Source organism: Burkholderia sp. BCC0322 (assembly GCF_902833045.1).
GTDB lineage: Bacteria > Pseudomonadota > Gammaproteobacteria > Burkholderiales > Burkholderiaceae > Burkholderia.
Map to the genome: position 1 here is coordinate 1 of NZ_CADFDU010000003.1, position 114,732 is coordinate 114,732.

The 114,732-nt window shown below is 65.2% G+C and carries 99 protein-coding genes and 3 pseudogenes (1 of these 102 only partly in view); 69 read left to right on the plus strand and 33 right to left on the minus strand.

Features of this window, described 5'->3' with window-relative positions:
* On the plus strand, window positions 1-164 hold a 164-nt coding region (locus HWX39_RS10385; RefSeq protein ID WP_175967691.1), incomplete at its 5' end, for an integrase core domain-containing protein.
* A gap of 312 nt (window positions 165-476) precedes the next feature.
* Window positions 477-824, plus strand: a complete 348-nt coding sequence (locus tag HWX39_RS10390; protein ID WP_175967693.1) for an energy transducer TonB — start codon at window positions 477-479, stop codon at window positions 822-824.
* Between the two features lie 325 nt (window positions 825-1,149).
* Here the strand turns inward: HWX39_RS10390 and HWX39_RS10395 are convergent, their stop codons facing one another.
* From HWX39_RS10395 to HWX39_RS36190, 6 genes and pseudogenes are all read right to left on the minus strand, one after another.
* The gene (locus HWX39_RS10395; RefSeq protein ID WP_175967695.1) at window positions 1,150-1,839 is read right to left on the minus strand and encodes a CPBP family intramembrane glutamic endopeptidase; all 690 of its coding nucleotides are present in this window, start codon (window positions 1,837-1,839) and stop codon (window positions 1,150-1,152) included.
* Window positions 1,840-1,955: 116 nt separating this feature from the next.
* Window positions 1,956-2,213, minus strand: coding sequence for a PAAR domain-containing protein (locus HWX39_RS10400; protein ID WP_175967697.1), 258 nt, complete (start codon window positions 2,211-2,213; stop codon window positions 1,956-1,958).
* 105 nt (window positions 2,214-2,318) lie between these two features.
* Window positions 2,319-3,230, minus strand: a pseudogene (locus HWX39_RS10405) (hypothetical protein); the annotation flags it as partial.
* Window positions 3,231-3,251: 21 nt separating this feature from the next.
* Window positions 3,252-3,857, minus strand: a pseudogene (locus tag HWX39_RS10410) (DUF2345 domain-containing protein); the annotation flags it as partial.
* Between the two features lie 71 nt (window positions 3,858-3,928).
* Window positions 3,929-4,510: pseudogene (locus HWX39_RS10415) on the minus strand (DUF932 domain-containing protein); the annotation flags it as partial.
* 117 nt (window positions 4,511-4,627) lie between these two features.
* Window positions 4,628-5,389, minus strand: a complete 762-nt coding sequence (locus HWX39_RS36190; RefSeq protein ID WP_244134961.1) for a hypothetical protein — start codon at window positions 5,387-5,389, stop codon at window positions 4,628-4,630.
* 254 nt (window positions 5,390-5,643) lie between these two features.
* On the opposite strand from HWX39_RS36190, the gene HWX39_RS10425 reads away from it, so the two are divergent.
* The 3 genes from HWX39_RS10425 to HWX39_RS10435 all read left to right on the plus strand — a co-directional run bounded on the left by HWX39_RS10425 (window position 5,644) and on the right by HWX39_RS10435 (window position 10,164).
* Window positions 5,644-6,785 (plus strand): IS3 family transposase gene (locus tag HWX39_RS10425; RefSeq protein ID WP_175967702.1). Its coding sequence is split into 2 segments (ribosomal slippage): window positions 5,644-5,896 and window positions 5,896-6,785, totalling 1,143 coding nucleotides; the frame shifts between segments, so codons are not numbered across the junction.
* A gap of 167 nt (window positions 6,786-6,952) precedes the next feature.
* Entirely contained in the window at window positions 6,953-8,026 is a 1,074-nt protein-coding gene (locus tag HWX39_RS10430) for an HNH endonuclease signature motif containing protein (protein ID WP_175967704.1), read from the plus strand.
* Window positions 8,027-8,613: 587 nt separating this feature from the next.
* Window positions 8,614-10,164, plus strand: coding sequence for a phospholipase D family protein (locus HWX39_RS10435; protein WP_175967706.1), 1,551 nt, complete (start codon window positions 8,614-8,616; stop codon window positions 10,162-10,164).
* A 22-nt stretch (window positions 10,165-10,186) separates the two neighbouring features.
* On the opposite strand, the gene HWX39_RS10440 is transcribed toward HWX39_RS10435, so the two are convergent.
* Window positions 10,187-11,653, minus strand: a complete 1,467-nt coding sequence (locus HWX39_RS10440; protein ID WP_175967708.1) for a PLP-dependent aminotransferase family protein — start codon at window positions 11,651-11,653, stop codon at window positions 10,187-10,189.
* 320 nt (window positions 11,654-11,973) lie between these two features.
* Between HWX39_RS10440 and HWX39_RS10445 the strand changes: the two genes are divergently transcribed.
* Window positions 11,974-12,624, plus strand: a complete 651-nt coding sequence (locus tag HWX39_RS10445) for a pyridoxamine 5'-phosphate oxidase family protein (RefSeq protein ID WP_175968506.1) — start codon at window positions 11,974-11,976, stop codon at window positions 12,622-12,624.
* Window positions 12,625-12,762: 138 nt separating this feature from the next.
* Here the strand turns inward: HWX39_RS10445 and HWX39_RS10450 are convergent, their stop codons facing one another.
* The 8 genes from HWX39_RS10450 to HWX39_RS10485 form a co-directional block, all read right to left on the minus strand.
* Window positions 12,763-14,397, minus strand: coding sequence for a DUF3300 domain-containing protein (locus HWX39_RS10450; protein WP_175967710.1), 1,635 nt, complete (start codon window positions 14,395-14,397; stop codon window positions 12,763-12,765).
* 440 nt (window positions 14,398-14,837) lie between these two features.
* The gene (locus HWX39_RS10455; RefSeq protein WP_175967712.1) at window positions 14,838-16,670 is read right to left on the minus strand and encodes a S53 family peptidase; all 1,833 of its coding nucleotides are present in this window, start codon (window positions 16,668-16,670) and stop codon (window positions 14,838-14,840) included.
* Between the two features lie 63 nt (window positions 16,671-16,733).
* Window positions 16,734-17,489 carry a hypothetical protein gene (locus HWX39_RS10460; RefSeq protein WP_175967714.1) on the minus strand — a complete coding sequence of 252 codons (756 nt, stop codon included), beginning with the start codon at window positions 17,487-17,489 and terminating at the stop codon, window positions 16,734-16,736.
* 17 nt (window positions 17,490-17,506) lie between these two features.
* Complete coding sequence (locus HWX39_RS10465) at window positions 17,507-18,118, minus strand: ankyrin repeat domain-containing protein (protein WP_175967715.1); 612 nt, start codon at window positions 18,116-18,118, stop codon at window positions 17,507-17,509.
* A gap of 77 nt (window positions 18,119-18,195) precedes the next feature.
* Window positions 18,196-19,731 (minus strand): catalase, encoded by a 1,536-nt coding sequence (locus tag HWX39_RS10470; protein WP_175967717.1) that lies wholly within the window; start codon window positions 19,729-19,731, stop codon window positions 18,196-18,198.
* A gap of 327 nt (window positions 19,732-20,058) precedes the next feature.
* Window positions 20,059-21,546, minus strand: a complete 1,488-nt coding sequence (locus HWX39_RS10475) for an efflux transporter outer membrane subunit (protein WP_175967719.1) — start codon at window positions 21,544-21,546, stop codon at window positions 20,059-20,061.
* A gap of 13 nt (window positions 21,547-21,559) precedes the next feature.
* The gene (locus HWX39_RS10480) at window positions 21,560-23,146 is read right to left on the minus strand and encodes an MDR family MFS transporter (protein WP_175967722.1); all 1,587 of its coding nucleotides are present in this window, start codon (window positions 23,144-23,146) and stop codon (window positions 21,560-21,562) included.
* Window positions 23,139-24,260 (minus strand): HlyD family secretion protein, encoded by a 1,122-nt coding sequence (locus HWX39_RS10485; RefSeq protein WP_175967724.1) that lies wholly within the window; start codon window positions 24,258-24,260, stop codon window positions 23,139-23,141. Before HWX39_RS10485 ends, HWX39_RS10480 begins: the two co-directional genes overlap by 8 nt.
* 92 nt (window positions 24,261-24,352) lie before the next feature.
* Between HWX39_RS10485 and HWX39_RS10490 the strand changes: the two genes are divergently transcribed.
* The gene (locus HWX39_RS10490; RefSeq protein ID WP_175967726.1) at window positions 24,353-25,186 is read left to right on the plus strand and encodes a CerR family C-terminal domain-containing protein; all 834 of its coding nucleotides are present in this window, start codon (window positions 24,353-24,355) and stop codon (window positions 25,184-25,186) included.
* A 27-nt stretch (window positions 25,187-25,213) separates the two neighbouring features.
* On the opposite strand, the gene HWX39_RS10495 is transcribed toward HWX39_RS10490, so the two are convergent.
* Both HWX39_RS10495 and HWX39_RS10500 read right to left on the minus strand, forming a co-directional pair.
* Window positions 25,214-27,649, minus strand: coding sequence for a mechanosensitive ion channel domain-containing protein (locus HWX39_RS10495; protein ID WP_175967728.1), 2,436 nt, complete (start codon window positions 27,647-27,649; stop codon window positions 25,214-25,216).
* 278 nt (window positions 27,650-27,927) lie between these two features.
* A complete protein-coding gene (locus HWX39_RS10500; RefSeq protein WP_175967730.1) occupies window positions 27,928-28,908 on the minus strand; it encodes an LLM class oxidoreductase in 981 nt (326 codons plus the stop codon).
* A 194-nt stretch (window positions 28,909-29,102) separates the two neighbouring features.
* Here HWX39_RS10500 and HWX39_RS10505 point away from each other — a divergent pair, with 194 nt between their 5' ends.
* From HWX39_RS10505 to HWX39_RS10525, 5 genes are all read left to right on the plus strand, one after another.
* Window positions 29,103-29,501, plus strand: a complete 399-nt coding sequence (locus HWX39_RS10505) for a lysozyme inhibitor LprI family protein (RefSeq protein ID WP_175967732.1) — start codon at window positions 29,103-29,105, stop codon at window positions 29,499-29,501.
* Window positions 29,502-30,708: 1,207 nt separating this feature from the next.
* Complete coding sequence (locus HWX39_RS10510; protein WP_175967734.1) at window positions 30,709-31,605, plus strand: NAD-dependent protein deacetylase; 897 nt, start codon at window positions 30,709-30,711, stop codon at window positions 31,603-31,605.
* Window positions 31,602-32,243, plus strand: coding sequence for a DUF938 domain-containing protein (locus tag HWX39_RS10515; RefSeq protein WP_175967736.1), 642 nt, complete (start codon window positions 31,602-31,604; stop codon window positions 32,241-32,243). The genes HWX39_RS10510 and HWX39_RS10515 overlap by 4 nt, the downstream gene beginning before the upstream one ends.
* A 97-nt stretch (window positions 32,244-32,340) precedes the next feature.
* Window positions 32,341-33,753 carry an NADP-dependent phosphogluconate dehydrogenase gene (gndA, locus tag HWX39_RS10520; protein ID WP_175967738.1) on the plus strand — a complete coding sequence of 471 codons (1,413 nt, stop codon included), beginning with the start codon at window positions 32,341-32,343 and terminating at the stop codon, window positions 33,751-33,753.
* Between the two features lie 200 nt (window positions 33,754-33,953).
* Window positions 33,954-34,298 (plus strand): DUF4148 domain-containing protein, encoded by a 345-nt coding sequence (locus HWX39_RS10525; RefSeq protein ID WP_175967740.1) that lies wholly within the window; start codon window positions 33,954-33,956, stop codon window positions 34,296-34,298.
* 118 nt (window positions 34,299-34,416) lie between these two features.
* Here the strand turns inward: HWX39_RS10525 and HWX39_RS10530 are convergent, their stop codons facing one another.
* Entirely contained in the window at window positions 34,417-34,737 is a 321-nt protein-coding gene (locus HWX39_RS10530; RefSeq protein ID WP_175967742.1) for a hypothetical protein, read from the minus strand.
* A gap of 427 nt (window positions 34,738-35,164) precedes the next feature.
* Between HWX39_RS10530 and HWX39_RS10535 the strand changes: the two genes are divergently transcribed.
* The gene (locus tag HWX39_RS10535; RefSeq protein ID WP_175967744.1) at window positions 35,165-35,899 is read left to right on the plus strand and encodes a peptidoglycan DD-metalloendopeptidase family protein; all 735 of its coding nucleotides are present in this window, start codon (window positions 35,165-35,167) and stop codon (window positions 35,897-35,899) included.
* Window positions 35,900-35,947: 48 nt separating this feature from the next.
* Here HWX39_RS10535 and HWX39_RS10540 read toward each other — a convergent pair whose 3' ends face one another.
* A complete protein-coding gene (locus HWX39_RS10540) occupies window positions 35,948-36,586 on the minus strand; it encodes a Pr6Pr family membrane protein (RefSeq protein ID WP_175967746.1) in 639 nt (212 codons plus the stop codon).
* Between the two features lie 226 nt (window positions 36,587-36,812).
* Here HWX39_RS10540 and HWX39_RS10545 point away from each other — a divergent pair, with 226 nt between their 5' ends.
* The 5 genes from HWX39_RS10545 (at window position 36,813) to HWX39_RS10565 (ending at window position 42,458) form a co-directional block, all read left to right on the plus strand.
* Window positions 36,813-37,349, plus strand: a complete 537-nt coding sequence (locus HWX39_RS10545) for a cytochrome b (protein ID WP_175967749.1) — start codon at window positions 36,813-36,815, stop codon at window positions 37,347-37,349.
* A 155-nt stretch (window positions 37,350-37,504) separates the two neighbouring features.
* A complete protein-coding gene (locus HWX39_RS10550) occupies window positions 37,505-37,873 on the plus strand; it encodes a DUF2946 domain-containing protein (RefSeq protein WP_175967751.1) in 369 nt (122 codons plus the stop codon).
* Window positions 37,874-37,955: 82 nt separating this feature from the next.
* Entirely contained in the window at window positions 37,956-40,088 is a 2,133-nt protein-coding gene (locus tag HWX39_RS10555; protein ID WP_175967753.1) for a TonB-dependent copper receptor, read from the plus strand.
* 228 nt (window positions 40,089-40,316) lie between these two features.
* Window positions 40,317-41,411 carry a triacylglycerol lipase gene (locus HWX39_RS10560; RefSeq protein ID WP_175967755.1) on the plus strand — a complete coding sequence of 365 codons (1,095 nt, stop codon included), beginning with the start codon at window positions 40,317-40,319 and terminating at the stop codon, window positions 41,409-41,411.
* 3 nt (window positions 41,412-41,414) lie between these two features.
* A complete protein-coding gene (locus tag HWX39_RS10565) occupies window positions 41,415-42,458 on the plus strand; it encodes a lipase secretion chaperone (protein ID WP_175967757.1) in 1,044 nt (347 codons plus the stop codon).
* Window positions 42,459-42,494: 36 nt separating this feature from the next.
* On the opposite strand, the gene HWX39_RS10570 is transcribed toward HWX39_RS10565, so the two are convergent.
* On the minus strand, window positions 42,495-44,018 hold the full coding sequence (locus HWX39_RS10570; RefSeq protein WP_175967759.1) for a PLP-dependent aminotransferase family protein: 1,524 nt from the start codon (window positions 44,016-44,018) through the stop codon (window positions 42,495-42,497).
* Between the two features lie 108 nt (window positions 44,019-44,126).
* On the opposite strand from HWX39_RS10570, the gene HWX39_RS10575 reads away from it, so the two are divergent.
* From HWX39_RS10575 to HWX39_RS10595, 5 genes are all read left to right on the plus strand, one after another.
* Entirely contained in the window at window positions 44,127-45,233 is a 1,107-nt protein-coding gene (locus HWX39_RS10575; RefSeq protein WP_175967762.1) for an ABC transporter ATP-binding protein, read from the plus strand.
* A 77-nt stretch (window positions 45,234-45,310) separates the two neighbouring features.
* Complete coding sequence (locus tag HWX39_RS10580) at window positions 45,311-46,357, plus strand: ABC transporter substrate-binding protein (RefSeq protein WP_175967764.1); 1,047 nt, start codon at window positions 45,311-45,313, stop codon at window positions 46,355-46,357.
* A 102-nt stretch (window positions 46,358-46,459) separates the two neighbouring features.
* Window positions 46,460-47,716, plus strand: coding sequence for an ABC transporter permease (locus HWX39_RS10585; protein WP_175968507.1), 1,257 nt, complete (start codon window positions 46,460-46,462; stop codon window positions 47,714-47,716).
* A 37-nt stretch (window positions 47,717-47,753) separates the two neighbouring features.
* Entirely contained in the window at window positions 47,754-48,590 is an 837-nt protein-coding gene (locus HWX39_RS10590; RefSeq protein ID WP_047901362.1) for an ABC transporter permease, read from the plus strand.
* 207 nt (window positions 48,591-48,797) lie between these two features.
* On the plus strand, window positions 48,798-50,216 hold the full coding sequence (locus tag HWX39_RS10595; RefSeq protein WP_175967766.1) for an MFS transporter: 1,419 nt from the start codon (window positions 48,798-48,800) through the stop codon (window positions 50,214-50,216).
* 108 nt (window positions 50,217-50,324) lie between these two features.
* Here HWX39_RS10595 and HWX39_RS10600 read toward each other — a convergent pair whose 3' ends face one another.
* Window positions 50,325-52,058, minus strand: a complete 1,734-nt coding sequence (locus tag HWX39_RS10600; protein WP_175967768.1) for a S53 family peptidase — start codon at window positions 52,056-52,058, stop codon at window positions 50,325-50,327.
* Between the two features lie 1,092 nt (window positions 52,059-53,150).
* Between HWX39_RS10600 and vgrG the strand changes: the two genes are divergently transcribed.
* From vgrG to HWX39_RS10650, 9 genes are all read left to right on the plus strand, one after another.
* A complete protein-coding gene (vgrG, locus tag HWX39_RS10610) occupies window positions 53,151-55,646 on the plus strand; it encodes a type VI secretion system Vgr family protein (RefSeq protein WP_244134962.1) in 2,496 nt (831 codons plus the stop codon).
* 3 nt (window positions 55,647-55,649) lie between these two features.
* Complete coding sequence (locus tag HWX39_RS10615; protein WP_175967775.1) at window positions 55,650-57,590, plus strand: DUF3274 domain-containing protein; 1,941 nt, start codon at window positions 55,650-55,652, stop codon at window positions 57,588-57,590.
* Window positions 57,572-58,321, plus strand: coding sequence for a hypothetical protein (locus HWX39_RS10620; RefSeq protein ID WP_244134963.1), 750 nt, complete (start codon window positions 57,572-57,574; stop codon window positions 58,319-58,321). Before HWX39_RS10615 ends, HWX39_RS10620 begins: the two co-directional genes overlap by 19 nt.
* Entirely contained in the window at window positions 58,318-59,064 is a 747-nt protein-coding gene (locus HWX39_RS10625; RefSeq protein WP_175967777.1) for a hypothetical protein, read from the plus strand. The genes HWX39_RS10620 and HWX39_RS10625 overlap by 4 nt, the downstream gene beginning before the upstream one ends.
* 21 nt (window positions 59,065-59,085) lie before the next feature.
* Complete coding sequence (locus HWX39_RS10630; RefSeq protein ID WP_244134964.1) at window positions 59,086-59,358, plus strand: PAAR domain-containing protein; 273 nt, start codon at window positions 59,086-59,088, stop codon at window positions 59,356-59,358.
* Window positions 59,355-60,764 (plus strand): hypothetical protein, encoded by a 1,410-nt coding sequence (locus HWX39_RS10635; RefSeq protein ID WP_175967779.1) that lies wholly within the window; start codon window positions 59,355-59,357, stop codon window positions 60,762-60,764. Before HWX39_RS10630 ends, HWX39_RS10635 begins: the two co-directional genes overlap by 4 nt.
* Window positions 60,765-61,010: 246 nt before the next feature.
* The gene (locus HWX39_RS10640) at window positions 61,011-61,334 is read left to right on the plus strand and encodes a metalloregulator ArsR/SmtB family transcription factor (protein ID WP_041493622.1); all 324 of its coding nucleotides are present in this window, start codon (window positions 61,011-61,013) and stop codon (window positions 61,332-61,334) included.
* Window positions 61,334-61,765, plus strand: coding sequence for an SRPBCC domain-containing protein (locus tag HWX39_RS10645; protein WP_175967781.1), 432 nt, complete (start codon window positions 61,334-61,336; stop codon window positions 61,763-61,765). Before HWX39_RS10640 ends, HWX39_RS10645 begins: the two co-directional genes overlap by 1 nt.
* Window positions 61,762-62,199 carry a DUF1801 domain-containing protein gene (locus HWX39_RS10650; RefSeq protein ID WP_175967791.1) on the plus strand — a complete coding sequence of 146 codons (438 nt, stop codon included), beginning with the start codon at window positions 61,762-61,764 and terminating at the stop codon, window positions 62,197-62,199. The genes HWX39_RS10645 and HWX39_RS10650 overlap by 4 nt, the downstream gene beginning before the upstream one ends.
* A 124-nt stretch (window positions 62,200-62,323) precedes the next feature.
* Here the strand turns inward: HWX39_RS10650 and acnA are convergent, their stop codons facing one another.
* The 5 genes from acnA to HWX39_RS10675 form a co-directional block, all read right to left on the minus strand.
* Window positions 62,324-65,041: an aconitate hydratase AcnA gene (acnA, locus tag HWX39_RS10655; RefSeq protein ID WP_175967793.1), complete on the minus strand. Its 2,718-nt coding sequence runs from the start codon at window positions 65,039-65,041 to the stop codon at window positions 62,324-62,326.
* Window positions 65,042-65,093: 52 nt separating this feature from the next.
* Window positions 65,094-66,545: a bifunctional 2-methylcitrate dehydratase/aconitate hydratase gene (locus HWX39_RS10660; protein WP_175967795.1), complete on the minus strand. Its 1,452-nt coding sequence runs from the start codon at window positions 66,543-66,545 to the stop codon at window positions 65,094-65,096.
* 22 nt (window positions 66,546-66,567) lie between these two features.
* Window positions 66,568-67,083, minus strand: coding sequence for a hypothetical protein (locus tag HWX39_RS10665; protein WP_089442945.1), 516 nt, complete (start codon window positions 67,081-67,083; stop codon window positions 66,568-66,570).
* Window positions 67,084-67,313: 230 nt separating this feature from the next.
* On the minus strand, window positions 67,314-68,321 hold the full coding sequence (locus tag HWX39_RS10670; protein WP_175967798.1) for an aldolase/citrate lyase family protein: 1,008 nt from the start codon (window positions 68,319-68,321) through the stop codon (window positions 67,314-67,316).
* A gap of 184 nt (window positions 68,322-68,505) precedes the next feature.
* Complete coding sequence (locus HWX39_RS10675) at window positions 68,506-69,492, minus strand: malate dehydrogenase (RefSeq protein WP_175967800.1); 987 nt, start codon at window positions 69,490-69,492, stop codon at window positions 68,506-68,508.
* A 288-nt stretch (window positions 69,493-69,780) separates the two neighbouring features.
* Here HWX39_RS10675 and HWX39_RS10680 point away from each other — a divergent pair, with 288 nt between their 5' ends.
* From HWX39_RS10680 to gltA, 7 genes are all read left to right on the plus strand, one after another.
* On the plus strand, window positions 69,781-70,605 hold the full coding sequence (locus HWX39_RS10680; protein WP_175968510.1) for a GntR family transcriptional regulator: 825 nt from the start codon (window positions 69,781-69,783) through the stop codon (window positions 70,603-70,605).
* Window positions 70,606-70,775: 170 nt separating this feature from the next.
* Window positions 70,776-71,192: a succinate dehydrogenase, cytochrome b556 subunit gene (sdhC, locus tag HWX39_RS10685; RefSeq protein WP_175967803.1), complete on the plus strand. Its 417-nt coding sequence runs from the start codon at window positions 70,776-70,778 to the stop codon at window positions 71,190-71,192.
* A 4-nt stretch (window positions 71,193-71,196) separates the two neighbouring features.
* Complete coding sequence (gene sdhD, locus HWX39_RS10690; RefSeq protein ID WP_011355745.1) at window positions 71,197-71,565, plus strand: succinate dehydrogenase, hydrophobic membrane anchor protein; 369 nt, start codon at window positions 71,197-71,199, stop codon at window positions 71,563-71,565.
* A gap of 3 nt (window positions 71,566-71,568) precedes the next feature.
* Complete coding sequence (gene sdhA, locus HWX39_RS10695; protein WP_175955146.1) at window positions 71,569-73,344, plus strand: succinate dehydrogenase flavoprotein subunit; 1,776 nt, start codon at window positions 71,569-71,571, stop codon at window positions 73,342-73,344.
* A gap of 21 nt (window positions 73,345-73,365) precedes the next feature.
* On the plus strand, window positions 73,366-74,067 hold the full coding sequence (locus tag HWX39_RS10700; RefSeq protein WP_011658352.1) for a succinate dehydrogenase iron-sulfur subunit: 702 nt from the start codon (window positions 73,366-73,368) through the stop codon (window positions 74,065-74,067).
* 12 nt (window positions 74,068-74,079) lie between these two features.
* A complete protein-coding gene (locus HWX39_RS10705) occupies window positions 74,080-74,352 on the plus strand; it encodes a succinate dehydrogenase assembly factor 2 (RefSeq protein WP_011355742.1) in 273 nt (90 codons plus the stop codon).
* A 66-nt stretch (window positions 74,353-74,418) separates the two neighbouring features.
* A complete protein-coding gene (gltA, locus tag HWX39_RS10710; RefSeq protein WP_011355741.1) occupies window positions 74,419-75,720 on the plus strand; it encodes a citrate synthase in 1,302 nt (433 codons plus the stop codon).
* 91 nt (window positions 75,721-75,811) lie between these two features.
* Here the strand turns inward: gltA and HWX39_RS10715 are convergent, their stop codons facing one another.
* Window positions 75,812-76,789 (minus strand): AraC family transcriptional regulator, encoded by a 978-nt coding sequence (locus HWX39_RS10715; RefSeq protein ID WP_175967805.1) that lies wholly within the window; start codon window positions 76,787-76,789, stop codon window positions 75,812-75,814.
* A 72-nt stretch (window positions 76,790-76,861) separates the two neighbouring features.
* On the opposite strand from HWX39_RS10715, the gene HWX39_RS10720 reads away from it, so the two are divergent.
* From HWX39_RS10720 to HWX39_RS10740, 5 genes are all read left to right on the plus strand, one after another.
* Window positions 76,862-77,251 carry a VOC family protein gene (locus HWX39_RS10720; RefSeq protein ID WP_175955149.1) on the plus strand — a complete coding sequence of 130 codons (390 nt, stop codon included), beginning with the start codon at window positions 76,862-76,864 and terminating at the stop codon, window positions 77,249-77,251.
* A 110-nt stretch (window positions 77,252-77,361) separates the two neighbouring features.
* On the plus strand, window positions 77,362-78,612 hold the full coding sequence (locus HWX39_RS10725) for a DUF1479 domain-containing protein (RefSeq protein ID WP_175967807.1): 1,251 nt from the start codon (window positions 77,362-77,364) through the stop codon (window positions 78,610-78,612).
* Between the two features lie 209 nt (window positions 78,613-78,821).
* Window positions 78,822-79,580 carry an arginine deiminase family protein gene (locus HWX39_RS10730; RefSeq protein ID WP_175967809.1) on the plus strand — a complete coding sequence of 253 codons (759 nt, stop codon included), beginning with the start codon at window positions 78,822-78,824 and terminating at the stop codon, window positions 79,578-79,580.
* A 98-nt stretch (window positions 79,581-79,678) separates the two neighbouring features.
* On the plus strand, window positions 79,679-80,143 hold the full coding sequence (locus HWX39_RS10735) for an Lrp/AsnC family transcriptional regulator (protein WP_175955155.1): 465 nt from the start codon (window positions 79,679-79,681) through the stop codon (window positions 80,141-80,143).
* Between the two features lie 98 nt (window positions 80,144-80,241).
* Window positions 80,242-81,774, plus strand: a complete 1,533-nt coding sequence (locus HWX39_RS10740) for an amino acid permease (RefSeq protein WP_175967811.1) — start codon at window positions 80,242-80,244, stop codon at window positions 81,772-81,774.
* Window positions 81,775-81,872: 98 nt separating this feature from the next.
* On the opposite strand, the gene HWX39_RS10745 is transcribed toward HWX39_RS10740, so the two are convergent.
* Window positions 81,873-82,787, minus strand: coding sequence for a LysR family transcriptional regulator (locus HWX39_RS10745; protein ID WP_175967813.1), 915 nt, complete (start codon window positions 82,785-82,787; stop codon window positions 81,873-81,875).
* 215 nt (window positions 82,788-83,002) lie between these two features.
* Between HWX39_RS10745 and HWX39_RS10750 the strand changes: the two genes are divergently transcribed.
* Complete coding sequence (locus HWX39_RS10750; RefSeq protein ID WP_175967815.1) at window positions 83,003-84,388, plus strand: MFS transporter; 1,386 nt, start codon at window positions 83,003-83,005, stop codon at window positions 84,386-84,388.
* A 15-nt stretch (window positions 84,389-84,403) separates the two neighbouring features.
* Complete coding sequence (locus HWX39_RS10755) at window positions 84,404-84,802, plus strand: DUF4440 domain-containing protein (RefSeq protein WP_175967818.1); 399 nt, start codon at window positions 84,404-84,406, stop codon at window positions 84,800-84,802.
* A 50-nt stretch (window positions 84,803-84,852) separates the two neighbouring features.
* Here the strand turns inward: HWX39_RS10755 and HWX39_RS10760 are convergent, their stop codons facing one another.
* Window positions 84,853-85,578: a glutathione S-transferase gene (locus tag HWX39_RS10760; RefSeq protein WP_175967820.1), complete on the minus strand. Its 726-nt coding sequence runs from the start codon at window positions 85,576-85,578 to the stop codon at window positions 84,853-84,855.
* 421 nt (window positions 85,579-85,999) lie between these two features.
* Between HWX39_RS10760 and HWX39_RS10765 the strand changes: the two genes are divergently transcribed.
* The 8 genes from HWX39_RS10765 to asd all read left to right on the plus strand — a co-directional run bounded on the left by HWX39_RS10765 (window position 86,000) and on the right by asd (window position 92,692).
* Window positions 86,000-86,821, plus strand: coding sequence for a hypothetical protein (locus HWX39_RS10765; protein ID WP_175967822.1), 822 nt, complete (start codon window positions 86,000-86,002; stop codon window positions 86,819-86,821).
* 32 nt (window positions 86,822-86,853) lie between these two features.
* Window positions 86,854-87,612, plus strand: coding sequence for a Tat pathway signal protein (locus tag HWX39_RS10770; protein ID WP_175968511.1), 759 nt, complete (start codon window positions 86,854-86,856; stop codon window positions 87,610-87,612).
* Between the two features lie 233 nt (window positions 87,613-87,845).
* Window positions 87,846-89,255: a 3-isopropylmalate dehydratase large subunit gene (leuC, locus tag HWX39_RS10775; RefSeq protein WP_175967825.1), complete on the plus strand. Its 1,410-nt coding sequence runs from the start codon at window positions 87,846-87,848 to the stop codon at window positions 89,253-89,255.
* Window positions 89,256-89,258: 3 nt separating this feature from the next.
* A complete protein-coding gene (locus tag HWX39_RS10780; RefSeq protein WP_021158717.1) occupies window positions 89,259-89,405 on the plus strand; it encodes an entericidin A/B family lipoprotein in 147 nt (48 codons plus the stop codon).
* A gap of 68 nt (window positions 89,406-89,473) precedes the next feature.
* A complete protein-coding gene (leuD, locus tag HWX39_RS10785; RefSeq protein WP_175955163.1) occupies window positions 89,474-90,124 on the plus strand; it encodes a 3-isopropylmalate dehydratase small subunit in 651 nt (216 codons plus the stop codon).
* Window positions 90,125-90,203: 79 nt separating this feature from the next.
* Complete coding sequence (gene leuB, locus HWX39_RS10790) at window positions 90,204-91,271, plus strand: 3-isopropylmalate dehydrogenase (RefSeq protein ID WP_175967827.1); 1,068 nt, start codon at window positions 90,204-90,206, stop codon at window positions 91,269-91,271.
* 98 nt (window positions 91,272-91,369) lie between these two features.
* The gene (locus tag HWX39_RS36795; protein WP_347879570.1) at window positions 91,370-91,489 is read left to right on the plus strand and encodes a 3-isopropylmalate dehydrogenase; all 120 of its coding nucleotides are present in this window, start codon (window positions 91,370-91,372) and stop codon (window positions 91,487-91,489) included.
* Between the two features lie 81 nt (window positions 91,490-91,570).
* Window positions 91,571-92,692 (plus strand): aspartate-semialdehyde dehydrogenase, encoded by a 1,122-nt coding sequence (gene asd / locus HWX39_RS10795; protein WP_175955167.1) that lies wholly within the window; start codon window positions 91,571-91,573, stop codon window positions 92,690-92,692.
* 105 nt (window positions 92,693-92,797) lie between these two features.
* Here the strand turns inward: asd and flgE are convergent, their stop codons facing one another.
* On the minus strand, window positions 92,798-94,042 hold the full coding sequence (gene flgE / locus HWX39_RS10800) for a flagellar hook protein FlgE (RefSeq protein ID WP_175967859.1): 1,245 nt from the start codon (window positions 94,040-94,042) through the stop codon (window positions 92,798-92,800).
* Between the two features lie 38 nt (window positions 94,043-94,080).
* Between flgE and HWX39_RS10805 the strand changes: the two genes are divergently transcribed.
* The 13 genes from HWX39_RS10805 to HWX39_RS10865 all read left to right on the plus strand — a co-directional run bounded on the left by HWX39_RS10805 (window position 94,081) and on the right by HWX39_RS10865 (window position 108,217).
* Window positions 94,081-94,266 (plus strand): hypothetical protein, encoded by a 186-nt coding sequence (locus HWX39_RS10805; RefSeq protein WP_175967861.1) that lies wholly within the window; start codon window positions 94,081-94,083, stop codon window positions 94,264-94,266.
* A gap of 624 nt (window positions 94,267-94,890) precedes the next feature.
* Window positions 94,891-97,005: a FimV/HubP family polar landmark protein gene (locus HWX39_RS10810; protein ID WP_175967863.1), complete on the plus strand. Its 2,115-nt coding sequence runs from the start codon at window positions 94,891-94,893 to the stop codon at window positions 97,003-97,005.
* Window positions 97,005-97,817: a tRNA pseudouridine(38-40) synthase TruA gene (truA, locus tag HWX39_RS10815; RefSeq protein ID WP_175967865.1), complete on the plus strand. Its 813-nt coding sequence runs from the start codon at window positions 97,005-97,007 to the stop codon at window positions 97,815-97,817. Before HWX39_RS10810 ends, truA begins: the two co-directional genes overlap by 1 nt.
* Window positions 97,814-98,515 (plus strand): phosphoribosylanthranilate isomerase, encoded by a 702-nt coding sequence (locus tag HWX39_RS10820; RefSeq protein ID WP_175955248.1) that lies wholly within the window; start codon window positions 97,814-97,816, stop codon window positions 98,513-98,515. Before truA ends, HWX39_RS10820 begins: the two co-directional genes overlap by 4 nt.
* A gap of 55 nt (window positions 98,516-98,570) precedes the next feature.
* Window positions 98,571-99,764, plus strand: coding sequence for a tryptophan synthase subunit beta (trpB, locus tag HWX39_RS10825; RefSeq protein WP_175967867.1), 1,194 nt, complete (start codon window positions 98,571-98,573; stop codon window positions 99,762-99,764).
* 9 nt (window positions 99,765-99,773) lie between these two features.
* Complete coding sequence (locus tag HWX39_RS10830) at window positions 99,774-100,625, plus strand: site-specific DNA-methyltransferase (protein WP_175967869.1); 852 nt, start codon at window positions 99,774-99,776, stop codon at window positions 100,623-100,625.
* Window positions 100,626-100,671: 46 nt separating this feature from the next.
* Window positions 100,672-101,487, plus strand: a complete 816-nt coding sequence (gene trpA, locus HWX39_RS10835) for a tryptophan synthase subunit alpha (protein WP_175967871.1) — start codon at window positions 100,672-100,674, stop codon at window positions 101,485-101,487.
* A 64-nt stretch (window positions 101,488-101,551) separates the two neighbouring features.
* Window positions 101,552-102,424, plus strand: coding sequence for an acetyl-CoA carboxylase, carboxyltransferase subunit beta (gene accD / locus HWX39_RS10840; RefSeq protein ID WP_175967873.1), 873 nt, complete (start codon window positions 101,552-101,554; stop codon window positions 102,422-102,424).
* A gap of 102 nt (window positions 102,425-102,526) precedes the next feature.
* On the plus strand, window positions 102,527-103,837 hold the full coding sequence (gene folC, locus HWX39_RS10845; protein ID WP_175967876.1) for a bifunctional tetrahydrofolate synthase/dihydrofolate synthase: 1,311 nt from the start codon (window positions 102,527-102,529) through the stop codon (window positions 103,835-103,837).
* Between the two features lie 29 nt (window positions 103,838-103,866).
* Window positions 103,867-104,697, plus strand: coding sequence for an SPOR domain-containing protein (locus HWX39_RS10850; protein WP_175967878.1), 831 nt, complete (start codon window positions 103,867-103,869; stop codon window positions 104,695-104,697).
* Between the two features lie 6 nt (window positions 104,698-104,703).
* Window positions 104,704-105,198: a CvpA family protein gene (locus tag HWX39_RS10855; protein WP_027782633.1), complete on the plus strand. Its 495-nt coding sequence runs from the start codon at window positions 104,704-104,706 to the stop codon at window positions 105,196-105,198.
* 51 nt (window positions 105,199-105,249) lie between these two features.
* The gene (gene purF / locus HWX39_RS10860; RefSeq protein WP_174420549.1) at window positions 105,250-106,782 is read left to right on the plus strand and encodes an amidophosphoribosyltransferase; all 1,533 of its coding nucleotides are present in this window, start codon (window positions 105,250-105,252) and stop codon (window positions 106,780-106,782) included.
* Window positions 106,783-107,026: 244 nt separating this feature from the next.
* Window positions 107,027-108,217 (plus strand): O-succinylhomoserine sulfhydrylase, encoded by a 1,191-nt coding sequence (locus tag HWX39_RS10865; RefSeq protein WP_175967881.1) that lies wholly within the window; start codon window positions 107,027-107,029, stop codon window positions 108,215-108,217.
* 96 nt (window positions 108,218-108,313) lie between these two features.
* On the opposite strand, the gene HWX39_RS10870 is transcribed toward HWX39_RS10865, so the two are convergent.
* The 3 genes from HWX39_RS10870 to HWX39_RS10880 are packed head-to-tail and all read right to left on the minus strand — an operon-like array spanning window position 108,314 to window position 111,409.
* On the minus strand, window positions 108,314-109,276 hold the full coding sequence (locus HWX39_RS10870) for an NAD-dependent epimerase/dehydratase family protein (RefSeq protein WP_175967882.1): 963 nt from the start codon (window positions 109,274-109,276) through the stop codon (window positions 108,314-108,316).
* Window positions 109,263-110,309, minus strand: coding sequence for a GDP-mannose 4,6-dehydratase (gene gmd, locus HWX39_RS10875; RefSeq protein WP_175967884.1), 1,047 nt, complete (start codon window positions 110,307-110,309; stop codon window positions 109,263-109,265). The genes HWX39_RS10870 and gmd overlap by 14 nt, the downstream gene beginning before the upstream one ends.
* A gap of 35 nt (window positions 110,310-110,344) precedes the next feature.
* On the minus strand, window positions 110,345-111,409 hold the full coding sequence (locus tag HWX39_RS10880) for an acyltransferase (RefSeq protein WP_175967887.1): 1,065 nt from the start codon (window positions 111,407-111,409) through the stop codon (window positions 110,345-110,347).
* Between the two features lie 497 nt (window positions 111,410-111,906).
* On the opposite strand from HWX39_RS10880, the gene HWX39_RS10885 reads away from it, so the two are divergent.
* Both HWX39_RS10885 and HWX39_RS10890 read left to right on the plus strand, forming a co-directional pair.
* Complete coding sequence (locus HWX39_RS10885) at window positions 111,907-114,099, plus strand: hypothetical protein (protein ID WP_175968512.1); 2,193 nt, start codon at window positions 111,907-111,909, stop codon at window positions 114,097-114,099.
* A 26-nt stretch (window positions 114,100-114,125) separates the two neighbouring features.
* On the plus strand, window positions 114,126-114,732 hold the start of the coding sequence (locus tag HWX39_RS10890; RefSeq protein ID WP_175967889.1) for a flippase. It continues 860 nt past the right edge of the window; the window shows 607 of its 1,467 coding nt (coding positions 1-607); the start codon lies at window positions 114,126-114,128; its stop codon lies beyond the right edge, outside the window.

A 114,732-nucleotide genomic window follows, 5' to 3' on the forward strand; every position in this document is an offset into this window, starting at 1 on the left:
GGTTCACATCGCTGGCCGACGCCAGGGAGCAGATTGAACGATGGCGGGTCGAATACAACGAGAGTCGGCCTCACAGGGCTCTCGGTGAAGTGCCGCCTGCCGAATACGTCCGTCAGTTGGGCCTGCAGGCCCAACTGACGGACCAACAGAACGCCGAAGACTAACATTGCCTTTGGCACTGAAAACCGGGACCGTTCAAGAACGCCGAAGACTAACATTGCCTTTGGCACTGAAAACCGGGACCGTTCACCACGATTACCCCCTTGTAAGCACCGGCCCTCCCAAAAGGGCCCATCCTACCCGGGTGGGTCAAATCCAATGTGCTGGTGTGTCATTTTCAACCCGCTGCTGACAATGTGCCTCTCTGCTGACATCATGGATAATGGTGTCAGTGCTGAACGAGTATGTTACATGGCGCAAGGCGTACTTGAGGTGCGATTGCAGCGAAGTTTGATTTGGTGAGCGAGAACTAGATCATGAAGTTGAAGATGGCTGTGGCGGTTTTAGGCATGATGTTTCATATAGGAGCTCACGCTGGAGAACTCGGCTATTCGGGACGTGTAGCAGTGGCAGACGGTGCCTGTCGGTTCCCCGCTCCTGTGTATCCGGTAACGGCCCGCCAGAGCGGTCACAAAGGTCGAGTCGTGATTGGGTTTACCGTGAAGGAAAGCGGTGCGGTTGTCGATATAGGTGTGTCGGTATCGAGCGGGTATGAGGATCTCGACAATGCAGCCGTGCAGTCGATCGAGAACATGATCTGCGAGCCACTCAAGGGTGGCAAGGATGTGCAGCGGAAACAACCGTTCGATTTCTCGATTTCGTGATCGCTAGGCGGGGATCACCCCGGAGTAGTCAATCGGCGCTGTGTAGAGCGATCGCATACCCTCGTCAACGATATGCGCTATGGTGCTGATCGGGTGCTTACGCCGCCTGCGGGCCCTTTCGGGTCGATCGACCCCAACGATCCGATGGAACGCGAGCCGGTCTTGTCCGAGTTGAAGCTGGGCTGCTACGGGTAAGCGGTCAGTGAATCACGCCTCTGAGTGGGCCTGTCTTCCTATCAGGACGCGTTTGCCATGTTGATCGGGGGGCGGCTGAGGCACTTTTCTGACAGAAAGCGAACCGGACTATGACGACCGCCGTTGCAAGTTACCCGACAGTCATGGCGATCAGCTGGTCGAGCGCAAGGGCCAGTGCGATCGCATAGGCGTGAAGCATTATGGGCAACGTCATGCCGTTCGAACGAATTCTCGCCACTGCGAATACCACGCCGACAAGAAAAATCGTCAAGTTCGTCGTCCAGTACTGGTAAGCGTGGACGTACGAGAAGAACAACGCGGTTGCACATACCGCGACCGCTGCGACACGCCAGCTCGCACGGAAGGGGAGCATAGAAAGCAGGAAATGGCGGAAGGCCAACTCCTCGACTACCGGCGGAAGCAAAAGCATCGCACCGATCATCACGACAATTTGCAGGGGCGTCTTGGATTGAAAGAGCGCACCCATGATCGGTTCACGCGGCTGGTGTGTTAGCCATGCGAGTGCGTATCCCAGCAGATACACGAGCGTGACCAACGCGATACCGATAACCACGTCTCGTCGCTTGAACGCTCCTAAAAATTGAATGTCGGGAAACACCAAGCGCCGATGGAGGTAGAACATGCCGCCAAGAAATACGAGCGCGGGGACGTAAGCGAAGATGATTGTGTAAGACTCGGCTTCGGAAGTCAGCCCGAAATGTTCTACCACTACACCAAACAGAACAAGCTCGAGTAGTCGATAGCCCCAGTAGACGAAAAATCCGAACAGCAAGGCCCAGCGCCAGCTTTTGGCAAACACATTCGCGCTGCGGGGGGGGAGGGTAGCTGGGTTCGGTAATCGTAGTGGCCATCGGGTTTAGCCTCTAGGGTAGGAGGTGATGATCTGCTTAGTTGGTTGCCGCTTGTACCCGGAAACTACGTGCGCCCGGATGTCGGAAGTGAAGTAATTAGCACCGCACCGCATGAGGTCTTGTGCCCGTCGAATGATGCGAGGCTACCCTCGATGTTGAAATCGGCATCACCCTCCACGATCACACACTCGCCATGGATCGGGCAGGTGCAGCGGTCGCCGACTCGAGCAACCGGCCGCCCCATAACTTCGCTGTTGGGCGCGCCTGACTCGACGCGTCCTCCGTGACTGTGTACGTCTCCAACCCGAATTACACCGCGCATGAAAGCTCCTGCTCCTGGTTCAAGTCCGACGTAGACTCTGCCGCACCGTCACATTGATTTTCCATCGTGCCGACAATTCGCGTGCGGTCGCCATATCGCTTTAATGTCGAAGAAGTTTGACAGGGTGTGTACGCGAGCTTCCCACGTTTCACGTCCGCGTCGGCCCTCTGAATCCTTTGCGCCGCGTTGTGTCCAGGAATCGGTCTTCAGATCGGCAACCAAGCTGTATGGCGCGTTGGCCAGCACATAGGCGTCGGCGACGCATCGGCCGGTTTTCCCGTTGGCGTCTTTCACATCAGGTAATTGGTCGCCCAGAAATGCGGCTGTGATCCCGACGATGTTGCCTTGGCTATGACAGACCACTGTGATCGGGCAGTCCGCTTGCTTTTTCCGAATCGACTCGATCAGTTTAGCGAGACGCAGGGCAGCCATTACCCCGTATTGACGATTAGGTGTTGAGTACACCATTCGGGCGGCAACGGGGTTCAAATCCTGGATCTGCAGCCACAGGAACGGTCGGTCGTTGACCCCGACGTTCCACAAGTCTGGAAGGCTCGAACACCCGTTTGCAAACGGGCCCCCCCCCCAGTAGTTTTGTTCGTTAAGGAAAATGTTGCCGCCAAACTCCTGCAGCTCTGCCTTATTCGCCTTGTGTCCCCACCGGAAATGGATGACCGGCGACCACGAAGGGTCGGGTTGCACGTACGTTTGCGGCGTCATCTTCGGATTGATGAAGCCGTCATTCGTCAGGAACTTGATGTACTTAGCCGGGGTAAGTTGTCCGCCATTCGGTCCTTTGAACATCATCTGATCGTCGAGCCGCCCGAGGCGCCGATTCAATCCCCGGCAGAGCCCTTCTTCGGCCGGGCCGAACCACTCGCCCTCGGAGTTGACTCCGTGCACGAAGATCACGAGGCCGGGCAAAGGCATCGGTTTGACTGCAACAAGCTCTTTCTGCTTGTTCGGCAGCAACGTGCCCTTGGCAGTCGCTGCTGGATTGCGTTGTGATGTTGGCATGACCCGTATCTCGTCGCTCGTTTATGCGTCTTTTTTGAAAAACTTCACGACCACCTGTTCGAACTGGTTGTGGTCGATCGGGGCCATCGTGCCGGCGCTGTCCGTCTGGCCGGTCACGATTTCACCCGACGCCTTGTGGACCTCGCCGACGTAACCTTCGATCGGATTGCCGTCGGAGGCCCGCACCAGTTTCGGCACGCGCCCGAGAGGCGCATGATCGAATTTCGGCATGTCCGTGCTCATGCTGGCCGGGCCCTGCCACGAATGGCCGGCAGACTTCACGGTGAACTTGCCCGGACAACCGAGCTCGATGTCGCTGCCATGCAGTTTCAGGTAGGCGCCGCCAGATGTCGTGAAGACCACCTGATCGTTCGCCATGCCTGTGATCTTGCCGTCGGCCGCCGTGAACTGGATGTTCTTCGCCGAATCGATCTGCGTGTCGTCGGCCTGGCTTTGCAGCGTAACCTTGCCTTGGTTCGCGATCGCCGATACGCCATCGCTGTGAGCGAACATTGCGACGCCGCGGCCGCCGTGGAGGTTGATGCGCTGACCGCTGGTCAGCTGGACGTGCTGCTGCGCGACCTGGTCGATGTTCTCGCCCGCGTACGTCACGTGTGTCTTCGGGGTGATCGCAACCGAACCGGCTTGCGCGCCGAATGCCATCAGCGCCTGCGAGCCGCCAGCTTCGCCGGCGCCGGTTGGCGTTTGACTGCTTGCGGATCAAACTGAGAACGGTGCGGCACCTTGACGACACCGGTACCGTCACCGAGCGCGATCGCCAATGTGTTGTTACAGACGACGCGGACCGAAGTGAACTGCGCGGTCGTTGCGAGCGTGCCATCGCAGGCGGTTGCTAGCAGCAGGTAACCTTTGACGTGATCCTTGCCCTTCAGCATGCCGGATTGACCTGTCTTGGCGAGTGCCCAGAACTTGCGGCCCTCCTTGAGCACGCCTGCCGTTTCGAGTTCGAAACCACCGACCTCCGTCAGATCCCGGTAGAACTCGAGGATCTCTCGGGGCTGGACAACCTGATACCGCGCGGAGACGACCGATAACGGTGCCTTGGTGTCCGACCGATACAGCACCTTCTGGTCGGGAAAGGCGTGAATCGAGCCGATACCGGCGGAGCCGGATACGTATCGGACTTCGGACGGTTCGATCGTCCAGTTCATGCCGGCGCGGTCTGCCCAGACTTCGATCGGCTGGTTGGCGGCGAGCTGGTTGCCGAGGCCATGCCAGGGCGTTTGACCGACGTAGGCCATGGATTGGACGAGATGCATGGTGAACTCCTGAAAAATTGAAATGGCATAACGCCCGGCGCAGGCCGGGTAGGACTAAATCGAGAAGGGGGAAGCGGATGCGGTGGAACGGATGGATGAGGACTGCGATCGCGAGAATCAATCGTGCTGCGCGCTGAAAGTATGGCCGCACGACAGGCACCGATAGTTGTCGAGGACGTTCTCGTCGATGGCGGCACCGACCGCGGATCCAGCTGCGCAGCCTGCTGCGCTGCCGAGTAGGCCGGCGATGACCGCGCCGGCGAGTCCGCCGAAGACGGAGCCAAGCGGACCGCCAATTGCGCCGACGACTGCGCCGGCTTCGGCGCCAGAGAGGGGCATCGCCATGCCGCTCGTCGCGCCGGCGACACTGCCGATCGTGCTGCCTGCTTTGCGGCCGATGTTCAACGTGGTGATGCGTGACGAATTGCAGTGCGGGCAGCGTTGTGCAGCGTCACTCGATGAAGATGTTGTCGAGATACGTGCGTTGGGCGGCGCGTAAGAGAAGAAGTCAGTATCGGTTGCCGGCTGTTGGAAGGGGCGATGAAATGAGGGCAACTCGTCCGGTTCGAACGGTTCGACATCGTCGAATGTGAAGCGATCATGCGATCGATAGTGCGTCTTGTGCGGAAACGCGTCACGGAATTCCCGTTCGTTTCCCCGGATCGCATGCAATGCATGGTCAGGATAGGGGGCGTGAGCCTCCCATTCGTCTTCCAAGGTGTATCGAGGCAGAGGTGCCGCGAGAGCGGGAGGTTCAGTGCTAATTGGCGGGGTGGTCGGCGGCGCCGGCGTGAAGCGCCGCCAGAGGAGGAAGGCGACGACAGCGATGGTCGCCAACGTTGCCGTAATCGCAGCAACAAGAACGTAGGTGTGAGTCATGGAAAGCCTCCGAGCGAAGTGCGTCGCGGCGGGATTGCCGAGGCGAAGTGGCCTTAGGTGGCCGTGCTCAGGGAGGTCATATGTGACTGAGATTTTCTGGAATCGATTCCATTTGCCATGGCTACCGTCGACAGGCGAGAGTGTGGACTTGACGAAATTCAGATGAAGGAAGGTGACCCTGACCCAAGAAATAGTCCGGTTCAAAAGTAGAGAAATTCGGCATGATGTGTCCGAGCGGACACGAAGGCCATGCCATGAAGACGAGCAAGTTTACGGAAGAGCAGATCGCATTTGCACTGAAGCAAGCCGAGCTGGGTACGAAGGTCGAAGAGATCTGCCGCAAGCTCGGAATTAGCGAGGCGACTTTCTACAATTGGAAGAAGAAATTCGGAGGGTTGGGACCTTCCGAGTTGCGCCGGTTGCGCCAGCTCGAAGAGGAAAACGCGAAGCTGAAGCGACTCGTGGCGGACCTGAGCCTGGACAAGGCCATGCTGCAGGACGTACTCGCAAAAAAGCTCTGAAGCCTTCCCGTCGGCGCATGTTGATCGATGAGTTGCGTGATCGCTATCGAACCAGCTTGACGAAGACATGCGCGTTGTTTGGCATGTCTCGTTCGCTGTATCGGTATCAGTCAGTCGCACGCGATTCGTCGGCACTGCTCATGCGTATCAAGGAGATCACCGCCACGCGCGTGCACTACGGGTATCGACGCGTTCACGTGGTTCTGCGACGGGAAGGCTGGCGAGATAATTGCAAGCGCGTCTACAGGCTGTATCGCGCGGAAGGCCTGTCGCTGCGGCATAAGCGGCCGCGGCGCAACAAGTCGGCACGACTACGGCAGCCCAAGCATATGGTGACTACGATCAACGAAATCTGGAGTATGGATTTCGTTGCCGATGCACTGTTCGATGGAAGACGTCTTCGGACTCTGACCGTCGTCGACAACTACACACGGGAATGTTTGGCCATCGAGGTCGGACAAAGTCTGAAGGGGGGGCATGTGGTCGAAGCGCTGATGCGTATTACTGCCATGCGCGGACACCCGGCCACGATCAAGGTCGACAATGGCAGCGAGTTCATCTCGAAGGCAATGGATCGCTGGGCCTATGAACATGGCGTTGAACTGGATTTCAGCCGACCGGGCACGCCTACTGACAACGCCAAGGTCGAAAGCTTCAACGGGCGCTTCCGGCAGGAATGTCTGAACGCGCATTGGTTCTTGTCATTGGCCGACGCGCAGAGCAAAATCGACGACTGGCGCACGTACTATAACGAGGTTCGTCCCCACTCCGCATTGCAGTGGATGACGCCTGCCGAATTCGCCCGTCAGGCAAGGGAATCCGCCTCGCCTGACAACTCAACCAAGCCGGAAATCTCCACTTCCGACCGGGACTAATTCCGGTTCAGGGTCAACAAGCCGGAAATCTCCACTTCCGACCGGGACTAATTCCGGTTCAGGGTCACAAGCCGGAAATCTCCACTTCCGACCGGGACTAATTCCGGTTCAGGGTCACTATGGCTGAACAATTATTTGACTCTACCGACGAAAGATACCTTGCTTGGATGAAGCTCCATCGCACCGGGTTCGTGTTAAACACGACGCGGAATGAGAGCACTTATGCCGTGCTTCATAAGTCTGGATGTCACCATATCTCGACCTATTCCAAGCAGTATGCGGTCAACGCATTCACCGGTGAAAATTACATCAAGATCTGCTCGGACACTCCTGCGGATCTAGAAGCATGGAGCGAGAAAAACCGACCGCGATCAACGCTGACCCGTTGCCACACATGTCTGCCGGATGAGATGGCGCAACGCAACCTCGCGGATTCGCGGCCCAAACCGAAGTTAGCCTATTCGAAATTCTGCGCATCGCTTGGCTGCCCCATGCGCAACATCGTTTGGTCGTGGTCGGCGGTGAACCACGAACTGGGCCGAGCTGTGTTCTCGGTCTGGGAGGATGGTTTGGTTGGTGGACGTGTCGTGATGTGGCACAAAGCTGATCTCCAATATAAAGACCGAAACGGTGGGAAGGAGAAGATCGAGATCCTCGAGGCCTCCATCGCAAAGCGCTATGAGACCTACGGGATTCTCTGCAAGGCGAAGGACACCGACGCTGAACCTCGGGAGCGGGCGTCATACGACGACCAAAGTCTGCTGGTTCTTCGAATAGTTGATGAGCCAGATGGCTTGATTGCGTATGTTATTGGTGAAACGACGGCGGAGGCCATTCGATTGGGGCAGGGCCTCGATCACGTCATGCCTGTCCAGTACGCGATCGATGACCTCGCAATCGACCCAGTGGGCCATACCCAGGTCGACCGAGCGTCACACGTACGCAACGACTTCAAGCGCGATCCGGCGATAAGAGCACGTGTTATAGAACTGGCCAATGGCCGATGCGAACACTGCGGCAAGGAAGGATTTCTCACGACCGGCGGTGGGCGATATCTGGAAGCACATCACGTCATTGCTCTGGCTGACCAAGGTCACGACACGGTCGATAACGTCATCGCACTTTGCTCGGAACATCATCGGGAAGCCCATTATGGCGCGGAGGCGGAACAGTTGGAGGCTGCATTTTTGCGGAAAATTGCGGATAGAAAGACTGGCTCGAACAAGGCCGAATCCGATTGATCTCGGGTTGACGAGAGGTTGCTCGTATCTGTGGATTTAGCCAGATTTGATTATCCGTTTCGAACGGCTGCTCAAGCGGTCGGCTAGCCATGGAGCATGAGTTTGCGGTCCGCCGCCGCCTTACGTGTGAACATCCACGATGTTGTGAAGGTGCAACCTACGATTGAAGCAGCGAATGCAGATGAGATGGTTTCGCTTGCTTGATCCAGCGCCTATTGCAGTGGCGCTGGTTCGGGGGCAACTCTGGGGGCAACTATTTCCGATTCGAGGTCGTGCGTATAGCTGGTGGTTGATTGGCGGCCGTATTCGATTGCCGCCGGGCCACCAGATTTCATGCGCGCGCTCGCGCAGCATGCCGAAAACCCGCGATGGCTTCATGCGTCGCGGGTTTTTCTTTGCGTGGACGCGAGACGAGCGTCAGGGTCAGGAAAGTACCGAGAAGGTGCCGCGTCGCAGGCAATCGAAGTATGCTGTGGCGCGGCCGTTCCGCACGCGACATCGGTTGCGGCCGAAGGAAAGCCAAACCGCCCCGCGATCCATCCGGCGGCGAGAATAAACAGACTTCGGCCGGGAGTGGGACGGCGATCATGACCATGCTGCGTTCGTGGGGTGCGATTCTTTCGTTGCTGGCACTCGTTGCCTGCGCGAGCCTGCCGCCGCAGGCCGATCGCGTGCCGACGCACGCATACACCGATACGGACAACACGCGGCTGGGTAGCGCGTTCCGGCAGCAAGCCAGCACGCATCCGGGGCAGGACGCGTTTCATCTGCTGACCGATCCGGTCGACGCGCTGGATGCGCGCGTGTTGCTGGCCGATCGCGCGGACCGCTCGCTCGACCTTCAGTACTACATCTGGCATGACGACCTGACCGGGCACGAACTGGCCGACGCGATCATTCGCGCGGCCGATCGCGGCGTGCGCGTCCGTGCGCTGCTCGACGACCTCGGCACGAACGCGGACGACCGCAAGCTGCTCGAGATCAGTTCGCATCCGAACATCGAGATCCGGCTGTTCAATCCGGTCGCCACGCGCCGGTTCAAGAAGATCGGCACCGTGTTCGAGTTCTCGCGCGTCAACCGGCGCATGCACAACAAGGCGATGATCGCGGACAACCAGGCGGCGATCGTCGGCGGCCGCAACATCGGCGACGAGTATTTCGGCGCATCGTCGATGCTGGAGTTCGGCGATCTCGACGTCGTCGTTCATGGTCCGGCCGTGAAGGACATCTCGACCGAATTCGATACGTTCTGGAATTCCCCGTACGCGTATCCGATCAGTGCGCTGGTCGGGCATGACGCGGCGCCGGGCGGGCTGGACCGCGAGCGCGAACGGTTACGCGATTACCTGAGGGCCATGGAGGACAATCCGTACGTGCTCGAGGCCAGGCAGCGGCTCGACCGGATCGTTCACGGGCAGGGCACGGAACTGTCGTGGGGCCACGCGACGGTGCTGTACGACGATCCGTCGAAGATCGCGCACGCGCCGAAGGACAGCGACGGGCACCTGATGCCGCAGTTGCGGGCACTCGCATTGCAGCCCGAACATGATCTGCTGATCGTGTCGCCGTATTTCGTGCCGGGCAAGGAGGTCGTCGAGCGGCTGCGCGCGCTCACGGCGCGCGGCGTGCGCGTGACGGTGCTGACCAACTCGCTCGCGTCGACCGACGTGGCGGCCGTGCATGCGGGCTACCGGCACTACCGAAGCGATCTCTTGGCCGCCGGCGTGCGGCTTTACGAACGGCGGCCGTCGGGCGACAAGAGCATTTCGAAGCAGGTCATCATCGGGTCGTCGCGTGCGTCGCTGCATGCGAAGACCTATGTGTTCGATCACAAGAGCATTTTTATCGGGTCGATGAATCTCGATCCGCGCTCGCTGAACCTCAATACGGAGATCGGCGTTTACTGCGAGAGTCCGGCGATTGCGTCGCAGGTGGCCAACGATCTGGAAGCGCGGCTCGATCGAATTGCGTGGCGCGTCGAGCCAAGGACCGATCTGGCGGGCAACGGGCAGCTCAAGTGGATTCAGACCGATTCGGACGGCAAGGTCACCGAGCTCGATCACGAACCGGAAGTGTCCGCCGCGCGGCGGATGGAAGTCTGGTTTCTCGGGCTGTTTCCGATCGAATCGCAACTGTGAGCGACGCTGCCGCACGCGACATTCAGCAACGCGTGCGGCCGCGCTGCTCGATGACGGCCGCGAGCTGCATCGTGGCGGTCTCGATCGTCGCGTCGTTCAGCCCGGCGTATCCCAGCACGAAGCCGTTGTACGGCCGGCCGTCGCCGACCCGATAGCTGCTCAGCGGCTGAAGCAGCAGGCCACGTGCGGCTGCGGCGCGTGCGACGTCGGTATCGTGCAGCGGCATCGCGAGATCCGCAGACAGATGCATGCCGCCCGGGCTTTCGCGAACGTTCAGCACCGTGCCGAGGTGGCGGGCGAGTGCGGCTTCGAGGCTGCTCCGCCGCTCGGCGTACAGCGTCCTCATCCTGCGCAGGTGTCGCGCAAAGAGGCCGGTGTCGATGAATTCGGCCATCGCCAGTTGATCGGCCGAGTGGCCGCGATGGACGAGTTCGCGCAGCGTGCTGGTGAAGCGTTCGACCAGAATCGACGGAACCACCATGAAGCCGAGCCGAAGGGCGGGAAACATCGTCTTGCTGAAAGTGCCGAGATAGCAGACCGGTGCGTCGGCACGCAGGCCCTGGATCGCGGGCAGCGGCTGGCCGCCGTGGCGGAACTCGCTGTCGTAATCGTCCTCGATGATCCACGCGCCGCACGCACGTGCGTGCTCGACGAGCGCCGTGCGTCGCCGGGGGCTCATCAGCGCGCCGAGCGGGTATTGGTGCGACGGTGTCGTATAGATCAGCCGGGGCGGCCGGGTGCGCCACTGTTCGTCGGTTGGCGCCATCCCTTCGTGGTCGACTTCGATCGACACGAGCTCCAGGCCGGTCGACCGGAATGCGGTTCGGGCGCCGTTGTAGCAGGGGTTCTCGAGCCAGCCATATTCGCCGGGATCCGCCAGCATGCGCGCGCACAGTTCGAGGCTGCTTTGCGTGCCGTCGGTGATGAATACCTGGTTTGTTTCGCAGCGCACGCCTCGAGAGACCCGGATGTAGGCGGCCACGGCACGCCGCAATTCGGGCAGCCCTTCGACTGGGCCGTATGCGAGCTGGGCGGGCTTGATGACTTTCCACGCGTGCTCGATGCAGCGGCGCCATTGGGCAACGGGGAATTCATCGAGCGAAGGCAGGCCGGGAACGAACGGCAGCATGCGTTCGGGTTCGGGATCGGCGTTCTCCAGCCCGTGCACGCGCCCGGACAATCGAACCGCGGCCGGGCCGCTTTCGAGCGCAGCGCTGGAACGGCCGCGTCCGTCCCATCGCGTGATTGTCCCGTTGCGGGTGGCCGCCACGAAACCTTCCTCGGCAAGGCGCTCGTACGCATAGACCGCCGAGTTGCGCGCGATACCCAGCTCGGCCGCGAGCACACGTGTCGACACGAGCCGCGTGCCGGGCGGGATACGCCCGTCCAGCAGCATGTCGCGCAGGCTCCGGTAGAGGGCTTCCTGCTGGCTGTGTCGTGTCGTGCCGTCCTGTCTGGAAAGCGATGAGATGAGCAGCGCGAGATCCATGGGCTGGTTCTAGAATTTTTCGTTGAGCTGGTTCTTTTGAAGATTCGACGCGCATCGTATCGTTCACGTTCTCGTGGTGCCGGCCGGTGCGCGGGCATTTCCGGGGATCGTCACGGAAAGTGGCACGCGCGTATTTTGATCGATTTTGCAAGCGACTGTCGACGCGCCGATCGACCGGTTGCGCGCGCGGATACCGTAGCGATCGATTCAATTAACTTCGTAGTGCAAATATATTTAGAGAGAATGCCCGATTCTTGCCGGAACGCTGGCCGCTCGATGCGCGCAAGGGCGCACGAACAGGAAAACGAAACATGAAAGACATGAAAGACCAGACCGTCATCTCCCCCGCGACCCGCACCATCATTCGTCGCCTGCCGGAACTGGCAAACCATGATCGCGACATGCTTCATCGCATCGTGGACGAGGCCTACGTGTGCCACATCGCATTCGGTTCGGGCGAGGACACGCACTGCATCCCGACCGCGCACTGGAGGCGCGGCGATGATCTCTATATTCACGGGTCCAACGGCAGCCGGATGATCAAGGCGCTGGCGGCGGGTGCGCCGGCCTCCGTCGCGATTACGTTGCTGGATGGTCTCGTGTTGGCTAGGTCGGCCTTCAACCATTCGATGAATTACCGATCCGCGGTGATCTACGGGCGGTTCGAGATGGTGGAGGGTCGTGCGGAAAAGCTGACGGCGCTGGAGGCATTGATGGACAAGATCGCGCCCGGTCGCAAGCATGATGCGCGGCCCGGCAACGAGAAGGAGGTCAATGCGACCAGCGTGCTGCGGATTGCCCTTGCGGAAGCAGCGGTAAAAGTCGGCGATTCGATGCCGTCCGACAAGGAAGACGATCTCGCGCTCGCTGTCTGGACGGGGATCCTGCCGTTGAAGACGACGCGCAGCGCGCCGGTTCATGCCGACAGCAACATGCCGGTGCCGGACTACGTCCGGAACTGGGCCGAGTGAGGTGCGCGGCAAGGCCGCGCGGTATGGCCGAAAACGGCGGCGTGCGACGTGTTGCGCCGCGTTGCCTCGGCATGACAGCGAGACACGGGTTTCGTCGGACGGCAGCGCGAATGCCACGCTGCCGTGACGAGGTGGGCTTCAGTCGGCGCGATGCTCGTGCGTCTCGTGCGGCGGATGCGGCTCGTCAGGGTGCGGACGCGGTACGGGTGCGTGCTCGGGGGCCGGTTGCCGCGGCTGCGGTGCCGCGTGTTCCTGCGGCTGCGCTTCGTTGCGCGGCGGCGTTTCCTTGTGCAATTGCTGCTGAGTCTCGTTGCGTGGCTGTATTGCTTCGCGCTGCCGTTGCTGCTCCGCATTGCGTTGCTGCATTTCCTCGCGCTGCTGTTGCTCTGCCGCGTTGTGTTGTTGCATTTCCGCGCGTTGTTGCTGCTGTGTTGCGTTGTGCGGTTGCATCGCCTCGCGCTGCTGCTCGGCTTCGTTGCGCTGCTGTTGCTGCATAATCGCGCGATTTTCGTGTGCGGCGCGCTCCGGCTGTCGCTCCTCGCGCATCGCGCCAGGCGCATGTTGCGTCGACGCTTCTGCATGCGGCTCGTTCGCGCGGTTCTGCGCGAACGCGTCGGGCGACGGCCGCGCGCCGGGGCGCGTATCGTTCGCGCCGAAGTGCGGCATCGTCATCGGCACGGCGCCCGGCTGCATCGTGTTGCGTTCGATCGTCGTGTTCGTCGTGTTGTTGGTGACGTTGCCGCCGTAGTTGTTCGTAATTCGCGTGTTGCGAATGTTGGTGATGTGGTTGATCACGGTGGTCGACTTCGACACGTACGTGGTGTGGTTGTACACCACGGCCGGACGCTGCCAGCCGCCATTCCAGCCGGGGCCTTCCCGATGCGGCGCGCCCCAGTTCATGCCCCATGCGTGCCAGCCCCAGTCGTGGTGCCCGAAGATCGCGGCGCCGACGGCGATGCCGACGCCGAACGTGATCACGCCGGCGGCAACGACTTCTCCCGTGCTGTACGGCGGCGGCCGATACACGTAACCGGGGTAGGACGAAACCGGCTCGCCGTAGACGACCGTCGGGTTGTACGACGGGACGTAGACGACGTCGGGCTGCGCGGATTCGATCTCGATGGCCTGCGCGGGCGGCGGTACGATCGCCGGTCCGGCGTAGACCACGGGCGCATCGGTAGCCGGCGTGTAGCCGGTCGGTGCGGCCTGCGCGACTTGCGTGACCCGCATTTGGCCGCCTGAGCGGAGATGGCCGGAGGCCTGCGCGCGCTGGCGCATCATCTGGATCGCGTTCATCACGTCGGTGGGATCGTTGTAGTAAGCCTGGCCGAGCGATGTGGTCCAGGCCGGGTTCGACGCCATCTGCGACAGTACCGCGGGGAACGCGGTCAATGCCTTGACGGACGGATCCCACGGCTGCGTATCGGCGGCGGTCGCGAGTGCCTGCCCCTTCAGCGACGGATTCTGCATGACCCAGTTGTTGGCTGCCGTGACCTGGTCCGGATAGGTTGCACCCGCAAGCACCAAAGCGACGAGTTTGTCGGGGAAGAGTGCGATCGGCGCGACCATCTGGTAAAGCTGGTCGGCACTCGGAGGCGTGTAGGCGACGGGCGCGGATGCGGGCTGTGCTGCCGCGGCCGCACTCGCATCGCTGGCCGCTGCGGCGGCGCTGGTGTTCCCGTTCTTGTTGCAGGCCGAGAGGCCGAGCAGCGACACGATGAGGGACGACGCGATCAGCGTCCTGACGGGGCGGTGTGCACGTGCGTGGGTCATGTTGTGCGTTCGGTGTTGTGTCGGCGTTGGCAGATATGCGGGCCACGCGATCGGCTCGAGCACTGTGCCGCGACCGTTTGCACATGCTCCGGGGGCATCGGCCGGAGCAGGCGGCAGGGTCGGGTTCGCATGGTGGTTGTCCCGCGACGAATCGATATATCCAGTTAAACGCACGACGCGCGCGGAAGTTGTCTGGGTGTTGTGTAACAGTATGTGTACCCTGCAGTCCGTAAGCGGGTTGGTACGAGCAAAGCAAGAAGTATGAAAGTTGCTTGAGCAACAATTGCAAGGTTGGCTGGCGCGTCGCTGCGCCGCGAGATTACGCGGAACGCAAAAAAACCGCGAAGGTTTTGCAGCCTTCGCGGGTTGTTCGGACGATCCCATCCGATTCCATGCGTGCGCGACGGTGCACACGCGGAACCGGGGCGGTCACCGCTCCATCAGCGTGCGAAATCCGGCGTGCTCTGGATGAACGTGTTCAGCTTCGAGATGTTCACGCTGCCGAAGCCCGTCGTCGCGTCCCAGCCGGCCTTCGCCTTGTAGCCGTAGGTGCCGCTGCCGTTGTTGCCGGATGTGACGTCGTGCAGCAGGGCCGCGTTGCTCGGGAAGTACTTGTAGATGCTCGACGCGGGGAACCCGAGCGCATTGTTGTTCGCGGACTGCAGGCGCGCCCAGATGCCCGTGAAGATCGGCGCGGCGAGGCTCGTGCCGCCTTCGTTGTTCAGGTAGCCCGAGCCCCACAGCGTGTCGGAGGTCTGGCCGTTCACGACGAGAATCGCGCCGGTGCGCAGGTCCGCGTCGAAGCCGACGTCAGGCAGTGCGCGCTTGGTCGACCCGGTGAGGCTCGACGATTGCCACGACGGCGCGGCTTCGTACTTGCTGTACCCGCCACCCGTCGACCACACGGTCCCCGGCTGCCAGCTCGGATCGTTCCAGACGATCTCGCTGTTGTACGCGTTGTTCGACGTATTCGTGAACAGTGTCGTGCCGCCCACCGCGATTACGTACGGCGACGTTGCCGGCTCGCTCACCGTGTAGGTCGAGCGCGACGGCGTACCGCTCGCGCATTCGTACGCGCCGTGATCGCCGGCGGATACCGAGAAGGTCTGCCCCTGTGCGATCGCCTGCTTGAAGATCGTGTCGTCGGTTGCCTGCGAGCCGGTGCTGTTCGCGGACGATTCGCACACGCCGAGCGACACGTTGATCACCTTCGCGACGTTGTCGGTCACGGCCTTGTTGTACGCGGCGGTGATCGCCGTGAGCGTCATCGACGGTGCGACGTAGAACACGACCTGCTTCACGCTGCCGCCGGCCGCGCCGACGATCGACTGGCTGTCGAGGTTCCATTCGACGGTGCCGTCGGTGTCGGTGTACGAACTGCCGGACGGGCCCGTCTTCACGATGCTGCTGCTGATCGAGCCGAGGCTGTTGTTTGCGGCGAACGTATTGAGGTCGCTCACCGTCTGCGACAGGTCGCCTTCGGAGATGATGCCGACGGTGGTCTGCGAGGCAGTCGGCGTACCGTCGCCGCCATAGAGCGACGAGAATTCGGTCGGGTTGTGCGGCACCGCCGATGCGCCGGCCGGAATCGTCAGGTTGCTGGTGTTGCCTTGCGGCCGGCTGCCCGCGCCCGTGTGCATCAACTCGACGTTCTGCAGGCCCAGCACGGCGCCCACGACGCCGCCGATCGCGTTCGGCACTTGCGCGGCGTCGGTATTCGCATAGACGCTGCGGCCGTTGTGCGTGAAGCGCTTGAGCGTCGTGCGGAACGCTGACTTGATGGTTGCCGCGGTGCCGGACGCGGATACCAGCAGGCGGTTCGGCGCGACCACGATGTTCACGAAGCCTGCCTTGCGCAGATGCGCGACGACCGACGCGACCTGCTGGTCGGTCGGCGCATATTGCGATGAGAACTGCGCCGGCGTGAGGAACTGCCTGTAGTGCGGCGAACCAGGCGTATGCAGGTCGTGCAGGTATTGGTCGAGTTGTGCTTCGTTGCGCAGGTTCAGCCCGAGCACGATGTCCACCGATTCGCCTGGCGCCATCTCGATTGCCGCCGCTGCAGCGGCGGCCGTGCTCGCGGCAGGCGCGCCGGCCGTACCGGCTTCGCTCTGCTGCACGAGCGGCAGGAAGCCCTTGGTGCGCGTTTCCGTCCAGCCGGCCGCAGGCGCGGCGTGGACGGTTGCCATGCCGAACGACGCGGCGGCGGCTGCGGCGAATGCGAGCTTGACGAGGCGAATGTGCTTTTGTTTCTTGTCTGCAACCTGATTCATTTGAATTACCCCTCCGGTTGAACATCGAACAGCACGAACAACAACGGTCGACAGCGATGCGGGTCATGCACCGCCGATTTCTGCCGCATGCGTGCGGATGGCACGGACGCGACAGGGCCTTTCACCCGATCCGGAAACGTGGTGTTTCTCCGGGGGTGAAATACGGAAAACGCGGTAACGGGAAGGCTGCGCCGCGATACGACGCAACTGCGCCGGACCTGGCGCGGGCGGGATGGCTAGAGCAACAGTTTCGGTGTCCTGCTCATTTGGTTCGATCCTTCGGCCCGCTGCCGGATGGCAGTCGTCCAATGAGATGCATCGGGATGTTGCATGCGCCGGCGCGCGAACGATACAGCCGGCGGCGAGCACTGCGGTGCGGCGGAAGCGAAAAAACGTCGAGCGGAAGCGAGTGCGTAGTGAACAATTCGTCAGATTGCTTGCATCGGACGTTATCAAGAACGAAAGCGCGATGTCAAACTTTTTTTGATTATATGAAACTAAATTAAATCGAATAAGTGAAATGCTTTTGAAAAAATTGGCAGTATTTTGTAATGTTCGACGCCAACAAAGAAAGTAATGGCGAATTCGATTTGCCGATCGTTTCCGGTTCGACGCGTAATGGGCGCAACTGGCCGATCGGGTTCGAGCCGTGACTCGAATCGCCGGGGCGCGCCTTTCTTCGCCGGGTACGGAATCGAGCAGCCCGATCCAGGGCGGATCGCTTTCTACCGGCGGCTCGACGAGTTTTTTTTGATTCTGCGAGGTGTCGAGGGCGACGTAAGAGATCGCTTCCCTGTCACCCTGCGTTATCTGAAACAAGCAGGAATCCTGCTTTTCTACTGCCTCGCACCTGCATGCCGCAGCGCGTCCACGGCTTCCGTGTTGTCGTGCGACTGCGCGAGCTGCAGCAGCGACTGGCCGCGCCGATCGACATGATTCGGATTCGCGCCACGCGCGACGAGGACCGGAATCAGGTCGAATCGATTGAACAACGTGGCGAATCCCAGCGCGGTTTCCCCGGCGCCGTTCGTCTGGTCGATCGGGCAATGCGTGTCGATCAGGCGCCGCGCGATGTCGGGTTCGTTCTTGAAGAGGGCACCCATCAGCGCCGTGTTGCCGTGACGGTCGCCGGCACATGCGTTTGCGCCGGCCGACAGCAGATAGTCGAGTGCGGCCGGTTGGCCGTCATAGGACGCGAGTATCACGGCCGTAAAGCCGCGGCTGTCGGTGGCGTCGACTGGATAGCCGGCGTCGTGCAATGCACGCAGGATGTCGACGCGTCCGACGCGGGCGGCATCGAACCAGTCGCTGTCGTAGCGGCGCAGCGCGGCAGGATCGGCCGGCGAATAAGCCGGCCGGTCGGGAAGGTGCGCACAACCGGCGATCGCGGCCAGCACGAGGGCCGTTGTGGTCGAGCGGATCGCGTGGGTCAGCCGTTTGGATTGCATGGGAATGTCCTGATGTGTGGGGCAGGTCGACGTGCGCGGCGCAACCCCGCACGTCGACGGCGACCGCAGCCGCGGGATCAGTTCTCGCTCAGCTTCGACGCGAGCGATTGCACTTGCCGGACGTCGGCATGAACGGCCTGCGCGAGACGCGTGCCGTAGTCGGCATCGGCCTTGTAGAAGTACGACAGCATCGCGTACTGGTTGTGAGCGTTCGTCACCTTGCCGAGATCGCCGGACAGCGCAGTGATCAGGTCGTCCCTGTCCTGCTGCGACAGGCTGCGGTAGTACTCGCCCGCCTGACGGAACCGCAGCTTCTTGTGGATCGCTTCCTGCTGAGTCGTTCCGCCGAGCGTCATGCGCACGGACTTGTACTGCGGGTCCGGCGCGAGTTCATGCAGCGTCGACGGTTCGTAGTTCACCTCGCCCTTGCGGTCGCCGGCGTTCATCTTCCCGTCCTGGTTGTTGTTGACCACCGGCACGGCGGGCCGGTTGATCGGCAGGTCCATGTAGTTCGCGCCGAGCCGGTACATCTGCGTGTCGGCGTACGCGAACAGGCGGTCCTGCAGCATCCGGTCTTCGGACGGCTCGATGCCCGGCACGAGTCGCGACGGCGCGAATGCCGATTCCTCGGTCGACTGGAAGTAGTTGTCGGGCACGCGGTTCAGCGTCATCGTGCCGATCTTGCGCTCGGGGACGCCGGTCCAGACCTTCGTGTCGTCCAGCGCATCGAAGTCGAACCGGTTCAGGTCCTGCGGCGCGAGCACCTGCACGTACAGATCCCACTTCGGGAAGTCGCCTTGCTTCAGCGCGCCGTACAGGTCGTTCGTCATCATGTTCCAGTCGCGCCCGATCGATGCGTCGATGTCTTGCGGACGCAGGCCGTGCACGCCTTGCTGGCTTTTCCAGTGGAACTTCACGTAGTGCACGTCGCCTTGCGCATTGACGAACTTGAACGCGTGCACCGCGAAGCCGTCCATGTGACGGTATGAATCGGGCATGCCCGCATTCGTGTACAGCATCGTCAGCATGTTCGTCGCTTCGGGGGTGTTCGCGAAGAAGTCGAATGCGAGGTTCGGATCCTGTACGCCGGTTACGGCGCTCGGCTTGTTCGCGTGAACGAAGTCGGGGAACTTGATGCCGTCGCGAATGAAGAACACCGGCCAGTTGATGCCGACCATGTCCCAGTTGCCCTGTTGCGTATAGAACTTCACCGCGAAGCCGCGCGGATCGCGCGCCTGTTCGGGCGAGCCGCGATAGCCCATCACGGTGGAGAAGCGGACGAACACGGGCGTGCGGGTGCCTGGCGTGAAGACCTTCGCTTTCGTCAGGTTCGAGATGTCGGCGCTCGGCACGAATTCGCCGAATGCGCCGGTGCCGCGTGCATGCACGACTCGTTCCGGAATGCGTTCGCGATCGAAGCGCTGCAGTTTCTCGATGAGTGCGGAGTCTTGCAGGAGCACGGGGCCGGCAGGGCCGGCCGTCTGCGAATTCTCGTTGTCGCCGACGGGGGCGCCGGTGTCTCGAGTGAGCTCGGCGGCATGGGGGGACGCGGAAAGTGCAACGCAGAGCGCGGCGACTGCGTGTCTCAGCACGCGATTGGAGGATGAGGACATGACGATGGAACTCCTTGAATCCGATCGGTGGTGGGGAAGCCGACTGAATTAGAAGAGATCGTCAGACGATTGGCTAATTGATATTCGATATGTTTCCGATAGCGGCATCGCCGATGCGGCGTGAGCGCGGTTGTCATCGGCGCAGACCGCGAATATTGTTGCGCGCGCAATGAGTTGTTGCATTGCGTACGATGAAGCGACACGCGAGCGTCGAGCGCGGGCGATTGAACGTGCGATGCCTTGCGTGGAGGTTGCGATCGGCCTTTCAAGCATCGGCGCCGCGGCGGCCTCGACCAACCCGGCCGTGCGGCGCCGATCAATTTGCCTTCAACTTGCGCCCGCCTGCCACCCGAGCCCGAGGTTCTTCTGCAGCGACACATAGTCCTTGATCAGTTCGGCCTGCCCGGCGATCACGTTCTGCTGTGCGGACAACGCCTCGCGTTGCGTATCGAGCAGGTCGATCAGCGATGCGACACCTGCGCGATAGCGCTCGTCCATCAACGATCGGGAATGCACGGCCGACGTCTGCACCTTGGTGAGCGCAACGACGTGTTCGCGCTGGTGCCCGTAGCGCTGCAATGCCGTGTTGGCATCCTGCAAGGCACCGAGTACCACCTTCTGATAATTCGCCTCCGCTTCGTCGCGCGATGCTTCGGCCGCGCGCACCGCACCGCGCGTGCGCCCGAAGTCGAGAATATTCCATTGCAGATACGGCGCGCCGACCCAGGTGAAGTTCTGCTTGCGGAACAGGTGGCCCGGGTCGGTCGCGCTGAAACCGAGATCGCCGAGCAGCGTCACCTTCGGGAAGTAATCGGCGACATGCTCGCCGATCTGCGCGTTGCTCGATGCGAGCCGGCGTTCGGCCGCGCGAATGTCGGGGCGCCGTTTCAGCAGCGTGGCCGGATCGCCGATCGCGACGCTGCCGGGTAGCGTCGGCAGCGGGGCATCCGGTGTCGACAGCGTTGCATCGAGCGCACCGGGCGCGCGGCCCGTCAGGATCGCGAGCCGGTCGAGCGATTCCGTCACCTGCGCGTCGAGCGGGATCAAAGACGCACGCGTGTTTTCGACCTGTGTCGTCAGGCGTTCAATGTCGACATCCGCGGCAACGCCGCGCGCGCGGCGCTGCTGCGTGAGGTCGAGCATCTGCTGCTGCAACTCGGCAGTGCGCCGCGACAGCGCGAGCCGCTGCTGCTGATCGCGCAGGTCGATGTACGCGTTCGCGACCTCGGCCGTGATCGACACTTGCGTATCGGCGAGGTCGGCGTCGACCGCTTCCGCCTGTGCGGACGCGGCTTCGACTGCGCGACGGGTGCCGCCGAACAGGTCGATTTCCCAGGTTGCGTCGAAGCCTGCCGAATAGAGCTGCAGCGGGCCCGAGCCGCCTGGCAACGGCGATGTTGCGCCCGACTGGCTCGAGCCGCTCGACGGCAGCAGCGAACCGAGTGCGCTGACGTCAGGCTCGCGCATGCGGATGGCGGCGACGGTGGCCGACGTTTTCGGCAACTGCGCCGCGCGCTGTTGCGAGAGCTGCGCGCGCGACGCGCGCAAGCGCGCCTGCGCGGCGTGCAGATCGGGGTTGTACGCGAGCGCGGCGGTGATCAGGTCGTCGAGCTGGCGATCGTCGAGCGTGTGCCACCACGCGCTCGGCGCGGGCGCAGTGGTGTCGATGCCGGAGGCCGGCGCGCGAACGAAGGTCGGCGCATCCGGTGCGGCGGGCGCGCCGCGGTAGTCGGGGCCGACCGTGCAGCCGGCAAGCAGGCACGCGGCCGCGCACAGCGTGAGCGCAGGGCGGTGGGGCAGGGAGAAGGGTTTCATCGCGTAAGACGGTTCAGTGGCCGGACGACATCGGCTGCGGCCCGCGCGGCGTTCTCAGCAGCAGCGCGAGCGGCACGCAGGCGAGCAGTGCGAGGCCCAGCAGATAAAAGGTTTCGGAATAGGTCATCACGACCGCCTGGATCTGGATCTGCTGCGCCAGCTGTCCGAGCGCGCGCATGTTCGAATACGCGAGGTCGCCGGTGTGGGAGAACCAGTTGGCCGCGTAGGCCGACAGCCGGTCCTGCCCGATCAGCGAGTTCGCCGTCACCGATTCGCGCAGCGCGGCCGTGTGGAAAGTCGTGCGCCGGTCGATCACGGTGCCGATGATCGCGAGCCCGATCGAGCCGCCGAGATTGCGCGCCATGTTGTAGAGTCCGGCCGCATCGCCCGAGTCTTCGCGTGCGACGGCCGCCATCGATGCCTGGTTGAGCGGCATCATCGCGAGCATCTGCGCGACGCCGCGGATCAGTTGCGACCAGACGAAGTCGTGGCCGACGCTCTGCGCGGTCAGGCTGATGTCGAGCATGCAGCTCAGGCAGAACAGCAGCAGCCCCGAGATCACGAGGATGCGGAAATCGACCTTGCCGAGCAGGCGCGGCAGGATCGGCATCACGAGAAAGGCGGGCAGCCCCGACAGCAGCATGATCGCGCCTGCCTGTTCCGCGTTGTAGCCGGCGACGATCGCGAGGAACTGCGGCAGCAGGTAGGACACGCCATACAGCCCGGCGCCGACCGCTGACACGATCACGATCACGCTCGCATAGCGCGGGTTGCGCATCAGCGACAGCCGCACGATCGGCCGCTTCGCATGGATCTGCGACAACGCGATCAGGATCATCCCGGCGAACGACACGATGCTCAGCGTGACGATCATCTGCGATTCGAACCAGCGTTCGCGCTGGCCTTCCTCGAGCACGACGGTCAGCGAGCTCAGCCCGATCGCGAGGCCGAAGATTCCGAGCCAGTCCGCGTTCAGGAATGCGTGCCATTGCGGGCGGTCCGACGGCAGCCCGAATATCAGCAGCGCCATCAGCAGCAGGCACACCGGCAGGTTCAGGAAGAAGCACCAGCTCCAGTTCACGTTTTCCGCGAGCCAGCCGCCGAGTACGGGGCCGAACAGCGGCCCGAGCAGCACGATCAGGCCGAACAGCGTCATGCCGACCGGTAGCTGCGACAGCGGCAGCCGCGTGCGGATGATGGTCTGCGCGGTCGGGATCAACGCGCCGCCGGTGAAGCCCTGGCCGATCCGGCCGGCGATCATCATCGGCAGCGAATGCGACCAGCCGCACATCATCGAGAACGCGATGAACAGCGCGGAGTTCGTCAGCAGGAAATTACGCAGCCCGAACACGCGCGTGAGCCATGCGGCGAGCGGGATCATCACGATCTCCGACATCAGGTAGCCGGTCGAGATCCACGTGCCCTCGGTGCCGGTCGCGCCGATTTCGCCCTGGATCTGCGGCAGCGCGGAGTTCGTGATCGAGATGTCGAGCGTCGCCATCAGCGCGCCGAGCGCGCCGGCCGCGACCGCGATCCAGTCGGTCACGCTCGCGCGGCCTTCGTGCGGCGGCATGGGCATCGTGGCGGACGGTTCAGCCATGATGCGTCTCGTCGCGAGTCGAGCGTGTATCGACGTCGACCGTCACCGACAGCCCCGGCAGCAGCATGCGCTGCGCGCGGGCGTTCGCGGCGAGGCGGATGCGCACCGGCACGCGCTGGACGATCTTCGTGAAGTTGCCGGTCGCGTTCTCGGGCGGCAGCAGCGCGAACTGCGCGCCCGTGCCGGGTGCGAAGCTGTCGACGACGCCCGACAGCGCGCCGTCCGGCAGCGCGTCGACGTGCAATTCGACGGGCTGGCCGATGCGCATGTTGCCGATCTGCGTTTCCTTGAAGTTCGCGACGAGGTAGATCGCGTCGACGGGCACGACGGTCAGCAGGCGCGTGCCGGGCTGCACGTATTGACCGACGCGCACCGTGCGATCGCCGACGCGGCCGTCGAGCGTGCTGCGCACGATCGTGTTGTCGAGATCAAGCTGCGCCTGCGCGGCGCTGGCCTGCGCGGCCTCGAGCTGCGCGCGCGCCTGCTGGAGCTGCGCGGTGGTCGACGCGATCTGCGTACGCGCGGCAGCGATCGACGCATTGTTCGCGGCGAGCGTCGCGGCGGCCTGGTCGCGCGTGCTCTTCAGGTCGGCGACGCGTTCGTGCGTTTCCGCACCGGTCGCCGCGAGCGGCGCATAGCGCAAGTATTCGTCGCTGGCGTGCTGCGCATTGATGCGCGACACCTTCGCCTGCGCATCGGCCTGCTCGAGATTCGCCTGCTGCTGGCTGATGTCGGCTTCGGCGCGTGCGATATCCGCGCGGCGCGCGTCGACGGTCGCAAGCGATTGCGCGAGCGCGACCTGGTACTGGCGGACGTCGAGCCGCACGAGCGGATCGCCGGCCTTCACGGCCTGGTTGTCGCGCACGTACACGTCGGTCACGTAGCCGGCAACCTTCGGCGCGGCGGTCATGCTGTCCGCCTGCAAGTACGCGTCGTTGGTGCTTTCGATGAAGCGGCCGACGGTCCACCATCGGCCGAGCCAGACGGCGCCGCCGATGGCCGCCAGCACGGCGGCGACGAGCAGGACGCGCCGCTTCAAGCTGTTGCCGTTTCGTGGGGTTGTTCCGTTTTCCTGACGATTTGCTTTCTGTGGCGAGTCTTGCAGCGTCGACATGCGGGCGTCAAATTTATTCCAAGTGGAAGAATTATTCCAGTTGATAAAATTGTGTCAAGTAGAATGTCGGGCGAGCGAATGACGAGGAAGGCATGAACGAAGCGAAGAAGCTGCGCCGCACGTCGGCGGGCGGCTACGCCCGCGGCGACGAAACGCGCCAGCGGATCATCGAGGCGGCGATCGAACTGTTCGGCGAGCGCGGGTTCGCGGGTGCATCGACACGCGAGATCGCGGCGATGGCCGGCGTGAATGCGCCGGCGCTCCAGTACTACTTCGAGAACAAGGAAGGCGTGTACCGCGCGTGCGTGGAGACGATCGCGGAGCTCGGCTGGGAAGTGTTCGCGCCGGCAGTCGGCCATGCACGAGCGATGCTCGATGCGGACGCGGACGTCGACGTGCTGATCGACGCGTTCGTCGGGCTGCTGCGTGCGCTTGCGGACCGGATGTTCACGGCGCCGAAGACGATGAACCAGCGGATGTTCTTCGCGCGCGAGCAAGGCGGCCAGGAGCCGGCGAGCGCGAGCGAAATCCTGATGAAACGCATGCGCAAGCCGCTCAACGACGTGAGCGCCGAGCTGATCGGCCGTATCTCGGGGCGGCCGGCCAACGATCCGGTCACGCGATTGCGCGCGCTGAGCCTGTTCGGGCAGATCACGGTGTTCCACATCGCGCAGCGTTCGGCGCTGCAGTTGCTCGAATGGGAGGCATTCGAAGGCGAGCGTGCGGCGCTGCTGACCGACACGATCGCCGAGCAGACGCGCGTGCTGCTCCAGCAATGGCACGCGCAGCGCGATGGATTGGCGGCCGCTCCTGACGCCGGCTCGAAGCGGGGGCGAGGTGTGGCGGCGAAACGCTCGGCAAAGACGGGGGCGTCGACGCCCGCTGCAAACAGCACTCGACGCGTTAACAAGCCCGCCGCGCGTTGAACGCGGCGCGCCGTCAGCCCCGGCGGGTCAACCCGGCTTGCGCGCCGGTTCGGCCGGCGCCGGCGGCTCGGCTGCATTGCCGTTGTCGCCATTGACGACAGGCCGCGATCCGTCCGCGTACGCGACGACGCTGCGCTGCGGATTGGCGATCCGGATGCCGCGTTCGCGGAACGTCTCCGCGATCCGCCGGTTGAATTCACGCTGCACGCTCCAGCGCGTCGAGTCCGTGCATTGCATCTGTCCGGCCAGCGCGAGCGCCGCGCCGTCGACCTGGTCGATACCCCAGTAGCTGAAGTCCGACAGGATGCCGTCGCGGTACGTCGGATCGTCGCGCAACGCGGCGCCGATCTCCTTCAGTGTCGTGACCGCGCGATCGATATCCTCGCCGTAGGCAATGCTGATCTTGACGGACGCGTTGCCGAGCCCGCGATTCGTATTGTTGACGGTCGTCACCGAGCTGAACGGGATCGTGTACAGCGACCCGTCGCCGGCGCGCAGCCGCACGGTGCGGATCGACAGGTACTCGACCGTGCCCGACACGCCGGCGAGCGTGACCCAGTCACCGACCTGCATCGCGTTTTCCATCAACAGGAAGATCCCGGTGATGAAATCCTGCACGAGCTTCTGCGAGCCGAAGCCGAGCGCGACGCCGAAGATGCTGGCGCCGGCAAGCAGCGGGCCGACGTTCACGCCGAGCTGGCTGAGGCCCGTCAGCACGACGACGAGCGCGATCATCACGAACAGCAGCGAGCGCAGCATCGGCAGCAGCGTGCGCAGCCGTGCCGCGCGCATGAGATTGCCTTCGCGGGTCCATCGTTGCAGCCGGCGCTCGATCGCAATATTCGCGGCCTCCCACACGATGAGCGCGACGATGGCCGCGATGGCGATCGTCACCAGCGCCGATGCGAGCCGGTGGCCGATCGTGCCGGTTTCGAACGCGCGGAAGATCGGCACGCCCCAGATCTGCAGCAGCACCAGGATGGTCACGATGCCGATCGCGCCCGACACGATCTGGCGCAGCAGCGGGTAGTAGCGGTACGCGTGCACGTGGACGGGCGTGCGGTCTTCGTCGCGGCCCTGGAACAGCCGCGCGAGCGCGCCGAACACGACGATCGACACCATCCGCATGCCGATCATCACGGCGATCGAGCGGCCGCCGAGCGTGATCAGCACGCGGTAGCCGTTGTGGACGTCGAGCGCCCACACGAACCACAGCGCCATCACGACGAATACCGACACGGGCGCCCATGCGTCCGCGAGCGCGTTGGCGATCATCGTGAAGGACGGACGGTCCTCGCCGGCTGAGCGGATCCGTGCGGCGACCGGCTGGCGGCACCGCAGGATCAGTGCCGAAACCATCAGGTGCCCGACGAGCGCGACGGCTTTGAGCAGCGCGACGTGACCGGCGTCGCTGAGACCGAAGTTCGCGGCGATCTCGACAGCGGCCGTGCAGGCGCCGATCACGATCACGATCCGCGCGATCGAACGTTGCGCGAAGCCGGCCCACGCGTCGCTGACATGCAGCAACCGCAATTGCCGCGCATCGGGCTGGAAGAACAGCCGGCTGACGATCGTGACGAGCCGGCAGATCACGTAGATGTCGATCAGTGCTTCGAGCGCGGATTCGATCGGCGTGTCCGTATCGCCGATCGCCGACATCGTCAGGCTCGCGACGCCGACGAACACGAGCAGCGGCACCGCACGCAGCGCGAGGCTGACGAGCACGCGTGGCATCCGGTGCAGCAGCGTGGTGTGGCGGCGCGCGTGGCCGCGGCCTTGCGACGCTGCGGGCGCGGCGTCGGGAGCGTCTGGCGGGGTGGGGGTGCCCGGCGGGGCGATGTCGTCGTCGGGCGCGGCGGAGTCGAATGTAACGGCATCGGGCATGGTGCGGCGCGACGTGTCGGCGCGCCGAGCGGCCACTGCGGCCAGCGCACGTCGCAACAGCCGCTTCGCGAACCATTCGACGACGAGCGCGGGCACGAGCACGGCGATGATGATCCAGAGCGCGTGTGCAAGATCCGCGCGCTCGTCGGCGCGCACCAGCTTGTCATGCCACCAGCTTCCGACCGACCCGACATCGAGCAGCGAGTGCAGCGATTCCTTCAGCGCACCGCCGATTTCGGTGGTCCAGCGCGATCCCTGCCGGACAAGCATCGACGCGAGCCCATTCGACTTGAGCGCGGTCGGGGCCGCGGCGGCCGACGCGGCGCTGGCCGCAGTCGCATCGCTTGCCGCGACCGCAGGTGCGCTCAGTGCGCCGACGGCCGCGATCGCGCGCAGCGTCGTTTCGACCTGCGCGCGATCGCGTGGATTTTCGAGCACATTGAGTGCCTGCTGCGCCTGTTGCGGCGTCAGCGCGGGCGCGGTGCCGGACGCGGCAGACGCGGCGGCCGGGGCGGGAGCGGCCGCGTGCGCGGCCGAGACGACGGCGGCAAGCAGCCAGCCGAGGAGGAAATGTCGCATGAAGTAGGCATGCGGGCGCGCATCGGCGCGCGGCCCGCCGGGCTGAACGATGGACGGAAGTTAACATGATTGCGATCGGAACCGAATAGTTCCATCGACGATCATTCGAATCGTGCATGCGCGTCGCGGCGCGGGCGTTAGCGGCGCGTTTGCGCAGTCATGTGTCTGACGCGGGCTGCAGGCAGCCGGATAGGTTGGGGCATTTCAATTGCCGGCGTGTAATGAATTTGTAATAGCGGCTTGTCAGCAGCGGTGGGCGATGCACGCGCCGTGTCGAATTAATATGGAATCCTGCTGAATTGCGCTGGCTCGTCGTGAAAAGCCGGCAGAACGTGTTCCGCGATTTCTTCGATGACTTCGCGCACGGGCCGGTCCGAGCCCGGATTCAGCGTGACGTGGTGGGTGCCCGCCGCGCGCATGTCGTGCAGGATGTCCACCAATGCGCGGTGTCCGGTTGCATAGCCAAGCGGCAAGGCGGTGGCCGGCGCGTCGGGATTCGTGTCAAGGTCGAGCCGCATCGACACGCCGAACGCGCGAAAGGCGGGCGACGCGAGCCGCTCGACCGCCGCGCGCCACATCGAATGGCGGGCGCGCTGCGTGTCCGGATCGCGGTGATACGTCATCCAGCCGATCGAGTGCCGAGCAATCCAGTCGACGCTTTGCCCACCCGAGCCGACTGCCAGCATCGGCACCGCGTCGGCGCCTCGTGGCAGCAGCGTGAATTCGGGCGCATCGGGCGGCGCTTCGTCGGGCAGCACGCGCGATGGCACGCCGAGCGCGGCCGCGACGACCTCCCAGTGCGCGCGGTAGCGGTCGCGCCGCGTTTCCGCATCGACGCCGAACGCCGCATATTCGGGCGGCCGGTCGCCGGAGCCGAGCCCGAGGATGAAACGCCCGCCCGACAGCGTCGCGACCGACAGCGCGCCCTTCGCGATATGCAGCGGATGACGTAGCGGCAGCACGATCGCGCCGCTGGCGAGCGCGATCCGGCGCGTGCGTGACGCCAGAGCGCCGAGCAGGACCCACGGGTCGAGGTGGCCGACCGGGTCGGGATAGTCGGCGCTGTTCAGCGGCACGTCGCGAATCCACAGCGCGCGAAAGCCGAGCGTATCGGCCAGTGCCGCGAGCTCGAGTTGGTCGTTGAAATCGGCGACGATTTGGCCGCTGCGAAGCAGCGGCAGCGTGAGGCCGATCGACAGCCGTCCGTCCGAAAAGACGCGATGCGCAACGTCGGGGCGGGCGGGGGCGGGCGAGGTCATGTCGAATCCTGGGAGGCAGTGCGGGGCGAACGCAGGGCGGTGCGTGTCCGAATGCTAGCGTGTTTGCACGACGGTTGCGCGGCACCGCATGCGCAGTGACCGATCGAGCGTGACCGGTTGACGTCGGAACCGCGAGGGTCAGGAGCGGGCCGGGCATAATCGATGCCTTCCGTCATTGAAATCAACGAATCCGGATGAATGCGCTGCAACACAGGATGATCGGTCTGGCGGCGGGCGCAATGCTCTTCGCGATTGCGTCCGGTACGCTCGCGGATGAGGCGGAGCGAGCCGCTATCTGCAAGACTGCAGAGGAGACGGGCTACACGGCCGACATCCGCAATTGCCTGCGGCTGAAATACGACGCGGCCGACAAACGGTTGAATGCCATCTACAAGGCGAAGATGGCGAGCCTGGATGAGCAGGGCAAAGCGAGGTTGCGCCACGACGAGCGCCGCTGGCTCAAGGCACGGGATGCCGCTTGCGCCGAATCGCGGCAGCCCGATGCGGGCGGCACGCTCGGGCTCGTGGAGGTCGACAGTTGCTTCGTCGACGAAACCGAGCGTCGCGCCAAGGTGATCGAAGCCTTTCGTTGACGTGTGTCGAGGCGTCGCGCCGGCCGCGGCGTCAAGCCTGGCAGTGTGAGGCCGAGCCAGAAGCGCGGCCCGGGCGAGCAGCCGGGATCGTTCTCGCGTTCGGTCCGGCGATCCGGAGGCAGTCGGAACAGCGTGCGGTCGTCGATATCCAGCCAGTCGTTTGCGTCGGGCATGCATCGAGCAGGGGGCTCCGGTCAGGTGGTGCCCGCTGCGCGAGGAACGTCAGGACGGGGCCGCGCGCCGCATTCATGTGGCACTGTGGGGCGATTGTCAGCCGTGCGGCGAACGCGCGCGGATGCAACACCGCACTACCCGCGCGGGGCGTGCCTGCGCCGCGTGACGCCACGCCCGGCCGACGTTCGTCGATCCGGAAGGCGTTTCAGTTTCGAAACGTTCGCGCTTCTTGCCGGTGCGCGATTCGCGTCGATCGCACCAAACCCGCCCGCGCGGCCTTGCGGCGCGAAGCATGGTGCGCTCCTTGCATATCTGTGCAGGCCGTGAGCGCGGTCGCGGACGCAGTCGGTCCGGCGATCGCTTCAGTGGGTCGGACGCATCGGAGACGGGGACAAGAGAATGAGAACAGACCGAATCGCAACGTGTCGTGTTGCAAACATGAATCGCCGACCTGCCAGGGTATTCGCTTCGCCGTTGATCGAGGCGACGTGAGCGCGCGGCTTTCTGTTCCATCCGAGCAATCGGGTTTGTTCTGAACGACGACGTGCAGGTGTAACGCACGAGGCCGACTGGTGCCGGTCGGCCGTCGGGGATGAACCTCGAATGCCTGCGGATGGCCCGGCCCCGATCCCGGATCGTCAATGTGCCGCGCGCAACGCAAGTCGTCGCGCGGCGTATGCGTGTGCGTGCCGTGCATTGCGTCGGCGCCACGGGGCCGAACCGGATCGCACCGGAAAGCCGGCAGCGCAACGATGCGTCCGGCATCGCGGAACATATGCAGTCCAGGGGAAGCGTTCACCGGCCGCAGCAGGGCGGACGCCGCGAAATTGTGCTGTCAGTTGATCCACTACCCCGATGGATCAATTGTTGAAGCGCCCATCGCCACGTGGCGGTGGGCGTCTTTTTTTGTGCGCCGGTTTGCGACGCGAGCCCTCGGCCCGATCGCGCGGCGTTCTGTATCATGTGCTGGCGTGCCTGGCCGCCCGTGCGGGCGCACGGTGCTTGCCGGCGCGCCCGATCACGCGTTGCCAACATGAACGACAAAGCCCTGCACGACCCTTCAACCGCCGGCGTCGATCCGGCCGCACTCGATGCGCTGCACACGTTCGTCGAGCGCCATCCGCGCCTGCTGGTCCTGACAGGCGCGGGCATCAGCACCGACTCCGGCATTCCCGGCTATCGCGACCGCAACGGCCAATGGATGCGCTCGCCGCCGATCCAGCTCCACGAATTCCTCGGCTCCGATGCCGCGCGGCGGCGCTATTGGGCGCGCAGCATGATCGGCTGGCCCGTCGTCGGCCGCGCGCAGCCGAACGGGTCGCACGTCGCGCTGGCGCGGCTCGGCAGTGCGGGACGGATCGAGCGACTCGTCACGCAGAACGTCGATGGCCTGCACCAGCGCGCGGGCAGCGGCGACGTCATCGAACTGCACGGCGGAATCGACCGCGTCACGTGCCTCGGCTGCGGCGCGCATCATGCGCGCGCGACGATCCAGATCATGCTCGAGGCCGACAATCCCGAATTGCTGGGCGCGCGGGCCGAGCCGGCCGCAGATGGCGACGCGCACATCGAATGGGCCGCGCTCGACACGTTCCGCATCCCGGCGTGCCCCGCGTGCGGCGGGCTGCTGAAGCCGGCGGTCGTGTTCTTCGGCGAAAACGTGCCGCGCGAGCGCGTGGCGCTCGCGTCGCAGGCGCTCGATGCGGCCGATGCGCTGCTGGTCGTCGGCTCGTCGCTGATGGTGTATTCCGGCTACCGCTTCTGCGTGTGGGCGCAGGCACGGCACAAGCCGGTCGCCGCGCTCAATCTCGGCCATACGCGTGCCGATCCGATCCTGACGCTGAAGGTCGAGGCGCGTTGCGCACCCGCGCTCGACGCACTGACGGCACGGCTTGGCCTCACGGGCCACGCACCGGAGCAGGCATCGTGAGCGGCCCGACCTCATCTCCCGATCCGTCCGCGCGGCTGTCGGCGCCGGCGGCCGAACGCAATCGCGGGCCGATCCTCGACGTCTTGCGCCGCGTGTTGCCGGCGAGCGGCCGCGTGCTCGAAATCGCGAGCGGCACGGGGCAGCATGCGGTCCACTTCGCGCAGGCGCTGCCGGGCCTGCACTGGCAGCCGAGCGATCCCGATGCACAGGCGCGGCGCTCGATCGCCGCGTGGGTGGCCCATGCGGGCCTCGCCAACGTTGCCGGGCCGCTCGCGTTCGACGTGCGCGACGCGTCGTGGCCGGTCGACGCGCTCGATGCAATCGTCTGCATCAACATGATTCACATCTCGCCGTGGGCCTGCACCGACGCGCTGTTCGCAGGCGCGTCGCGCCTGCTGCGGCCGGGCGGCGTGCTGTTCCTTTACGGGCCGTATCGCCGCGAGGGCCGGCATACGGCGCCGTCGAACGAAGCCTTCGACCAGCAACTGCAAAGCCGCGACCCGTCGTGGGGCGTGCGCGATCTCGAGACCGTCGTCGCGCTCGGCCTCGATCGCGGGCTCGACTGCATCGAGGTGGTCGAGATGCCGGCGAACAACCTGAGCGTCGTGTTCCGGCGGCTGCCGCACGCGGAGCAATGACACGCAAGCGCGCATCGCCGCCGGGTTTCCACTATCCTTTCGCCTGTGCGCGCGACCCGGCTCGGGTCGCGCCCCGTTTTTTCCGGAGAATTGACTAATGGGCAAACAAGCAATCGGTGTGATCGGGCTCGCGGTGATGGGCCGCAATCTCGCACTCAATATCGAGAGCCGCGGTTACGCGGTGTCGGTGTACAACCGCAGCCGCGAGAAAACCGACGAACTGATCGCCGAATTCCCCGGCCGCAATCTGGTGCCGACCTATACGCTCGAGGAGTTCGTCGCGTCGCTCGAAACGCCGCGCCGGATCCTGATGATGGTCAAGGCCGGTGAAGCGACCGACGCGACGATTGCGTCGCTCAAGCCGCTGCTCGAGAAGGGCGACGTGCTGATCGACGGCGGCAATACGCACTTCACCGACACGATCCGCCGTAACCAGGAGCTCGCGCAATCGGGCCTGCACTTCATCGGCACCGGCGTGTCGGGTGGCGAAGAGGGCGCGCTGCGCGGCCCGTCGATCATGCCCGGCGGCCAGCGTGACGCGTACGACCTCGTCGAGCCGATCCTCAAGCAGATCGCCGCCAAGGCACCGTCGGACGGCGAGCCGTGCGTCGCGTACATGGGCCCGGACGGTGCGGGCCATTACGTGAAGATGGTCCACAACGGCATCGAGTACGGCGACATGCAGCTGATCGCCGAAAGCTATGCGGTGCTGAAGGGCGTTGCGGGCCTGACCAACGACGAGCTCGGCGCGGTGTACACCGAGTGGAACCAGGGCGAGCTCGACAGCTACCTGATCGAGATCACGTCGAAGATCTTCGGCAAGAAGGACGAGGAAACCGGCAAGCACCTCGTCGACGTGATCCTCGATCGCGCCGCGCAGAAGGGCACCGGCAAATGGACGAGCCAGAACGCGCTGGATCTCGGCGTGCCGCTGCCGCTCATCACCGAATCGGTGTTCGCGCGCGTGCTGTCGTCGCTGAAGACCGAACGCGTCGCGGCCAGCAAGATCCTGTCGGGCCCGGTTGCCGCGCCGCTCGACGGCGATCGCGCCGCGTTCATCGAAGCGGTGCGTCGCGCGCTGTACCTGAGCAAGGTGATCTCGTACGCGCAGGGCTTCGCGCAACTGCGCACGGCGTCGGAAGAGTACGGCTGGAACCTCGATCTCGGGACGATCGCGAAGATCTTCCGCGCGGGCTGCATCATCCGCGCGCGCTTCCTGCAGAAGATCACGGACGCGTACGCGAAGGATCCGGCGCTCGCGAACCTGCTGCTCGATCCGTACTTCAAGGACATCGCCGCGAATTACCAGGCGTCGCTGCGCGACGTCGTGGTCGCCGCGGTGAAGGCCGGCGTGCCGGTGCCGGCGTTCGCGTCGGCGGTCGCGTACTTCGACAGCTACCGCTCCGAGCGGCTGCCGGCGAACCTCGTGCAGGCGCAGCGGGATTTCTTCGGCGCGCACACGTTCGAGCGTACCGACAAGCCGGGCAGCTTCCACGCGAACTGGTCGTAACCGGCTGGCGGGGACAGCATTGTTGCGAAAATCTATTCTTTGAATAGGGTTTTTCTATCCCGGATGCCGACATTGTTGGCTCCGGGGAAACAGTGTTTTCGCTCTTTCATGGTTTTCCCTAGGGGACGCCGGGACTAAACTCTGTTCCATCGCTGCAGACATGGTGTGTGCGGCGGAGCAAAAAAATCCCGGAGGTAATCATGAAATCGCTGATCGCAACGTTCGCCGCAGCTGCCGTCCTCGCCGTTCCCGCCGTCTCGTTCGCCCAACAGAACGCGCCCGTCACCCGTGCACAGGTGAAGGCCGAACTGGTCGCCGTGCAACAAGCCGGCTACAAGCTGGGCAGTGACCGTACGAACTACCCGGAAAGCATCCAGGCTGCCGAAGCCCGCCTGAACCCGCAACAGAACGTCGCCGCTGCCGACACGACCGGCTACGGCGCGCAACCGGCTGCCGCGCAGGAATCCGGCGCGCCGGCCAAGGCCAAGACCGGCTGGCAAGTCAAGCGTATCGCTGACGACGCCCCGATCTACAAGGGTCGTTAATGGTGCGGCCGCATCGGCGGCCTGATCCTGCCCTGGAAGTACGAACAGCCCGTCGTTCCGTCATGCGGAACGGCGGGCTGTTTTCATTGGCGGCGCGCATATCGCGCCGGCCGTCGGTTCAGTGCAGCGCGCGCCGGCCGTGCCCGATATCCCGGAACAGCGCTTCGGCCGGTTCCAGCACCTGCAGCCACGTTTCGTCGTAGCCGCTCAACGTGTCGAGCGCATCACGCAGCCGCTCGATCGCGAGGATCGGCAGCTCGACGCTGTGGCGCGTGGCGCCGGTCAAATGCGCGACGCTCGCCAGCTGGACGAGCGCATCGGCCGCCTCGGCGACGTCGGTCGCGAACAGCAGGTGCCGGTTGAGCAATTCGACCAGGCCGCTGGAACCGGAGAAGTCGTCGGCGTCGAGCTGCACGGAAAGAAACGTCGCGTTGTTCATTGTCATGCTCCTCGTTTTGTCGTTGGGTCGCGCAGTGCATCACCGAGTATAGGTGGCGATCGAAGGGGAGAATGTGACGGGATCGATACCGCCTGCGAGGGCGGCACGGTATGCGAAAGATCCGCCGCAGGCCCGCCCGGCGGCCCGTGTGGCGCGGCTTGCAGGCCGCCGCAATGGCGGTGTGACGTCGCAAGATTGTTGCCGGATCGGACAGCCGACGCGGCCTTGACCGCCACAAATGGTATCTTTGCCGGCTGGGACGATGCGAAAAAGGGGCCGGCGAGCTCATTCGCGCCAACGTCCCGATGTGGAAACTGACGGCCGCGACAGCGGTCGGATACTGATTGGTCCGGCCGTTCGGCCGGACATCGTGCGTCGCGCGCCGGGGGGCGGTGGGCGGCGCAACGACGCAAATCCGGGAGGACCCTTGAGAGAAACTATTCCCATCCACGATGCGCTGACGCGCTGGCTGCCGCAGGCGGCGCTCGTTGCCGCAGCCATCGCGCTGACGGGCTGCACGATGACGCCGTGGACCGACAGCTGGCAGCCGACGCGCCAGCCGGCACCCACGTCGGCCGCGACGCCGGGCGTGATCGCCGGCTATTACCGCGTGAATCCGGGCGATACGCTGGCGGGCGTCGCAAACGCCTACGGGCAGCGCGTCCAGGACGTGGCCAGCTGGAACCACATGGCACCGACCGATGCCGTGTATCCCGGCCAGGTGCTGCGCGTCGCGCCGCCGCCTGCCGCGACGTCGCTCGGGCAGGCGCCCGCGGCGGCCGCACAGCCGGGCTCGCTCGCATGGCCGGCCACCGGTGTCGTGGCGACGCCGTTCTCGGCCGGCAAGACGCGCGGTGTCGTGATCGTCGCATCCGGGCCCGACCATTCGGTGCGGGCCGCGGCGGCCGGGCGCGTGGTTTACGCCGGGTCCGGCGTCAAGGCCTACGGCCCGCTCGTGATCCTGAAGCATGAGAACGGGCTCATCACGGCCTACGGACATAACGGCAAGCTGCTCGTCAACGAAGGCGATGCGGTGCGCCAGGGCCAGCCGGTTGCAGAAATGGACACCGACGCGAGCGGCCGTTCGACGTTCGAGTTCGAAGTCCGCCAGAACGGCAAGGTCGTCGATCCGATGAACTTCCTGCCGCGCAACGGCGGCTGACGACCCGCGTCACCTCGTGTGCGCCGGGCGGCGCACACGCTCCCGCCCTCATCCCTTCTTGAGCGTCACCGCACCGAACCGTCTCGCGTGATTGCCGAGCCAGCGAATGCCGAGTGCGAGCGCCGTCGCCCCCATCGCGATCAGCGAGCACTGGATCGCAACCGGCAGGTAGCCGTGCGGCCGCGGATCGACGAACGGATAGGGGTACCAGTTCTCCAGCGCGCCACGCACCAGCGTATAGCCGAGATAGACGATCGGGAAACCGAGCCACGCGAACGCGCTGCGCCGGGGAATCGGCAGGCGCGGCTCCACGTACAGCCAGTCGCACAGCATGACGAGCGGCACGATCCGGTGCAGTACCCAGTTGTTGAACGCCGGCGTGACGTGGCGCAGTGCATCGAGCCGCGCGAGCAGGAGTTCGTAGACGATGGCGGTGATCAGGACATACAGCACCGCGGCGCCGCGCATCGATTCGTAGCGGGCCGAGCCGGGGCGTGCGATGTGCCACAGCCCGGTGGCGAGCATTGCGGCCGCATAGAGGCCGCTCAGTTGCGTGAAGTAGCTGAGGTAGTTGCCGAGATGAAAGCCCGGCAGGTGCCAGTAGTTGGTGATGCTGCGCAGCGTGGTGGATACCGCGAGCAACGCGGCGATCAGCCGATAGGCCGCAACGAAGAACGCCTTGCTCATGATGCCCGCGCGCCGTCGCACCAAAGCTACATCGTGCCACAGCCGTCCGCATGCGCGATGCGGATTTTCCCATATGAGGCCCCGCGCGGCGCGCATGGACAATTCGTCGGATATTTGCGCGCGTCGTGCAAAACCGGGCGCCCGTGCGGCTACAATCGGGGCAGCTTTGCCGGGCGCAGGGCTGTGGCTGCATGCGTCCATCCCCGCATACGACACGAGACGAAGCATGAGAAACATCCTCGCGAAACGGACGCGCTACAGCTCGCCCGCGATCTTCTTCCACTGGGCCGTCTTCCTGCTGGTGGCGCTGGCCTACCTGGCCATCGAGATCCGTGGGCCGAAAGGCAGCGACAGCCGCGTGTTCTGGATGAACGTGCATCTCACCGCGGGCACGCTCGTGCTCGTGCTGTCGGTGCTGCGCGTACTGTGGCGGGCCGTCAGCCGTGTGCCGGAGGCCATTCCGCAAGCGGCGCTGCTGCGCTGGCTCTCGAAGCTCGCGCACGTCGCGCTGTACGTGTTCATCATCGCGCAGCCGCTGCTCGGCATCATGATGATCAACCTGGGCGGCAAGCCGGTGTCGCTCGACTGGCTCGGCCTGTCGTTTACGCTGTTCGGCCCCGACAAGGCGCTGCGGCCGACGATCAAGGAAGCGCATGAACTGATCGGCAACGCGTTCTACTTCGTGATCGGCCTGCACGCGCTGGCCGCGCTCTACCATCATTTCATCCGGCGCGACGACGTGCTGCGGCGCATGGCGCCCTGAACGGCACGTTCCGGAAACCTGCAGCAGGCGGGGGCGCATGGTTGTATTGACAACCATGCGCCCCCGGTTCGTCTACCGGCATCCGCACTGGCCATCGCGTTAAACATTCTGTAACATCTCGGCTGTTTTTACATTCCGCTTACTCGTTGCCGAGCATGCTGCACCGACATCGTCACCTGACCGCCTGGCTTGGCGTGCTCGCGATCTGGTTCGCGATCGCGGCGCCGCTGGTGTCGCAGTGGCGCGTCGCGCAGGCAGCCACGCCTGACGCGATCGTCTGCAGTACGGAGCATGGCGCGCATCCGTCGCCCGATGCGGGCCGCATGCACGATCATGCGCTGCATCTCGATGCGTGCGGCTACTGCGGTTTCTTCGCGCACAGTCCCGCGATCGGCGGGCCTGCCGCCGCGGCACTCGTTTCCGTTCCCGTCGTTTCCGTTTCCGCCGTCGCGCCGCCCGCCGTCGCGGCGCGCGCCGACCGCTATCCGCGCGCGTACCCGCGCGCCCCGCCCGAGCGCGCCTGACGCGCTGTTTCCGTTCTTTTCACCGCCGATATCCGTGCGGCCCGTCGAGGCCGCGTGGAGGGCGTCACTCGGGCTTTCGATCATGACCATTTTCCAGTTGCGTGCGCCGCGGGCGTCACGCAATGCCTGTGTGCGGCACATGCCGCGCGTGCTGAAACTCACCGTTCCCGCGCTCGCTGTCGGCGCATTGGCCGCGAGCGCCGCGGCCGCCGAAACGGCGCGCACACCCGGCGCGCCGACCGATGATACGGCCGCTCCGCTGCCGGCCATCGAAGTCGTCGCATCGCCGCTGTCGACGCCGCTCGTCGTCGTCACGGATCCGAAGACCCCGCGCCAGCCGCTGCCCGCCAGCGACGGCGCGGATTACCTGAAAACCATCCCCGGTTTCACGTCGATCCGCAGCGGTGGCACCAACGGCGACCTCGTGCTGCGCGGGATGTTCGGCTCGCGGCTGAACATCCTGGCGAACGGGATGTCGACGCTCGGCGCATGTCCGGGCCGGATGGATGCGCCGACGTCGTACATCGCACCGGAAAGCTATGACAAGGTCACCGTCGTGAAGGGCCCGCAGACCGTGCTGTACGGTCCCGGCGCGTCGGCCGGCACCGTGATGTTCGAGCGCGTGACGCCGCGCTTCGACAAGCCCGGCATGCGCTTCGCGGGCAGCCTGGTCGGCGGGTCGTTCGGCCGCAACGACCAGAACATCGACGTGACGGCCGGCACGCCGGACGTCTATGGCCGAGTGACCGCGAACCACGCACATTCGCAAGACTACAAGGACGGCAACGGCAACACCGTGCCGTCGCAGTGGGACAAGTGGAACGCCGATGCGGCGCTCGGCTGGACGCCGGACGACCACACACGCGTCGAACTGACCGCCGGCACCGGCGACGGCTATGCGCGCTACGCGGGGCGCGGGATGGACGGCGCGCATTTCCGCCGGGAAACGTTCGGCCTGTCGTTCGACAAGCAGCATCTCGGCGACGTGCTCGACCGGATCGAGGCACGTGTGTACTACAACGAAGCCGATCACGTGATGGACAACTACACGTTACGGCAACCGGACCCGACCAGCAGCATGCCGATGCGGATGGCGTCGGAAGTGCGGCGTCGCACGTTCGGCGCGCGCGCGGCCGCGACGTTTCGTTTTGCCGACGACTTCAAGCTCGTGACGGGTGTCGACGCGCAATCGAACCGGCTCGACTCGCGTTCGGCGATGGGACGGCAGAACTACGGCGACAAGCCGTGGGGCGCGCAGGCGACGATGTGGAACGCGGGCGTGTTCGGTGAACTGACGTGGTACGCAAGCGAAGTGTCGCGCGTGATCGGCGGCGCGCGCATCGACTATGCGAGCGCGCGCGACAAGCGCGCGACGACGAGCGGCATGATGATGAGCAAGCCGAATCCGACCTTCGACGACGATCGCACGCGCGTGTTGCCGAGCGGCTTCATCCGCTACGAGCGCGACCTCGCGTCGCTGCCCGTCACGTGGTACGCGGGCGTCGGCCATACGGAGCGCTATCCCGACTACTGGGAGCTGTTTTCCGCGAAGCGCGGGCCGGCCGGCTCGATCAACGCGTTCTCGGCGGTGCAGCCGGAGAAGACCACGCAGCTCGACATCGGCGCGCAATACAAGAGCGACCGGCTCGATGCATGGGTGTCGGCGTACGCGGGCTACGTGCAGGACTTCATCCTGTTCAACTACGCGGCCGGCATGATGGGCCCGACCACGCAGGCAACCAACGTCAACGCGCAGATCATGGGCGGCGAAGCGGGCGTGTCGTGGAAACCGGTTTCGCCGCTGCGCGTCGAGACGTCGCTCGCGTATGCGTGGGGGCGCAACGTCGCAACCGGCGATCCGTTGCCGCAGATACCGCCGCTCGAGGCGCGCATCGGGCTCGAATACACGCGTGGTGCGTGGTCGGCAGGGGGGCTGTGGCGCATCGTTGCGCCGCAGCATTGCTATGCCCTGAACGAGGGCAACGTGGTCGGCAAGGACTTCGGCCCGAGCGCCGGATTCGGTGTGCTCTCGCTGCATACGCAATACAACATCAGCAAGACCGTGCAGATCTCGGTCGGCGTCGACAACGTGCTGAACAAGGCCTACACCGAGCACCTGAACCTCGCCGGCAACGCGGGCTTCGGCTATCCGGCGAACTCGCCGGTGATGGAACCGGGCCGGACCGCATGGGTGCGCGTGAGCGCGAAGCTGTAACGCATCGCACGTGTGCGTTGCAGCATGCGTGCCCATGAATGCGGCCCCGCCTGAACGGGCGGGGCGCGTCAACCGATTAGAGAACCGTGTCTAGTCAGGGCGCAAACGTTGGCGACTCGTGATTCACTCCCGCATTCGATGCACACGGTGGTCGCGACGTTTGCGACGCATAGTGCGTGTCGATCCGGCTTCATTCGCACCGGCAGCACAATAATCAGGAGAACATGCATGGCCAATACGATGCGTTCCAGGGTGGTGGCAGGGGCAGTGGCATGCGCGATGAGCATCGCGCCGTTCGCGGGGACGACCGCAGTGATGACGCTCGCGACGACGCACGCGGCAATGGCGGCGACCGCGCCCGCCGACGGCTACGCGGCCACGCGTTATCCGATCATCCTCGTGCACGGGCTCTCGGGTACCGACAAGTACGCCGGCGTGCTCGATTATTGGTATGGCATCCAGGAAGACCTGCAACAGAACGGCGCGACCGTCTACGTCGCGAACTTGTCTGGATTCCAGAGCGACGACGGCCCGAACGGGCGCGGCGAACAGTTGCTCGCTTACGTGAAGACGGTGCTCGCGGCGACGGGCGCAACCAAGGTCAATCTCGTTGGCCACAGCCAGGGCGGCCTCACATCGCGCTACGTCGCGGCCGTCGCACCCGATCTCGTCGCATCGGTGACGACGATCGGCACGCCGCATCGCGGCTCCGAGTTCGCCGACTTCGTGCAGAACGTGCTTGCGTACGATCCGACCGGGCTTTCATCATCGGTGATCGCCGCGTTCGTCAATGTGTTCGGCATCCTGACGAGCAGCAGCCACAACACGAACCAGGACGCGCTCGCCGCGCTGCAGACGCTGACCACCGCACGGGCCGCCACGTACAACCAGAACTACCCCAGTGCGGGCCTGGGTGCGCCGGGCAGTTGCCAGACCGGCGCGCCGACGGAAACCGTCGGCGGCAACACGCATCTGCTGTACTCGTGGGCCGGCACGGCGATCCAGCCGACGCTTTCGCTGCTGGGCGTCACGGGAGCGACCGACACGAGCGTCCTTCCTGTCGTCGATCCGGCGAACGCGCTCGACGCGTCGACGCTCGCGCTGTTAGGCACGGGCACGGTGATGATCAACCGCGGCTCCGGGCAAAACGACGGGCTCGTGTCGAAGTGCAGTGCGCTGTACGGCAAGGTGCTGAGCACGAGCTACAAGTGGAACCACCTCGACGAGATCAACCAGCTGCTCGGCGTGCGCGGCGCGTATGCGGAAGATCCGGTCGCGGTGATCCGCACGCATGCGAACCGGCTGAAGCTGGCGGGCGTGTAATCGATGACGGCACGTGAGGGACGCGCGCCGCTGGCGCGGCGCGCCATGGTCTATGGTGCCGTGGGGCTGGCGGCGATTGCCGGCGTGGCGATGTGGAGCGGCGCGGGCTGGCATCGCGGGACGGGCGCTGCCGGCGATGCGCCGGATGCGCCGGATGCGCCGGCGGCAGGCGGACTGGCTGCCGCGCCGCCGCAGGCCGCCGTGCCGGCAAGCGCGGGTCTGCCGCCGTCACTCGCCGGTTCCAGCGCGCCCCGGTTGCCGCTCGATGCCGGCGGCCATCTCGCGAAGTCGCGCGCGGTGCGCGATTTCTTCGACTACTGCCTGACCGCGCAGAGCGACCTGAGCGCGGCCGCGCTCGATGCGTTCGTCGTGCGCGAGATCGCCGCGCAACTCGACGGCACGGTTGCGCAGGCCGAGGCGCTCGACGTATGGCACCGCTATCGCGCGTATCGCGACGCACTTGCGAAGCTGCGCGATGCCGGCGCAGTCGACAAATCCGACCTGGGCGCGCTGCAGCTCGCGCTCGACCAGCGCGCGTCGATCGCCTACCGCACGCTCGGCGAGTGGGCCCAGCCGTTCTTCGGGGCGGAGCAGTGGCGGCAGCGCTACGACCTCGCGCGGCTGAAGATCACGCAGGATTCCACGCTGACGGATGCGCAGAAGGCCGAGCGGCTCGCGGCGCTCGAACAGCAGATGCCGGCCGACGAACGCGCCGCGCAGCAGCGCATCGACCGGCAGCGTGCGGCGATCGACCAGATCGCGCAAATGCAGAAGAGTGGGGCGGCGCCCGACGCGATGCGCGCGCAACTGACCCAGACGCTCGGCCCGGAAGCCGCCGCACGCGTCGCGCAGATGCAGCAGGACGACGCATCGTGGCAGAGCCGCTACGCGGACTATGCCGCGCAACGTGCGCAGATCGAGTCGGCGGGTCTGTCTCCGCAGGATCGCGACGCGCAGATCGCCGCGCTGCGGCAGCGCATGTTCACGAAGCCCGGCGAAGCCGTGCGCGCGGCATCGCTCGATCGCGGGGCGGGCGTCGCGCGCTAATGCGGCAGGCGCGGGCGGCGCGGCGAATGAGCGCCGCTATGCCGCGCGCGTGAGGTCCTGCGGCAGGTGTTGCTCGATGGTATTCGCGAGCGTGTCGAACGCGGGCCCGATGCCTTCGTGCGCGACGCACGCATAGCCGAGCAGCAGGCCGCGCCGCGCGGTGTCGAGGCTGCTGTAGTAGCTGGTGAGCGGGCGCACGATCACGCCGGCATCGAACGCGCTCTGCGTGACCGCGCGATCGTCGCAGGCGTCGGGCAGGCCGAGCACGAGATGCAGGCCGGCCTCGTCGCCCATCACGGGCAGCGCATCGCCGAAGCGCGCGCGGATCGCGTCGATCATCAGTTGCCGGCGCTCGCCGTACAGCGTGCGCATGCGCCTGACGTGCGAAGTCAGGTGGCCGTCCATGATGAATTCGGCGAGCACGGCCTGCTGCATCAGCTGGCCCTCGCGATACAGCTCCGATAACCCGGTGCGGAACGTGTCGACCAGATGCTCGGGCACGACCATGTAGCCCATCCGCAGCCCCGGGAACAGCATCTTGCCGAGGCTGCCGACGTAGATCACGCGGCCGCCGTCGTCGAGCCCCTGCAGCGATGCGAGCGGGCGGCTGCCGTAGCGGAACTCGCTGTCGTAGTCGTCCTCGATGATCCAGCAGCGGTGCCGGCGCGCGTATTCGAGCAGCATCCGGCGTCGTGCGAGGCTCATCACCATGCCGAGCGGGTACTGATGCGACGGCGTGACGAGCACGAGCCGCGGCGGATGCTGCATGTCGCTGGCACGCGGGTCGAGCCCTTCCTGGTCGACCGGCACCGGCGTCAGCGTGAGACCTGCCGCCTGCAATACGCTGCGCACGCCCCAGTAGCACGGCTCCTCGACCCATGCGCGATCGCCGATGTCGGACAGCAGCCGCACCGCGAGGTCGATCGACTGGTGGATGCCCGTCGTGATGATGAGTTGGTCCGGCGAGCATTTGACTGAGCGCGCGACGCGCAGGTAATCGGCGAGCGCGCGCCGCAACGGCCGGTAGCCGCCGCCCGGCGCGTAGGTCAGCAGCTCGGGGTTCGCTTCCTTCCACAGCCGCGCCTGCAGGCGGCTCCACGTCCGGCTCGGGAATTCCGACACGTCCGGCACGCCCGGCATGAACGCGCCCCACTGGCGCCGCGACACGCCCGCGTGCTCGATCAGTTGCCGGCCGCGCATCGACAGGCCGCCCTGCGCGTCCGGCAGCGGCGGTTCATCGGCGCACGACGGCGGCGGCGCGGCGCCCGGCACGTGGATCGCCGCGGCGTCCGGCCGCGTGTCGGCCACATAGGTGCCGCTGCCGGTGGTCGTCAGCACGTAGCCTTCGGCCGTCAGCTGGTCGTACACGTGCAGCACGGTATTGCGCGCGATCGACAGGTCGGCCGCGAGCGTGCGTGAACTCGGCAGCTTGGTGCCTGGCCCCAATTCCCCGGTCAGGATGGCCTGCTGCATCAACTGCAGCAACTGCCGGTACATCGGCTCGGGTGAGCTACGGTCTAGGCGGCCGGAGAGCCAGTCGGCGACGATCACGGTGTCCAAAGTGGTCCCATGCGGAATATTGAAATGGTTCCCTATTGTAGAACCGTGCGCGCCGTATAGTGGCTCGCATCTCAAAATCAATTGTCGCGAAGCAAGGGGACAGCCACGATGAAGTCCGATGATGTGATCGTCAGCTTTCGCGGCGTGCGGAAGACCTACGACGGCGAGACGCTGGTCGTCAAATCGCTCGACCTCGATATCCGCCGCGGGGAATTCCTGACGCTGCTCGGGCCGTCGGGCTCCGGCAAGACCACCTGCCTGATGATGCTGGCCGGCTTCGAATTCCCGACCGGCGGCGAGATCCGCCTCGACGGCGAGCTGCTGAACACCGTGCCGCCGCACAAGCGCAACATCGGCATGGTGTTCCAGAACTACGCGCTGTTTCCGCACCTGACGGTCGAGCAGAACGTCGCGTATCCGCTGACCGTGCGCAAGCTTCCGGCGGCCGAGCGCGCGGAACGCGTCGCGCATGCGCTGAAGATGGTGCAGATGGAGCGCTTCGCGAAACGCTATCCGGCGCAGCTGTCGGGCGGCCAGCAGCAGCGCATCGCGCTGGCGCGCGCGCTCGTGTTCGAGCCGAAGCTGGTGCTGATGGACGAGCCGCTCGGCGCGCTCGACAAGCAACTGCGCGAACACATGCAGTACGAACTGAAGGCGCTGCACGAAAAGCTCGGCGTGACCTTCGTGTACGTGACGCACGACCAGGGCGAGGCGTTGACGATGTCCGATCGTGTCGCCGTGTTCGACAAGGGCATCGTGCAGCAGCTCGACACCGTCGACCGCCTGTACGAATCGCCATGCAATGAATTTGTCGCGAACTTCATCGGCGACAGCAACCGGCTGCGCGGCACCATCGCGCGCGTCGACGGCGAATTCTGCGAATTCCGGCTCGACGACGGCACGAAGCTCGTCGGCCGCCGCATCGGCGATGCGGCCGAGGGTGCGCCGGCCGTCGCGTGCATCCGACCCGAACGCATGAGCCTCGCCGCGCACGGCGCGAACGGGCACGCGAACGGCTCGGCCACCAACCAGTTGAGCGGCGAGGCGCGCAGTCTCATCTATTTCGGCGACCACGTGCGCATGCGCTGCGCGCTGCCCGGCCAGGACGAATGTTTCGTGAAGGTGCCGCTCGGCACCGGCGCGCTCGATGCGTTCTCGCCCGGCGCACCGGTCGCGCTCGCGTTTGCGCCCGAACACCTGCGCGTGTTCGCTTGAGCAGGATTTCCCCGATTTCCCGCAGCACGTCGTCAACAACAACTGCCCACTTCCACCACGAGAGGAGAGGAACCATCATGAACCGAGCACGCATTACCGCACGGCGCACCGCGCTGGCACTGGCGCTCGCCGTCGTCGGCGCATCGGCATCGGCTGCCGAACTCACGGTCGTCAATTTCGGCGGCGCGAACGGCGACGCGCAGAAGGCCGCGTTCAACCAGCCGTTCGAGAAGGCAACCGGCAACAAGGTCACGGCCGTCGAATACAACGGCGAGCAGGCGAAAGTGAAGGCGATGGTCGAGGCGAAGCACGTCAACTGGGACGTGGTCGAAGTCGAGTCGGGCGACCTGAACCGCGGCTGTGACGAAGGGCTGTACGAGAAGCTCGACTGGTCGAAGATCGCCAAGAAGTCCGACCTGATTCCGGAATCGCCGCAGGTTTGCGGCGTCGGCTTCTTCGTGTGGTCGACGGCACTGTCGTACAACGCGGACAAGCTGAAGTCGGCACCGACCGGCTGGGCCGATTTCTGGAACGTGAAGAAATTCCCCGGCAAGCGCGGCATGCGCAAGGGCGCGCGCTATAACCTCGAATTCGCGCTGATGGCCGACGGCGTCGCACCGAAGGACGTCTACAAGGTGCTCGGCACGAAGGCCGGCCAGGACCGCGCGTTCAAGAAGCTCGACGAGCTGAAGCCGAACATCCAGTGGTGGGAAGCGGGCGCACAGCCGCCGCAGTTCCTCGTCGCCGGCGACGTCGTGATGTCGACCGCGTACAACGGCCGCATCGACGCCGCGCAGAAGGAAGGCAAGAACCTGAAGGTCGTGTGGAACGGCAGCATCTACGACCTCGACTACTGGGCGATTCCGAAGGGCTCGCCGAACAAGGTGCTGGCCGAGCAGTACATCGCGTACTCGCTGACGCCGAAGCCGCAGCAGGCGTATGCGCAGCACATCGCGTACGGCCCCACGAACATCGCGGCGATCAAGTCGCTCGACGCGAAGACGCTCGCGAACCTGCCGAACTCGCCGGCCAACGGCAAGAACGCGGTGCTGGAGGACATCGGCTTCTGGACCGACCACAGCGACGAGCTCGAGCAGCGCTTCGCCGCGTGGGCGACGAAGTAACCGCCGTCCAGGTGTCCTGATGCAACCGGCCGCGCGACGCGTCGATCGTGTCGCGCGGCATTCCGCCGGAACGTGCCCGGCCGGAGAGAACCGTTGAATACGATGACGATCGCGCCTTCCTCGCCGTCGAACGCCGCGCTCAAGCGCGAGCTGAAGGCCGCCGAGGCCCGCAAGCGCACGATGGCACTGCTGCTGGTCGCGCCGCTCGCAATTTTCCTGCTGCTGATTTTCGTCGTGCCGATCGGCACGCTGCTTACGCGCGCGGTGCAGAACCCGGAGATCGCGACCGCGCTGCCCAAGACGGTCGCCGCGCTGTCGGGCTGGGACCGCAAGGCGCCGCCGGCCGACGCCGCGTATGTCGCGCTTGCGGCCGACATGACGAAGGTGGCGGACAGCGAGGCGATGGGGGCGCTCGCGCGGCGCCTGAACACCGAGATTCCCGGTTATCGCTCGCTCGTCGCGAAGACGGCGCGCGCGATGCCGCTGAAGGGCGACAACGACGCGGCACTGACACCCGCGCAGACGCGCGAAAAAATCGTCGAACTCGATGCGCGCTGGGGCGACGTCGCTTACTGGCAGTCGATCGCGAAGAACGGCAGCCAGGTGTCGCCGTTCTACCTGCTCGCCGCGCTCGACCACAAGCAGGACGGCTTCGGCCACATCGTGCAGGCCGATCCCGACCAGTCGATCTATCTCGCGATCTTCGGCCGCACGTTCGTGATCGGCGTCGCCGTCACGCTGTTCGCGCTGCTGCTCGGCTATCCGCTCGCGTACTGGATCTCGACGCTGTCGGAGCGTCGCTCGAACCTCGTGATGATCCTCGTGCTGATTCCGTTCTGGACGTCGGTGCTCGTGCGCGTCGCCGCGTGGATCGTGCTGCTGCAGAGCGAAGGGCTCATCAACACCGCGCTGGTCGGCAGCGGGCTGATCTCGCATCCGCTGACGCTGCTGTTCAACCGCGTCGGCGTGTACATCTCGATGACGCACATCCTGCTGCCGTTCATGATCCTACCGCTCTACAGCGTGATGAAGTCGATCCCGCCGACCTACCAGCGCGCGGCCGTGTCGCTCGGCAGCCATCCGTTCGCCGCGTTCTGGCGCGTGTACGTGCCGCAGACCTATCCGGGCGTCGGCGCGGGCGCACTGCTCGTGTTCATTCTCGCGATCGGCTACTACATCACGCCCGCGCTGCTCGGCGGGCCGAACGACCAGATGGTCAGCTACTACGTCGCGTACTTCACGAACGTGACGATCAACTGGGGCATGGCGTGCGCGCTCGGCGGGTTGCTGCTCGCGGCGACGCTCGTGCTGTACGCGGTGTACGGGCGCTTCACGCGCACCAACGTGAGCCTCGGTTGAGCGCCGCGCACTACGAAACGGGAAGGGGATTCGGACCATGAAACTCGCCAGGCCGCTGTTCGCGCCGCACATGTCGTTCGTCGAGCGCGCGTGGTACGTCGCGCTGCGCGTGCTCGTCGTGCTGACACTGCTGTACCTGATCCTGCCGGTGCTCGCGATCGTGCCGCTGTCGTTTTCGTCGAGCACGTTCCTCGTCTATCCGATTCCGGGCTTCTCGATGCGCTGGTACGAGAACCTGATTGCATCGGACGAGTGGCGGATGGCCGCGAAGAACAGCTTCATCGTCGCACCGTCGGCGACCGTCGTCGCGACGGTGCTCGGCACGCTCGCCGCGATCGGTCTCACGAAGGCCGACTTTCGCGGCAAGGGGCTGCTGATGGCCGTGCTGCTGTCGCCGATGATCGTGCCGGTCGTCGTGGTCGGCGTCGGCATGTACCTGTTCTTCGCGCCGCTGGGGCTCGCGAACACCTACACGGGGCTGATCGCCGCGCACGCGGCACTCGGCGTGCCGTTCGTCGTGACGACGGTTGCCGCGACACTGCAGGGCTTCAACCAGAACCTCGTGCGCGCGAGCCTGTCGCTCGGAGCGAATCCGGTGTCGACGTTCTTCCGCGTGACGCTGCCGGTGATCGCGCCGGGCGTGATGTCGGGCGCGCTGTTCGCGTTCGCGACGTCGTTCGACGAAGTGGTCGTCACGCTGTTCCTCGCGGGCGCGGACCAGACGACGCTGCCGCGCCAGATGTTCACGGGGATCCGCGAGAACATCAGCCCGACGATCGCCGCGCTCGCGACGATCCTGATCATCTTCTCGACGAGCCTGCTGCTTGCGCTCGAATGGCTGCGCGGCCGCAATGCGCGGCGCGCGGTGACCTGACGCAGCGAGCCTGCCTGCCGCACACCCTGCGCGGCACCGCATTCGCTTTCATTTTCCTGACCGACGAGGCGCCCGCCTGCACGTTCGATGCGGCTCTGCAACAATACGGGGCGAGGCGGTGCGCGTTCCGTGCGGTGCGACCGGAACGCCGCCGCGAGTCCAATCCGCGACGCGGCGCAACGCGTTGCTCGTCAGCCGAGCCTCATCTTGTCCGAATTCGCTTCCCCCGCCGGCGCGCATGAGCCGGCCGTCAACTGGCGCGCGATGTCCGCCGTGCTCCTGGCCGTCGCGCTTGCGACGCTCGACACAGCGATCGCGAACACCGCGCTGCCTGCGATCGCCGCCGACCTGCATGCGTCGCCGGCCGCGTCCGTGTGGATCATCAATGCGTACCAGCTCGCGATGGTCGCGACGCTGCTGCCGTTCGCATCGCTCGGCGACATCGTCGGCCACAAGCGCGTGTATATCGCCGGGCTCGCGGTGTTCACGCTCGCGTCGCTCGGCTGTTCGCTCGCGTCGACGTTGCCGATGCTGACGGCCGCGCGGATCGTGCAGGGCTTCGGTGCGAGTGCGATCATGAGCGTCAACGTCGCGCTGATCCGCGGCCTGTTCCCCGCGCACCGGCTCGGGCGCGGTGTCGGCTTCAACGCACTCGTGGTCGGGGTGTCGTTCGCGGTGGGGCCGACCATCGCGTCGCTGATCCTGTCGGTCGCCGCATGGCCGTGGCTGTTCGCCGTGAACGTGCCGCTCGGCGTGTTCGCACTGGCCGTGGCGATTCCGTCGCTACCGCAGACGGCGCGCGGCAAGCATGCGTTCGATCCGGTCGCCGCATTGTTCAACGTGATCACGTTCGCGTCGCTGATCTTCGCGCTCGGCGAATTCGCGCAGCGCGGGCCGCTTTCCGTCGTGTTCGCGGCGGCCGCGGTGGCGCTCACATTCGGTTGGCTGCTGATCCGCCGCCAGGCCGGGCACCCGGCGCCGATGCTGCCGGTCGACCTGTTTCGCCGGCCCGTGTTCACACTGTCCGCGCTGACCGCCGTGTGCGCGTTCGCCGCGCAGGGGCTCGCGTTCGTGTCGCTGCCGTTCTATTTCGAAACGGTCCTGCATCGCAACGCGGTCGAGACGGGGTTCCTGATGACGCCGTGGTCGGCGATCGTCGCGCTCGCCGCGCCGATCGCGGGGCGCTTGTCGGATCGATACCCGCCCGGCCTGCTCGGCGCGATCGGGCTTGCGTTGCTGAGCGCGGGCATGGTGTCGCTCGCCGCGCTGCCGGTGTCGCCGAACGTATTCGACATCGGCTGGCGGATGATGCTGTGCGGAGCGGGATTCGGCTTCTTCCAGTCGCCGAACCTGAAGGCGCTGATGTCGAGCGCGCCGCCCGAGCGCAGCGGCGGCGCGAGCGGGATCATCGCGACCGCGCGGCTGATCGGGCAGGCGACGGGCGCGGCGCTCGTCGCACTGTCGTTCGGGATCGCGGGGCGCCACGGGCCGACGCTCGCGTTGATGCTCGGTGCGGGTTTCGCCGGGGCCGCGAGCGTCGCGAGCGGGTTGCGGCTGTTTGCGCCGTCGCATCGGGCCGGCGTGCCGGCCGCATCGGAGCGCGTGAGCGAGCGGGCGGCGGAGTAGGGTTGTGCGCGGTTGCGGCGCAGGCTGACGGCCGGACACAACGATCGCGGGATAGTCACGAACCGGCGCGCAACGAACCACCATCGCGCGCCGGCCTTCACGCTTCGCTTAGAACCCGCCCGACTTGATCAGCTGGTTGAGGTTCGCGATGTTCAGGCTGCCGAAGCCGGTCGTGTAATCCCAGCCGGTGCCTGCGTTGTAGCCATACCCCTGATAGCCGTTGTTCCCCGACACCACGTCGTAGCGTACCAGCGACGGGTTCGACGGAATGTCGGCGTAGAACTTGCCGGCCGGGAAGCCGAGGCCCGTGCCGTTCGCTGCGAGCAGACGCGCCCAGAGGCCCGTGAAGATCGGCGCGGCGAGGCTCGTGCCGCCGATCTGCTGCAACTGGCCGTAGTTGTAGATGTACGCGCCGGTGCTTTGCGCGGCGTCGAACGCGACGTCCGGCAACTGGCGGTTGCTGCCCGACTGCCACGACGGGGCCGGCAGGATCGTGCTGACGCCGCCGCCCGTCGCCCACAGCTTGCCGTTGCCGTCGAGCCCTTCGTTCCACACCGTTTCATTCGAGAACGCGCCCGACGACGTCGTGTAGAGCGTCGTGCCGCCGATCGCGAGCACGTGCGGCGACGAAGCCGGCCACGACACCGTGTAGTTCGAGCCGTCCGGATAGCCGCGGTTGTTGCACTCGTACACGCCTTCGTCGCCCGACGAAACCGAGAACGTCTGGCCTTGCGCCGCGGCGGTCGTGAAGATCTGTTCCTCGGCGTCGAGCGTGCCGTCCGCGCTCGCGTCGGTCTCGCACCAGCCAAGCGACACGTTGATCACTTTCGCGGTGTTGTCCGACACCGCGCGGTTGAACGCCTGCGTGAGGCCCGTGTTGCCGCTCGCGTTGAGATCCGCCATGTAGAACACGAGCTTGCCGACCTGGCCGCCGGCCGAGCCGACGATCGACTGGCTGTCGAGATCCCACTCGCCCTGGCCGTCCTGGTCGTCGGTGTAGTTGCCGCCCGAGCCGTTGGTCTTGATGGTTTGCGTCGAGACCGTGCCGTAGCCGTTGCTCGACGTGAACTGCTTCAGGTCCGTCAGCGTCTGCGATACGCCGCCGATCGTGATGATGCCGACGGTGACCCCGGCCGCGGTCGGCACGCCGGTTGCATTGTACAGGGCCGGGAATTCCTTCGGATAGTGGCCGGTCGCCGTGCCGGCCGCGAGCGCCTGCGGCTTCGACACGTTGCCGATGCGCAGCAGCGGCCGAGCGTGTGCGACGCTCTGCAGCCCGAGCACCGAGCCGACGACGTCGCCGAGCGCGCGCGGCACCTGCGCAGTCGACGTGTTCGCGAAGCCCGAGTGGCCTGCGTATTCGAAGTGCACGAGCGACGTGTTGAATGCGGTCTTCACGGTGCCGGCCGTGCCGCGTGCGGATACCAGCAGCCGGTTCGGCGCGACCTCGATGTTGACGAAACCGCTCTTGCGCAGATAGTCGACGACCGACTTCACTTGCGCGTCGGTCGGCGCGTAGTTGGCGAGGAACTGTTCGTGCGTGAGGTACTGGCGGTAATGCGGGCTGCCCGGCCGGTTCACGTCGCGCGACAGTTGCTTGAGCTGCGCGGCATTGCGCAGCTTCAGGCTGACGACGACGTCAGTCGTTTCGCCGGCCGCGAGTTCGAGCGACGGCGCCGCGCTGCGCGCCATCAACTGCGGGCCGGTCAGAAAGGCCTTCGTATGGGTGTCGACCCAGTCCGTCGCCGCATGCGCCGCAGCGGCGGCGAACACGAGCGGTGCCACGCACGCAAGGCGGCGGGGCGACGGCAGGGGCAGGGCAAACCAGGCGTTCCTTTTCATCGGGAGTCCTTTTTAGGAGAGACGACGTTGCTGGAGCCCTCGATCCTTGTGGGATCGCGAGCGGTGACGAGCGTAGGGCGTCGCTGCCGTTCAGGTAGCTGCCAGTTTCCATAGCTGTCAGTTCTGACATCGGCGTGCGACCGGGTGTGTAGCGCGCGGTGCAGGCGGCAACTGCTCCGTATTGGCGACGGAACCGGTTCGCGACACGATGGCGCGACGACGCGCCGCGCTCGTGCGCACGAGTTGTTCGCCGGAGCGCCGAAACGTGCGCAATGGCGGCGTGGACGATCTCGTATGCGCATGATTCTCGATCGTTCACCGCCGCACGCGGTGTCGCACTATGTGATCAAACGAGGCGAGGCGGCCGTGACGGCATCGCTGATGCACGACAATGGGGCTGGCCGACCGCCGGCGTTTCCCGAAGTGTGGAACAGCTTGCCGCGCAGTCTTGCAGACCGCTTTCGATTGCGAGAACGCCGCCGTGAATTAGAGCAAACGCTCGAATCCGGAAACATGAAGCCGGCGCAGTTTGGAGCGCTTCTCGAAGCGAAAGCGACGTCGAATGGTCGATCTTGTCCGGGGATATGCCCAATGACTTGCTGCAGCGATCGCCGACGCCTGAACGCCGCTGTCGCCGAAACTGGATTGGATAGCCCTGGTATGCATTTCGCTGCGTGCAGAACGGTAGGTTTCCGTATCGAATGTTCGGTCATAAGCCGGCATTCCGGCTTTTCGGAAGATGTGTTCGATTCCGGGCGTTTCGATTGCGCTGTTTCGCCGCACGCAGAACACGCTATCGGATTCCGGCCTGCGACAGTTTTCGGTACACGCGCCCATGGTCTCCGGACGCACCGCACATGTCGCGCGGTTAGAGCCCATGCATCGGCCGCGTGGTGCAAATCGAGCGAATCGGCATTCGGGAAAAACGGAGTCTGCTTCCACTCGACCAGGATTCACTAGTGGATCCGGCTTTAATCCCGCTCATTGCTAATTTCAGATTCGTCCTATAGCAGATTTATCTTTCATCCAGTTAAAGTCGCGCCGAATATTCCGCAAACGTTTTCGGAGAATTAATTGACCGCGAACTTGGCCATGTCCGACGCGACTGCGCGCGCGGGCGTCGACATCCATCAGTTCTATAGTCTGGATATCAAGGGGGCGCCCGCTGCCGCGCTTGCGGACATCTACGAGTTCGATGGCGAGCGCGGGATCGGCGAGCCGACGAAGTACACGATCCGGTTCACCCATCCCCGCCATGATTTGTCACGCAGCGAATTCCTGAACCGAATCGGCGCGTTCGTGATCCAGCCGCCGCCGCGCGACCGATGGAGCCAACCGGAAAGTGCACGTCGCGTGCAAGGTGTGGTGACCGGCTTCGCGCTCAAGGCCACGAACCGCGATCAATCGCTATACGAGATCGTGCTGGAATCGCGGCTGGCGCTGTTGCGCAATGCACCGAAGTGCCGGTTCTTCCTCGACATGAGCATTCCCGAGATCATCGAGCAGATCCTGCGGGAACACGAGTTCAACAAGATTTTCGCGCGCTTCGAATTCAAGCTGTACCGATCCTATCGAAAGCGCAGCTTCGTGATGCAGTGGGGCGAGGACGATCTGGCGTTCATCACGCGACTGTGCCGCCGCTCGGGCATCTGGTTCGTCTGCGAGGAAGGGGAGCGCTGCGAGCGGGTGTGCTTCGGCGACGACTATGCGCACTACCGCCGCGATCCCGAGCACCTGACGGTTGCATACCGGCCACATGGTGGTCTGGAAACCGGGGGCATCGAGTCGGTCAGCGCACTGGAAATGTGCGCGAAGACCATGCCCGCGGCCTATGCGGTGCGCACATTCAACACCGAAGCGGCGGAATCGGCGCCGATCGAGGCGGTCAGCCCGATCCGCGACGATCGCGGCACGTATGGTGAAGCGTATACATGGGGAACGCCGGGCCGGAGCGAGGACGAGGCGAAGGAAGAGGCGCAGTTGCGCCGCGAGGCTGCGCTGGCCGGGCAAGTCGAATATCGCGGCGAGTGCGACATGCTGGACCTCACGCCCGGCTCGGTGCTGAAACTGTCGAACCGGCAATTGCCCGATGCGAAGCACGGGCTGGTCGTGGTGCGGGTGACGTGCGGCGCGAGCCGGAAGAAGGCCTATCACGTCAAGTTCGATGCGATTCCATCCGATCGCCAGTATCGAATGCCGTTGATGGAAGCGACGTGGCCCAGGATCGACGGGGTCATCACCGGGACGATCGCGTCGTCCGGCGGCTGGAAAGACCCGTATCTGGACAGCGAGGGCGAATACATCGTCGATCTCCATCTGGATCGCGACACGCGAGCCCCGGGTCTGCAGAGCTGCCCGATGAGGCTGGCGAAGCCGTTCGCGGGGCCGAACCAGACCGGCTTTCACTTCGGGCTCGTCGAGGGCACGGTGGTCGGCGTGAGCTTTCTGTGGGGCTGCGTGGATTTGCCGTTCATCAGCCACGTGCTGCACACCGCTCAGCACACGGATCCGATCGTCGCGGGCGTGCCTTGGGGCACGCGCAACACGATCCGCACGCGCTCGAACAACACGTTGGAGATGGATGACCGGCAGGGTCGCGAACACATCAAGGTCGCGACCGAGCATGGCAAGTCGCAGCTCAATCTCGGCTATACGGTGGACCGCGACCAGCAACTGCGCGGCGAGGGTTTCGAACTGCGCACCGACGATCGGGGGCATGTGCGCGCGGGTGGCGGTCTGCTGGTGTCGTCGGACAGGCAGGAGAAGGCGACCGGGCAGACGACCGACATGCGGCCGGCGACGAACCAGTTTGCGCTGACGCAGGCGCAGGCCCAGGGGTTGACCGACGCCGCAGCGGTGGCGCAGGCGGAGATCGCGGACCTGAAGGCGGAAAACGTGTGGCTGAAAGACGAACTGGCGAGCTTGAAAGCGGCCGTGATCGCACTGTCCGCACCGAACGGCATTGGCCTGGCGACGCCGGATCGGGTGATGGTGTCGGCAGGCAAGGACGTGAGTATCGGCACGTCGTCGCGGTTCAACGTGAATGCGCTCCGGAACGTCGCGATCGCGGCGGGCGAGGTGCTGTCGCTGTTTGCGCACAAGTTCGGCATCAAGCTCTACGCCGCACGCGGCAAGGTTCGGATCCAGGCGCAGTCCGACGCGATGGAACTGGTGGCGCAGAAGGACATGCGGATCACCAGTGCCGACGGCACCACGACCGTCAATGCCGCGAACGGGGTTGTGCTCGGCGGCGGCGGTACGGCCTACGTCAAGGTGCAGGGCGATAACGTCGAGATTGGCGGGGCCGGCTGCCTGATCCTCAAGATCATCGAAATCCAGAAGGAAGGACCGGGTGCGCTGTCGCTGCCGCTGCCGAAGTTCAACCAGACCGATATCGCGAACGACGAGCGGTTCATTCTCAGCGACGACATCACCGGCCGACCGGTTGCAAACCGACCGTACAAGATTCAGCTCGCCGGCGGACAGATTATCGAGGGCATAACCAACGACAAGGGGGAGACCTCGTTGAGCCGGCAGGATGTTGCACGGGGGCTCAAGTTGCTGCTTCAGAACAATAAGGAAGGCTGATTCATGACGGATCACTCCAACCAACCGGACGACACGGACGACGATGCTGGTACGCCGAGACCCTATCGGCACGACATTGCAACGCGCATCGTGCCGATGCAGCGCGATCATCTAGGGCAACCGTATTGGGAGTCATATCACACTCCGAGCAGTTTTCAGGTGCGCGCAGAATGCCGCATTCCGCCGCACATGCCAGGCGTCATCATCTTTGTGCATGGCGTTAATTCCACGGGGGAGTGGTATGACGCGGCGGAACAGGCGTTGTGCGATGGGTTGAATGACCGGTTAAAGCGGCCTGAAGGCGCGAAGCTGAAAGCTAACAATTACATCGCGGTTGATCCTGATACGAAGAGGCCCATTCCTCGCCAACTCGATCCCGACGCGACCGGGAATTCCCCCGTGATCCGCTTCTATTGGGGGTACAGCGCGGCCCCCGGGACCGAGCGCAACTGGCGCATCCCGATGCGCAACTCGCGCGGCTTCGACGCGTGGGCGCCCCTGTGCACGAACGAAAAAGGTCCGTGGTATTGGGGAGGTGGCCCTTTCCAGAACGGCACCAACAACCTGCCGCAATTGTGGAGCGACGAGGGATTCAAACGTTACGTGCTCAGGTTCGATATGGAGTCATTGAACACGGAGGCCGATCGCCAACTGCAGGATTCTCCGCCGCGCACATACTACGCTCATGCAGCCCAACGGCTAGCCGACCTGATCGACCGGATTCGCGACGAGTGTCCACGCGATACGGTGACTGTGATGTCGCATAGCCAAGGGACGATGATTGCGCTCGCGGCGACCGCCTTATGCAAGACACGCGCGCCCGATGCCGTGTTCGTGATGAACTCGCCGTATGCCCTCGATGACAAGATCACGGACGCCCTGACCTGTGGTGTGGAACGCCCCACTCCGGAGGCGCGTATCAACACTTTCCGGAACATCGCAAACCGGATCAAGCGGGACAAGCACGTTTTCACCGAGACGGAATTGAATCAGCTTCAGTGCGGCGCGTCCGAGGACATGGATTTCTGGCGGCCCGACAACCGGCGCAAGTCCGGCGTGCATGAGCGTGACAATCATGGCCGACTGTACGTTTACTTCACGCCGCACGATCGCGTGATGGGCGCCACGCCGCTGCAAAGCATCGGCTGGCAGGGCCTGGATGACAAATTGCTCGCCGAACTGGGCGGTACCGTCAAGCAGCGCATGCTGGCGCGCGGTACTCCGGTGGGCGACGCGCCGGGCGTGAAGAAGTTCGGCACGCTTCCGCCGACTCCCGAAGACAAGCTTGTATCCGGAGCGAAGTCGACCGATTTCTGGAACGGTAACCGGGCTATTTTTACGCCCCTCCTGACGCTGTGGTCGGTACCCCATCCCGACAAAACCGTGACGATCAATGCTGAAGAGGTGCCGCAGCCGGTCACGGCCGAAGAAATGGACGTCTTTGAGGACTCCCGCGCCGATGCGCCTCCCATGGGCAAGTGGGTCCCCGATCCGAATGATCCCAACACGGGGAGCTACGCTGACTCCGACTATCGCTTTATGCGCTCGATTTATCGGCCGGAGCGCAGCGTGACGACTGAGGACATTTACAGTTCCCGTCGCGAGACTCGGCCTGAGACTCAGGACGAAATGCTGGAACGACTCGATGCCTATCTCGCCGAACCGACCAATCACAGCACGCTGCCCAAGCATCAGGCGTTTATGCGTCGGGTGGCCGCCTACGACCTGCCGATTGGTTTCTGTGATGCGTATGAGAGGCCGGCGTTCTGGAGCCGCCTGATCAAATTTGCCGATTGGACGCTGGGCTATGACGCTTACTTTGAGCTCGGTGTCCCACAAAGCATCGTCAAGCCATCCTATATCGATTGGGGCACGGTCGCCGACGAACAAAGTAAGGCCGAAGCCGAACAACTCAGGCAACAGCAATGGAAAGGGGGAGCGTGATGAGATGCGCCACAGCCATAATCGCGCTGGTCACTCTCGTGCAGGGGTGCACGGCGCAGCCCCCAGGGCGCCCGGTTTTCAGACTCGCAGATTTTTGGAGTTCGACGCTCAAGGAGTTGCCGTATGACTCGCCGCCCCAAGTCATCTACCGGATTGACGACTACCGCTTTGTGACGTTGGAACGTTATCGAGACTGTTACCACGGGGAATCGTACTACAACGATACCCGTGCCGGTATCAGAAAGTATTTAGGACGCGGGCATTTTGAAAATTTCCAGGGCCGTATCATTAACGCCGATCCGACTGGAATGAATATCGTTTTGCCCCTGGCTTACCCACCGAGAGCATTTTGCGGAAACGGTGAAAAAGGTTGTGTAGTGCCATTTTGGTATTCGACAAATGGCGGGAAAACCTTTGCCACGACGGTTTACATGGAACATAGCTTCAATTCGTTCGAGGACTCGAAGAACTATTCGATGTTCGTAACCGAAGACAAACTCTATGTCGCGAAGAAGTGGGGAGACGACGATGCCTACGTCATTGTGTCTCCGATGGTCCCAGGCATTGACTTAGGCAGGCCCTATCCGCCTGGTGTCAAGGGCGGGAGCTTTGCGGCATCAAAGCGGCCCGGAATTTTTTCAAAGCTTCGCACGCCCTCCGGCCAGGATCGAATCACTTGCGACGCGTCGATCAAGCCGACTAACCCGGATGCACCGCTGGTGCCCCAATGAGCCGCAAGATGGTGAGATACGCCGTTGCCATAATCGCACTGGTCGCCCTAATGCAAGGGTGTGCGGCACCAGCGCCGAAGCATTCGGTTTTCAGTCTTAGCAACTTTAGGAGTTCGGCGCTCAAGGAGTTGCCGTATGACTCGCCACCTCAAGTCATCTATCGAATTGACGAACACCGCTTTGTAACGCTGGAACGTTACCGGGACTGTTATCACGGGGAATCGTATTACAACGACACCCGTTCCGGGATTCGAAAGTTCTTGGGGCGGGGCCTGTTTGAAAATTTCCAGGGTCGCATCATTAACGCCGATCCGACTGGAATAAATATCGTTTTACCCCTGGCTTATCCACCGAGAGCATTTTTCGGCAACGGTGAAAAAGGTTGTGTGGTGCCATTTTGGTATTCGACAGATGGTGGAAAAATCTTTACCACGAAGGTCTACATGGATCACAGTTTCAATGCGTTTGAGGACTCGAAGGACTATTCGGTTTTTGTAACAAAAGATCGACTCTATGTCGCAAATAGGTCGGCGGACGGTGACGCTTACGTTGTCGAATATCCGATGATTCCAGGCATTGACTTAAGCGGCCCCTATCCGCCCGGTATCAAGCGCGGGAGCTTTGCGGCATCAAAGCGACCAGGCGTCTTTTCAAAGCTTCGCACCCCTTCCGGCCAGGATCGAATCACTTGCGATGCATCGATCAAGCCGACCAACCCGGACGCACCGCTGATACCCCAGTGAGGTACTCCTTTCACCACCCGCATGGAGCACACCATCATGAAAAACCCGATATGCCTGGGCGATGCGACGACGCACGGCGGCGTCGTCAAGACCGCATCATCGACATTCAATCTCGACGGCCGCAAGGTGGCGCTGCTGCATGACGTCGTCTCGTGCCCGGAGCACGGCGACAACCCGATCGTCGAGTGCGCCGAGGGTTACAGCGAAGGCGGCCGCAAATGGGCGGTGCACATGTGTCGAACGCGGTGCGGCAGCCAGGTGATCGCCAGCAGCACAGGGATGAAAATCGCATGAAGCGCACGTGGACGGTCCCGAACGTCGGGGAATATCAGTACGGCAAGCCACCGTCGATCTGGTGGTGCGTACTTGCGATCGTCGTCATCCAGATCGCGGGCATGCTCATTGCGGTACTCACGTGGGAGCAGGGCAAGCCGGTGATATCCGAACTCTTCTTCGTGCGCGCGTTGCTGTTGCCGTTGCTGGTGTCGGGTGCCGTGTGCGGCGTGATCTATTGCAGCTACGAGGAGTGGATCGAGCGGGTCGACTGGTGGAATTTCCTGTGCCGCAGCGAGCGGGCGACGTGGCGGCGATGGGCGCAAGCTCACGTGGTGATCGTCGATAGCGTTGCGTTGACGCCGGAGCCCGAGTTGGCTGAACGTCTGCTGGGCCTGGAGGGCAGTGCGCCGATGAATCCCGGCAAGATCCTGGCGTTGCCGGCATCGAACGGTTCGGCAGGCGTATCGCGGCTCGAATGGGTGCTGGAGCAACTGCTGACGCCGTTCGCGGCCAGCCTTGCGCGTCATGCGCGGAGTCGAGTCGTCGATGTGATCCTGCAATCGGCCGGCAAGGAGGATCTGGCCGAACTCCGGGCCGTCTGGAAGCGGCTGAACCTGCCCGACCTCGTGCAGTTCGGATGGGTGCCGTTCGGTGCGACGCAGACGAACATCCAGACGTGGTTCGACGAAGGCTGCAAATCCGATTTCCGGCTGTTGCTGGCCTGTCAAATGCATGCGGAGGGCGCGGAGCCGGCATGGTCGGAGGCCGCCGTGGCGATGTTGCTCACCTCGCCGCGCGTGATCGAGGACTTCAACGGAAAACTCCGGCCTCAGGCGCGTTTATTCCGCCCGATTGCGATGCCATCCGATTCCGTGGTGGACGCGCTGGAAACGCTGTTGGAATCGGGGCAGACGCCGCGCGTGCGCATCAGGCACGCGTGGCTGAGTGATCTGCCGCCCCCGGGTCGGCATGCGACGCTCGGCGCCATCAAGGATGCAGGACTGGAACTGCCGGTGCACGATGTCGACCGCGCGATCGGCAAACCGGGGCCGGTGAGTGAGCTATTGCTTCAGGCGCTCGCGGCGCAGATGGTGGCGCATGGCCAGGGCGCACAGCTGGTTGCTTCGCCGAACGCTCAACAGGTGCGGCTGCATTTGGTCGGAGCGCAGAGCGCACCGGTGCCTCGCGTCGAGGCGGGCTATATGCGTCGGCTTAGCTTGTCGGTAAGCGTGGGCGGGAGTTGTTGCCTGATCCTGATCATGGTCGCGCTTAATGATCTCAATGCATCCAGAGGATGGTTCTGGGCCTGCCTGGCCGGATTCGTAGTGCTGTTCCTGATCCAGCTTGGCGGTTCGTTTCTGAGGCGTCGTTTGCTGGATGACGATTTTTACCGACAACTGCGGCGCATGGGCGCTTGGATTTGATGCCGGGTCATGTGTGGCATGGCATCAGCGCGCGACGATCGAATAAAAAATAGAGCAAACACTCGAATCCGGATGGGCGAAGCCGGCGTGATCCGACGGTCCGCGAGACCTTCGGCCAGCCCGCTTCCGACGCGAAGCGCGCCGCATGAAGCAGCGGCGCGCCTCGGCATCCACAAAATTCCTCCTTGACTCTCGCCGCTCGCCGGATATCCTTCAACCCATAACCAACGGGTTATGAATCAGGATATGCAGAACGCTCACGACATGCTTTTCCGGACGCTTGCCGACCCCACGCGCCGCGCGCTCTTCGAGCGGCTGTGCGCGGACGGCGAACTGACGGTTGCCGCGCTGACGGCCCATGCGGGCGTCTCGCAGCCGGCCGTCTCCAAGCATCTCGGCGTCCTGAAGCAGGCCGGGCTCGTGAGCGACCGCCACGAAGGCCGGCAGACGCACTACAGCGCACAGCCGCAAGCGCTGGCCCCGTTGATCGACTGGACGAGCCAGATGGCCGGCTTCTGGCAGAACCGGTTCGACGCCCTCGAAGATCTGCTCAAAAGGATGGATCAGTAATGAACCAGGCCACTACCGAAACGCGCTCCGTCGTCGTCGAACGGGAACTGCCGCATCCGCCGGAGAAGATCTGGCGCGCGCTCACGCAACCGCATCTGATCGAGGCGTGGCTGATGAAGAGCGACTTCGAGCCTGTCGCGGGCCGCGCATTCAGCTTCCGTGCGGACTGGGGCTCGGTCGACTGCACGGTCCTGACGATCGAGCCGCACCGCGCGCTGTCCTACACGTGGGCCGCATACGGCCTCGAAAGCGTCGTCACGTGGACGCTCACGCCGACGCCGGCCGGCACGCACCTGCGGATGGAGCAGGTCGGCTTCCGCACCGACCAGGAGCAGGCGTACCGCGGTGCGCAGCACGGCTGGGTCCGGTTCTTCGATTCGCTCGAACAGGTACTGGCGCGCCCCGACGAAGGCACGGAGGCCCGCGCATGAGCACAACGGACCTCACGCCGTCGGAACGTATCGACGCGCTGATCGCCGGCATTGCCGACTGGCGCGGCAAGACCTTCGCCGACCTGCGCCAGACGATCCTCGATGCGCAAGCGGGCATCGTCGAGGAATGGAAATGGATGGGCAGCCCCGTGTGGTCGTGCGACGGAATGATCGCCGTGGCGAACGCGCACAAGGGCAAGGTGAAGCTGACGTTCATGCATGGCGCGCATCTGCCGGATCCCGCCAGGTTGTTCAACGACGGCCTCGACGGCAATGCGCGGCGTGCGATCGACCTGTTCGAAGGCGACCGGATCGACAAGCGGGCGCTGAAGAATCTGGTGCGCGCGGCGATCGAATACAACCGCACGCATCTGAAGAAGAACGCGCGGCGAGCGGGCCCAGGCGCGAAGGCGCGCGCCGACAACGCGGCGTGACGCGCCGGACGCGCGGCGGCATCGCGTAACGCACGCACGAAAAAAAAGCCCGACACGAGGTCGGGCTTCCAAATCGGCCGCAACCGCCCGCGAGGCGGCTGCGGCACCTGCAAAAGCAGGGCGCTTACGCTGCGAGCAGCGAGCGCAGCACGAACGGCAGGATACCGCCGTGCTTGTAGTAGTCGACTTCGATCGGCGTATCGATGCGCAGCAGCACCTGCACACGCTGCGTGTCGCCGTTCTTGCGGTTGATCACGAGCGTGACGTCCTGCTGCGGCTTGAAGTCGTCGCCGAGGCCTTCGATGTCGTACGTTTCTTCGCCGGTGATGCCGAGCGACTGGACGCTGTCCGAGCCCTTGAACTGCAGCGGCAGCACGCCCATGCCGACCAGGTTCGAGCGGTGGATGCGCTCGAAGCTGCGCGCGATCACGGCCTTCACGCCGAGCAGCTGCGTGCCCTTCGCCGCCCAGTCGCGCGACGAGCCCGTGCCGTACTCTTCGCCCGCGAACACGACGGTCGGCGTGCCGGCGTCGACGTACTTCATCGCCGCATCGTAGATCGACAGCTGTTCGCCGCTCGGCTGATGAATCGTCAGGCCGCCTTCGACGCGCGAGCCGTCGGCCTTCGCCGGGATCATCAGGTTCTTGATCCGGACGTTCGCGAACGTGCCGCGCATCATCACGTCGTGATTGCCGCGGCGCGAGCCGTAGCTGTTGAAGTCGGCCTTCTGCACGCCGTTTTCCTTCAGCCACTTGCCTGCCGGCGAATCTTCCTTGATCGAGCCTGCCGGGCTGATGTGGTCGGTCGTGACCGAGTCACCGAAGATGCCCAGTGCGCGCGCACCCTTGACCGTCGGGATCGACGCAGCCGGTTCCATCGAGAAGTCGTTGCCGAAGAACGGCGGCTCGGCGATGTACGTCGACTTCGGCCAGTCGTAGACCTGGCCCGATTCGCCCTCGATCTTGCTCCAGAGGTCGCCCTTCTTGGTCAGCTTCGAGTAGTTGTCCTCGAACTTCTTCGGATCGAGCGCGAACTTGAGCAGCGCGTGGATTTCTTCGCTCGTCGGCCAGATGTCGCCGAGGTAGATGTCGCGGCCGCCCTTGCCCTTGCCGACCGGCTCGGTCATCAGGTCGCGCGTGATGTTGCCGGCGATCGCGTATGCGACGACCAGCGGCGGCGACGCGAGGAAGTTCGCGCGGATGTTCGGGTGGATACGCGCTTCGAAGTTACGGTTGCCCGACAGCACGGCTGCCGCGACGATATCGTTCTTCGTGATCGCTTCGTTCAGTTCCGGCGTCAGGTCGCCCGCGTTGCCGATACAGGTCGTGCAGCCGTAGGCTGCGACCTCGAAGCCGAGTTTCGACAGGTAGGGCAGCAGGCCCGTCTTCGTCAGGTACTCGGTGACGATGCGCGATCCCGGCGCGAGCGAGGTCTTGATCTTCGGATCGACCGTGAGGCCGGCCTCGACCGCCTTCTTCGCGAGCAGGCCGGCGGCCAGCAGCACGCTCGGGTTCGACGTGTTCGTGCACGAAGTGATCGCGGCGATCAGCACGTCGCCGTTCTTCACGTCGACGCCGTTGCTCGTCGTGTACTGCGTGGCCAGATCGTCCGCCTTCTTCGCGAAGCCGTTTTCCGCGACCGGCTTCGAGAACAGGTCGGTGAACGTCGACTTGACGTGGCCGATCTCGATGCGGTCCTGCGGGCGCTTTGGGCCGGCCAGCGACGGTGCGACCGTTGCGAGGTCGAGCGTCACCGTCTTCGTGTAGTCGATGTCGCCGGCCTTCGGGATGCCGAACAGCTTCTGCGCCTTGAAGTAGTTTTCGAACGCGGCGATTTCGGCCTTCGTGCGGCCCGTGCCTTCGAAGTAGTCGATCGTCTTTTCGTCGACCGGGAAGAAGCCCATCGTTGCGCCGTATTCCGGCGCCATGTTGCCGATCGTGGCGCGGTCCGGCAGCGACAGCGACTTCGTGCCTTCGCCGAAGAATTCGACGAACTTGCCGACGACCTTCTCCTTGCGCAGCATTTCGGTGATCGTCAGCACGAGGTCGGTAGCCGTCACGCCTTCGCGCAGCTTGCCCTTCAGCTCGACGCCGACCACGTCCGGCGTCAGGAAGTACACCGGCTGGCCGAGCATGCCGGCTTCAGCCTCGATGCCGCCCACGCCCCAGCCGACCACGCCGATGCCGTTGATCATCGTCGTGTGGCTGTCGGTGCCGACGAGCGTATCCGGGTAGTACACGGTGTCACCGCCGTCCGCCTTCTTGTGGACGCCGCGCGCGAGGTATTCGAGGTTCACCTGGTGGACGATGCCGACGCCCGGCGGCACGACCTTGAACGTGTCGAATGCCTGCATGCCCCACTTCATGAACTGGTAGCGCTCGTTGTTGCGCTGGAATTCCAGTTTCATGTTCAGGTCGAGCGCGTCCTTCTGGCGGAAGTAGTCGATCTGCACCGAGTGATCGACGACGAGATCGACCGGGACCAGCGGTTCGATCTTCTTCGGATTCTTGCCCGTACGCTCGGCGACGCCGCGCATGGCCGCGATGTCGGCAAGCAGCGGCACGCCCGTGAAGTCCTGCAGCACGACGCGCGACACCACGAACGGAATCTCGTCGACACGCTTCGCGGTCGGCTTCCAGTTCGCGAGCTGCTCGATGTGCTCTTCGGTGATTTTCTTGCCGTCGTAGTTGCGCAGCACGGACTCGAGCACGATACGGATCGACACCGGCAGGCGTTCGATCTTCGTCTTCAGTTCCTTGCCGAGCTGCGGCAGCGAGTAGAACTTGCCTTTGCCGGAACCGCTGTCGAATTCCTTGAGGGTCTTGTGGAGATTGTGGGCCATGGTGATTTTCCTGGGTTTAAGGCTAGGAAACAAAGAGTCCTGTATCTGACGGCTATATCACATACAGATCGACGTACTCATCGACCGGCATCGCTTCGAGCTTTGCCTGGTCCAGCGACACGTCGAGAATCGCTTGTTGCTGCTTTGCCGGGAAGCGGCGGGCAAGGTTGGTCCTGAATTTCTCGACCAGCAGCGGGACGCCTTCGGCCCGGCGCCGCCGGTGGCCGAGCGGGTATTCGACCGCCACTTCGGCAAGCTTCGACCCGTCCGTGAACTCGATCGTCAGTGCATTCGCGATCGAGCGTTTGTCCGGGTCGTGGTAATCCTTCGTGAACTGCGGATCCTCGACGCACACGGTCTTCGCGCGCAGCGCGTCGATGCGGGGATCGGCGGCGGCCGAATCTTCGTAGTCGGCCGCGGTCAGCCGGCCGAACAGCAACGGCACGGCGACCATGTACTGGATGCAGTGGTCGCGGTCGGCCGGATTGGCCAGCGGGCCCTGCTTGTCGATGATGCGGATCGCGGCCGCGTGCGTGCGGATCGTGATCCGGCTGATGTCGTCGGTCGTGCGGCCCGCGGCGGCGAGCTGCGCGTGCAGCTGCAGCGCGGCCTCGGCGGCCGTTTGCGCGTGGAATTCGGCGGGGAACGCGATCTTGAACAGCACGTTTTCCATCACGTACGTGCCGTACGGGCGCTGGAAGCGAAACGGCTTGCCGTCGAACAGCACGTCGTAGAAGCCCCAGGTCCTGGCGGTGAGCGCCGACGGGTAGCCCATTTCACCCGTTTTCGCGATCAGCGCGAGGCGCACCGCGCGGGAAGTTGCGTCGCCGGCCGCCCATGATTTGCGCGAGCCCGTGTTCGGTGCGTGGCGGTAGGTGCGCAGCGCGTGGCCGTCGACGAACGCGTTGGACACCGCGTTGATCAGCTCGTCGCGCGTGAGCCCGAGCAGCCGCCCGACGACGGCCGTCGATGCGACCTTCACGAGCAGCACGTGGTCGAGCCCGACCGCGTTGAACGAATTCTCGAGCGCGAGGCAGCCCTGGATCTCGTGGGCCTGGATCATCGCGACCAGCACGTCGCGCATCGTGAGCGGCTTCCGGCCGGCCGCGACGGCCGTGCGGGAACGCCAGTCGGCCGTCGCCAGGATCCCGCCGAGATTGTCGGACGGATGACCCCATTCGGCGGCGAGCCAGGTGTCGTTGAAGTCCAGCCAGCGGACCATCGCGCCAATGTCGAAGGCGGCCTGGACGGGATCGAGCTGGAAGGACGTGCCGGGCACCTTCGCGCCGTTCGGCACGATCGTGCCGGGCACGACGGGGCCAAGCAGCTTGGTGCAGGCAGGGTAGGACAGCGCCTCGAGTCCGCATCCGAGCGTGTCGATCAGGCAATGACGCGCCGTCTCCAGCGCGAGCGCGCTGTCGATGCCGGTATTCAGCACGTAGTCGACGATATCGACGAGTACCGTATCCGGAGCAGGGCGGACGTTGGAGACCGGGGCGGACATCGAGGGGCCGATGGGAACGCGCTTAGTTCGTTGCCGGCTTCAGCTCGTTCGACTGCGTCGGTGCCGGCGTGCCTTGCGCCATTTCCGGCGTCACGCATTCGTCCGCGAGGCGCTCGCCGCCGTTCGCGTCGGAGAACAGCATCGCCTTGGTCGGGATCACGACCAGCTTGAAGCCGGCTGCCGGATCGTAGAACGTGTCGGCACCCGTCGTCGTGGCCTGACGCGGCAGCTTGTAGTTCTTCTTCGCCCAGTGAACCGTGACGACCTGGTCGCGCTTCATGTCGCCGGCGAGGTCGAACGACAGGCCTTCCTTGCAGGACCACTTGACCGCGCCGTCCGGTACCGGATCGACCTTGGCAGCGGCACGCGCCTGCGCCTTCTTGCTGCGCGGGATGATGCGCTTGGCCGGCGCCGGGCGCTTGGCCGCGGCCTTCTTCGCGGTCGTGGTGGTCGTACCCTGGGCAAACGCGCTCGGAGCCGACACCAGCATCGTGGCGGACAAGGCGCCGATGGCGGTAGCGATCAGGAGTTTCTTCATGGAGTCAGAACCTTTCGATAATCAGTTGACAAGGGCCGGCAATCGAAACTGCCGGCCGGTTTGAAACTGCACGCGCCCCGAAAGCGCGCAGCGGCCGCTATTTTCACCTATTTGGCCGCGTATATATCAGGTTTTCGGGCTCCGTTACGTTTTTTGTCGTTTCGCAAACCTCTATCCGGTTCGCGCCTCGTCGAATGCATGAAACTCGTGTATCGGCCGGCGGCCCGCGCTCAGGGCGCGCTGCCCGCGGCGGCCGGGCCGAACAGCGGCGCGGCCTCGGCCGGTACGGGCTGGCCGGTGGCCCGCGCACGGCGCAGCACCGACCAGTAATACCGGTAACTCGCGCGATCGTGGAGCGTATCACCGTGGCGCGTCGGTCCCCAATCGGCGGCTTGCGCGGCCAGCAGGATCTCGGCGGCCAGCGCGACCTCGTCGGTGCGCGGCGCGAATGCGTCGACGATCGGGCGGATCTGCGCGGGGTGGATGCTCCACATCCGCGTGAATGCGAATTCGTCGCGCGCGCGGCGCGCATCGGCGGCGGCGACGCTCATGTCGCGCACTTCCGTCGTGACGTTGTGCGAAGGCGTCTTGCCGTGCGCGTGGCAGGCCGCGGCGATTTCCAGCTTCGCGCGGCGCACGAGCGGGTGCTCGAACTGGCCGGGCGAGCGCATCGCGGCATCGGGAATCGCGCCATGGTGCGCGGAGACGAAATCCATCAGCCCGAAGCTCAGCGTGCCGACGGTCGGCAGCGCGGCGAGGGCGGCCGCCTGCGCGAGCGCGCCGTGCGTCTCGACCAGCACGTCGACCGGAATCGGCTGCGCGATGCCGAGCTCGCGGCGCGTACCCTCGATGAACGCGGTCATTTCGGCTGCGTCGGCGGCGCTCGCGATCTTCGGGAGCGTGATGTGGGCGGGGGCGCGCGGCGCACGCAGCACGATGCGCACGTCGTCGCGCCAGTGCGGGTGGAAAAAGTCGTGGATGCGCACGCCGACGCGGCCGAAGCGGTTCTCGTCGCTGCCGAGCATGTCGGCGACGAGTGCCGCGTGCGCGGCTTCCTGGCCGACGGCCGCGCCGTCTTCGCAGTCGAGCGTGATGTCGAACACGGGGCCCAGCTCGGCCTGCAGCGCGAGCGACTTGCGCATCAGCTTTTCACTGCCCGCGTAGTGATCACAGCAGGGCAGGATCGCGGGCGGGGACGCCCCGTCGTACAGCACTTGTGCGGGAGTGAGCGCGGCCATCTCGTCTACGCCAGGGAAGCGGGTCAACGTGGAGAAAATCGGATTCGGGCGTGTTCTGGGCCGGCGCGCGGCGGGCGCGGAGCGGCAAAACGTGCGCGGATCGGATCGGTCGGCCGGGCCGGCGGCATGCCGGCCGGGGCCGAAACCGGGCTGCCCGAGGGCCGCCCGGCGATACGCGTGATGCTTAGTTCTTCAGCAGGTGGGCGACGCCATCGCGCTCTTCGAGCAGCTCGGCCAGCGTGCCGTCCATCTTCTCGCGCGAGAACGCGTCGATTTCCAGGCCTTCGACGCGCTTGTACTCGCCGTTTTCGCAAACGACCGGCACGCCGTAGATGATGTCTTCGGGGATGCCGTACGAGCCGTCCGACGGGATGCCCATCGTGACCCACTTGCCGTCCGTGCCGAGGACCCAGTCACGCACGTGGTCGATCGCCGCGTTCGCTGCCGACGCTGCCGACGACAGGCCGCGCGCTTCGATGATCGCCGCGCCGCGCTTGCCGACGGTCGGGATGAACGTGTCGCGGTTCCACACGTCGTCGTTGATCAGCTTCAGCAGCGATTCGCCTTCGGCGGTCGCGAAGCGGAAGTCGGGGTACATCGTCGGCGAGTGGTTGCCCCACACGGCGAGCTTCTCGATCGATGCGACCGGCTTGCCCGACTTCGCTGCGAGCTGCGACAGCGCGCGGTTGTGGTCGAGGCGCAGCATGGCCGTGAAGTTCTTCTTCGGCAGATCCGGGGCCGACTTCATCGCGATGTACGCGTTCGTGTTCGCCGGGTTGCCGACGACCAGCACCTTCACGTCGCGGCTCGCGACTTCGTTCAGCGCAGCGCCCTGAACCGTGAAGATTTCGGCGTTTGCCGACAGCAGGTCCTTGCGCTCCATACCCTTCGAGCGCGGACGTGCGCCGACCAGCAGTGCGACGTCGGCATCCTTGAATGCGACCTTCGGATCGTCGGTGATCACGACGCCCGCGAGCAGCGGGAACGCGCAATCGTCGAGTTCCATCACGACGCCTTTGACGGCGGCTTGGGCTTGCGGGAGGTCGAGCAGTTGCAGGATGACCGGCTGGTCCTTGCCGAGCAGGTCGCCGTTCGCGATGCGGAACAGCAGGGAGTAAGCGATTTGACCTGCGGCGCCGGTGACGGCAACGCGCTTTGCGGGCTTAGCCATTGAAAATCTCCAGGACGGGTGAAGCGTTGGACACTCGCGAAAACGCCATTCTATGCGCGTTGTGCGTAGCGTTGCATTGAAGCAGGGCGGAGGACTCGCGATGGCAGACGCGGTGAACCTGGAGACGGCCGTGGCACGTAGCCGGGGACGCGCTTTTGCACCCGCGAACCCTTGCTCGACCCGGAGTGTAGGAGTCGTCTCGCGCAAAGTCAAACGGTATCATATGTCTTATATAAGACAGATGTTTTGCGGAAATTGAGTGGACTTAAAAGTGCGGTTTGTGATGAAATGCGCGCCATGACATCGAACCAGGCGAATACCGCGAATCAGACCGGCGCAGGCGGCCCAGGGCAGCCGGGCGGGAGCGATCCCGCACCTTCGCCTGCGGCGGCTCCGTCGCCGACGTTCAGCCCGTTATACCAGCAGATTAAGTCATTGATCACGCAAAGTCTCGAAACCGGTGAATGGAAGCCGGGCGAGATCATCCCGAGCGAGGTGGAGCTCGCGGCCCGTTACAAGGTCAGCCAGGGCACCGTCCGCAAGGCGATCGACGAACTGGCCGCCGAAAACCTCGTGGTCCGGCGGCAGGGCAAGGGCACTTTTGTTGCGACGCACAATGAGGATCGCGCGCAGTTCCGCTTCCTGCGGCTGCTGGCCGACGACGGTGCCGAGCATCCGCACGTGAGCCGCCTGCTCGAATGCCGCCGCCTGCGCGCGCCGGCCGAGATCGCGCGGCAGCTCGACCTGAAGCCGGCCGACCCCGTCGTGCAGGTGCGCCGCCTGCTGGAATTCGACAGCGAGGTGACGGTGCTCGACGAGATCTGGCTGCCGGGCGCGATGTTCCGCGGGCTCACGTTCGAGCGGCTGAGCGAGTACAAGGGGCCGCTCTACGCGATGTTCGAGACGGAGTTCGGCACGCGGATGATCCGCGCGACGGAAAAGATCCGCGCGGTGGCGGCGGAGCCGGCGGTGGCCGACCTGCTGCACGTGCCGGCAGGTTTTCCTTTGCTGTCGGTCGAGCGGGTGTCCTATACATACGGAGACCGGCCGGTGGAAGTGCGTCGCGGCTGGTATGTCACAACCGGGTACTACTATCAGAATGACTTGAGTTGACGGTGTATCGGCTCAAGCCGAGTGCGTTCGCGTTCCCCACGTTCGCGAAGCACGTTTCGGGCCGCCTTTGTTCTTGTTCGCGCAACTATCCAGAGCAGACTTTCGCTGCAGCGCGATATAAAAAGGCGCTAAAATCGCGGATTAGTGTGACAACATAGTAGGGGTCTAGCATGACTGATGCAGTAAGAAAGCCGAGGCCGGAATACCGGAACATCGGATTCAGCGATATCACGATGAAATATCGCATGCCGCTGGCAGCGACTTTGTCGATCCTCCATCGAGTCAGCGGCGCGCTGCTGTTCTTGTTCCTGCCGTTCCTGCTGTTCCTCTTCGACCAGAGCCTCACGTCCGAGCTCAGCTTCGAAGTCTTCAAGGCTTTCCTCTCCAACATCATCGTCAAGCTGATCGTCCTCGCATTGTCGTGGGCCTTCTTCCACCATTTCTGCGCGGGCATTCGCCACCTGCTGATGGACGTCAACCACGACGCCGTCACGAAGGAAGGCGGCAAGCGGACGGCAGCCGTCGCCTTTGTCGTCTCGATCGCCCTGACGATCGCCATGGCACTCAAACTGTTCGGAGCATTCTAAGAAAATGGCAGCCAATAACCGAATCGGCTCGAAGCGCCTCGTCGTCGGCGCACATTACGGCCTGCGTGACTGGCTTGCGCAGCGCATCACCGCCACGATCATGGCGGTCTACACGGTCATTCTGCTCGTCCTGTTCTTCGGCGCGCACGATTTCTCGTACGAAGGCTGGGCATCGATCTTCGCCGCGCAATGGATGAAGCTCGCCACCTTCGTGATGCTGCTTTCCCTCTTCTACCACGCATGGGTCGGCGTGCGCGACATCTGGATGGACTACGTGAAGCCCGTCGGTGTGCGCCTGCTGCTGCAATCGCTGACCATCGTCTGGCTGCTCGCATGTGCGGGCTACGCCGCGCAGATTCTCTGGAGAGTGTAAAGAATGGCTGCAATCAAAACTTCCCTCCCGCGCCGCAAGTTTGACGTAGTGATCGTCGGCGCAGGCGGCTCCGGCTTGCGCGCGGCGCTGCAACTGTCGCGCGCGGGCTTGTCGGTCGGCGTGCTGTCGAAGGTGTTCCCGACCCGTTCGCACACGGTGGCCGCGCAGGGCGGCATCGGCGCGTCGCTCGGCAACATGAGCGAAGACAACTGGCACTTCCACTTCTACGACACGATCAAGGGCTCCGACTGGCTCGGCGACCAGGACGCGATCGAGTTCATGTGCCGTGAAGCGCCGAACGTCGTGTACGAACTCGAGCACTTCGGCATGCCGTTCGACCGTAACGCGGACGGCACGATCTACCAGCGCCCGTTCGGCGGCCACACCGCGAACTACGGCGAGAAGCCGGTTCAGCGCGCTTGCGCGGCCGCCGACCGTACCGGTCACGCGCTGCTGCACACGCTGTACCAGCAGAACGTCGAAGCGAAGACGCAGTTCTTCGTCGAATGGATGGCGCTCGACCTGATCCGCGACGCGGAAGGCGACGTGCTCGGCGTGACGGCCCTCGAGATGGAGACGGGCGACGTCTACATCATGGAAGGCAAGACCACGCTGTTCGCGACGGGCGGCGCAGGCCGGATCTTCGCGGCATCGACCAACGCGTTCATCAACACCGGCGACGGCCTCGGCATGGCCGCGCGTTCGGGCATCGCGCTGCAGGACATGGAGTTCTGGCAGTTCCACCCGACCGGCGTGGCCGGCGCGGGCGTGCTGATCACCGAAGGCGTGCGCGGCGAAGGCGGTATTCTGCGCAACGCGAACGGCGAGCGTTTCATGGAGCGCTACGCGCCGACGCTGAAGGATCTGGCGCCGCGTGACTTCGTGTCGCGTTCGATGGACCAGGAAATCAAGGAAGGCCGCGGCGTGGGTCCGAACAAGGATCACGTGCTGCTCGACCTGTCGCACATCGGCGCCGAGACGATCATGAAGCGTCTGCCGTCGATCCGCGAAATCGCGCTGAAGTTCGCGAACGTCGACGCGATCAAGGAGCCGATCCCGGTCGTCCCGACGATCCACTACCAGATGGGCGGCATCCCGACCAACATCCACGGTCAGGTCGTCGGCACGTCGCGCGGTCACAAGGATCCGGTCAACGGCTTCTACGCAGTGGGCGAATGCTCGTGCGTGTCCGTGCACGGCGCAAACCGCCTCGGCACGAACTCGCTGCTGGATCTCGTGGTGTTCGGCCGTGCGGCCGGCAACCACATCGTCGAGCACGTGAAGAACCAGAAGGAACACAAGCCGCTGCCGGCCGATGCAGGCGAATTCTCGCTGGCGCGCCTGGCGAAGCTCGACAAGTCGACTTCGGGTGAATACACGCAGGACGTCGCGAACGACATCCGCTCGACGATGCAGAAGCACGCAGGCGTGTTCCGCACGTCCGAACTGCTGAAGGAAGGCGTCGACCAGATGGCCGGCCTGAAGGCGCGCGTGGAAAGCATCCACCTGAAGGACAAGTCGAAGGTGTTCAACACCGCGCGCGTCGAAGCGCTCGAGCTGGAGAACCTGATCGAAGTTGCTCGCGCAACGATGGTGTCGGCGGAAGCACGCAAGGAAAGCCGTGGCGCACACGCCCACAGCGACTACGAACACCGCGACGACGAGAATTGGCTGCGCCACACGCTGTGGTACAGCGAAGGCGATCGCCTCGACTACAAGCCGGTTCAAATGAAGCCGCTGACGGTCGAATCCGTGCCGCCGAAGCCGCGCACGTTCTAAGCCGAGTCAAAGGAATCCGAAATGGCAAAACGCATTTTTGAAGTCTACCGCTACGATCCGGACAAGGACGCAGCGCCGCGCATGCAGACGTATGAGCTCGAGATCCAGCACGAGCGCATGCTGCTCGACGCACTGGTGAAGCTGAAGGCAGTGGACGAGACGCTGTCGTTCCGCCGTTCGTGCCGCGAAGGCGTGTGCGGTTCGGACGCGATGAACATCAACGGCAAGAACGGTCTCGCGTGCCTGACGAACCTGAACGACCTGCCGCAGAAGATCGTGCTGCGTCCGCTGCCGGGCCTGCCCGTCGTGCGCGACCTGATCGTCGACATGACGCACTTCTTCAACCAGTATCACTCGATCAAGCCGTACCTGATCAACGACGCGCCGCCGCCGGAGAAGGAACGCCTCCAGTCGCCGGAAGAGCGCGACGAGCTCGACGGCGTGTACGAGTGCATTCTGTGCGCGAGCTGCTCGACGTCGTGCCCGAGCTTCTGGTGGAACCCGGACAAGTTCGTCGGCCCGGCTGGCCTGCTGCAGGCGTACCGCTTCATCGCGGACAGCCGCGACACGGCCACCGGCGAGCGTCTCGACAACCTGGAAGACCCGTACCGTCTGTTCCGTTGCCACACGATCATGAACTGCGTCGACGTTTGCCCGAAGGGCCTGAACCCGACGAAGGCGATCGGCAAGATCAAGGAACTGATGGTTCGCCGCGCGGTATAAGGCCGGGTTGCAATGAGCGACGATTCGCATCAATCCGACCCGCACCGTCGCGCGCGCCTTCGCTGGCGCGCGCGGCGGGGTCTGCTGGAAAACGACATCATCTTCGAGCGTTTCTTCAGCAGATACGAGCATGACCTCACCGATGCAGACGTAGGCGCGTTGTCGCGCCTGCTCGATCTGAGCGACAACGACCTGATGGACTTGCTCCTCGCGCGCAAGGAACCAGAAGGCGACCTAGACAGCCCGGACATTCACCGGCTGTTGGAGATGCTGCGCAACGTGTAACGCCAAGGTGTAACGCGCTGTGCCCGTTATCGAATCCCGTTTCTTTATTTCGATTGAGGATGTGCCATGACTCCGTCTGATGTTAAAGCCACGCTATCGTTCAGCGACAACTCTCCGAGCGTCGAACTGCCGATCTACAAGGGCACGATGGGCCCGGACGTGATCGACATCCGCAAGCTGTACGGCCAGACCGGCAAGTTTACGTACGACCCGGGCTTCATGTCGACGGCAGCTTGTAATTCGGCGATCACGTACATCGACGGCGACAAGGGCGAGCTGCTGTACCGCGGTTACCCGATCGACAACCTCGCGCAAAACGCAGACTTCCTCGAAAGCTGCTACCTGCTGCTGAAGGGTGAACTGCCGAACGCAGCGCAGAAGAAGGAATTCGTCGATACCGTCACGAAGCACACGATGGTGCACGAGCAGATGCACTTCTTCTTCCGTGGCTTCCGTCGCGACGCACACCCGATGGCGATCCTGGTCGCTGCGGTCGGCGCGCTGTCGGCGTTCTACCACGACTCGCTCGACATCAACGATCCGCGTCACCGTGAAGTGTCGGCGATCCGCATGATCGCGAAGCTGCCGACGCTCGTCGCGATGGCATACAAGTACAGCATCGGTCAGCCGTTCGTGTATCCGAAGAACTCGCTGTCGTACAGCGCGAACTTCATGCACATGATGTTCTCGAACCCGTGCGAAGAGTACAAGGTCAACGACGTGCTCGTCCGCGCACTCGACCGCATCCTGATCCTGCACGCCGACCACGAGCAGAACGCATCGACGTCGACCGTGCGCCTCGCCGGTTCGTCGGGCGCGAATCCGTTCGCATGTATCGCGGCTGGTATCGCGTGTCTGTGGGGCCCGGCGCACGGTGGTGCGAACGAAGCCGCGCTGAACATGCTCGAGCAGATCGGTTCGCCGGACAACATCCCCGAATTCATCAAGCAGGTGAAGGACAAGAATTCGGGCGTGAAGCTGATGGGCTTCGGTCACCGCGTGTACAAGAACTACGACCCGCGTGCGAAGCTGATGCGCGAAACGTGCTACGAAGTGCTGAACGAACTGGGTCTGCACGACGACCCGCTGTTCAAGCTCGCGATGCAGCTCGAGAAGATCGCGCTGGAAGACGAATACTTCGTGTCGCGCAAGCTGTACCCGAACGTCGACTTCTATTCGGGCATCGTCCAGCGCGCGCTGGGCATCCCGACGTCGATGTTCACGTGTATCTTCGCGATGGCACGTACGGTCGGCTGGATCGCGCAATGGAACGAAATGATCGGCGACCCGGAGCAGAAGATCGGCCGTCCGCGCCAGCTGTTCATCGGCGATACGCCGCGCGAAGCGAAGCCGCTCAACGCACGTTAAGTCGTGCGCGGCGCGAACGGCCGGCAGGCCGCTCGCGTCGGGCGAAACGCAACGCCACGACACCCCGACGGGTCATCCCGTCGGGGTGTTTTCATTTGTGCGGCCGAGGTTCGCTCTGGCCGGCGCGGCGCTCGAGCGACGGCGGGCGCGTGTCGAGTGCGGGCGCGTCGTCATCGGGCGCGTGGCCGTGCTGCACGAAGAACTGCCGGTATGCGCCGGGCGTCATCCCGCGCGCGGCGAGGAATTGTCGGTTGAAGTTCGCGGCATTCGGAATGCCGCAGCGCACGGCCACGGTCGCGATCGGCCAGTCGGTGCCGACGAGATGGCGGCACGCATGCGCGAGCCGCAGTCGCTGCACGTAGCGGCCGACGCTTTCGCCGAGATGCCGGACGAACAGGCGTTGCAAAGTGCGTTCGGACATGTGCGCAGTGGCGGCGAGCGCGCCGATGCGCAGCGGTTCGTGGAAATGCCGGTCGATCGCGTCGAGCACGCGGTCGAGGCGTTCGGCTTCCGGGGCGGCCACGTCGGCGGGTGGTGTCGCGCCGTCGGTCGGGGCATACGTGTGCGCGGTGGCGAGCGGTTCGCCGCCGGCTTCCGCGAGATCGGCGAGCGTGTCGAGCGCGGCCGCGAGCCGTATGCGTGGAGACGGATCGAGCAACTGCGGCAGTCGTGCGCGCATCGCCCGGGCCGCGTCCGTGCCAAAACGCAGGCCCGGTGCGGCACGCCGGAGCAGCGAGCGCAGCGGCGCGTATTCGGGGCAACAGTCGGCCAGGCGCCGCGCCCAGTCGCCGTCGAACCAGATGACGAGCGCGACTTCGGGCGCATCGCGATCGATGCGTGCGTTCGACGACCAGGTATGCGGCAGGTTGGGCGGCACGAGCACCAGGTCGTCGTCCGCGTAGTGCGCGACGTGATCGCCGATGAAGCGCCGGCCGCGGCTGTTGAGCGTCAGCGTCAGTTCGTATTCGGGATGGCGATGCCATTCGAACGGAATGCGCGCGAGCTGACGATGATAGACGCGGATCGAACAGCCGGGGGCGAACGTCACGTGCTCGTACTGCGGTTTCATCGCGGCCTCCGGGCGAGGGTCGGCATCGCGCCGTGGCATGATCGTGAGCTATCGTCACGACGGAGCGATGCCATGTTTTCACATGTTTGCGTGGGTGTGACCGACACCGCGCGCGCCTACGATTTCTACGCGCCGCTATTCGCGGAACTCGGGCTGCGCGTCAAATTTCGCGAACCGGACGGCTGGTCGGGCTGGATGCCGGCCGACACCGACCGGCCGCTGTTCTTCTTTGGCCAGCCGCTCGACGGCCGCGCGCCCGAACCGGGCAATGGCCACACGATCGCGTTCGTTGCGCCGACCCGCGCGCACGTCGATCGCTGCCACGCGCTCGCGCTGCGCCACGGCGGCACCTGCGAAGGGCCGCCGGGCCTGCGGCCGGACTATCACCGCGACTACTACGGCGCCTATTTCCGCGATCCGGACGGCAACAAGCTGTGCGTGGTCTGTCATCGCCCGGAGTGATGCACGGTTGTCCGGATTGTATCGATAGTTGGCCGGATAGTGGTGATGCTAGTCGAGCATCGGCCGTACGCTGACAGCACATCACGACACCTGTCAGCGAGGAGACCACGATGCAACTGACGATAGACGACCTGCCTGCCGCGATTCGCGACGCGAAAAGAGCGCTGCGCGCCGACTTGCCCGGTTATGCGGCCACGTTTCGCGAACTGGAAGGCGATATCGCACGGCAGGTCGACGCGATCAGGCGCGCGCATGCGCATGGCCATGACGTCATTCCGGTGGTGCCGTTCGCGGACATCGCGAGCGGTACCGTCGATCCGCACGCGATTGCTGCGATCCGCACGCATGGCGCGGTCGTGATCCGTGGCGTATTCGATGCGCGGCAGGCGCGCGACTGGAACGACGAGATCGGTGCGTACCTGGACGCGAACCGCTTCACCGAGCGGCTGCACGCGCGTGCCGAGGATCGCTATTTCGGGAACCTCGCGTCGGGCAAGCCGCAGATCTACGGCGTCTACTGGTCGAAGCCGCAGGTGGCTGCGCGCCAGTCGCCGGCACTGACCCAGGCGCGTGTGTTCCTGAACCGCCTGTGGCGGCATACGCACGGCGGGCGCACGCACTTCGATCCCGACCAGGTGCCGGCCTATGCGGACCGGATTCGTCGCCGCCCGCCCGGCTCGACGTCGCTCGGGCTGTCGCCGCATGTCGACGGCGGTTCCGTCGAACGCTGGCTCGGCGCGAATTTCCACCAGGTCTACCGTCACGTGCTGGCCGGCAACTGGCGCGATTACGATCCGTTCGACGCGGCGTTTCGTCCCGACGTCGAGGAGATTCCGTCGCCGGCCGTGTGCTCGATGTTCCGCACGTTCCAGGGCTGGACCGCACTGACGCCGCAAGGGCCCGGCGACGGCACGCTGCAGTTGATCCCGGTCGCGAACGCGATGGCCTACATCGTGCTGCGCGCGCTGCAGGACGATGTGGCCGACGATGACCTGTGCGGCGCGCGTCCCGGCCGGGCGCTGTCGATCCGGCCTGAATGGCACGCACTGCTGCTCGACGCGCTGGTGCCGATCCCGCACATGGAGCCGGGCGACGTGGTGTTCTGGCACGGCGACGTCGTGCACGCGGTCGAGGATGCGCACCGCGGCAGCGGCGACAGCAACGTGATGTACATCGCGGCCGCGCCCGGTTGCGCGAAGAACGACGCGTACCTGCAGCGCCAGCGGGCCGCGTTCCTGCGTGGCGAGAGCCCGCCCGACTTCCCGGCCGATCATTTCGAGGTCGAATTCGACGGACGCGGCGGGGAGGGCGATCTCACGGCGCTCGGCCGTTTGCAGATGGGGTTCGGGGCGCACGTGTAGCAGGCATGCGGCATGTGAAAGCGGCGGCTCGCCAGGCAGTGGACGGGGGAGCTGCCGAATCCGCTGCGCGCCGCGCACAATTCGACGTAATCGGCTGTCGGCGCAGCCGAAATCGACGCGAATTGCGCAATTTGGCTTCCGATAATGGTCCGGACACAACGCAGCCGCCCGTGTGACGCACGGATGTGGCGCTGACCATGGAGGAGTCGATGCAATTCACGCAAGCGATCGTTCGCCGACCCGCGCCGTCCTGTGGCGCGGGCCTGACCACCGCCGAACTCGGCGCGCCCGATTACGACAAGACGCTCACTCAGTTCCACGCCTACTGCGAAGCGTTGCGCATGCTCGGCGTCGAGCTGACCGAACTGCCGCCGCTGGAGGCGTTCCCCGATTCGCACTTCGTCGAGGACACCGCGGTCGTGACGCCGGAATTCGCGGTGATCACGCGCCCCGGTGCGCCGGCGCGGCGTGGCGAGACGGCGCACATCGAAGCGGCGCTGGCCGCGCATCGCGACTTGCTGCCGATGCAGGACGGCCGTCTCGATGGCGGCGACGTGATGCAGGTCGGCAAGCGTTTCTACATTGGCCTGACGGGCCGTACCGATGCCGAAGGCATCGCCGCATTCGAATCGCTCGTGTCGCGCTACGGTTATTCGGTCGTCGCGGTGCCGGTGGGCGCCGGCCTGCATCTCAAGTCGGTCGTCAACGCGCTCGGCGACGACACGCTGCTCGTGACCGAAGCGCTGGCCGCGCATCCGGCGTTCGCCGACTATCGCCGGATCGCGATCTCGGCTGCCGACGAATACGCGGGCAACACGCTGCGCGTGAACGGCACGCTGATCACGCCGGCCGGTTACCCGCGCGTGCACGACGCGATCGCGTCGCTCGGGCTGCCGCTGCACGTGATCGATACGAGCGAGTTCCGCAAGATGGACGGCGGCCTGACCTGCCTGTCGCTGCGGTTCTAGCCGATTGGCGCGCGGCCGCTTCGGCCGGATAATGTGGCCCCCGCGCGGAACAGGAGACGTTGCGCGCACCAGCCACGACCCGACCGGAGCGAACACGGATGACCGACAAGAAGATGCAGCTCGACAAGATCGATCTCCGGATCCTCGACATCCTGCGCACCGACGGGCGCATTTCCTACCGGAAGCTGTCCGAGCTCGTGAACCTCACGCCGCGGCCTTGCCAGGCGCGTGTCGAGCGGCTCGAGGCGCTCGGCGTGATCGAAGGGTACCGCGCGGTGATCAAGGCGCCGCGCGCGACCAAGCCGATCGTCGTGATCGCGCAGGTCACACTGGCCGACCACGGGCGTTCGCAGGCGCCGTTCGAGGACGAAATGCGGGCGAATCCGGCCGTGCTCGATTGCTGGCTCGTCAGCGGCACGTTCGATTTTCTCGTGCGGCTCGCGTGCGAGGATCTCGACGAGTACCGGCGGATCGCGAACGCGTGGCTGGAAAGCCCGCGGTTCCGGATCGAAAAGATCGTGACGACGGCAGAACTGCAGGCGATCAAGCGCAGCGTCGTGTGATGCGGTCGGGAAAGGCCGGTGTCGACGCGAATGACCGGGCCTGACGATTTGCATTCCGAATCAAATCGCCAGGCTCAAACCGAACCAGGGTGAACACTATGGATGCTTTGCAAGCGGCAGCGGAGACGGCCGAACCGTCCGGAACGACGCTGAAGCGCGGTCTGCAGGGCCGTCACATCGCGATGATCGCGATCGGCGGCTCGATCGGCACGGGGCTGTTCGTCGCGTCGGGTGCGTCGGTCGCGCAGGCCGGGCCGGGCGGCGCGATTGCCGCGTATATCGCGATCGGGCTGATGGTGTATTTCGTCGTCACGGGCCTCGGTGAGATGGCCGCGCTGATGCCGGTCTCGGGCTCGTTTGCGATCTACGGCGAGAAGTACGTCGACGAAGGTTTCGGCGTCGCGCTCGGCTGGACCTACTGGTACAGCTGGGCCGTGACGATCGCGATCGAGCTGGTTGCCGCACAGATCGTGATGCGCTACTGGTTTCCAACCCTACCTGGCATCTGGTGGGGCGCAGGCTTCCTCGTACTGATCTTCCTGCTGAATACGCTGTCGGTGCGCGGCTTCGGTGAATCGGAATACTGGTTCTCGCTGATCAAGGTCGTCACCGTGATCGCGTTCATCGCGGCCGGGCTGCTGATCGCGGCCGGCCTGATCGGGAACGGGCATCCGGTCGGCTTGCGCAACTTCACGACGGGCGACGCCCCGTTCGTCGGCGGCGTACACGCGATGATGAGCGTCGCGCTGATCGCGGGCTTCTCGTTTCTCGGCACCGAGCTGGTCGGGATCACCGCCGGCGAATCGGAAAACCCGCGCAAGACGATCCCGCGCGCGGTGAAGCAGATCTTCTGGCGGATCATGCTGTTCTACGTGTTCGCGATCTTCGTGATCGGGCTGCTGGTGCCATACACGGACCCGAACCTGCTGAAGAGCGACGTGACCGACATCGGTGTGAGCCCGTTCACGCTGGTGTTCAGCCACGCGGGCTTCCGGCTCGCGGCCGGCGCAATGAATCTCGTGATCCTGACCGCCGTGCTGTCGGCCGGCAATTCCGGCACCTACGCGGCGACGCGGATGTTGTACAACCTCGCTGCGGAAGGGCGCGCGCCGGCGATGTTCGCGACGCTGTCGCCGGGTGGCGTGCCGCGCAACGCGCTGTACGCGACGATGGCCGTCGGCGGGCTGTGCTTCCTCACGTCGCTGGCCAACAACCAGGGCATCTATCTGTGGCTGCTGAATACGGTCGGTATCACCGGCTTCATCGCGTGGCTCGGTATCGCGGTCTGCCATTACCGGTTCCGCAAGGGGTTCCTGAAGCAGGGCTACCGGCTCGATCAACTGCCGTACCGCGCGAAATGGTTTCCGTTCGGGCCGCTGTTCGCGATCGCGATCTGCATCGTGATCTCGCTCGGGCAGGATTACCAGGCGTTCTTCGCGGCCCGCATCGACTGGATGGAAGTGCTGTCGATCTACGTATGGATTCCGCTGTTCGTCGCGATCTGGTGGGCGTATCGCCGTGCGCGCAAGAGCCGGCTCGTGCGCTACGAGGAGATGGACATCGGGCCGTGGCTGACGCGTTCGGTCGAGGCCGTCGATGCGACCGCTATGCAGCACGGGCAGTCGCACTGACTGCCTGGCACTGAAAGCGCGGTAGCGAGAGCCGGCGTGTTTTGTACGGCCGGCTCCGATGCGTGCCGCCTGCGCGCGGCGACGTACGCAAGCGGCGCTCAGTGCCCGTGCTGCAACTGCGCCTTCATGAAATCCACCCACGCGCGCACTTTCTGCGGGACGTGCCGCGTCGCGACGTACAGCGCGTAGACGTTCTGCTGCGGAAACCGGTAGGCGGGCAGTGCATCGACCAGTGCGCCGCTTTCGAGATCGTCGCGCACGAGCCATTCGGGCAGCAGCGCGACGCCGCTGCCCTGGCGCGCCAGTTCGCGCAACACCGACGCGTTGTCGACGACGATACGAGGCTTCGTGCCCGGTCGAAACGCATGTGCGTTGCCCGCGCGATCGGTGAGGGTCCATTCGGCGATTCGCTCGAGCCGGCTGTGGCCGAGCTGCGGCAGGCGGGCCAGATCGCCGGGCGACGCCGGCGGCGGGAGCCCGGCCTTCGCAGGCAGGTCGGGCGCCATCACGGCGAGCACGTCGCAGGTGGCGAGGCAGACGCCGCGATAGGGCAGGTCGCGAAAGTGCTCGTGGCGTCCGAGCCGGATCGCAACGTCGAAGCGGTCGCGCACGAGATCGGCCTGCGACGTGTGCGTTTCGAGCCGCACGCGCAGCGCGGGATGCTGTGCGGTGAACGCATGCAGCATCGGGGCGAGGACGCGCGCCGCATACTCGACCGTCGACGTCACGCGCAGGATGCCCTGCATTCCGCCATGCTCGCCGCGCACGTCGTCGATCGCGCCTTCGGCTTCTTCGAGCACGCGCAGGCAGCGCTGGTAGAAGCGCTCGCCGGCATCGGTCAGCTCGACACGCCGCGTCGTCCGCGTGAGCAGCGTAACGCCGAGCTCGGCTTCGAGTTGCTTCACGTTGAAACTGACGGCCGCGCGCGCCTGGTTCAGCGCGGTTGCGGCGGCCGTAAACGAACCGGCCTCGACCACGGCACGGAAGACGGCGAAACGATCGAGGCTCACCATGGTTGGGGCGTGGGTCCTGTCTATGCGTTGGATCGCTCGAAGGGTACCCGAATGTGCGGCATGCGTGCGGCGTGCGGTGCGTGGCAACGGACGTGCGATGGTGTCGCGGCGTGCGCCGATTGTCAAAAAAATGCGACGGGATCCGTCGAATCCGGCCGCTTACCGATGTGCGCTCCGGCGTCTACACTGCGGCGTTTCGTGATGTTTCCGCCGCCATGCCGGACCGCTCCAGAATTGCCGTCGTCTACCTGCTCGGTTTCGCGATCGATCTCGCGAACATGTTCATGCTGAATGGCGCGTATCCGTCGTTACAGCGTGAATTGCACGCATCGGTCGCGCAGCTTGCGTGGGTCGGCAACATGTACGTGCTTGGCCTCACCGTCGTGATTCCGTTCGGCACGTGGCTCGCGCGCCGCTGCGGCGAGCGGCGCGTGTTCGCCGCCTCGTTGCTGCTGTTCGGGCTCGGCAGTGCCGGCGTCGGCGCGTCACCTTCGATCGAAGCGTTGCTCGCATGGCGGATGGTCCAGGGGCTTGGCGGCGGGCTGTTGATTCCGGTCGGGCAGACGATGGCCTATCGCGCGTATCCGCCGCAGGCGCGGGCGCGGCTCACGTCGGTCGTGATGATGGTCGCGCTGCTGGTGCCCGCGTTGTCGCCGGCGATCGGCGGGGCCATCGTCGATCGCGGGTCGTGGCGCGCGATCTTCTTCGCGATGTCGCCGCTCGCGGCCGCGACCTGCGCACTGGCGTTCATCTGGCTGCCGCGCGACGGCGCGCGTGGCCGGCCGCCGCGGCTGGACTGGCGGGGGCTCGGGCTGAGTGCGGTGGCGCTCGTCGCGTTGCTGCTCGGGCTGACCGCCGCGGGGCAGCCTGGCGGCGCGGCATTCCCGCTCGCGATGCTGGTTGTGGCCGTCGCGGCAGGCGCTGGCTATGCGGTGCATGCGCGCCGGGCCATGGCGCCGGCGGTCGACCTGCGCCTGCTCGCACAGCCGATGCTGAGGATCGGCGTGGTGGTTTATCTGTGCGTGCCGGGCATCTTTACGGGCGTCAACCTCGTCGCGTCGCTCTATCTGCAGAACGCGCTCGGATTGAGCGCCGCGCATGCCGGCGCGCTGATGCTGCCGTGGGCGATCGCGGCGTTCTTCGCGATCGCGACCACACGCCGCTGCTTTCCGAGCCACGGCGCGAAGCCGTTGTTCACGTGCGGTATTGCGATCGACTGTGTCGGCATCGTACTGCTCGCCACGCCGTGGGCCAGCGGCGAAACCGTGCGCGTTGCGGCGTTTGCGGCGATGGGGTTCGGCGCGAGCCTGTGCACGAGCACGTCGCAAAGCGCGGCGTTCGTCGATGTGCCGGCCGACCGGATGAGCGAGGCGAGCGCATTGTGGAACATCAACCGCCAGTTGAGTTTCTGTGTCGGCGTGGCCGCGCTCGGCAGCGCCCTCAACGCGTTGCTGGCGCTCGATGCGGGCGGTCCGTCGCTCGCGCCGTACCGCTGGTGCTTCGGGCTGGCGGTCGTGTTGACGTTGCTGCCGCTCGGCCTGATCGCGCGGCTTCCCGCACACCATGCGCCGGTCGCGCAACCCGCATCGTCCCACTCCTGAGAACCTGAGAGCCTGATGAATTTGCCGAATCCGTATTTCAAGGAAGTCGTCGACACCGTTGCCGACATCGAGTGCTGGTTGTCCGGCCGTGCCGGCCCCGAACGGCTTGCGACGCTGATGGCGCGCTTCTCGCCGGGCTTTTCGATGATCACGATGTCGGGGACGGTGCTCGATTACGCGGGCGTCGATGCGCTGTTTTCACACGGGCACGGCGCGCGGCCGGGGCTGGTGATCGGCATCGACGAATTGCGCGGGCTGGCCGTATGGTCCGACGGCGCGACGATCGGCTATCGCGAGACGCAGACCGACGCGCAAGGGCTGCGCACGGTGCGGCGCTCGACGGTCGTGTTCCGGCGCGAGGCGGACGGGCTGATCGTGTGGCGTCATCTGCACGAGACGCCGGTCGCCGCATGAGCGAGGGCATCCGACGCCTCGCATGAAGCGGCTCGGCTACCGCGCCGGCGTTACTTGTCCAGCTCCGGATAGTGCCGGAAGATGCCCATGTCGTTGAACGGGATACGGCGCTCCGACTCGAGATAGAGCGCAACAGGCGGATGTAGTGCGACGCGGTCGTGCAGCGCGACCAGCGCCGCGATCTTCCGCTCCGCACGCTTCATCGCTTTCGGAAACGCGTAGCGCAGGCCCTCGATGATCTGGAACATCGACAGGTCCGCGTAGCTGAGTGCGTTGCCGGCGAGGTAGCCGCTCTTGTGCGGATTCCGGTCGAGTACGCGCTCGAAGTAGCCGAGGAATTTCGGCAGCCGGTTTTCCAGAAAATCGGCCGCGCGCTCGGCTGCTGCCGCCCGCTGATCCTCGTAGTAGAGGCCGCTTGCGATCGGATGGTGCGTGTCGTGGATCTCGGTGACGAAATCGGCGACGGTCAACTGAAGCTGGTGCACCCACAGCCGGCCGGCTTCGTCGTCGGGGGCGAGCCCCAGCCGAGCGCCGAGAAACAGCAGAATGTTCGCGGTCTGCCCGATGACCAGGTCGCCGACTTTCAGGAACGGCGGCGCGAACGGCACGCATTCGGCCTTGGTGCCGTCCATCATGCGCATCATCGCCGGCACGCCCATGCCGCGCCCGGATTCGCGTGCGACGTCGACATAGTCGGCTTCGGCGGCTTCAAGTGCGAGCCGCACGTACTCGCCCCGGCCCTGGATCTCGGGCCAGTAATACAGTTCGTATCGCATGCTGTCTTCCCGTTCGCTGAACCGGCTGCCACCGGCATCGTGACGACCGGGCGGCCGCGTGTCGCGTGCCACCCGCTGCGAATAGACAGTCTAGGCGATCGCGGGAAAAGTGCCGCGTGCATCGCGCGCTATGCGTTGCGCTCGCCGCCTTCGGGGCCATACATGTATGAAATGCGCGCGTCCATCGATGAAACGGCGTGGCGAGCGTTTGCATCCGATCGACAGGTTCATCGCGATTTAATAAATACCCACTACGATCCCGCATCGCCGCATCTACCGATGCGCAGCGATCCGATTCGAGCGTCGACCCTGCCATCCATCGCCCAACCGCGCGACGCGTCAGGTTGTCATTTCCCGTGAACCCGCGATTTGCAACGCCGTGAGAGGCTGCCGGCGTTGCTCGCATCATTTCGTATTTCTCATGAATCTGAACCCGTCGGCTTCTTTACGCAGAAAATTCCTGGCTGCCGCGCCCGCGGTTGCCGTGGCGCCGTTGTTGAGCGCATGCGGTGGTGACGACGTCACGTCGGCGCCCGTTACCGATGCGGCGCTGGCCGCGCAGATGTCGGCGAAGCTCAATGCGCAGCTCGGCGACGCGGCGACGGTCAACGCGATCGTGCCGGCGCTGACCGATGTCGGCTTCACGTGGGATCTGCCGACGGTGCCGGCTGCGCAGATCGGTGCGATCGTCGCGTACAGCTTCGGCAATCGCCCGAACGCGGCAAGCGGCAACACGTCGAGCACCGGCGGCAACCAATCGGCGCTGCCCGACCCGGGGCCCGTCAACGAAGCGCTCGCGGATGCCGTGTACCGCATTCGCCAGCTGAAACCGGTGAAGGTCTATGCACAGTGGGAGATCGCGCGCTTTCTCGTGTCGAAGTACGGCATGGGCGCCGACGTGCTGTCGTCGGTCGAGCCGGTGATCGCGAGCGACGGCTCGATCGTGTACCTGAGCACGGCCGGTGTCGCGGCCGTGGCCGTGTCGCGCGCGGGCGGTGCGGCGGCGATGGGCACCGTTGCGGTGGTCGGCCATCGCGACCATGCGAAGCGCTGCATCCAGACCTCGCAGCAGGCGGGCATGAAGGCGGCCGCGGTGGCGGAGGTGTCGCTGCCGACGATGTACGACCCGCAATCGGGCCAGCCGTGGACGCGCAACCGCAGCCTCTATCTCGTGCACGACATGTATGCGCAGATGCTTGCCCGCGCGGTGACCGCGACGATGCAGGCGTTCCCGAAGGGCTGACGCCTTCTGCTCCTCACTCGAATCTCATGACCATGACGACCCGCCGCCATTTCCTGGCTTCCACTTCGTTGCTCGCCGCCTCGTGCGCATCCGTGGCCCCGGCTTTCGCGAATGATGCCCCCGTTTCCGATGCGGAATTGCAGCGCCAGATGCTCGGCAAGCTGACGAACGAACTGAACGATCGCGCGACCGCCACCGACGAAACGGGCTACCTGTTCGACACGTTTTTCTCGTGGGCGCCGCCGACCGTCGACGCTGCCGGCCTCAACACGATTGCCGCGTTCAGCTTCGGCAGTCGTGCCCCGACATCCGGCACCACACCGGTGCCGGGCCCCGTGAACGAGGCGATCGCCGACGCCGTGTTCCAGCTTCGACAGAAGGTCTCGGCCCCGATCTACGCGCAGCAGGAAGTCGCGAGCGTGCTCGCATCGAAGTACGGACTGACGGCCGGCGTGACGTCGATCGCGACGCCGGCCCTGGCTGCCGGCAGCCCGATACCGACGCCCGATGGCGTGGCCGCCGCGATCGTCAAGCAGGCCGGCTCGGCCGCGGCGCTCGGCAAGGTCGCTGTCGTCACGCATTCGGATCAGGCGTCGATCGCCGTGCGCGTGTCGGCTGCGGCAGGGATGCAGGCCGCCGTGCCGGCAGGCGTCACGCTGCCGTCGCTCTACGACACGTCGGCGTCGATGCCGGCCTTGCGGCGGCGCGATCTTTACCTGATGAGCAATGCGGGCGTGCAGCTCGGCATGCTGCGGCTCGCCCTGATCAATCGCGAGTATCCGAACGGCTGAAGCCGCGACGCACCGGCGCGCGACCCGGACGGCGCGATCCGCGATCCGTCATCGCGCTGCGCCGGATCCTGCGTGCCCCGTTTGGCTGGTAATGCCGATACAGGTATTGGCACTACCAGCCAAACCACTGTTTTTAATGGGTTTTTTCGCATCCGGCCTGCGCCGTGATGCGTTCTGCGTGGCATAATCGACCGCATCCGCAAGGCTTGTAGTCACAACGACCCCGCATACCCATGGCACAGACTCTCTACGACAAATTGTGGAACACCCACGTGGTCCACACCGAGGAAGACGGCACGACTTTGCTCTACATCGACCGTCAGCTGCTGCATGAAGTCACGAGCCCGCAGGCGTTCGAAGGGCTGAAGATGGCGCAGCGTCCGGTGTGGCGCATCAGCGCGAACCTGGCCGTGTCGGACCACAACGTGCCGACCACCGATCGCAGCCACGGCATCGCCGATCCCGTCTCGAAGCTCCAGGTCGACACGCTCGACGCGAACTGCGATGCGTTCGGCATCACGCAATTCAAGATGAACGACGTGCGGCAGGGCATCGTCCACATCATCGGGCCGGAGCAGGGCGCGACGCTGCCGGGCATGACGATCGTGTGCGGTGATTCGCATACGTCGACGCACGGCGCATTCGGCGCGCTCGCGCACGGCATCGGCACGTCGGAAGTCGAGCACGTGCTCGCGACGCAAACCCTGCTGCAGAAGAAGAGCAAGAACATGCTCGTGAAGGTCGAGGGCACGCTGCCGCGCGGTTGTACCGCGAAGGACATCGTGCTCGCGATCATCGGCAAGATCGGCACGGCCGGCGGCACGGGCTACGCGATCGAATTCGGCGGCTCGACGATCCGCGCGCTGACGATGGAAGGCCGCATGACCGTCTGCAACATGGCGATCGAAGCCGGTGCGCGCGCAGGCATGGTCGCCGTCGACGATACGACGATCGATTACCTGAAAGGCCGCCCGTTCGTGCCGACCGGCGCGGAATGGGACCAGGCCGTCGAATACTGGCGCCAGTTCAAGTCGGACGACGGTGCGCAGTTCGACCGCGTGGTCGAGTTGAACGCAGCCGAAATCGTCCCGCAGGTCACGTGGGGCACGTCGCCGGAAATGGTCACGTCGATCGACGGTCGCGTGCCCGATCCCGAGCGCGAGAAGGATCCGGTCAAGCGTGATGCGATGGAACGTGCGCTGGCCTACATGGCGCTCGAGCCGAACACGCCGATCGAATCGATCAAGGTCGACAAGATCTTCATCGGCTCGTGCACGAACGCGCGAATCGAGGACATCCGCGCGGCCGCGTATGTCGTGAAGAAGCTGAACCGTCGCATCGCGTCGAACATTCGGCTCGCGATGGTCGTGCCGGGCTCGGGCCTCGTGAAGGCGCAGGCCGAGCGCGAAGGGCTCGACAAGGTGTTCACGGATGCGGGCTTCGAATGGCGCGAACCGGGCTGCTCGATGTGCCTCGCGATGAACGCCGACCGGCTCGATCCGGGCGAACGCTGCGCGTCGACGTCGAACCGCAACTTCGAAGGCCGGCAGGGCGCGGGCGGACGCACGCACCTCGTGAGCCCCGCGATGGCGGCGGCCGCGGCGATCGAAGGTCACTTCGTCGACATTCGCAAGCTGGGGTGACGCGTGACGGCATCGAAGGTCATTGCGCGGCTGGTTGCCGCACTGGCGCTGGCGGGGCTGGGCTTCGGCCTCGCGGGCTGCAATACCGTCCAGGGCTTCGGGCAGGACGTCAACGCCGCCGGCAACGCGCTGAAGCGCGCCGCGGAGTGACGATTCCCGCCGAGAATTTGTCGATGTGCGCCGGCTGAAAGCCGGCCCTCCAACCGGATAGACGGATCATGGAAAAATTCACAGTACATACCGGCGTCGTGGCGCCGCTCGATCGCGAGAACGTCGACACCGACGCGATCATCCCGAAGCAGTTCCTGAAGTCGATCAAGCGCACGGGCTTCGGTCCGAACGCGTTCGACGAGTGGCGTTACCTCGATCACGGCGAGCCGGGCCAGGACAACTCGAAGCGTCCGCTGAATCCCGATTTCGTGCTGAACCAGCCGCGCTACCAGGGCGCATCCGTGCTGCTCGCACGCAAGAACTTCGGCTGCGGCAGCTCGCGTGAGCACGCGCCGTGGGCGCTGCAGCAGTACGGCTTCCGCGCGATCATCGCGCCGAGCTTCGCGGATATTTTCTTCAACAACTGCTTCAAGAACGGCCTGCTGCCGATCGTGCTGACCGAGCAGCAGGTCGATCACCTGTTCAACGAGACGGTCGCGTTCAACGGCTTCGAGGTCACGGTCGACCTCGACGCGCAGGTCGTGCGCACGGGCGACGGCCGCGAGTATCCGTTCGAGATCACCGCGTTCCGCAAGTACTGCCTGCTGAACGGCTTCGACGACATCGGCCTCACGCTGCGCCACGCGGACAAGATTCGCCAGTTCGAAGCCGAGCGCCTGGTGAAGCAGCCGTGGCTCAACACCAAGCTGGTCGGCTGATCGTGCCTTTCGGGCGGGCGCGCCGGCGGCGCGTTCGCCGGCCTGCCTCCATAAAAACCTACCCAGTCAGGAATTTCGCATGAAGATTGCAGTGCTGCCCGGCGACGGCATCGGTCCGGAAATCGTCAATGAAGCCGTGAAGGTGCTGAACGCACTCGACGAGAAGTTCGAACTCGAACAGGCGCCGGTCGGCGGCGCGGGCTACGAGGCAAGCGGCCATCCGCTGCCGGACGCGACGCTGAAGCTCGCGAAGGAAGCCGATGCGATCCTGTTCGGCGCGGTGGGCGACTGGAAGTACGATTCACTCGAGCGCGCACTGCGCCCCGAGCAGGCGATCCTCGGGCTGCGCAAGCACCTCGAGCTGTTCGCGAACTTCCGCCCGGCGATCTGCTATCCGCAGCTCGTCGATGCATCGCCGCTGAAGCCCGAGCTGGTCGCGGGCCTCGACATCCTGATCGTGCGCGAACTGAACGGCGACATCTACTTCGGCCAGCCGCGCGGCGTGCGCGCCGCGCCGGACGGCCCGTTCGCCGGCGAGCGCGAAGGTTTCGACACGATGCGTTATTCGGAACCGGAAGTGCGCCGCATCGCGCACGTCGCGTTCCAGGCGGCCCGCAAGCGCGCGAAGAAGCTGCTGTCGGTCGACAAGGCGAACGTGCTCGAGACGTCGCAGTTTTGGCGCGACATCATGATCGACGTGTCGAAGGAATACGCGGACGTCGAGCTGTCGCACATGTACGTCGACAATGCGGCGATGCAGCTGGCGAAGGCGCCGAAGCAATTCGACGTGATCGTCACGGGCAACATGTTCGGCGACATCCTGTCGGATGAGGCGTCGATGCTGACGGGCTCGATCGGCATGCTGCCGTCGGCGTCGCTCGACAAGAACAACAAGGGCCTGTACGAGCCGTCGCACGGTTCGGCGCCGGACATCGCGGGCAAGGGCATCGCGAACCCGCTCGCGACGATCCTGTCGGCCGCGATGATGCTGCGCTACTCGCTGAATCGTGCGGAGCAGGCCGATCGGATCGAGCGCGCGGTGAAAACGGTTCTCGAACAGGGCTACCGGACGGGCGACATTGCGACGCCGGGCTGCCGGCAGGTCGGTACGACAGCGATGGGCGACGCGGTGGTCGCGGCGCTGTAACGCGGTCATGTAGAAAGGGTGCGAACGGGCCGCGAAATCGGCCGGTTCGCATGCGGTTGGCCGTTGTGCGGGCCACCGGCTTTGTGTAGACTCGAACGATGGCGCTTATTTCCCTGATCTCCCCGGTCTTGAAACTCCACGGCAACACAGCCCGTGCGGGTGCGCGCGCCATCGTCATCACGAAAACCATTATCACGAAAACGATCATTAAACGCTGATCGTCCGTCGTGCCCGCCTATTTCCCCGCGCGGTCACATCGGGGACGGAAATGGCGGGGAAGCTCCATCAAAGGGTTAGTCATGAACGTAGGTCTCGTAGGTTGGCGCGGCATGGTCGGCAGCGTCCTGATGCAGCGCATGCAGGAAGAGGGCGATTTCGACCTGATCGAACCGGTGTTTTTCAGCACCAGCAACACGGGCGGCAAAGCGCCGTCGTTCGCGAAAAACGAGACTACGCTCAAGGATGCGACCAACGTCGACGAGCTGAAGAAGTGCGACGTGATCATCACGTGCCAGGGCGGCGACTACACGAACGACGTGTTCCCGAAGCTGCGCGCGGCCGGCTGGAACGGTTACTGGATCGATGCGGCATCGTCGCTGCGGATGAAGGACGACGCGGTCATCATCCTCGATCCGGTCAACCTCGACGTGATCAAGGATGCGCTCGTCAAGGGCACGAAGAACTTCATCGGCGGCAACTGCACGGTCAGCCTGATGCTGATGGCGCTCGGCGGCCTGTTCCGCGAGAACCTCGTCGACTGGATGACGGCGATGACCTACCAGGCCGCATCGGGCGCGGGCGCGCAGAACATGCGCGAGCTGCTGTCGCAGATGGGTACGCTGAACGGCGCGGTTCAGGCGCAACTCGCCGATCCGGCTTCCGCTATCCTCGATATCGACCGCCGCGTGCTGGCCGCGATGAACAGCGATGCGATGCCGACCAGCCACTTCGGCGTGCCGCTCGCGGGCTCGCTGATTCCGTGGATCGACAAGGATCTCGGCAACGGGATGTCGAAGGAAGAGTGGAAGGGCGGCGCGGAAACCAACAAGATTCTCGGCAAGCCGGCCATGGGCGAGCCGGGTTCGATCCCGGTCGACGGCCTGTGCGTGCGGATCGGCGCGATGCGCTGTCACTCGCAGGCGCTGACGATCAAGCTGAACAAGGACGTGCCGCTCGACGAGATCAACGGCATCCTCGCATCGGCGAACGACTGGGTGAAGGTCGTGCCGAACGAGCGTGAAGCGTCGATGCGCGACCTGTCGCCGGCGAACGTCACGGGCACGCTGACGGTGCCGGTCGGCCGCCTGCGCAAGCTCGCGATGGGCGGTGAATACCTGTCGGCGTTCACGGTCGGCGACCAGCTGCTGTGGGGCGCGGCCGAGCCGCTGCGCCGCATGCTGCGCATCCTGCTCGACAAGTAAGCGGGATAACCGGCCCGCGATACGCGGGCCCGCGGTGCACAAGATCGCGCGCCGCGTCGGCCTTGACGATATCAAGGCTGGCGCGGCGCGTTTTTCATGCGCGGGTCAGCGCATGTTCAGGAGCGTCTGGTCGACGGTCTGCTGGGTCTTGATCGTCTGCGCATTGGCCTGGTAGTCGCGCTGCGCCTTGATCAGGTTCACGAGCTCGGATGTCAGGTCGACGTTCGAGTTTTCCAGCGCGCTCCCCTGCAGCGTGCCGTGGTTCGTGCTGCCCGGCGCGGAGATCTGCGGCACACCCGACGCGGCGGTTTCCACATACTGATTGCCGCCGATGTTCTCGAGCCCGTTCGGGTTGTTGAAATTCGCGAGCGCGATCAGGCCGAGCACCGCGCTCTGGCCGTTCGAGTAATTGCCGGTGAGCTTGCCGTCGGTGCCGATCGAGAACGTCGTCAGCGTGCCGCTCGCGAAGCCGTCCTGTGCGAGATTGTTCACGCCGCTTTTTCCGCCGAACTGCGTCGTGCCGCTCAGGTCGAGCGTCAGGTTCTGCGGATTGGCGCCGCCCGACGCGTTGGGGATCGAGAACGCGAACTGGCCGAGGCTCGGCGTCGGCTGGCCGGTTGCGGCCGATGTCGTCGAGCTGATCCGGCCCGACGCGTCGAAGGTGACGGTGCCGAGATTCGTCGGCGTCTGGCCTTGCACGCCCGCGTAGGCCTGCCAGGCGCCGGCCGCGTTCTTCGTGAAATACATCGAGACCTGTTGCGCGCCGCCGAGCGTGTCGTACACCTGAATTGACGAATTGTAGTTGTACGTGGTGTTGTCGCCCGCGTTGAACGGCGTCTTGGCCGGCACCTTGTCCTGCGAGTTCAGGTTGAACTGGCCGGTGATCTTCGTCGTCGCCTGCGGCGAGATGTTGCTGGTCGGTGCCTGCAGCGGCACGGTCGCCGCGGTGTTGATGACGCCGCCCGGGCCTGCCGCATAGCCCATCAGGTTGCGGTTTTGCGCGTCGACGATGGCGCCGCTCTTGTCGCGGTGGAATACGCCGTCGCGCGAGTACGTCGTCACGCCGTTGTTCGACATCTGGAAGAAGCCGTTGCCGTTGATCGCGATGTCGAGCGACGACTTCGTCGTGTTGATCGTCCCCTGGCCGAATTGTTGCTGCACCGATGCGAGCCGCGTGCCGATGCCGATCTGCGTGTTGGTCGACGTCGCGACCGAATTCGCGTACATGTCGGCGAAGTTCGCGCGACCCTGCTTGAAGCCAACCGTGTTTGCGTTTGCGATGTTGTTGCCGATCACGTCGAGATGGTTCGCCGCGCCGGCCAACCCGCTCAAACCCTGTTGATAGCCCATGTTCGATCCCCGTAACGAGCTGGTGAGTAAATGCAGTCGTGCGACTGCGCGATGCCTCCCTGGCACCTCACGGCGTCAGCCAGGCCGACCGCGTTCCCGCTTTTCCGGCGGGTGCGGGCGCGATGGTCGAACTGCGCCGATTCTTGTTTGAAGATGATCCTAGCGACGGCAATTATTTGATCTGTGTAATTTTGTGTAATGTAATTGAATTGCTTTCGAAATGATCGTTTTCGTATGAGTAATTACGCGGGGGTGAGGCTGAAGAGCCTTGTGGGGCGGAGGTTTTGCGGCGAAAGTATTCAAATTGACGATAAGAAAGGGAAATTGGCCTCTTATCGATCAATTGAAATTTATTTGAATGGGAGGGTGGTTGGCTGGATTTATTTTGATTGGCGCTTGTTGTTCCATTAACGGCAGGCGGCGCGAATTATTGAACAAACGTAGCTGATTCCCCGGCCGTGCCACTGCGTCGGGCCCGGGTCGTGCGAACCGCACCGTTGAGCGAGAAAAGGCTGCGACATGCGTTCGGGATGCGATGCGGCCGGACGTTTTTTTCATCCGTGACGGACATGCTTCCGATCGATCGACGGCGCACGCTGCAGCGTGCGCACTCGGGCGTCAACGCGGCCCGATCTCGGGACGCACCGACGCGTGCTCACGATCGGTTGCACCCGTCGGCGACGAATTCGGCCCGAACCCGATCGCGTGAAGTAAACTATGCGGCTACGACGCACAGACCCGCCGAAAGCGTCGCGTTCCACGCGACGCTTTTGCATTTCTGCGGCAACTTTATTGACGCTTTCAACCGCGAAACCGAGCCGCGCCTGCGCGCGGCGATAGAGCCAACGATGTCCCGAATTTCCTTGTTTCCGCGTCAGTCCCGTTTGTCGCGCGCCGTGCGTGGCGCGCTGGCGATCCTGGCGCTCGGCGCAACCGCATCGGCCTGGGCCGCCGGCACCGACGAACTGCCGGCGTCCGCTGCCGGCGGCGCAGTGCCGCTTACCGTGACGGTCCAGCCGGGCCAGTCGCTGAACGACATCGCGAAAGCGGCCACGCAGTCGCGCGATCCCGGCGTGCTCGCGCGCGCCGGCCGCGCCTTGTTCGATGCCAATCCGCAAGCATTCATGAAGCACGACGCGAGCCGCCTGAAGGTCGGCGCGACGCTGACCGTGCCGTCGCTCGACGCGACAGGCGCGGCACTCGTGCCTGCAGGTGCATCCGCAGCGTCCGGTGCGGCGGCAGCGTCCGCGCCCGCCGCCGCGTCGGGCGGCACGGCAGTTTCGCAGCATGGCGCGTCCGCACCGCATCCGGGGTCGACCGTGCACTCCGCGCCGGTGGCGCCCGCCGCGCATGCGGCTCCTGTCAGCGGTGCGAGCGTAGCGACGGCTGCTGGCGCGTCGGCATCGGTCGGCGCTTCGGCTGCACACGGCGCATCGGCTGTCGAAAGCATGCAGCCGGCGGCGTCCGTTGCCGGTGCAAGCGGGCCGCATGTGTGGAGCGGCACGATCCAGTCGGCGCCATCGTCCGCGAGCGGTGTCGCAATCCCGCTTGCGCCGGGCAGCCAGGTTTCCGGCATGAACGCACCGGCCGGCGCGGCACCTGTCACAGCCGCGTCGCAGCCGCGGCCGTCGAGCCTTCAGCAACTGCTGGCGCTGAAGAACCGGGTGCTGATGGAGTTGCAGAAGCACGGTATCGGCAAGCCGGCCCCGGCGAACGGCGTTACGCCGGCGCCGGCCCCGGCACCTGCCGCGCCGCGTCCGGCCGCAAGCGACGCGGGCGCGTCCGCTGCCGCGCCGATCACAGGCGAAGCGGCGTCAGGCGTGGCTGCCGGCGCAGTGCAGCCGGCATCGGTATCGGCGCCTGCGCAATCGGCCGCGCCGGTCGTGGCACCGGCACGCAGTCACGAGCAGATGGACTGGCGTCCGGCCGCGGTGGCCGGTGCGGCCGTCATCGTCCTCGCGGCAGGTTTCGCGTGGCGCAAGCGCCGGAAAGGCCGTCGCACGGAAGAGACGGGTGCCGGTGCGCCGGCTGCACCGGTCGCAGCGAGCGGTGCAGCGGCTACGGCGGCTGAAGCCGAAGCCGCGCCGTCCGTCGAACCGGAGTTGCCGATCCGGCCCGAGATGCCGGTCGCACGCGATGCAGCTTCCGACTTGAGCCTTGCCGCGGCGACTGCCGCAGCGGCGGAGACGGTCGAGACGCCGGATACGGATGTATCGCCGGCGCCGGAAGAAGCGGCGCCCCACGGCGAGCAGCCCGAATTGCCGACCGCGCGCGCTGCGGAGCCTCCCGCGAGCGAGGCGGCTCCGGCTCCGAGCGTAGCCGAGCCGGAAGAGCACGTCGCTGCCGAAAAGCCGGCGGAAAAGCTTGCCGAGACACCGGCCGCACCCGCGGCTGCCGAAGCGCAGCACGCGGCGCTGATGCAGAACGCGATCAGCGCGCTCAACAGCCTCGACATGCCGTTGCCGCCGCGCATGCCGGACGAGCTGTCGCTGGCGGCGGATGAGCCGGCTGCGCAAGCAGGGCAGTCCGACACCGGCAAAATCGCAACTAACGGTCAAGCCGCGCAGCACCTGCCAGTTGACTCGAACGATCCGGCCCCGGAACATCCGGCCGACCAGGACGACGAGTTCGATTGGGATCCGGACGCAGCGACGCCTGCGAGCCAAGCGGGCAGCCCGATTGCGACGTCGCCGCTGCCGCCGCTCGGTGGCGCGCACTTCGGCGCGCTGAAGCTCGATTTCGATCTCGACCTGCCGTCCGCGCCGGGCGCTGCGTTGCCGGCCCTGACGCCGGACGAGCTTGCCCGCATCGCGCGGAACAAACTCGACCTCGCGTCCGAGTACGTCGAGCTGGGCGACCTGTCCGGTGCGCGGACGCTGCTGCAGGAAGTGGTCGACGCGAACGACATTGCGACGCGCGACGATGCGCGTGCGCTGCTCGCGAAACTGGCGGACGAGGCGTGATGCGGATCGCGCTCGGCATTCAGTACGACGGCGCGGCGTTCTGCGGCTGGCAGGCGCAGCCGCACGGCAAGACCGTGCAGGATCGTCTCGAGCACGCACTGGCCGAGTTCGCGCGCGTGCCGCTGCATACGACGGTGGCCGGGCGGACCGACACGGGCGTGCACGGGCTCGGGCAGGTCGTGCACTTCGATACCGATCTCGATCGCGAGGTTTTCTCGTGGGTGCGCGGCACCAACGCGTTCCTGCCGCCGACCGTGGCGGTGCAATGGGCGAAGCCGATGCCGGACACGTTCCATGCACGTTTCTCGGCATTCGAACGCACGTATTACTACGCGCTCTACGTGCACCCCGTGCGCTCGCCGATGCTCGCGGGGCGTGCCGGGTGGATTCATACGCCGCTCGACGACGACGCGATGCGCGCCGCCGCCGCGCACCTGATCGGCGAGCACGATTTCTCGTCGTTCCGGTCGTCGGAATGCCAGTCGAAGACGCCGGTCAAACACCTGTACCAGATCGACGTGCGGCGCGTGGCCCATTTCGTTCATTTCCGGTTCCGCGCCAACGCGTTCCTGCACCATATGGTGCGCAACCTGATGGGCTGCCTCGTCGCGGTCGGGCGCGGCCGCTATCCGGCCGACTGGCTCGCCGACGTGCTGGCCGGGCGCGACCGCAATCTCGCGGCGCCCACATTCATGGCCGACGGGCTGTATCTCGCCCATGTCGGCTACCCGGCGGAATTCGCCGTCCCGCCCGCGCAGCTCGGCAGTGTGCCGTGGAGCAGCGTCTGGGCCGATCTGGACCCGCAATCATGACGGATCACGCCGTGTCTCCCTCGACTTCCGCCGCGGCCGGCCTGCCGCCGCGCACCCGCATCAAGCTGTGCGGGCTGTCGCGCCCCGAGGACGTGCTGCACGCGGCCGCGCTCGGTGCCGATGCGATCGGCCTCGTGTTCTACCCGAAGAGCCCGCGTGCGGTATCGATCGCGCAGGCGGCCGAGTTGGCGCGCCTCGCGCCGCCGTTCGTGTCGGTGGTCGGGTTGTTCGTGAACGCGACCGAGGCCGAGATCGAGGCCGTCGTACGCGACGTGCCGCTCACGCTGCTGCAGTTCCATGGCGACGAGACGCCCGAGCAGTGCGATGCGCTCGGCCGCGCGGCGCGCCTGCCGTGGCTGCGCGCGGTGCGCGTGGGCCCCTCGACGCAATCGGCCGATTTGGTAGAATCGGGTCTTCGTTATTCGAAAGCGCGCGGCCTCCTGTTCGACACCCTGGTGCCGGATTACGGTGGTAGCGGCAAGGTCTTCGATTGGTCTCTTATTCCCGCAGAGCTCGCGCATCGGGCCGTTTTGAGTGGTGGCTTGAGCGCGCAAAACGTCGGTGATGCGATTCGCCAGTTGCGCCCGTTTGCTGTCGATGTCTCGAGTGGCATCGAAGTGGAGGGCGCGAAGGGCGTGAAGGATCACGCCCGGATGGCGGCGTTCGTACGCGCGGTGCGCGAAGCGGACGCCGGGTGATGCAAGCCGGTGCGGCCCCGACAGCGGGGCCCGCCGACCGATCGAGAGAGACACCATGTACAACCTTCCTGATGATCGTGGCCACTTCGGCCCTTACGGCGGCACGTTCGTCGCCGAGACGCTGATTCACGCGCTGGACGAACTGCGCGCGGCGTATGAAAAATTCCAGAACGATCCCGATTTCGTCGCCGAATTCGAGCGCGAGCTGAAGCATTTCGTCGGCCGCCCGTCGCCGATCTATCACGCGCAGCGCTGGAGCGAGATGCTCGGCGGCGCGCAGATCTACCTGAAGCGCGAAGACCTGAACCACACGGGCGCGCACAAGATCAACAACGTGATCGGCCAGGCGCTGCTCGCGAAGCGCATGGGCAAGAAGCGCGTGATTGCCGAGACGGGCGCCGGCCAGCACGGCGTCGCGACCGCGACGATCTGCGCCCGCTTCGGGATGGAGTGCGTCGTCTACATGGGTTCGGAAGACGTGCGCCGCCAGGCCGCGAACGTCTACCGGATGAAGCTGCTTGGAGCGACGGTCGTGCCGGTCGAATCGGGTTCGCGCACGCTGAAGGACGCGCTGAACGAAGCGATGCGCGATTGGGTCACGAACATCGAGAACACGTTCTACATCATCGGCACGGTCGCGGGCCCGCACCCGTACCCGATGATGGTGCGCGACTTCCAGCGCGTGATCGGCGACGAGTGCAAGGTGCAGATGCCCGAACTCGCCGGCCGGCAGCCTGACGCGGTGATCGCCTGCGTGGGCGGCGGTTCGAACGCGATGGGCATCTTCTATCCGTACATCGACGACAAGTCGGTGCAACTGATCGGCGTCGAAGCAGCCGGCGACGGCATCGACACGGGGCATCACGCGGCGTCGCTGATCGCCGGCAGCCCGGGCGTGCTGCACGGCAATCGCACTTATCTGCTGCAGGACGACAACGGCCAGATCATCGAGACGCATTCGGTGTCGGCGGGCCTCGACTATCCGGGCGTCGGCCCCGAGCACGCGTGGCTGAAGGACAGCGGCCGTGCGCAGTACGTCGGCATCACCGACGAGGAAGCGCTGAAGGCGTTCCACGACTGCTGCCGGATCGAGGGGATCATTCCCGCGCTCGAGTCGAGCCACGCGATCGCATATGGCGTGAAGCTCGCACCGACGTTGCCGAAGGACAAGATCCTGCTCGTCAACCTGTCGGGCCGTGGCGACAAGGACATGCACACGGTCGCCGAGCGATCGGGCATCGAGCTCTGACCCCGACCGATGCGTGACCTGATCGAAGAACCGGGCGGCGGTGCCGCGAGCGAGGCGGGGGCGGTTCAGCCCGCCGCTGCCGTGCCGCGCGCGCTGCCGTCCGGTATCGAATTGCACAACCGCGATTTCCTGACCCATGCCGCGCATCTGCCGGACGCGTCGATCGACCTGATCGTCGCCGATCCGCCGTACGGGCTCGGCAAGGACTACGGCAACGACTCGGACAAGCGTTCGGGCGACGACTTCCTCGCGTGGACGCGCGAGTGGCTCGAGCTCGCGATTCCGAAGCTGAAGTCGAGCGGGTCGATGTACATCTTCTGCACGTGGCAGTACGCGCCGGAAATCTTCAGTTTCCTGAAGACGCAGCTCACGATGGTCAACGAGATCATATGGGACCGGCGCGTGCCGAGCATGGGCGGCACGACGCGCCGTTTCACGTCGGTGCACGACAACATCGGCTTTTTCGCGGTTTCCAAGGCGTATTACTTCGATCTCGATCCGGTCCGCATCCCGTACGACGCCGACACGAAGAAGGCCCGCTCGCGCAAGCTGTTCGAAGGCAGCAAGTGGCTGGAGATGGGCTACAACCCGAAGGACGTCTGGTCGGTCTCGCGCCTGCACCGGCAGCACGCGGAGCGCGTCGATCATCCGACCCAGAAGCCGCTGGAAATCATCGAGCGGATGGTGCTCGCAAGCTGCCCGCCGGGCGGCCGCGTGCTCGATCCGTTCATGGGCAGCGGCACGACCGCGGTGGCCTGCGCACGGCAGGGGCGCGACTTCGTAGGCTACGAGATCAACGAAAGCTATTGTGCGATCGCGCACGAGCGTGTGAACGCGCTCGCTGCGCCGGTGTGCGCGTGAATCGCGCCGCCGCATCGTCGAACGCAACGCATCCAGGAAAATTGCCATGTCCCGTATTCAGCAGACCTTCGCCGCGCTCGCCGAACAAGGCCGTAAGGGCCTGATCCCGTTCATCACGGCCGGCGACCCCGATCCGGCCAAAACCGTCGAATTCATGCACGCGCTCGCCGAAGGCGGCGCGGACGTGATCGAACTCGGCGTGCCGTTCTCGGACCCGATGGCCGACGGCCCCGTGATCCAGCGCTCGTCGGAACGCGCACTCGCGCGCGGCGTCACGCTCAAGAGCGTGCTCGCCGACGTGAAGCGCTTTCGCGAAACCGACCCCAAAACCCCCGTCGTGCTGATGGGCTATGCGAACCCGATCGAGCGGATGGGCGTCGACGCGTTCGCGGCCGAAGCGCAGGCGGCCGGGGTCGACGGCGTGCTCGTCGTCGACTATCCGCCGGAAGAGGCGGGCGTGTTCGCCGAGAAAATGCGTGCCGCGCAGATCGATCCGATCTTCCTGCTCGCGCCCACGTCGACCGACGAACGCATCGCCGACGTCGGCAAGATCGCGAGCGGCTACGTGTATTACGTGTCGCTCAAGGGCGTGACCGGTGCGGGAAATCTGGATGTTTCGAGCATTGCGGGTAAAATCCCGGCCATCAAGTCGCGCGTGCCGGTTCCGGTAGGCGTCGGCTTCGGCATCCGCGATGCCGAAACGGCGCGCGCGGTGGCCGAAGTGTCGGACGCCGTCGTGATCGGCAGTCGCCTCGTGCAGCTGCTTGAAAGCGCCGCGCCGGAAGGCGCCGCCGCCGCGCTGAAGGCATTCATCGCCGAGCTGCGCGCCGCGCTGGACGGCGCGGGCAAGACGGCGCGATAAACACAACACAGGAAGCGGGAACGGGCCACGCGGCCCGGCCCGCCACGGAACAGGAAACCATACGATGAGCTGGCTCGACAAACTGTTGCCGCCGAAGATCAAGCAGACCGACCCGAAAAGCCGCAAGGGCATTCCGGAAGGCCTGTGGGTCAAGTGCCCGTCCTGCGAGGCGGTGCTGTACCGCAACGACGTGGACGCGAACCTGCACGTGTGCCCGAAGTGCGATCACCACATGCGCATCGGTGCGCGTGAGCGTCTCGACGGGCTGCTCGATCCGGAAGGCCGCTATGAAATCGGCCAGGAAATCGTGCCGGTCGATTCGCTGAAGTTCAAGGACAGCCGCAAGTACCCCGATCGTCTGAAGGAAGCGATGGACGACACGGGCGAAACCGACGCGATGGTCGTGATGGGCGGTGCGATCCACACGCTGCCGGTGGTCGCGGCCTGCTTCGAGTTCTCGTTCATGGGCGGCTCGATGGGCTCGGTGGTCGGCGAGCGCTTCGCACGCGGCGCGCAGAACGCGCTGGAACAGCAGGTGCCGTTCATCTGCTTCACCGCTTCGGGCGGCGCGCGGATGCAGGAAAGCCTGCTGTCGCTGATGCAGATGGCGAAAACCACCGCGATGCTGACCAAGCTGGCCGAAGCGAAGCTGCCGTTCATCTCGGTGCTGACCGACCCGACGATGGGTGGCGTGTCGGCGAGCTTTGCCTTCCTCGGCGACGTCGTGATCGCCGAACCGAAGGCGCTGATCGGCTTCGCCGGCCCGCGCGTGATCGAGCAGACGGTCCGCGAGAAGCTGCCGGAAGGCTTCCAGCGCGCCGAATTCCTGCTGAAGACGGGCGCGATCGACATGATCGTCGACCGCCGCAAGATGCGCGACGAGATCGCGCAGTTGCTCGCGCTGCTGCAGCGACAGCCGGCTGACGCGCTGGCTTGACCGGCGAGAGGTTGTGAACACTGCGCGTCGCCTGGCTTCAGCGCCAGGCGGCGCGCTTCGTTTTTTTTGGCGTAGTGGCGGTCCCGATCCAGATTTGAACCGATGAGCACTTTTCCCACTCTCGACGCGTGGCTTTCGCATCTCGAGCGCGCGCACCCGGTCGGCATCGACATGGGCCTGACCCGCATCGGGCAGGTCAAGGCGGCGCTGCAGCTCGAATTCGCGTGCCCCGTCATCACCGTCGGCGGCACGAACGGCAAGGGCTCGACCTGCGCGTTCCTCGAGACGATCCTCGTGCGCGCGGGCTACAAGGTCGGTTGCCACACGTCGCCGCACCTGCTCGAATTCAACGAGCGCGCGCGCGTAAACGGTCAGAACGTCACCGATGACGAGCTGCTGCCGCACTTCGAGGCCGTCGAAGCGGCGCGCACGTCGTTGCCCGAGCCCGTGTCGCTCACGTACTTCGAATTCACGACGCTCGCGATCCTGCATCTGTTCGCATCGCGCGGGCTCGACGCCGTGATCCTCGAAGTCGGCCTCGGCGGCCGGCTCGATGCGGTCAATATCATCGATACCGATTGCGCGATCGTCACGAGCATCGACATCGACCACACCGAATATCTCGGCGACACGCGCGAGAAGATCGCCTTCGAGAAGGCCGGGATCTTCCGTGCCGGCAAGCCGGCGATCTGCGGCGATCCGGCCGCGCCGCAAACGCTGATCGACCACGCCGAAGCGATCGGCGCCGACCTGTGGCTGGTCGGCCGCGATTTCCGCTACGAGGCGCAGGCAGGCGCGGAGCGCCAGCAGTGGAGCTACCTCGGTCGCGAGAAGCGCTATCCGGCGCTCGCGTATCCGGCGCTGCGCGGGGCGAATCAGCTGATCAATGCGTCGGCCGCGCTCGCCGCGCTCGAAGCGCTGCGCCCGGTGCTGCCGGTGTCGGCGCAGGACATCCGGCTCGGCCTCGCGAACGTCGAACTGCCGGGGCGCTTCCAGGTGCTGCCCGGCAAGCCGGCGATCGTGCTGGACGTCGCGCACAATCCGCATGCGTCGGCCGTGCTCGAGCAGAACCTCGGCAACATGGGTTTCTTCCCGTACACGTACGCGGTGTTCGGCGCGATGCACGACAAGGACATCGACGGCGTGCTGCAGCACCTGAAGGGCGAGATCGACCACTGGTGCGTGACCGACCTGCCGCTGCCGCGCGCGGCGTCCGCGGAGCAGCTCGAAGCCGCGCTGGGCAAGGCCGGCGTGGAGGAAGGGCCCGATTCGAGCGTCACGCGTTACACGTCGCCCGCCGAAGCGTTTCGCGATGCACTAAAAAGAGCATCCGAAAATGATAGAATCGTGGTTTTCGGCAGTTTCCATACGGTTGCCGGCGTGCTGGCCTACCGTAAATCGCAGCAACACTGACTGACGGGCAGTTTCGGACTCAGCCATTCATGGGAATTTTCTCGTTCGGCAAAAAAGACGACGACGCGCCCCCGCGGCGCGGCGGTCGCACCGGGGCCTCCCGGAACGTGCGCACGGAGCGCACCGAACGCGTCGAGCGACGCTCGCGCCGCACCGAGCGTCCGGAATCGGACGCACTGCTCCTCGATCCGACCCTTCCAGAAAAGCAACGCGCGCGTCGCCGCCTCGTCGGTGCGATCGCGCTCGTCGTCGCGGCCGTGATCGTGCTGCCGATGGTGCTCGATTCGCACCCGAAGCCGGTCACGGACGACATCGCCATCGACATCCCGAATCGTCCCGCGCACCAGGCGGTCGCGCCGCGCGACGATGACGCGTCCGACGTACAGGCGGGCGTCGCGCACGACGAACCGCCGGCATCCGATGTGGCCGTTGCGGCCGCGCCGACGGATGCCGACAAGCCGGCCGCGAAACCCGATACCACGACCACGGCGGCCGTGACGCCGCCGAAGCCTGCGCCGAAACCGGCTGCCCCCGCGGCGAAGCCGGCTGCGCCGAAGCCTGCACCCGCGCCCGCAGCCGTCGCGAATACCGACGCCGCCAGCCCGGACAGCAGCGACGCTTCGTCGCCGTCGTCGCCGGCCGGCGCGCGCTTCGCGGTGCAGCTCGGTTCGTTCAAGGATGACGCGACGGCCCGTTCGTGGGCCACCAAGTTGAAATCGGCGGGCGTGCCCGCATATGTCGAGCATCGCAAGCAGGCAGACGGCAGCACGGCTACACTGCTGCGTGCGGGCCCGTTCGCGGATCGCGCGGCGGCTTCCGCCGCGATCGCGAAGGTGCGCGAAGCCGGTCTGACGCAATAACGCACGATGCTGACGGCTTTCGACTACGCTGTATTGGCGGTGATCGTGTTGTCGGCGCTGCGCGGTGCGTGGCGCGGCTTCGTATCGGAGATTTTCGGGCTGATCGGCTGGATCGCGGCGATCGTGATCGCCGGTCGCTACGTCGGGCTGGTCGTGCCGTACATTCCGGCGAACTGGCCGGGCGGCGCGCTGACGCAGTGGGTGATCGCCTTCGCGTTGCTCGTGATCGGCGTGGTGCTGGTCGCCGGCGTCGCGAACGCGCTGCTGTCGCGGATCGCGCAGGCGAGTGGCCTGGGCGGCGTCGACCGCTCGCTGGGCATGATGTTCGGGCTCGTCCGCGGCTGCGTGCTGGTGGTGCTGCTGGTCGCGGCGGCCGGGTTGACCGAACTGCCCAAACAGGATTTCTGGCGCAATGCGCTATTGCGTCCTTTCGCCGAACAGGGCGTGCACGAGCTGAAGCAGCTCCTGCCCGACGGCATGGCCCAGTACGTACGCGTGTGACGACGCGGCCGGGCAGGACGGAACCGATTTTGTCATTCTGAAGGACATGCCATGTGCGGCATCGTAGGCGTTATCTCCCAATCCCCCGTCAATCAGCTGATCTATGACAGCTTGCTGCTGCTGCAGCATCGCGGTCAGGACGCAGCGGGCATCGCGACGGCGGACGGCAGCAATTTCCACATGTACAAGGCGAACGGCATGGTGCGCGACGTGTTCCGCACGCGCAACATGCGCAGCCTGCCCGGCACCTACGGTATCGGCCAGGTTCGCTACCCGACGGCCGGTTCGGCGTCGAGCGAAGCCGAGGCGCAGCCGTTCTACGTGAACGCGCCGTTCGGGATCATCCTGGCGCACAACGGCAACCTGACGAACTGGCAGCAACTGAAGGACGAGATGTTCCGGATCGATCGCCGGCACATCAACACCAATTCCGACAGCGAAGTGCTGCTCAACGTGTTCGCGCACGAGCTGCAACTGTCGACCACGGGCCTCGAGCTCGATCCCGCGTCGGTGTTCAAGGCCGTCTCGGGCGTGCATCGCCGCCTGCAGGGCTCGTACGCGATCGTGTCGCTGATCGCCGGCTACGGCCTGCTCGCGTTCCGCGATCCGTTCGGCATCCGCCCGCTCTGTATCGGCAAGCTCGAGACCGAGCACGGCACCGAGTGGATGGTCGCGTCGGAGTCGGTCGCGGTCGAAGGCATCGGCTTCGAATTCGTGCGCGACGTGCAGCCGGGCGAGGCGATCTTCATCGACCCGGCCGGCAACTTCCACAGCCAGCAGTGCGCGGAGCAGCCGACGCTGAATCCGTGCATGTTCGAATACGTGTACCTCGCGCGTCCGGATTCGTGCCTCGACGGCGTGCCGGTCTACAACGTGCGCCTGCGCATGGGCGATTATCTCGCCGAGAAGATCAAGCGCGAGCTGCCGAACGTGCCGATCGACGTCGTGATGCCGATTCCCGATTCGTCGCGCCCGGCTGCGATGCAGGTCGCCGCGAAGCTCGGCGTCGAGTATCGCGAAGGCTTCTTCAAGAATCGCTACGTTGGCCGTACCTTCATCATGCCGGGCCAGGCCGTGCGCAAGAAGTCGGTGCGCCAGAAGCTCAACGCGATGAGCATCGAGTTCAAGGACAAGAACGTGCTGATCGTCGACGATTCGATCGTGCGCGGCACGACCTCGCATGAAATCGTGCAGATGGCGCGCGATGCGGGCGCGAAGTCGGTGATCTTCGCATCGGCGGCGCCGCCCGTGAAGTTCCCGAACGTGTACGGTATCGACATGCCGACGCGCGGCGAGCTCGTCGCGCACGGCCGCACCGACGACGAAGTCGCGAAGATCATCGGCGCCGACCACCTGATCTACCAGGACGTCGACGACCTGCGCCGCGCGGTGCGCGACATCAACCCGAAGCTCGAGGGCTTCGAGGCGTCGTGCTTCGACGGCAACTACATTACCGGCGACGTGACGCCCGAGTATCTCGATACGATCGAGCGCGCGCGCCTCACGCCGGCATCGCAAGCCGATCGCGATACGGCCGGCGACACCCAACGCTCGCAGATGAACCTGCAGCTGTCGGTCGAGTGACACCGGCGCACGCTTTTGACGAAGCGTGATAGGATGTGGCCTTGCGTCGATTTGATTCAGCTTGCGGACGCGGGGCGACTTCCCAAAACAGCTAAAGCGAAGGCCGGCGGCAGTCGGCCCGAGTCGATCGCTGTCGTACCGCACCGAAGCCCGCTGATGCCGACGCATAGCGGGCTTTTTGTTTTGGCCTGGTTTTGACCTGGCTTGCGCGACACGCGCGGTCATCGAATACGGAAAACGGAACATGGACGACTCCCTCAACTTCGACACGCTTGCCGTGCGGGCGGGCACGCTGCGCAGCGACTTCAACGAGCACTCGGAAGCGCTGTTCCTCACGTCGAGCTTTTGCTTCCAGAGCGCGGCCGACGCGGCCGAGCGCTTCGCGAATTCGGAAGACTACTTCACCTATTCGCGCTTCACGAACCCGACCGTCACCATGTTCCAGGAGCGTCTCGCGGCGCTCGAGGGCGGCGAGGCGTGCATCGCCACCGCGTCGGGGATGGCCGCGATCATGTCGGTCGTGATGGCCGCGCTGCAGGCCGGCGACCACCTCGTCAGCTCGCGCAGCCTGTTCGGCTCGACGCTCGGGATGTTCTCGCAGATCTTCAGCAAGTTCGGCATCACGACGACCTTCGTCGACCCGACCGACCTGAACGCATGGAAGGAAGCCGTGCGGCCGGAAACGAAGATGTTCTTCCTCGAGACGCCGTCGAACCCGCTGACCGAACTCGCCGACATCGAGGCGATCGGCAAGATCGCGAAGGCATCGAACGCGCTGTTCGTCGTCGACAACTGTTTCTGCAGCCCGGTGCTGCAGCAGCCGCTGAAACTCGGCGCGGATGTCGTGATGCACTCGGCGACGAAATTCCTCGACGGTCAGGGCCGTGTACTCGGCGGCGCGCTGGTCGGCTCGAAGGAATTCATCATGGGCAAGGTGTTCCCGTTCGTGCGCAGCGCGGGCCCGACGCTGTCGGCGTTCAACGCGTGGGTGCTGCTGAAGGGGATGGAGACGCTGTCGCTGCGCGTCGAGAAGCAGTCGGCGAACGCGCTGGAGATTGCACGCTGGCTCGATTCGCATCCGGCCGTCGCACGCGTGTTTCATCCGGGCCTCGAATCGCACCCGCAGCACGAACTCGCGAAGCGCCAGCAGAAGGCGGGCGGGTCGATCCTGTCGTTCGAGCTGAAGGGCGATACGCCCGAACGGCAGCGCGCGAATGCGTGGCGCGTGATCGACAACACGAAGCTGATCTCGATCACCGGCAACCTCGGCGACACGCGGTCGACCATTACCCATCCCGCGACGACCACGCACGCTCGCATCACACCGGAAGCGCGCGCGGCAGCGGGGATCAGCGAAGGGCTGATCCGGTTGTCGGTCGGCCTGGAGGATGCGGGCGACCTGCGCAAGGATCTCGCGCGCGGCCTCGAAGGCTGAGCGCGGCGACCGCTTTCCGGGTCGACATGGTAACGGGCCGCTCGAATGAGCGGCCCTTTGTCTTTTCAGCCTGGCGTGGCGCGTGCGTTGCCGGAGTCAGACAGCGTGCCTGTGCGGCGTGTCGCGCATCGCTTCCACCATCCATCGCAGCGTTTCGTCGAGCGGCGTGACGGGCAGCTCGCCCACCGCGCGCCGCAGCTTCTCGCGCGATCCGCTCAGGCGCTTCACCTCGTTGTGCCGCACGAAACGCGGATCGACCGTCACGTCGATCACGTAACCGGCGATGCGCGACAGCATCGCCAGCACTTCCTTCAGCGAATACGCGCGCTCCGAGCAGACGTTGAACGTCTCGCCGGCCGGCGCGGCTTCGACCAGCTTCAGGTACGCGGCCGTCACGTCGCGCACGTCGGAGAAATCGCGGCTCACGTCGAGATTGCCCAGCGAGATGCGAGGTGCGTTACGCGCGTAGTGTGCGACGAGCTTCGGCAGCAGGTACGCATCGCTCTGGCCGACACCCGTGTAGTTGAACGGACGCGCGATCACGATCGGCAGCCGGTCCGCCCACAGCTTCGCTGCGTATTCCATCGCGAGCTTGCTGACCGCGTAGTCGTTCGCCGGGGCAGGGGCGACGGTTTCGTCGAGCACGCCGGCCGTCGAATTGCCGTAGATGTTCGCGCTGCTGGCGAGCAGCACGGCCGACGGGCGGCGGTCGAGTCCCGCGAGCGCGGCCAGCAGGTTGCGCGTGCCGACGATGTTGACCGCGTAAGTCTGCGACGGCTCGTCCTGCGCGACGTGCGCGCGCGCGGCGAGATGCACGACCGCGTCGGGCCGGGCGTCGGCGGCCGCCGCGCGCATCGCGTCCACGTCGAGCAGGTCGACGGGCAGCAGCGTGCAGTACGCGAAGGCCGGATCGTCGGGCCGTGCCGTGCCAGGCGCGACCGTGCCCCAGACCTCATAGCCGGCCGCCTGCAGGCGTTCGGCCATGTAGCGGCCCGTGAAGCCAGTCAGACCGGTGACGAATGCACGGCGCGACGGGCGTCCGGCTTCAGAACGTGTCATGGTGTTGATTCCGCGTCAAATCCGCTTCGACCATCATCTGGCAAAGTTGTTCGAGCGTCGTCTTCGGTTCCCAGCCCAGCTTCGCTTTAGCCTTGTCGGCGCAGCCGATCAGCAGGTCGACCTCGGCAGGGCGGTAGAACTTCGGATTCACTTCCACGAGTACGCTGCCGTTCGACGCGTCGAGGCCGCGCTCCTGCTCACCCTTGCCGGTCCATTCGATCTGGTAGCCGGCCGCGGCGAACGCCATCCGCACGAAATCGCGCACGGTCTCGGTGCGGTTGGTGGCGAGCACGTAGGTGTCGGGTTCGTCGGCCTGCAGCATGCGCCACATCCCTTCGACGTACTCGAGCGCGAAGCCCCAGTCGCGCTTCGCGTCGAGGTTGCCGAGCTCGAGGCGGGTTGCCTTGCCGAGCTTGATCTTCGCGATGGTGTCGGTGATCTTGCGCGTGACGAACTCGCGGCCGCGCAGCGGCGATTCGTGGTTGAACAGGATGCCGCTGCTGCCGAACAGGCCGTACGACTCGCGGTAGTTCACCGTCATCCAGTGCGCGTACAGCTTCGCGACGCCGTACGGGCTGCGCGGATAGAACGAGGTCGCTTCCGTCTGCGGAATCGACTGCACCTTGCCGAACATCTCGGAGGTCGATGCCTGGTAGAAGCGCGTCTTCGGGCTCACGACGCGGATCGCCTCGAGCAGGTTCAGCGGACCCAGGCCCGTCACTTCGGCCGTCGTCGCCGGCTGGTCGAACGACACGCCGACGAAGCTCTGCGCGGCGAGGTTGTACAACTCGTCGGGCTGCGTGCGTTCGAGCAGGCGCAGGCTCGAGCCGGCGTCGGTCAGGTCGTGCTCGACGAGCGTGAGGTTCGGGTGCGTGTCGACGCCGAGCTCGGCGATGCGCCAGAAGTTCACCGAGCTGGTGCGGCGGTAGGTGCCGGTGACCTCGTAGCCCTTGTCGAGCAGCAGCTTGGTCAGGTAGGCGCCGTCTTGCCCCGAGATCCCGGTAATGATGGCCTTCTTGCGAGTTTGGCTCATGACGTTGTCCTGGTAGAAACGATGGATGATGAAATTCAGGCGGTCGTGCCGGCGGCGGCCGGCAGCGCGCGGCGTGCGTGGCCGCGCGTCAGGCGCCGTTCGAAGCCGTACCAGCTCAAGGTCGCGTACGCGAGCGTGATCGCGAGCGCCAGCGCCGCCGTGACGAAACGGTTCAGATGCAGCGGCCACAGCGCGTAGAGCACGCTGAGGTGGATCAGGTACACGGTGTAGCTGACGGTGCCCACGTAGACGAGCATCGGGTTCGTCAGCACGCGCTGCACGATGCCGCGGCCGCGCAGTGCGATCACGACGATCGACGTACACAGCAGCAGCGAGATGCTGTAGAGCGCCGCATTCGACAGCGGTGTGTTCGCGGCGCGAAAGCGCGGGAACGACAGGTGCAGCCAGCCGAGGATCGCGAGCGACACGAGCGCGCCGGCGATCGCGAGCGGATAGAACGGCTCCAGCGCGCGCCGGTCGCGGCGCAGCACGATCGCGAGCAGCGCGCCTGCGGCGAGCAGGTCCATCCGGAACGGCGTCAGGTAGTAGATCGGCCAGAACGAGTCGAACCACGGCGTCGCGATCGCGCGCAGCACCGGAGCCGCGACGATCAGCGCGGCGGCGACCCACAGCAGCGCGCGCTCCGAGCACCACAGCACGACGAACGGCCAGAAGATATAGAACTGCTCCTCGACCGCGAGCGACCACAGCACGTTCAGGCTGTCATGGCCGATGCTGCCGAGCGACAGCCCGATGTTGGTCGAGAAGAACGCGAACCACGGCCAGTGCGGCAGCCAGCTCGCGCCGAACAGGATCGTCGACACCAGCAGCAGCAGCGCGTACGGCGGCAGGATGCGGCGCACGCGGCGCGCGTAGAAGTGGCTGAAGTACGACTGCCCGCGCGCCTTGCGATCGAGCAGGATGCCGGTGATCAGCAGGCCGCTCAATACGAAGAACAGGTCGACACCCATCCACAGCGGCGCCTTCAGTGCGTGCTGCAGGAACACGGCACCGACCGCGATCGCACGCAGCCCGTCGAGCTGCACGATGCGGCCGTGTTGCGGCGGGGTGAGGTCCGCGGGTCGCGAGATGCCCGTCATCGCGCCGCTCCTTCGCGACGCGCGGCGTGAGCCGAGGCGTGTCGCACATCCGATGCGTAAACGTGAACGTAATGCATGCCATTAAATGAAATATCGAATCGAAATCGATTCTAGGGAAAAGAAATCGGCAAAAAAACGCGCGTCATTTATCTGGCGACAAACATTCAAATGCCGATTATTTCGGTCGCGCGGTGGAAAGTCGTGCCCGGAAGGCCCCGTCAGACGGCGCGAAGCGGCACTTTCTACGGATCGGAAAACGAAAGGCGGTCGTTATTGCCGTTTTCGAGTGCCTTTCCGCCTCTGTTCCGGTTCGATATGTCACGCGGAAACATCCCCAAATATTTCCAAATTTCTTGTGATTATTTTTGCTTGTAACCTGCATCGCGACGTTTGAAACCCATTTAGCGACAGGGTGCGCCGGCGGCAGTCCGTGGCGGTGCCGGTCGCTGTTGCATCAAGTCTGGAGAAGCGCATTGCGACGTCTGATTCTGGTTGGCATGACGGTATGCGCGACGCTGCTGACGCGCGCCGCACCGGCGGAAACGGTGTTGCCCGCGACGACGTCGTGGATCGGCAATACGTTCGGCTATGGCGACGGCAGCTGGACGCAGATCGACATCCGCGCGATCGCGGTGACGCCCGAAGGCAAGGTGTATACGAATGCGCCGTGGGACGAGAGCGGGGCCGAGGCGAGCGTCTACCAGGACGGGAAGATGCTCGGCTTCGCGGGCGGCACACACGGCTGGGGCAACCTCGGCGGCAGCGCGATCGCCGTCAACAGCAAGTACGCGTACGTCGCGATCGGTGTCGGCAACGAGCGCGGCCACCTGCAGTCGCCCGGCATCTGGCCGGACAAGGGCAAGCAGTGGTTCGGCATCTCGCGCCGCGCGATCGGCGACTTGAAGCAGCCCGCGCCGTTTCGCGCGGCGCCGCAGGTCGCGCCGGGCGGCCGGGCGGACCCCGGCCGCGCGCGGATGGCCGCGAGCTTCATGATGATGAACGAGGTGGTGGCGCCCGCGCGCTCGGAAGTGGGCGAGCAGAAGGCGGAAGTCGGCGGCCTCGCGGCTGACGACAAGACGCTGTTCGCGACGAATCCGTCGCGCGACGCGGTGGACGTGTACGACGCGGAGACGATGCAGCAGAAGGGCACGTGGAGCGCGCACGAGCCGGGCCGCATCGCGCTCGCGGGCGACGGCACGCTGTGGCTGCTCACGGATACGATCAACGGGCCCGCGCACCTGGTGCACGTGCGCGCGGACGGCCGCAAGCTCGACGACGCGCCCGCGCTGCCCGACGGCACCGACGCGGTGGACGTGGCGGTCGACACGAAAGGGCGTGTGCTCGTCGCGGACAACGGGCCGCGCCAGCAGATCCTGATCTTCTCGAAAGGCGGCAAGGGCTATGCGCAGTCGGGCACGCTCGGCGAGCGCGGCGGCATTTTCGCGGGCCCGGTGCCGGGCCGGCCGGGGCCGCAGCGCTTCAACGGGCTGACGGGCGTCGGCGTCGACCGCGCGGGCAACATCTATGTGTCGATGAACGGCATCGGGCCGCGTCACGACACGATCGGCGCAGGGCTCGGCGCGGTGCTCGAAAGCTATACGCCGGACGGCAAGCCGCGCTGGCAGGTGCAGGGGCTGCTGTTCGTCGACGGCGCGTGGCTCGACCCGGCGCGGCCGAACAGCGTGTACACGGGCAACAAGCGCTTCGAGCTCGACCTGTCGAAGCCGCCCGGCCAGGACTGGAAATACGTCGGCTTCCTGTCGAACCGCTTCAAGTATCCGGACGACCCCGTGTTCCACACGGACCAATGGCCGGGCATGCCGATCGCGCGCCGCGTCGACGGCCGCACGTTCCTGTACCTGACCGACATGTACGCCGATCACCTGAAGATCTACCGCTTCGATGCGAAGCGCGATGGCGAAGTCGCGATTCCGTCCGGCCTGATCGCGGGCCGTGCGCGGCCGGTCGACAACGTGCCGAACAAGCCGCCGGGCGGCGACTGGCTGTGGCGCGACGCAAACGGCAATGGCCGGCTGGATGCCGACGAGTTCGAGCTCAACACGACGGGCAAGGCGAAGGCGGGTGGCTGGGGCTGGTGGGTCGACACGAAGGGCGACATCTGGCGCACGAGCGACGTGCGCGGCATCCACCGCTTCCGCTATGGCGGCGTCGACAAGGCCGGCAACCCGATCTACTCGTACGACAAGGTCACGACCTACCCGATGCCGCAGCCGTTCACGCAATTGCGCCGCTCGATCTACGACGCGCAGACGGACACGCTGTACGTGACCGGCTACACGGCCGACGCGCCGCCGCAGCCGGGCATCAACAAGGAAGTCGGCCGCGTGCTGGTGCGCTTCGACAAGTGGTCGACGGGCGCGCCGGTCGTGCGCTACCAAGTCGCGCTGCCGTGGCAACTCGACGCGAAGCCGATCTTCGACCTGATCGGGATCACGGTCGAGGGCCGCTACCTGTTCGGGGTGGAGCCGGTCGGCAAGATCCACGTGTACGACAAGGAAACCGGCAAGGAAGTGGGCGTGATGAGCCCCGGCGCCGAGGTCGGCAAGGCATCCGGCTGGGTCGACGTGCCGTTCGGCATTAGCGCGTTCCGCCGCGAAAACGGCGAGTACCTGGTGTTCGTCGAGGAAGACGCGCGCGGCAAGGTGCTGACGTATCGCTGGAAACCGTGACGGGCGACGTCACACAAGGCACAAGCATGGACAAAGGCATACTCAAGAACGTTTCGATCAACTTCATCGGGCTGATCCTGCCGACCTTCGTGTCGCTGGTCACCGTGCCCGCCTATATCCATGCGCTCGGCGTCGAACGCTATGGCGTCGTCAGCCTCGTGTGGACGCTGATCGGCTATTTCGGGATTCTCGATCTCGGGATGAGCATGGCCGCGCAGAACCACATCTCGAAGGCGCTCGCGAGCGGCAACGCCGACGAAAGCGCGCGCGTGTTCTGGAGCGCGTTCTGGCTGAACCTCGGCACCGGCATCGTGGGCGGGCTGCTGATCTATTTCGGCGCATTCATCTACACCGCGTACTTCACGAAGGTGTCGGCGGCGATGCAGCACGAGGTGTATCTCGCGCTGCCGTGGCTCGCGCTCGCGATTCCGCTGGCGAACGTGTCGTGGGTGTTCGCCGGCGCGATCAACGGCGCCGAACGCTTCGGCGTGTTCAACACGAACCAGACGATCGGCACGTTCCTGTTCCAGCTGCTGCCGCTCGGCGCCGCGTGGTGGATCGCGCCGAACCTGCAGACGGTGCTCGCCGCGGCAGTCGTCGCGCGCCTGATCGCGGCGGTGATGCTCGGCCACG

What these genes read in the sequence shown, in the direction of transcription:
- HWX39_RS10390 (WP_175967693.1), top strand. Translation starts at nt 477, where the DNA reads ATGAAGTTGAAGATGGCTGTGGCGGTTTTAGGCATGATGTTTCATATA.
- HWX39_RS10400 (WP_175967697.1), bottom strand. Translation starts at nt 2,213, where the DNA reads ATGCGCGGTGTAATTCGGGTTGGAGACGTACACAGTCACGGAGGACGC.
- HWX39_RS36190 (WP_244134961.1), bottom strand. Translation starts at nt 5,389, where the DNA reads ATGACTCACACCTACGTTCTTGTTGCTGCGATTACGGCAACGTTGGCG.
- HWX39_RS10430 (WP_175967704.1), top strand. Translation starts at nt 6,953, where the DNA reads ATGAAGCTCCATCGCACCGGGTTCGTGTTAAACACGACGCGGAATGAG.
- HWX39_RS10435 (WP_175967706.1), top strand. Translation starts at nt 8,614, where the DNA reads ATGACCATGCTGCGTTCGTGGGGTGCGATTCTTTCGTTGCTGGCACTC.
- HWX39_RS10440 (WP_175967708.1), bottom strand. Translation starts at nt 11,653, where the DNA reads ATGGATCTCGCGCTGCTCATCTCATCGCTTTCCAGACAGGACGGCACG.
- HWX39_RS10445 (WP_175968506.1), top strand. Translation starts at nt 11,974, where the DNA reads ATGAAAGACCAGACCGTCATCTCCCCCGCGACCCGCACCATCATTCGT.
- HWX39_RS10450 (WP_175967710.1), bottom strand. Translation starts at nt 14,397, where the DNA reads ATGACCCACGCACGTGCACACCGCCCCGTCAGGACGCTGATCGCGTCG.
- HWX39_RS10455 (WP_175967712.1), bottom strand. Translation starts at nt 16,670, where the DNA reads ATGAATCAGGTTGCAGACAAGAAACAAAAGCACATTCGCCTCGTCAAG.
- HWX39_RS10465 (WP_175967715.1), bottom strand. Translation starts at nt 18,118, where the DNA reads ATGCAATCCAAACGGCTGACCCACGCGATCCGCTCGACCACAACGGCC.
- HWX39_RS10470 (WP_175967717.1), bottom strand. Translation starts at nt 19,731, where the DNA reads ATGTCCTCATCCTCCAATCGCGTGCTGAGACACGCAGTCGCCGCGCTC.
- HWX39_RS10475 (WP_175967719.1), bottom strand. Translation starts at nt 21,546, where the DNA reads ATGAAACCCTTCTCCCTGCCCCACCGCCCTGCGCTCACGCTGTGCGCG.
- HWX39_RS10480 (WP_175967722.1), bottom strand. Translation starts at nt 23,146, where the DNA reads ATGGCTGAACCGTCCGCCACGATGCCCATGCCGCCGCACGAAGGCCGC.
- HWX39_RS10485 (WP_175967724.1), bottom strand. Translation starts at nt 24,260, where the DNA reads ATGTCGACGCTGCAAGACTCGCCACAGAAAGCAAATCGTCAGGAAAAC.
- HWX39_RS10490 (WP_175967726.1), top strand. Translation starts at nt 24,353, where the DNA reads ATGAACGAAGCGAAGAAGCTGCGCCGCACGTCGGCGGGCGGCTACGCC.
- HWX39_RS10495 (WP_175967728.1), bottom strand. Translation starts at nt 27,649, where the DNA reads ATGCGACATTTCCTCCTCGGCTGGCTGCTTGCCGCCGTCGTCTCGGCC.
- HWX39_RS10500 (WP_175967730.1), bottom strand. Translation starts at nt 28,908, where the DNA reads ATGACCTCGCCCGCCCCCGCCCGCCCCGACGTTGCGCATCGCGTCTTT.
- HWX39_RS10505 (WP_175967732.1), top strand. Translation starts at nt 29,103, where the DNA reads ATGAATGCGCTGCAACACAGGATGATCGGTCTGGCGGCGGGCGCAATG.
- HWX39_RS10510 (WP_175967734.1), top strand. Translation starts at nt 30,709, where the DNA reads ATGAACGACAAAGCCCTGCACGACCCTTCAACCGCCGGCGTCGATCCG.
- gndA (WP_175967738.1), top strand. Translation starts at nt 32,341, where the DNA reads ATGGGCAAACAAGCAATCGGTGTGATCGGGCTCGCGGTGATGGGCCGC.
- HWX39_RS10525 (WP_175967740.1), top strand. Translation starts at nt 33,954, where the DNA reads ATGAAATCGCTGATCGCAACGTTCGCCGCAGCTGCCGTCCTCGCCGTT.
- HWX39_RS10530 (WP_175967742.1), bottom strand. Translation starts at nt 34,737, where the DNA reads ATGAACAACGCGACGTTTCTTTCCGTGCAGCTCGACGCCGACGACTTC.
- HWX39_RS10540 (WP_175967746.1), bottom strand. Translation starts at nt 36,586, where the DNA reads ATGAGCAAGGCGTTCTTCGTTGCGGCCTATCGGCTGATCGCCGCGTTG.
- HWX39_RS10545 (WP_175967749.1), top strand. Translation starts at nt 36,813, where the DNA reads ATGAGAAACATCCTCGCGAAACGGACGCGCTACAGCTCGCCCGCGATC.
- HWX39_RS10550 (WP_175967751.1), top strand. Translation starts at nt 37,505, where the DNA reads ATGCTGCACCGACATCGTCACCTGACCGCCTGGCTTGGCGTGCTCGCG.
- HWX39_RS10555 (WP_175967753.1), top strand. Translation starts at nt 37,956, where the DNA reads ATGACCATTTTCCAGTTGCGTGCGCCGCGGGCGTCACGCAATGCCTGT.
- HWX39_RS10560 (WP_175967755.1), top strand. Translation starts at nt 40,317, where the DNA reads ATGGCCAATACGATGCGTTCCAGGGTGGTGGCAGGGGCAGTGGCATGC.
- HWX39_RS10565 (WP_175967757.1), top strand. Translation starts at nt 41,415, where the DNA reads ATGACGGCACGTGAGGGACGCGCGCCGCTGGCGCGGCGCGCCATGGTC.
- HWX39_RS10575 (WP_175967762.1), top strand. Translation starts at nt 44,127, where the DNA reads ATGAAGTCCGATGATGTGATCGTCAGCTTTCGCGGCGTGCGGAAGACC.
- HWX39_RS10580 (WP_175967764.1), top strand. Translation starts at nt 45,311, where the DNA reads ATGAACCGAGCACGCATTACCGCACGGCGCACCGCGCTGGCACTGGCG.
- HWX39_RS10585 (WP_175968507.1), top strand. Translation starts at nt 46,460, where the DNA reads ATGACGATCGCGCCTTCCTCGCCGTCGAACGCCGCGCTCAAGCGCGAG.
- HWX39_RS10590 (WP_047901362.1), top strand. Translation starts at nt 47,754, where the DNA reads ATGAAACTCGCCAGGCCGCTGTTCGCGCCGCACATGTCGTTCGTCGAG.
- HWX39_RS10600 (WP_175967768.1), bottom strand. Translation starts at nt 52,058, where the DNA reads ATGAAAAGGAACGCCTGGTTTGCCCTGCCCCTGCCGTCGCCCCGCCGC.
- vgrG (WP_244134962.1), top strand. Translation starts at nt 53,151, where the DNA reads ATGTCCGACGCGACTGCGCGCGCGGGCGTCGACATCCATCAGTTCTAT.
- HWX39_RS10615 (WP_175967775.1), top strand. Translation starts at nt 55,650, where the DNA reads ATGACGGATCACTCCAACCAACCGGACGACACGGACGACGATGCTGGT.
- HWX39_RS10620 (WP_244134963.1), top strand. Translation starts at nt 57,572, where the DNA reads ATGGAAAGGGGGAGCGTGATGAGATGCGCCACAGCCATAATCGCGCTG.
- HWX39_RS10625 (WP_175967777.1), top strand. Translation starts at nt 58,318, where the DNA reads ATGAGCCGCAAGATGGTGAGATACGCCGTTGCCATAATCGCACTGGTC.
- HWX39_RS10630 (WP_244134964.1), top strand. Translation starts at nt 59,086, where the DNA reads ATGGAGCACACCATCATGAAAAACCCGATATGCCTGGGCGATGCGACG.
- HWX39_RS10635 (WP_175967779.1), top strand. Translation starts at nt 59,355, where the DNA reads ATGAAGCGCACGTGGACGGTCCCGAACGTCGGGGAATATCAGTACGGC.
- HWX39_RS10640 (WP_041493622.1), top strand. Translation starts at nt 61,011, where the DNA reads ATGCAGAACGCTCACGACATGCTTTTCCGGACGCTTGCCGACCCCACG.
- HWX39_RS10645 (WP_175967781.1), top strand. Translation starts at nt 61,334, where the DNA reads ATGAACCAGGCCACTACCGAAACGCGCTCCGTCGTCGTCGAACGGGAA.
- HWX39_RS10650 (WP_175967791.1), top strand. Translation starts at nt 61,762, where the DNA reads ATGAGCACAACGGACCTCACGCCGTCGGAACGTATCGACGCGCTGATC.
- acnA (WP_175967793.1), bottom strand. Translation starts at nt 65,041, where the DNA reads ATGGCCCACAATCTCCACAAGACCCTCAAGGAATTCGACAGCGGTTCC.
- HWX39_RS10660 (WP_175967795.1), bottom strand. Translation starts at nt 66,545, where the DNA reads ATGTCCGCCCCGGTCTCCAACGTCCGCCCTGCTCCGGATACGGTACTC.
- HWX39_RS10665 (WP_089442945.1), bottom strand. Translation starts at nt 67,083, where the DNA reads ATGAAGAAACTCCTGATCGCTACCGCCATCGGCGCCTTGTCCGCCACG.
- HWX39_RS10670 (WP_175967798.1), bottom strand. Translation starts at nt 68,321, where the DNA reads ATGGCCGCGCTCACTCCCGCACAAGTGCTGTACGACGGGGCGTCCCCG.
- HWX39_RS10675 (WP_175967800.1), bottom strand. Translation starts at nt 69,492, where the DNA reads ATGGCTAAGCCCGCAAAGCGCGTTGCCGTCACCGGCGCCGCAGGTCAA.
- HWX39_RS10680 (WP_175968510.1), top strand. Translation starts at nt 69,781, where the DNA reads ATGCGCGCCATGACATCGAACCAGGCGAATACCGCGAATCAGACCGGC.
- sdhC (WP_175967803.1), top strand. Translation starts at nt 70,776, where the DNA reads ATGACTGATGCAGTAAGAAAGCCGAGGCCGGAATACCGGAACATCGGA.
- sdhD (WP_011355745.1), top strand. Translation starts at nt 71,197, where the DNA reads ATGGCAGCCAATAACCGAATCGGCTCGAAGCGCCTCGTCGTCGGCGCA.
- sdhA (WP_175955146.1), top strand. Translation starts at nt 71,569, where the DNA reads ATGGCTGCAATCAAAACTTCCCTCCCGCGCCGCAAGTTTGACGTAGTG.
- HWX39_RS10700 (WP_011658352.1), top strand. Translation starts at nt 73,366, where the DNA reads ATGGCAAAACGCATTTTTGAAGTCTACCGCTACGATCCGGACAAGGAC.
- HWX39_RS10705 (WP_011355742.1), top strand. Translation starts at nt 74,080, where the DNA reads ATGAGCGACGATTCGCATCAATCCGACCCGCACCGTCGCGCGCGCCTT.
- gltA (WP_011355741.1), top strand. Translation starts at nt 74,419, where the DNA reads ATGACTCCGTCTGATGTTAAAGCCACGCTATCGTTCAGCGACAACTCT.
- HWX39_RS10715 (WP_175967805.1), bottom strand. Translation starts at nt 76,789, where the DNA reads ATGAAACCGCAGTACGAGCACGTGACGTTCGCCCCCGGCTGTTCGATC.
- HWX39_RS10720 (WP_175955149.1), top strand. Translation starts at nt 76,862, where the DNA reads ATGTTTTCACATGTTTGCGTGGGTGTGACCGACACCGCGCGCGCCTAC.
- HWX39_RS10725 (WP_175967807.1), top strand. Translation starts at nt 77,362, where the DNA reads ATGCAACTGACGATAGACGACCTGCCTGCCGCGATTCGCGACGCGAAA.
- HWX39_RS10730 (WP_175967809.1), top strand. Translation starts at nt 78,822, where the DNA reads ATGCAATTCACGCAAGCGATCGTTCGCCGACCCGCGCCGTCCTGTGGC.
- HWX39_RS10735 (WP_175955155.1), top strand. Translation starts at nt 79,679, where the DNA reads ATGACCGACAAGAAGATGCAGCTCGACAAGATCGATCTCCGGATCCTC.
- HWX39_RS10740 (WP_175967811.1), top strand. Translation starts at nt 80,242, where the DNA reads ATGGATGCTTTGCAAGCGGCAGCGGAGACGGCCGAACCGTCCGGAACG.
- HWX39_RS10745 (WP_175967813.1), bottom strand. Translation starts at nt 82,787, where the DNA reads ATGGTGAGCCTCGATCGTTTCGCCGTCTTCCGTGCCGTGGTCGAGGCC.
- HWX39_RS10750 (WP_175967815.1), top strand. Translation starts at nt 83,003, where the DNA reads ATGCCGGACCGCTCCAGAATTGCCGTCGTCTACCTGCTCGGTTTCGCG.
- HWX39_RS10755 (WP_175967818.1), top strand. Translation starts at nt 84,404, where the DNA reads ATGAATTTGCCGAATCCGTATTTCAAGGAAGTCGTCGACACCGTTGCC.
- HWX39_RS10760 (WP_175967820.1), bottom strand. Translation starts at nt 85,578, where the DNA reads ATGCGATACGAACTGTATTACTGGCCCGAGATCCAGGGCCGGGGCGAG.
- HWX39_RS10765 (WP_175967822.1), top strand. Translation starts at nt 86,000, where the DNA reads ATGAATCTGAACCCGTCGGCTTCTTTACGCAGAAAATTCCTGGCTGCC.
- HWX39_RS10770 (WP_175968511.1), top strand. Translation starts at nt 86,854, where the DNA reads ATGACGACCCGCCGCCATTTCCTGGCTTCCACTTCGTTGCTCGCCGCC.
- leuC (WP_175967825.1), top strand. Translation starts at nt 87,846, where the DNA reads ATGGCACAGACTCTCTACGACAAATTGTGGAACACCCACGTGGTCCAC.
- leuD (WP_175955163.1), top strand. Translation starts at nt 89,474, where the DNA reads ATGGAAAAATTCACAGTACATACCGGCGTCGTGGCGCCGCTCGATCGC.
- leuB (WP_175967827.1), top strand. Translation starts at nt 90,204, where the DNA reads ATGAAGATTGCAGTGCTGCCCGGCGACGGCATCGGTCCGGAAATCGTC.
- HWX39_RS36795 (WP_347879570.1), top strand. Translation starts at nt 91,370, where the DNA reads ATGGCGCTTATTTCCCTGATCTCCCCGGTCTTGAAACTCCACGGCAAC.
- asd (WP_175955167.1), top strand. Translation starts at nt 91,571, where the DNA reads ATGAACGTAGGTCTCGTAGGTTGGCGCGGCATGGTCGGCAGCGTCCTG.
- flgE (WP_175967859.1), bottom strand. Translation starts at nt 94,042, where the DNA reads ATGGGCTATCAACAGGGTTTGAGCGGGTTGGCCGGCGCGGCGAACCAT.
- HWX39_RS10810 (WP_175967863.1), top strand. Translation starts at nt 94,891, where the DNA reads ATGTCCCGAATTTCCTTGTTTCCGCGTCAGTCCCGTTTGTCGCGCGCC.
- truA (WP_175967865.1), top strand. Translation starts at nt 97,005, where the DNA reads ATGCGGATCGCGCTCGGCATTCAGTACGACGGCGCGGCGTTCTGCGGC.
- HWX39_RS10820 (WP_175955248.1), top strand. Translation starts at nt 97,814, where the DNA reads ATGACGGATCACGCCGTGTCTCCCTCGACTTCCGCCGCGGCCGGCCTG.
- trpB (WP_175967867.1), top strand. Translation starts at nt 98,571, where the DNA reads ATGTACAACCTTCCTGATGATCGTGGCCACTTCGGCCCTTACGGCGGC.
- HWX39_RS10830 (WP_175967869.1), top strand. Translation starts at nt 99,774, where the DNA reads ATGCGTGACCTGATCGAAGAACCGGGCGGCGGTGCCGCGAGCGAGGCG.
- trpA (WP_175967871.1), top strand. Translation starts at nt 100,672, where the DNA reads ATGTCCCGTATTCAGCAGACCTTCGCCGCGCTCGCCGAACAAGGCCGT.
- accD (WP_175967873.1), top strand. Translation starts at nt 101,552, where the DNA reads ATGAGCTGGCTCGACAAACTGTTGCCGCCGAAGATCAAGCAGACCGAC.
- folC (WP_175967876.1), top strand. Translation starts at nt 102,527, where the DNA reads ATGAGCACTTTTCCCACTCTCGACGCGTGGCTTTCGCATCTCGAGCGC.
- HWX39_RS10850 (WP_175967878.1), top strand. Translation starts at nt 103,867, where the DNA reads ATGGGAATTTTCTCGTTCGGCAAAAAAGACGACGACGCGCCCCCGCGG.
- HWX39_RS10855 (WP_027782633.1), top strand. Translation starts at nt 104,704, where the DNA reads ATGCTGACGGCTTTCGACTACGCTGTATTGGCGGTGATCGTGTTGTCG.
- purF (WP_174420549.1), top strand. Translation starts at nt 105,250, where the DNA reads ATGTGCGGCATCGTAGGCGTTATCTCCCAATCCCCCGTCAATCAGCTG.
- HWX39_RS10865 (WP_175967881.1), top strand. Translation starts at nt 107,027, where the DNA reads ATGGACGACTCCCTCAACTTCGACACGCTTGCCGTGCGGGCGGGCACG.
- HWX39_RS10870 (WP_175967882.1), bottom strand. Translation starts at nt 109,276, where the DNA reads ATGACACGTTCTGAAGCCGGACGCCCGTCGCGCCGTGCATTCGTCACC.
- gmd (WP_175967884.1), bottom strand. Translation starts at nt 110,309, where the DNA reads ATGAGCCAAACTCGCAAGAAGGCCATCATTACCGGGATCTCGGGGCAA.
- HWX39_RS10880 (WP_175967887.1), bottom strand. Translation starts at nt 111,409, where the DNA reads ATGACGGGCATCTCGCGACCCGCGGACCTCACCCCGCCGCAACACGGC.
- HWX39_RS10885 (WP_175968512.1), top strand. Translation starts at nt 111,907, where the DNA reads ATGACGGTATGCGCGACGCTGCTGACGCGCGCCGCACCGGCGGAAACG.